Source organism: Paenibacillus sp. MCAF9 (assembly GCF_052114265.1).
Lineage (GTDB): Bacteria > Bacillota > Bacilli > Paenibacillales > Paenibacillaceae > Pristimantibacillus.
On record NZ_JBFREL010000024.1, the window covers coordinates 1 to 89417 of the forward strand.

At 41.7% G+C, this 89417-nt stretch carries 77 protein-coding genes, 4 pseudogenes and 1 riboswitch; of the genes and pseudogenes, 14 read left to right on the forward strand and 67 right to left on the reverse strand.

Annotation, left to right across the window (positions count from 1 at the left end):
• Positions 1-189: 189 nt before the first annotated feature.
• The 3 genes from AB4Z45_RS24950 to AB4Z45_RS24960 are packed head-to-tail and all read right to left on the reverse strand — an operon-like array spanning position 190 to position 4704.
• Positions 190-1839, reverse strand: coding sequence for a response regulator transcription factor (locus AB4Z45_RS24950; RefSeq protein ID WP_441912314.1), 1650 nt, complete (start codon positions 1837-1839; stop codon positions 190-192).
• Positions 1840-1841: 2 nt separating this feature from the next.
• Positions 1842-3677, reverse strand: a complete 1836-nt coding sequence (locus AB4Z45_RS24955; protein ID WP_441912315.1) for a cache domain-containing sensor histidine kinase — start codon at positions 3675-3677, stop codon at positions 1842-1844.
• Entirely contained in the window at positions 3667-4704 is a 1038-nt protein-coding gene (locus tag AB4Z45_RS24960) for an autoinducer 2 ABC transporter substrate-binding protein (RefSeq protein ID WP_441912316.1), read from the reverse strand. Before AB4Z45_RS24960 ends, AB4Z45_RS24955 begins: the two co-directional genes overlap by 11 nt.
• A 384-nt stretch (positions 4705-5088) precedes the next feature.
• Between AB4Z45_RS24960 and AB4Z45_RS24965 the strand changes: the two genes are divergently transcribed.
• A complete protein-coding gene (locus AB4Z45_RS24965) occupies positions 5089-5241 on the forward strand; it encodes a hypothetical protein (protein WP_441875077.1) in 153 nt (50 codons plus the stop codon).
• A gap of 304 nt (positions 5242-5545) precedes the next feature.
• On the opposite strand, the gene AB4Z45_RS24970 is transcribed toward AB4Z45_RS24965, so the two are convergent.
• On the reverse strand, positions 5546-5893 hold the full coding sequence (locus tag AB4Z45_RS24970; protein WP_441912317.1) for a c-type cytochrome: 348 nt from the start codon (positions 5891-5893) through the stop codon (positions 5546-5548).
• Positions 5894-7021: 1128 nt separating this feature from the next.
• Positions 7022-7498 (reverse strand): DUF4181 domain-containing protein, encoded by a 477-nt coding sequence (locus AB4Z45_RS24975; RefSeq protein ID WP_441912318.1) that lies wholly within the window; start codon positions 7496-7498, stop codon positions 7022-7024.
• Positions 7499-7648: 150 nt separating this feature from the next.
• Between AB4Z45_RS24975 and AB4Z45_RS24980 the strand changes: the two genes are divergently transcribed.
• Entirely contained in the window at positions 7649-9475 is a 1827-nt protein-coding gene (locus AB4Z45_RS24980) for an APC family permease (RefSeq protein ID WP_076265621.1), read from the forward strand.
• Between the two features lie 65 nt (positions 9476-9540).
• Here the strand turns inward: AB4Z45_RS24980 and AB4Z45_RS24985 are convergent, their stop codons facing one another.
• The 6 genes from AB4Z45_RS24985 to zwf form a co-directional block, all read right to left on the reverse strand.
• Positions 9541-10122: a hypothetical protein gene (locus AB4Z45_RS24985; protein WP_441912319.1), complete on the reverse strand. Its 582-nt coding sequence runs from the start codon at positions 10120-10122 to the stop codon at positions 9541-9543.
• 231 nt (positions 10123-10353) lie between these two features.
• On the reverse strand, positions 10354-10653 hold the full coding sequence (locus AB4Z45_RS24990) for a hypothetical protein (RefSeq protein WP_076265619.1): 300 nt from the start codon (positions 10651-10653) through the stop codon (positions 10354-10356).
• A gap of 215 nt (positions 10654-10868) precedes the next feature.
• Entirely contained in the window at positions 10869-12287 is a 1419-nt protein-coding gene (gndA, locus tag AB4Z45_RS24995) for an NADP-dependent phosphogluconate dehydrogenase (RefSeq protein WP_441912320.1), read from the reverse strand.
• A gap of 72 nt (positions 12288-12359) precedes the next feature.
• Positions 12360-13028 carry a fructose-6-phosphate aldolase gene (fsa, locus tag AB4Z45_RS25000; protein WP_441912321.1) on the reverse strand — a complete coding sequence of 223 codons (669 nt, stop codon included), beginning with the start codon at positions 13026-13028 and terminating at the stop codon, positions 12360-12362.
• Positions 13029-13080: 52 nt separating this feature from the next.
• Complete coding sequence (gene tkt, locus AB4Z45_RS25005) at positions 13081-15072, reverse strand: transketolase (protein WP_441912322.1); 1992 nt, start codon at positions 15070-15072, stop codon at positions 13081-13083.
• Entirely contained in the window at positions 15065-16573 is a 1509-nt protein-coding gene (gene zwf / locus AB4Z45_RS25010) for a glucose-6-phosphate dehydrogenase (protein ID WP_441912323.1), read from the reverse strand. Before zwf ends, tkt begins: the two co-directional genes overlap by 8 nt.
• Before the next feature lie 123 nt (positions 16574-16696).
• On the opposite strand from zwf, the gene AB4Z45_RS25015 reads away from it, so the two are divergent.
• On the forward strand, positions 16697-17572 hold the full coding sequence (locus AB4Z45_RS25015) for a LysR family transcriptional regulator (protein ID WP_441912324.1): 876 nt from the start codon (positions 16697-16699) through the stop codon (positions 17570-17572).
• Between the two features lie 70 nt (positions 17573-17642).
• Here AB4Z45_RS25015 and AB4Z45_RS25020 read toward each other — a convergent pair whose 3' ends face one another.
• Positions 17643-18260: an NAD(P)H-dependent oxidoreductase gene (locus AB4Z45_RS25020; RefSeq protein WP_441912325.1), complete on the reverse strand. Its 618-nt coding sequence runs from the start codon at positions 18258-18260 to the stop codon at positions 17643-17645.
• A gap of 90 nt (positions 18261-18350) precedes the next feature.
• Positions 18351-19448: a hypothetical protein gene (locus AB4Z45_RS25025; RefSeq protein ID WP_441912326.1), complete on the reverse strand. Its 1098-nt coding sequence runs from the start codon at positions 19446-19448 to the stop codon at positions 18351-18353.
• Positions 19449-19572: 124 nt separating this feature from the next.
• On the opposite strand from AB4Z45_RS25025, the gene AB4Z45_RS25030 reads away from it, so the two are divergent.
• The gene (locus AB4Z45_RS25030; protein ID WP_441912327.1) at positions 19573-20109 is read left to right on the forward strand and encodes a TetR/AcrR family transcriptional regulator; all 537 of its coding nucleotides are present in this window, start codon (positions 19573-19575) and stop codon (positions 20107-20109) included.
• Positions 20110-20565: 456 nt separating this feature from the next.
• On the opposite strand, the gene AB4Z45_RS25035 is transcribed toward AB4Z45_RS25030, so the two are convergent.
• Positions 20566-21741: an MFS transporter gene (locus AB4Z45_RS25035; protein ID WP_441912375.1), complete on the reverse strand. Its 1176-nt coding sequence runs from the start codon at positions 21739-21741 to the stop codon at positions 20566-20568.
• A gap of 312 nt (positions 21742-22053) precedes the next feature.
• On the opposite strand from AB4Z45_RS25035, the gene AB4Z45_RS25040 reads away from it, so the two are divergent.
• Positions 22054-22599 carry a TetR/AcrR family transcriptional regulator gene (locus AB4Z45_RS25040; protein ID WP_076265608.1) on the forward strand — a complete coding sequence of 182 codons (546 nt, stop codon included), beginning with the start codon at positions 22054-22056 and terminating at the stop codon, positions 22597-22599.
• A 54-nt stretch (positions 22600-22653) separates the two neighbouring features.
• Here the strand turns inward: AB4Z45_RS25040 and AB4Z45_RS25045 are convergent, their stop codons facing one another.
• Both AB4Z45_RS25045 and AB4Z45_RS25050 read right to left on the reverse strand, forming a co-directional pair.
• Positions 22654-22953 (reverse strand): hypothetical protein, encoded by a 300-nt coding sequence (locus AB4Z45_RS25045; protein WP_441912328.1) that lies wholly within the window; start codon positions 22951-22953, stop codon positions 22654-22656.
• 203 nt (positions 22954-23156) lie between these two features.
• Entirely contained in the window at positions 23157-23981 is an 825-nt protein-coding gene (locus tag AB4Z45_RS25050) for a phytanoyl-CoA dioxygenase family protein (RefSeq protein WP_441912329.1), read from the reverse strand.
• A 170-nt stretch (positions 23982-24151) separates the two neighbouring features.
• On the opposite strand from AB4Z45_RS25050, the gene AB4Z45_RS25055 reads away from it, so the two are divergent.
• On the forward strand, positions 24152-24961 hold the full coding sequence (locus AB4Z45_RS25055; RefSeq protein ID WP_441912330.1) for an AraC family transcriptional regulator: 810 nt from the start codon (positions 24152-24154) through the stop codon (positions 24959-24961).
• A gap of 3 nt (positions 24962-24964) precedes the next feature.
• On the opposite strand, the gene AB4Z45_RS25060 is transcribed toward AB4Z45_RS25055, so the two are convergent.
• Both AB4Z45_RS25060 and AB4Z45_RS25065 read right to left on the reverse strand, forming a co-directional pair.
• Complete coding sequence (locus AB4Z45_RS25060) at positions 24965-25741, reverse strand: DUF817 domain-containing protein (protein WP_441912376.1); 777 nt, start codon at positions 25739-25741, stop codon at positions 24965-24967.
• 154 nt (positions 25742-25895) lie between these two features.
• The gene (locus AB4Z45_RS25065; protein WP_441912331.1) at positions 25896-26144 is read right to left on the reverse strand and encodes a DUF3955 domain-containing protein; all 249 of its coding nucleotides are present in this window, start codon (positions 26142-26144) and stop codon (positions 25896-25898) included.
• Positions 26145-26425: 281 nt separating this feature from the next.
• Between AB4Z45_RS25065 and AB4Z45_RS25070 the strand changes: the two genes are divergently transcribed.
• The 3 genes from AB4Z45_RS25070 (at position 26426) to AB4Z45_RS25080 (ending at position 29959) form a co-directional block, all read left to right on the forward strand.
• Positions 26426-27043: a TetR/AcrR family transcriptional regulator gene (locus AB4Z45_RS25070; RefSeq protein WP_441912332.1), complete on the forward strand. Its 618-nt coding sequence runs from the start codon at positions 26426-26428 to the stop codon at positions 27041-27043.
• Positions 27044-27090: 47 nt separating this feature from the next.
• The gene (locus AB4Z45_RS25075; protein WP_441912333.1) at positions 27091-29430 is read left to right on the forward strand and encodes an MMPL family transporter; all 2340 of its coding nucleotides are present in this window, start codon (positions 27091-27093) and stop codon (positions 29428-29430) included.
• Positions 29431-29749: 319 nt separating this feature from the next.
• A complete protein-coding gene (locus AB4Z45_RS25080; RefSeq protein WP_076265602.1) occupies positions 29750-29959 on the forward strand; it encodes a hypothetical protein in 210 nt (69 codons plus the stop codon).
• Positions 29960-30090: 131 nt separating this feature from the next.
• Here AB4Z45_RS25080 and spoIIP read toward each other — a convergent pair whose 3' ends face one another.
• The 13 genes and pseudogenes from spoIIP to AB4Z45_RS25145 all read right to left on the reverse strand — a co-directional run bounded on the left by spoIIP (position 30091) and on the right by AB4Z45_RS25145 (position 43929).
• Positions 30091-31344 (reverse strand): stage II sporulation protein P, encoded by a 1254-nt coding sequence (gene spoIIP, locus AB4Z45_RS25085; protein WP_441912334.1) that lies wholly within the window; start codon positions 31342-31344, stop codon positions 30091-30093.
• A gap of 189 nt (positions 31345-31533) precedes the next feature.
• Positions 31534-31653, reverse strand: a pseudogene (locus AB4Z45_RS25090) (nucleosidase); the annotation flags it as partial.
• A 2-nt stretch (positions 31654-31655) separates the two neighbouring features.
• Positions 31656-31937: pseudogene (locus AB4Z45_RS25095) on the reverse strand (HAD hydrolase-like protein); the annotation flags it as partial.
• Between the two features lie 120 nt (positions 31938-32057).
• A complete protein-coding gene (locus AB4Z45_RS25100; protein WP_441912335.1) occupies positions 32058-32972 on the reverse strand; it encodes a D-alanine--D-alanine ligase in 915 nt (304 codons plus the stop codon).
• Entirely contained in the window at positions 32969-34432 is a 1464-nt protein-coding gene (pdxR, locus tag AB4Z45_RS25105) for a MocR-like pyridoxine biosynthesis transcription factor PdxR (protein ID WP_441912336.1), read from the reverse strand. The genes AB4Z45_RS25100 and pdxR overlap by 4 nt, the downstream gene beginning before the upstream one ends.
• Before the next feature lie 180 nt (positions 34433-34612).
• A complete protein-coding gene (locus AB4Z45_RS25110) occupies positions 34613-35335 on the reverse strand; it encodes a hypothetical protein (protein ID WP_441912337.1) in 723 nt (240 codons plus the stop codon).
• Positions 35336-35504: 169 nt separating this feature from the next.
• A complete protein-coding gene (locus tag AB4Z45_RS25115) occupies positions 35505-36968 on the reverse strand; it encodes an ABC transporter substrate-binding protein (RefSeq protein ID WP_441912338.1) in 1464 nt (487 codons plus the stop codon).
• Positions 36969-37034: 66 nt separating this feature from the next.
• Positions 37035-37928, reverse strand: a complete 894-nt coding sequence (locus AB4Z45_RS25120) for a carbohydrate ABC transporter permease (RefSeq protein WP_339203014.1) — start codon at positions 37926-37928, stop codon at positions 37035-37037.
• Between the two features lie 2 nt (positions 37929-37930).
• Complete coding sequence (locus AB4Z45_RS25125) at positions 37931-38857, reverse strand: ABC transporter permease (RefSeq protein ID WP_441912339.1); 927 nt, start codon at positions 38855-38857, stop codon at positions 37931-37933.
• Between the two features lie 7 nt (positions 38858-38864).
• Positions 38865-40148, reverse strand: a complete 1284-nt coding sequence (locus AB4Z45_RS25130) for a Gfo/Idh/MocA family protein (RefSeq protein ID WP_441912340.1) — start codon at positions 40146-40148, stop codon at positions 38865-38867.
• 48 nt (positions 40149-40196) lie between these two features.
• A complete protein-coding gene (locus AB4Z45_RS25135) occupies positions 40197-41282 on the reverse strand; it encodes a DUF4832 domain-containing protein (RefSeq protein ID WP_441912341.1) in 1086 nt (361 codons plus the stop codon).
• Between the two features lie 4 nt (positions 41283-41286).
• On the reverse strand, positions 41287-42588 hold the full coding sequence (locus AB4Z45_RS25140; RefSeq protein WP_441912342.1) for an acyltransferase domain-containing protein: 1302 nt from the start codon (positions 42586-42588) through the stop codon (positions 41287-41289).
• Between the two features lie 6 nt (positions 42589-42594).
• Positions 42595-43929 carry a DUF4832 domain-containing protein gene (locus AB4Z45_RS25145; RefSeq protein WP_441912343.1) on the reverse strand — a complete coding sequence of 445 codons (1335 nt, stop codon included), beginning with the start codon at positions 43927-43929 and terminating at the stop codon, positions 42595-42597.
• A 337-nt stretch (positions 43930-44266) separates the two neighbouring features.
• Here AB4Z45_RS25145 and AB4Z45_RS25150 point away from each other — a divergent pair, with 337 nt between their 5' ends.
• A complete protein-coding gene (locus AB4Z45_RS25150; RefSeq protein ID WP_441912344.1) occupies positions 44267-45289 on the forward strand; it encodes a LacI family DNA-binding transcriptional regulator in 1023 nt (340 codons plus the stop codon).
• Between the two features lie 127 nt (positions 45290-45416).
• Here the strand turns inward: AB4Z45_RS25150 and AB4Z45_RS25155 are convergent, their stop codons facing one another.
• Together AB4Z45_RS25155 and AB4Z45_RS25160 are read right to left on the reverse strand one after the other, a co-directional pair.
• The gene (locus AB4Z45_RS25155) at positions 45417-45875 is read right to left on the reverse strand and encodes a type II toxin-antitoxin system VapC family toxin (protein ID WP_441912345.1); all 459 of its coding nucleotides are present in this window, start codon (positions 45873-45875) and stop codon (positions 45417-45419) included.
• A gap of 13 nt (positions 45876-45888) precedes the next feature.
• Positions 45889-46191: a hypothetical protein gene (locus AB4Z45_RS25160; protein ID WP_441912346.1), complete on the reverse strand. Its 303-nt coding sequence runs from the start codon at positions 46189-46191 to the stop codon at positions 45889-45891.
• Positions 46192-46367: 176 nt separating this feature from the next.
• Here AB4Z45_RS25160 and AB4Z45_RS25165 point away from each other — a divergent pair, with 176 nt between their 5' ends.
• Positions 46368-47006 (forward strand): cell wall hydrolase, encoded by a 639-nt coding sequence (locus AB4Z45_RS25165; RefSeq protein WP_441912347.1) that lies wholly within the window; start codon positions 46368-46370, stop codon positions 47004-47006.
• Between the two features lie 48 nt (positions 47007-47054).
• Complete coding sequence (locus AB4Z45_RS25170) at positions 47055-47243, forward strand: hypothetical protein (protein ID WP_430058443.1); 189 nt, start codon at positions 47055-47057, stop codon at positions 47241-47243.
• Positions 47244-47344: 101 nt separating this feature from the next.
• On the opposite strand, the gene AB4Z45_RS25175 is transcribed toward AB4Z45_RS25170, so the two are convergent.
• On the reverse strand, positions 47345-47875 hold the full coding sequence (locus tag AB4Z45_RS25175) for a DinB family protein (protein WP_441912348.1): 531 nt from the start codon (positions 47873-47875) through the stop codon (positions 47345-47347).
• 194 nt (positions 47876-48069) lie between these two features.
• On the opposite strand from AB4Z45_RS25175, the gene AB4Z45_RS25180 reads away from it, so the two are divergent.
• Positions 48070-48984, forward strand: a complete 915-nt coding sequence (locus AB4Z45_RS25180; protein WP_441912349.1) for a poly(ethylene terephthalate) hydrolase family protein — start codon at positions 48070-48072, stop codon at positions 48982-48984.
• Positions 48985-49115: 131 nt separating this feature from the next.
• On the opposite strand, the gene AB4Z45_RS25185 is transcribed toward AB4Z45_RS25180, so the two are convergent.
• The 26 genes from AB4Z45_RS25185 to AB4Z45_RS25310 all read right to left on the reverse strand — a co-directional run bounded on the left by AB4Z45_RS25185 (position 49116) and on the right by AB4Z45_RS25310 (position 82897).
• Complete coding sequence (locus AB4Z45_RS25185; protein WP_441912350.1) at positions 49116-49895, reverse strand: class I SAM-dependent methyltransferase; 780 nt, start codon at positions 49893-49895, stop codon at positions 49116-49118.
• Between the two features lie 260 nt (positions 49896-50155).
• Positions 50156-50590: a hypothetical protein gene (locus tag AB4Z45_RS25190; RefSeq protein ID WP_441912351.1), complete on the reverse strand. Its 435-nt coding sequence runs from the start codon at positions 50588-50590 to the stop codon at positions 50156-50158.
• A 599-nt stretch (positions 50591-51189) separates the two neighbouring features.
• Complete coding sequence (locus tag AB4Z45_RS25195; RefSeq protein ID WP_441912352.1) at positions 51190-51375, reverse strand: GH116 family glycosyl-hydrolase; 186 nt, start codon at positions 51373-51375, stop codon at positions 51190-51192.
• 224 nt (positions 51376-51599) lie between these two features.
• Positions 51600-51782, reverse strand: coding sequence for a DUF2524 domain-containing protein (locus AB4Z45_RS25200; RefSeq protein ID WP_441912353.1), 183 nt, complete (start codon positions 51780-51782; stop codon positions 51600-51602).
• 385 nt (positions 51783-52167) lie between these two features.
• Complete coding sequence (locus AB4Z45_RS25205) at positions 52168-52386, reverse strand: ChbG/HpnK family deacetylase (RefSeq protein WP_441912354.1); 219 nt, start codon at positions 52384-52386, stop codon at positions 52168-52170.
• Positions 52387-52447: 61 nt separating this feature from the next.
• Positions 52448-52816, reverse strand: a complete 369-nt coding sequence (locus AB4Z45_RS25210; RefSeq protein ID WP_441912355.1) for an iron chaperone — start codon at positions 52814-52816, stop codon at positions 52448-52450.
• Positions 52817-53125: 309 nt separating this feature from the next.
• The gene (locus AB4Z45_RS25215) at positions 53126-53425 is read right to left on the reverse strand and encodes a heme biosynthesis protein HemY (protein ID WP_076265580.1); all 300 of its coding nucleotides are present in this window, start codon (positions 53423-53425) and stop codon (positions 53126-53128) included.
• Positions 53426-53584: 159 nt separating this feature from the next.
• The gene (gene iolB, locus AB4Z45_RS25220; RefSeq protein WP_441912356.1) at positions 53585-54397 is read right to left on the reverse strand and encodes a 5-deoxy-glucuronate isomerase; all 813 of its coding nucleotides are present in this window, start codon (positions 54395-54397) and stop codon (positions 53585-53587) included.
• Between the two features lie 91 nt (positions 54398-54488).
• Positions 54489-55952, reverse strand: coding sequence for a CoA-acylating methylmalonate-semialdehyde dehydrogenase (locus tag AB4Z45_RS25225; protein WP_441912357.1), 1464 nt, complete (start codon positions 55950-55952; stop codon positions 54489-54491).
• Positions 55953-55970: 18 nt separating this feature from the next.
• Positions 55971-56966: a 5-dehydro-2-deoxygluconokinase gene (iolC, locus tag AB4Z45_RS25230; RefSeq protein ID WP_441912377.1), complete on the reverse strand. Its 996-nt coding sequence runs from the start codon at positions 56964-56966 to the stop codon at positions 55971-55973.
• Between the two features lie 18 nt (positions 56967-56984).
• Positions 56985-58850 (reverse strand): 3D-(3,5/4)-trihydroxycyclohexane-1,2-dione acylhydrolase (decyclizing), encoded by a 1866-nt coding sequence (gene iolD / locus AB4Z45_RS25235; RefSeq protein ID WP_441912358.1) that lies wholly within the window; start codon positions 58848-58850, stop codon positions 56985-56987.
• Positions 58851-58926: 76 nt separating this feature from the next.
• Positions 58927-59682, reverse strand: coding sequence for a sugar phosphate isomerase/epimerase family protein (locus AB4Z45_RS25240; protein WP_441912359.1), 756 nt, complete (start codon positions 59680-59682; stop codon positions 58927-58929).
• Positions 59679-60620, reverse strand: a complete 942-nt coding sequence (locus AB4Z45_RS25245) for an aldo/keto reductase (protein WP_441912360.1) — start codon at positions 60618-60620, stop codon at positions 59679-59681. The genes AB4Z45_RS25240 and AB4Z45_RS25245 overlap by 4 nt, the downstream gene beginning before the upstream one ends.
• 359 nt (positions 60621-60979) lie before the next feature.
• On the reverse strand, positions 60980-67615 hold the full coding sequence (locus AB4Z45_RS25250) for a LamG-like jellyroll fold domain-containing protein (protein ID WP_441912361.1): 6636 nt from the start codon (positions 67613-67615) through the stop codon (positions 60980-60982).
• Positions 67616-67740: 125 nt separating this feature from the next.
• Positions 67741-69198 (reverse strand): leucyl aminopeptidase family protein, encoded by a 1458-nt coding sequence (locus AB4Z45_RS25255; protein ID WP_441912362.1) that lies wholly within the window; start codon positions 69196-69198, stop codon positions 67741-67743.
• Between the two features lie 12 nt (positions 69199-69210).
• The gene (locus AB4Z45_RS25260; RefSeq protein WP_441912363.1) at positions 69211-72084 is read right to left on the reverse strand and encodes an alpha-mannosidase; all 2874 of its coding nucleotides are present in this window, start codon (positions 72082-72084) and stop codon (positions 69211-69213) included.
• A gap of 46 nt (positions 72085-72130) precedes the next feature.
• The gene (locus AB4Z45_RS25265) at positions 72131-73087 is read right to left on the reverse strand and encodes a carbohydrate kinase family protein (RefSeq protein ID WP_441912364.1); all 957 of its coding nucleotides are present in this window, start codon (positions 73085-73087) and stop codon (positions 72131-72133) included.
• 57 nt (positions 73088-73144) lie between these two features.
• The gene (locus AB4Z45_RS25270) at positions 73145-74155 is read right to left on the reverse strand and encodes a LacI family DNA-binding transcriptional regulator (protein ID WP_339203046.1); all 1011 of its coding nucleotides are present in this window, start codon (positions 74153-74155) and stop codon (positions 73145-73147) included.
• Positions 74156-74285: 130 nt separating this feature from the next.
• On the reverse strand, positions 74286-75182 hold the full coding sequence (locus AB4Z45_RS25275; RefSeq protein ID WP_441912365.1) for a metallophosphoesterase family protein: 897 nt from the start codon (positions 75180-75182) through the stop codon (positions 74286-74288).
• Positions 75183-75207: 25 nt separating this feature from the next.
• On the reverse strand, positions 75208-76095 hold the full coding sequence (locus AB4Z45_RS25280; protein WP_441912366.1) for a phosphoesterase: 888 nt from the start codon (positions 76093-76095) through the stop codon (positions 75208-75210).
• Positions 76096-76122: 27 nt separating this feature from the next.
• On the reverse strand, positions 76123-77031 hold the full coding sequence (locus tag AB4Z45_RS25285) for a carbohydrate ABC transporter permease (protein ID WP_076265569.1): 909 nt from the start codon (positions 77029-77031) through the stop codon (positions 76123-76125).
• Between the two features lie 103 nt (positions 77032-77134).
• Entirely contained in the window at positions 77135-78865 is a 1731-nt protein-coding gene (locus AB4Z45_RS25290; protein ID WP_441912367.1) for an extracellular solute-binding protein, read from the reverse strand.
• Positions 78866-78984: 119 nt separating this feature from the next.
• Positions 78985-79932 carry an ABC transporter permease gene (locus AB4Z45_RS25295; protein WP_441875547.1) on the reverse strand — a complete coding sequence of 316 codons (948 nt, stop codon included), beginning with the start codon at positions 79930-79932 and terminating at the stop codon, positions 78985-78987.
• A gap of 376 nt (positions 79933-80308) precedes the next feature.
• Positions 80309-81019 (reverse strand): glycerophosphodiester phosphodiesterase, encoded by a 711-nt coding sequence (locus AB4Z45_RS25300; RefSeq protein ID WP_441912368.1) that lies wholly within the window; start codon positions 81017-81019, stop codon positions 80309-80311.
• A gap of 43 nt (positions 81020-81062) precedes the next feature.
• Positions 81063-81791 (reverse strand): MgtC/SapB family protein, encoded by a 729-nt coding sequence (locus tag AB4Z45_RS25305; RefSeq protein WP_076265566.1) that lies wholly within the window; start codon positions 81789-81791, stop codon positions 81063-81065.
• A gap of 350 nt (positions 81792-82141) precedes the next feature.
• On the reverse strand, positions 82142-82897 hold the full coding sequence (locus tag AB4Z45_RS25310; protein WP_441912369.1) for an endonuclease/exonuclease/phosphatase family protein: 756 nt from the start codon (positions 82895-82897) through the stop codon (positions 82142-82144).
• A 359-nt stretch (positions 82898-83256) separates the two neighbouring features.
• Positions 83257-83359: riboswitch (purine riboswitch) on the forward strand.
• Between the two features lie 110 nt (positions 83360-83469).
• On the opposite strand from AB4Z45_RS25310, the gene AB4Z45_RS25315 reads away from it, so the two are divergent.
• The gene (locus AB4Z45_RS25315; protein ID WP_441912370.1) at positions 83470-84519 is read left to right on the forward strand and encodes a Rieske 2Fe-2S domain-containing protein; all 1050 of its coding nucleotides are present in this window, start codon (positions 83470-83472) and stop codon (positions 84517-84519) included.
• A gap of 135 nt (positions 84520-84654) precedes the next feature.
• Here the strand turns inward: AB4Z45_RS25315 and AB4Z45_RS25320 are convergent, their stop codons facing one another.
• The 7 genes and pseudogenes from AB4Z45_RS25320 to AB4Z45_RS25350 form a co-directional block, all read right to left on the reverse strand.
• Entirely contained in the window at positions 84655-85347 is a 693-nt protein-coding gene (locus AB4Z45_RS25320) for a M24 family metallopeptidase (RefSeq protein WP_441874940.1), read from the reverse strand.
• Positions 85348-85454: 107 nt separating this feature from the next.
• Positions 85455-86126, reverse strand: a pseudogene (locus AB4Z45_RS25325) (SDR family oxidoreductase); the annotation flags it as partial.
• A gap of 269 nt (positions 86127-86395) precedes the next feature.
• Entirely contained in the window at positions 86396-86767 is a 372-nt protein-coding gene (locus AB4Z45_RS25330; protein WP_441912371.1) for a hypothetical protein, read from the reverse strand.
• 136 nt (positions 86768-86903) lie between these two features.
• Positions 86904-87098, reverse strand: coding sequence for a hypothetical protein (locus AB4Z45_RS25335; protein ID WP_441912372.1), 195 nt, complete (start codon positions 87096-87098; stop codon positions 86904-86906).
• A gap of 496 nt (positions 87099-87594) precedes the next feature.
• Positions 87595-88017 (reverse strand): VOC family protein, encoded by a 423-nt coding sequence (locus tag AB4Z45_RS25340; RefSeq protein WP_441912373.1) that lies wholly within the window; start codon positions 88015-88017, stop codon positions 87595-87597.
• A 148-nt stretch (positions 88018-88165) separates the two neighbouring features.
• A complete protein-coding gene (locus AB4Z45_RS25345; RefSeq protein WP_441912374.1) occupies positions 88166-88777 on the reverse strand; it encodes a hypothetical protein in 612 nt (203 codons plus the stop codon).
• 319 nt (positions 88778-89096) lie between these two features.
• Positions 89097-89294 (reverse strand): annotated as a pseudogene (locus AB4Z45_RS25350) (IS1182 family transposase); the annotation flags it as partial.
• Positions 89295-89417 lie beyond the last annotated feature (123 nt).

Genomic DNA, 89417 nt, shown 5'->3' on the forward strand with positions numbered 1-89417 from the left:
TCCTCGTTTTTTCAAGGGGCTTCGCCACACACTTACAATCGCCTGTCAAGTTCTTTTTCCTCATTTGGGCAAAAAAAGAGCAGGCTATCTTTTTGATAACCTGCTCTTTTGCATTCTATTGAACTTACACCTTAACTTAATGACATTGGGCACTAGGCCTACCCTTTAGTTTCTCTACTATACTGACTATCATTTTGAAAACTTCTGATCTCGATATTTAGATGGCGTCTCCCCAGACCATTGCTTGAATAGCTTGCTGAAATACTTTACGTCCTGATAACCAACCTGAACGCTTATATCGTAGAGCTTTAATTGCGAATCAATAAGCAGCTCCTTTGCTTTCTCCATTCTAAGACCCGTGATGTAATCGAGAATCGTTTCACCTGTTTGCGTCTTGAAATGTCGGCAGAAATACGAGGGATTCATATAGACTTGCTCAGCTATACGCTTAATCGTTAAGTCTTCTTGCAGATTGGCAATGATCCAAGCTTTGGCCTGCTCTATCGGCTTCATGCTGCCGCTTTGACGCATTCGCTTCATTTCCAGAACAAGCTGAGTGATCTGCTGATCGAGTTCCACTTTGAGCTCATTAAGGTTTATCGCCCGTTTAATCGTTTGAAGTCGGCTCACGAGCGAATCTAACATAGGCGTATTCACTTTCATTTCAACGCCGACCGAATGGATAAGTATAAATGCGTTCATTATTGCTCGTTGAATGGCGGCAGGCGAATCCATTTTTTCAAGCCGAGCAAAAAACTCCTTCGTAAACTGAACCGCTGCTTGCTCATTTACTTGTTCGACCGCCTGCTTCATTCGCTGCGCAATATGGACAAGCTCATTATCCATTTGGTCTGAAGAGCTCTCCGTCTTGAATTGTATGCCATCTCGGCCAAACAACTGATTGCCGCCATATAATAAACGATAATACATTAATGATAAGGCTTGATCCTTTGCTTCTGGCAGCAAATATAAATCCTCAATCGAGCTGCCGCATGATACTGAAACTGTAAATGGCGTGTAGGACTGAATCGCTGAACGAATTTGACCAGACAGCTCGAACGATGTTTTTTCTAATAAACCGTTGTTTTCGCCATAAGCCTCGGAAAGATGCAGCAATATCCAAAAATTCGAATCGTCCCCTCTCCAGCACCAGCCTATGATTTCTGATTCATTCGAACATTTCTCTACCACTTCCTTGATGATATTCTCAAGCACATAAACATAAGCTTCCCAGTCTTTTGGGGTATAGCTTCTTGTCTTTACAGGAAGAGCATCGAGGCTTACATATTGAAGAACGTATCTGCCTTTCGGAAACTCATCCACCCAATATCCTAGCCGCGAAATATCGAGCCCTGCCGAAGTGACATAGCTTAACAGTTGCACTTGCTGCGATGTTTTTAGCTCCTCGGATTTTCTTTCCATCTCGTTCCATTTCATATGCTGAAACCGTCCGCTTTCGATTTTCACCTTGATTTCTGCCATTCGATTCTTAAACTGTTCCCGGTCAATCGGCTTTAAAAAATAGTCAACAGCTCCTTCTCGAAGCGCAGTCTGAATATATTGAAATTCATCATAACCACTAATTACGAGCGGGAAGAAGGAATAATGGCGTTTGCCCTCGCTTATTAGAGTTAGACCATCCATCACGGGCATCTTCACATCCGTAATAAGCAAATCTACTGCCCCTTGTGACTGATGCAAATAATCCATTGCTTCTTTGCCATCAGACAGTGTCGCAACGATTTCCCACCCCTCACCGCAAGAGCGTATGAGTCTAGCAATGCCGTTCCGAATCATTTCTTCATCATCTACAATCAATGTTCTGATCGCCTTGTGCATGCTTACTCCTCCTTGCTTTTCGATTTTTCTGCCACATCGTTCAGGGTGATGACAGGAATACGGATAATAACCTCTGTTCCCTTGCCAAAAATGCTATGAAGCTGCACCCCATACTGCTGGCCTAACATAATCATAATTCTAGCGTTTACATTGCTTAGCCCAAACCCAGAGTCCTTGTGGGCTAGTGTCTCCGATTTTAGTGACCTCTCGAGCTTCTCCAATCGATCATGATCGATACCCGGACCGTTGTCCCATATGCGAAAAACGATATCTTCCTCACCTGAACGCGCACCAAATTCACGACTAATGCTTAGCCGAATATCAAGTGCTTTACGGGTTTCAAGACCATATTTAATGGCATTCTCAATAACCGGCTGCAAAATAAATTTGGGTGTATAAAAGGATTCGATGTCCGTTTTTTTATCGATCTCAAACAACAGCCGATCATTGAATCGATATTTCTGAATGGTCAAATAATTGCTAATATGCTGGACTTCATCCGCAATCGCTACAAATTTGTTTTTGTTGCTAACCGAAAAACGAAGCATACGGCCAAGCAGTGTAACCATCTCGACGACCATTTCCGATCTGCCGTCCTCTACCGCCATGTTAATGGTCTCCAGCGTATTGTACATGAAGTGCGGATTGATCTGAGACTGCAGAGCGTACAGCTCTGCTTCCTTCTGTCTAATTTTGATATCAAAATTCGTTTCGATCAGCTCATGAATCGTAGCTACCATCGAATTAAAGCTGCGCGCGAGTGCTCCAATCTCATCATTGCTTTCGACCTTAAGATCCACCTGAAACCTGCCCATTTCAACATCCTTCATTAGACGGGAAAGCTTCTTGATCGGCCGCGTTACATTCATTGCGAAGAAAATCGAAATAATCGAAGTAATGAGGACAAAGCAAATAAATACAAAAATGGTTACATTCATAACCAAATCTGTACGCTCTGTTAAATATTTTAGCGGTATGCTATGAGCTAGTATCCAATCAAAATCATTCGATTCGCTAAGGCTGACGATCACCGCTTTTTTCCCTGACCCTTTTCGAAAGCTGCCGTTAAGAATAGGATAGCGATTTATTTCTTCATCAAAGCCTCCTATTTTCTCCTCATCTGTATGAAAGATGATTTCGCCCTCACGGTTCATTAGCCATAAATCCGCTGTATTGTTTTGTTCAAACTCCCGCAATATGTTGTCAATAAAAGAGAGCTTCACCGCAACCAGCATCGTCGCCAGGCTTTTGCGGTTATCCACATCATTCATTTGTTTCATGATCAATACGTAGGGTTCGTTATTCTCGAATGTCAAATTAATTTGGCTAGGAAGAATTATTTTCGCTTTTCCCCGTAAATCAAGATCCTGCCCATAAGGGATAAAAGCATTATCCTCATTAAGACCTGTAAACTTTGATCTCGCACTGTAAAAAAACCTGTTTTTCGAAAATATGAAAACACCCATAACATCGGGGTTCCCCGTATTTAGATAAGTACGAGCCAAATAATTGTTTACCTCGAATTGGTCCTGATTCAGCTGTGAACGGCTCTGATAGGAGTCGCGACGCAAAATAGCGATCATATTGTCAGAGTTGAACATTAACGTATGCAGCTCTGCAAAATCCTCCATATGCTTCGTTATATTCGCATTTGCTTGATACAGAAAACGCGGCATATATTCACCAATTTGTTCTTCAATTGATTTTGTGTACTGCAAATAAGAAAAAGTACCGAGCAGCGACATGGGGATAACGCTTAGCAGTAAATAAACTAATATAAGCTTAGAGCTGAGCCGATAGTTTCTGAAGCGCAGTTGCTCTGGAAATTTAAAAATCATATTGATCCACATTCTCTGCTGTAAAATCGATCGGTTCTCCCATAATGACCGTATCCCCGTTCACCCTAATAGTGCCGACATTATAAATGTCTTGACCATCATACGGCAGCTTGCCTTCGAGCAGATTTTTTGCAAGCACAACAGTTAAATATCCAAGTTTTTTGGGGCTCCAAAGTGTCGCCATTTGTGCCGAGCCGTCCTTTAAATAATCGCGCATCAAATTCGGCGTGGAGAGACCGACAACTTTGACCTGACCTGTTTTGCCAGCTTCTCTTACAGCTTGTGCGGCAGCTGGAGGCCCTACAGAAGAATTACCGATAATGCCTGCAAGATTCGGGTACTTGGCTAACAGTTGTTTTGCTTTCTCATAAGCCTTTTGCGGATCATCTTCTGTCTCAACAATATCAATCAGCTTCATTTTTGGGTAAAACTCACTCTGCTGATGTTTGATCCATCTCAGCCATTCATTATGATTAGAAGCAGAGAAAGCTCCTGTCATAATTGCGTATTCGCCAGTTTCTTCGGTGTTCCATGCAAGCGTATCCAATAAATGTCGGCCTAATGTCTCTGTATCGACCATGTTGACAAAAAAATCTCTGCCTTCTGGATTCGTATCTGCATCCCAAGTAATAACCTTGATCCCCTTGCTTTTGGCTTCCAGAATGATGGGCAGCAGCTTTTCTGGATCGTTTGCAGAAACTGCAATCGCATCTACCGACAAATTGATAAGATGTCTAATCACATTTATCTGCTTTGATGCATCAGCGATTGGTGGCCCTTCATAAATGACGTTAACGTCCAAATCATTAGCTGCTTCCATCGCACCTTCTTCTGCGACATTAAAATAAGAAATCCCCATTACTTTTGGTACGATGCCGATGGTGTACTTTCGATGATCTTCCTGTTTCTCTGAGGTTGAATTCGATTTAATGGAATGGATCACGTCATAATCACTTTTTGAGTAACGCCCCTGACATGCGGTTGCAGTAAAAATTAATAACAGGATAACAATCATTTTCCTGAACATGCCTTCACCCTTTTCCATTAACCGTTTGCAATAGTTTCATTGCATGATGACAAAAAATTCGTAGTTGCTGCTCAACTGCTTCATAATTGAAAGCGTTTACCTAAATCAATTGAATTCTTCTTTTTATTGACGCCACCCCTCGCTGGAATTCATAGCTACTCTATTCTACATTCAGCTTAGCTATCCTCCCATTATGTAAAATTGATAAAAGTTAAATTCAATGTTGATTCCTACACTGAAAATGATTGGTACATTGCTCACATGAACGAAACATATCGGACACATTTAGCAAGGAAATGACTACTTCGAGCTATTATTTTCAGGCACCATTTCCTTTTATAATGATAGGACTATCGAAATAGATTCAGAAAGGAGAAATGAAACATGCTGTATTGGATTATTTTAGGAGGCTTATTTCTATCTGGCGGATTATATCTCATGCTGAATGGAGCAAAACTTGTTCAAGAAGACAACGTAATTCAGGATAAGATGGCGAAATCTTATGTATCAACACCTCATGAGGATGTCATTTCGTAAGCATAAACCACACTTGATGCAGCAACAAAAAGCTTAATAAAAAACTATTGGATCATACGGTGGCCGCTCCTCTGCTGGTTGGTGTGAACCAGCCCATTCAAAAAAACTTGTCGCTTGGGCGAGGAAATGGTCATCCACTTATCTTGATAAATATAAATAAACACTCGAAAGAAAAAATGTGTTCAGAAACTCTACGTTAAGAGATGAATAAAGGGTCTACTCTATAAGTCAATTTGACTTGTAGAGTAGACCCTTGTTTTTCTTTGTTATAGGCTGAATCTATTGATTAACGGTTCTTTGGCATTTATTTATGTTCAGCCAGCCATGCAGCCAAACTTTGAATCTGTTCCGTCGTTAAGCTGCTCTCGAACTTTGGCATACCCTTACGACCATTGGAAACAACATCCACTATTTCCTCTTCTGACAGCTTGGCCCCGACCTGCTGCAAATTAGGTCCGGCTCTTCCCTGCAGCTCCGTGCCATGACAAGAAATACACCTTTTCTTATAAAGTGCCACCGCCTCGCTGCTCTCTGTACCTTCACCGCTGTTGTCCTTATTTGGCGCTTCTCCTGTTGTTCCCCCGCCGCAAGCAGACAATAACAAGACGAAAACAATCACAGCACCTACTGAACACTGTTTTAAACTACCCATTTTAGGTTTGCCTCCTCTCATTTTTGTCGTGGTAACATTACATTTTGATAAAATCCCCTTCATAGGTTTATCCGCCGAGTAGGGCTCGGTGATCCACATGAAGGTTGTACAAGTGAGCTTTGATAGCTTTAAAAGCTTCAAATGCTTCAAAAGCATCAAAAAGCATCGATTGCATTAATATCATTTTCTTTTATACTTGCTTGCTTACGCATGACTCGATAGAGCTATTGCTGGATAAAGTCATATCTTTGTAATAAATTTTACGATAAATAGCCACATTAAAGCATTTTCCTTGTCCTCTTTCTACTCCTAACAGCAATAACTACTTTATACCGACTTGCCCTTGGTCTGCTTCGTTTATGAATAGATACAATCTCAATAAAGAAAATAACATTACCGATACTTATTCAGAAAAATACGAAGAAAAGAAGCGTTAGTCGCAAAAGCAAATTAATCCTTAATCCCTAAACATCGACTTTAAAAGGTCAGATGTACGTTGAAGATGCGCTTATTATCTCTCGCAAGACAATAATTAGCTCATTTCGCTTTCACTTTTCTCGTTTTATACAGTAAAAGGCTGTCTCAAAAGTAGATATATCTACGTTTGAAACAACCCCTATTTAACGGTGCCTTTTATTGAAGCGATATTTTTATTTTTTAAACTCATTATGTATTGTCATTTATCCAAATTCACGAAAGCTGCCTAAGATTTAGACGCTTAAAAACCGTTATTCGCAGCTGTCATCATTAATGGATAAATCTCTTACGAACCCAGCAGCTCTTATTTAGACCTTTTGTAGTGAATTTATATTTTAACGAACTCCACAATCGTTATTTCGTGGAAAATAACGCATAACACCCTATACACATCAGCTCAAATTCGCTTGCATACAATACCTCCCGCGGAGGATTCATCCTTCATATGAACCAACATATATCTCTCTTCAAAAGTTTTAGCATATGTCGATAACGTCCATATATGATGCAGTGAGTAATTCAATCATACCTAACCTCACTGAAACATTGTAATGGGATCGCAGTTTCTTGAATCAAGCACTAGTAGCGTCAAGTGCTCCTCGCGTATTTCAGCATGTACATCTTCCCTAACAGCCAAGCCGATCCGAAATACTAGACGATGAAATAAGATAAAGTTACACCAATAACTAAAACGAGAAGTGTAACTATATATTCTTTTGATCCTTTTAGAAACTTCCAATCTACAAATGATTGAAAGCCCGCAATGATAAAAATGAACACCATACAAAACCATTTCAGAGCATTTCCTTCTAAATCAATAAAAATAATATTAGCTGCTGCTATGATTGCTGCGATAATCATTCCCCACATACTCACTTTTTTACCCTTATCTGAAGTTTCTTTTTTTGCAGTTCCAACAATCCATTTTCTTAAAAATAAACTAGCAAAAACGAGTAGTATGCCTACTACTCCAATTTGACCACCCATTAAATCACTCCCTCCTACTCTCTCTGCTGAATAAATTAAATAATTTATTTTATTATCAAATCCCATTTCATATGTTTTTGATCCTTTGCGGAGAATAAAATTGGCCAACTCATCATTATTTAAACCAAGAACAAACTGCATGTAATAAGTACCATACTACGTTTTTGAAGTTCAAAAAGGAAGGAATGATTATGCGATTGTTAAGTCGCTCCAGTTTAATTTCATAAAGTTTATTTATTTCATTTGCAGGGTAATATACACACAATAAATTAAGCGAGGTGAGGCTAACGAATGTTTTCTTCATTAAAAAGATTTTTAATCGGACGACCATTAAAATCAACGGAATTAGGCGAGCAAAAACTGAATAAAACAAAAGCTCTTGCCATTCTTTCTTCAGATGCCTTATCTTCAGTGGCATATGGTCCTGAGCAAATATTGTTAGTCTTGATCACCGTTAGTGCAGCAGCATTTTGGTATTCCATACCGATTGCCATTGGTGTATTGATTTTATTATTAGCACTTATTTTATCCTATAGGCAAATTATTTTCGCATATCCTCATGGCGGAGGAGCTTATGTCGTATCCAAGAAAAATCTAGGTGTATACTCTGGGTTAGTTGCCGGTGGCTCATTGTTAGTTGACTATATCTTAACGGTAGCGGTAAGTGTATCTGCCGGAACAGATGCCATTACATCTGCTTTCCCAAGCTTGCATCCTTATAATGTGATCATTGCGATTATTTTTGTATTATTTATAACCATCTTGAATTTAAGGGGTGTAACGGAGTCCGCTTCTATATTAGCCTATCCGGTTTATTTATTTGTTTTGGCTTTATTCATTTTAATCATTGTAGGCATTTACAACATTCTATTAGGCAATGTCTCGCCTGAATTACATACACCCATTGGAACGCCAGTGGCGGGAATCAGTTTGTTTCTGCTGCTGAAAGCTTTTTCCTCCGGAAGTTCTGCTTTAACTGGGGTTGAAGCTATCTCGAACGCAATACCCAACTTTAAAAGCCCGTCTCCAAATAATGCTTCCAAAACGTTAATTGCGATGGGATCGCTGCTTGCCATATTATTTTCTGGAATCGTATTTTTAGCTTATTACTATGGAATTAGTCCGAGGGAAGAAGTCACCGTTGTTTCAGACATTGCTGAACATACGTTTGGTCGGAACTTTATGTATTATTTTATTCAAGGAACAACCGCATTAATTCTGATCCTTGCTGCTAATACGGGATATTCTGCTTTCCCCTTGCTGGCAGTCAACTTAGCCAAAGATAAATTCATCCCTCGAATGTTTACCATTAGAGGAGACAGATTAGGTTATTCCAACGGCATTATTATTCTAGGCGTTTTCTCAATCCTGTTGATTATAGCATTTGAAGGCCGAACTGAGCATCTCATCCCGCTTTATGCCGTAGGTGTATTTATCCCCTTTACCCTCTCGCAGACGGGTATGATGGTAAAATGGATTCGTGAAAAACCGCAAGGCTGGATATCTAAGCTAATCATTAACTCAACAGGTGCGGTTATAAGCTTTATCGTCACCATGATGTTCTTTTTAACCAAATTCGCACAGGTGTGGTCCGTATTAGTTTTTCTACCTCTTATCATTTTGCTCTTTCACCGAATTAGAAAGCATTATGAATCTGTAGCCGATCAACTGCGAATTACGACCTCTGAGGCTGCTATTCCTATTGAGGGGAATGTCATCATACTTCCTGTAGCTGGTATTACGCATGTGGTCGAGAACTCATTGAATTACGCCAAATCGCTATCTGCTCACCAGATCATTGCCGTTCATATTCCATTTGAAAGAGAGGATGAATTCACTTTCGAAGAGAAATGGAAAATGTGGCAGCCTGATGTGCGACTAGTTACTTTACATTCGCCATATCGAAGCATCATTCAACCATTAACTAAATTTATTGATACCGTTCAGCGCAAGGCGAGTGAATCAAATTACAAAGTTACTGTCATCATCCCGCAGTTTATTCCAAAAAAAGGATGGCACAATATGCTGCATAACCAATCCAGTTTATTGATTCGTGCTCACTTGTTATATCGAAGAAATGTGATCGTCACTACAGTACCTTATCACTTAAAAAAATAATGACTAGAACGATTATGATGCAATTATTCCATGAATAAAAGGCTGCCGATGGCAGCCTTTTATTGCTATCTAGTTGCTGCGATCAAATGACCATTGTTATCCATGCCTCGAAAAAAAAATCCCCTATTGTCCTTAGGACTAATTTCTAGGTATGATACTGCATATCCATTTCGTACAGGTAATTCAATATATACCGTTGAGTCGCTCTTAATAAATTCCAAATTGTCCTCTTCAACGTTGCTAAAATTATCATTGCTAATAATGACTCGCTTTATCTCAGGGTTAATCGTAGAATATGCAAAAATAATATCGTACATTTTGTTGGCATTCAATTGAGCTGACCATGTTCGTTGAATCGTATTCGGTTCATTAGCGCTTGGTGCTAATGGAGAGGTCTCGGATAAGCGATATAGAAATCCCCATTTCTTCGTAACGAGCTTAACATAATCCATATCCTCCATTTTCCATATTACTAGTTTATCCTTCCCGAATGCTTGCTGATACACCGCTTCTCCGTCTGCACGAGCATATGCCTCTTTCAGTGCTTTACTTTCACTAAAAACATACCCGCTTCTATTTCCAAAATAAACTAGGAGAAGAAATACACATACAGAATAAATAAGTAATCTTGACCGTTTTGGATTCATCTTGTCTCCTATTCGTGATTAATGATCTTACATAGGTTAGATTTCTTTCCAATTTTACGTTTTCAAAATAATCCCATAATTTACAGACGTGTAATAGGATTGAAAGTTGCGCATAACAGATCGTTCCTTTTACAAAGAAAATAGAAACTGTACGCTTGTATCCTCCCATGAACACAAAAAAGTTGAGCAGAAGTTTTCCTTCTACTCAACTTTTTTTGGGCTGCGCATGGGTTACTCCACGCCGTCCTTGAAGTTTTTAGTATAGTTTTTATCACCTTTGTGCTCCAGGTCCTTCACCGTTTTCTCAAGCGTAGACACAATCTCTTCTTTCACTTGTGTCAGCGTTTCATAAAACAAAGCCTCTTCCGTACCTATGATTTTGACGCCGCTGATGGCCTGCATGGATTGAAAGCGTCTGTGCTGATCAGCAAGATCGTCAATCGCTTTCAGCGTGTGCATCGTTTGCAGAAATAAATCCTTATGTTGCTGATTGGAAAGTCGATCCTCAAGTTGTTTCATTCGTGTGTTCATCGGCACTCTTCCCTTCATTTACAATATGAGGATGGCTACTTCAAGCAGTTCCTTACTTCCATTGTATAATTTTCCTTCTGTCAAAAACAACTTTTATCCATCCCGCTCCAAAGTCACTGTCTCCATAAGCCATCTGAAACAAAAAAACTCCTAAACAGATAACATGAAAAATGAATTCATGATTATCTGCTAGGAGTTTGTGTTGGTTTTAATCGTTATTCGTTATTTTCCATCCATTGAAAGTGGAAGCTTCCTTCTTTATCAAGGCGCTGGAACGTATGTGCTCCAAAATAATCCCGTTGCGCTTGCAGTAAATTAGCAGGAAGTCTTTCAGTACGATAGCTGTCATAATACGCTAATGCGGAAGAGAACGCTGGAACCGGAATGCCTCTAGTTACAGCAATGGAAATGACTTTTCTCCAAGCCTCCTGATAGTTCTCAACAATATTGCTGAAGTATTCATCCATCAATAGGTTGTTCAGAGCTGGATTGCGGTCATAGGCATCCTTAATATTTTGCAAAAATCTTGCACGGATAATACATCCTCCGCGGAAGATCATCGCAATGCTGCCATATTTCAAATCCCAGTTATAAGCGTCAGAAGCAGCTCTCATCTGTGCAAAGCCTTGCGCGTAGGAAGCGATTTTGCTTGTGTACAGCGCTTTGCGAACAGCTTCGATAAATTCCTGCGGATCACCGTCGTAGCTGGATACCGCTGGGCCGTTTAATTTTTTGCTCGCAGCCACACGTTCTTCTTTCATAGCGGAGATAAAGCGAGCGAACACGGATTCCGTAATGATCGACAATGGCACGCCCAAATCCAATGCACTTTGGCTAGTCCACTTGCCGGTACCTTTTTGTCCTGCTGAATCGAGAATGACATCTACCATTGGTTTGCCTGTTTCCGGATCAATTTTCTTGAAAATATCAGCCGTTATCTCGATCAAATAACTATCCAGCTCGCCATTGTTCCATTCCGTGAAAATGTCATGAAGCTGGCTAGTGTTCAAGTTCAACACATCTTTGAGCAGGTGGTACGCTTCGCCGATGAGCTGCATATCGCCGTATTCGATGCCGTTGTGTACCATTTTGACATAGTGGCCAGCGCCGTCTGCACCGATATAAGTGCTGCATGGATCACCATTCACTTTTGCTGAAATAGCTGTCAAGATTGGCTCTACAAGCTCGTATGCGTCTCTTTGACCGCCTGGCATGATAGCTGGTCCGTTAAGCGCACCCTCTTCGCCGCCAGAAACGCCGGCTCCGATAAAGCGGAAGCCTAATGCTTGAAGTTCTTTGTTTCTGCGCTGTGTGTCTGGAAAATAGGCGTTTCCGCCATCAATTAGAATATCTCCTTGATCTAGAAACGGCACCAACTGATTGATCGTATCATCTGTCGGTTGACCCGCTTTCACCATGATAAGAATTTTACGCGGCGATTCCAGTGATTGTACGAATTCTTCCACACTGAATGCGCCGACAAAATCTTTTCCTTGCGCCTCCGCCAATAGTTCATTTGTTTTCTCTGCTGAACGATTATACACGGCAACCGAGAATCCTTTGCTTTCTATATTCAAGGCTAGGTTTTTACCCATTACGGCCAAACCAACCACGCCAATTTGTTGCTTTTTCATGATAACTGCCTCCCTGTCATTACTGTCCTGTTGTAGATAAACATTTATGGATTAACGTTTGGAAACCGCAGCTTACTGCTGCGCCGTTTTCTTCCAATCAGCTGCGAACTTCTCCATACCTTGATCCGTTAGAGGATGTTTGGAGATTTGTTCGATTACAGAGAACGGAATCGTTGCTATATGTGCCCCAGCCATCGCTACACGAGTGACATGATCCGGGTGGCGAACAGATGCAGCGATGATTTGGGCATCCAGATTGTGCGTACGGAACAATTCAGCAATCTTCGTGACGAGCAGAACGCCATCTTCTGAAATATCATCCAAACGACCGAGGAAAGGAGAAACATAAGTCGCTCCAGCGCGAGCAGCCAAAAGCGCTTGGTTCACAGTGAAAATCAATGTTACGTTTGTTTTCACGCCTTTTTTGGTCAAGTAGCGGCAAGCTTCTAGACCAGCTAGCGTCATCGGAAGCTTAATGGTAATGTTTTTATCATTGTTGTTGATTTTGATCAGTTCATTTGCCTGTGCGATCGTTTCTTCAGCTGTTTCTGCGTCAGGCGTTACTTCTGCTGATACCGATTCTACCTCTGGCACTTCGCGAAGAATTTCTGCTATACGGTCTTCGAATTTCACGCCTTCTTTGGCAACCAAAGATGGATTCGTCGTAACACCAGACAATACACCGATTTTATAAGCTTTTTTGATATCTACCAAATTTGCAGTGTCGATGAAAAATTTCATAATTAAAACCTCCGTTTTTTATTATTAAATTTTTATTGTCTTCGTGCGTTGCTTAGCGTAATTCTTTCGCCATTCGAACCACATTATCTACTGAAAAACCGAAAAACTCCAAAACTTCACTGCCTGGTCCAGAAGCACCAAACGTATCGATCGACAGTACGCTGCCGCTTGGTCCTGTGTAACTATCCCAGCCTAACGAAATGCCAGCTTCAATAGCTAAACGTTTCGTAACTGATGCGGGCAGCACTGATTGCTTATATTCTGCCGATTGACGGTTGAACAATTCACGGCTTGGCATAGCTACTACACGAACTGAAATATTTTCCTTCTCGAGTTCAGTTTTTGCGCCAACTGCCAAGGAAACCTCAGAACCGGTACCAATCAGAATAATGTCAGGCTTGTCGTTTGTCTCCGTTAGAACATAACCACCGCTGGCAACCGCAGCGACATTGCCTTTAGTTTCTTCATATATAGGCAGGTTTTGTCTGCTTAGTACTAAAGCTACTGGTCCTTCATTTTGTTGCAAAGCATAAGCCCAAGCATTAGCCGTTTCATTGGCATCAGTCGGACGGATAACTGTAAGCCCAGGAATCGTGCGCAATGCGGTCAAATGCTCAACGGGCTCATGAGTAGGCCCATCTTCGCCAACAGCGATGGAATCATGTGTAAATACATAAATGACAGGTAGCTTCTGCAGTGCAGCCAAACGAATGGACGGACGCAGATAGTCGCTGAACACGAAGAATGTACTTACAAACGGTTTTACGCCGCCGTGCAGTGCCATACCATTACCAGCAGCCCCCATAGCATGCTCACGAACACCGAAGTAAATATTTCGTCCTGCATAAGATTCAACAGCAAAGGTTTTTTCGCCATTAATATCGGTCATCGTTGAATGGGATAAGTCTGCGCTGCCGCCAAAAATTGAAGGCACCGTTTTAAGGTAATGATTGATCGCTTGACCGCTCGCTACACGTGTAGATACCGTTTTGGAAGCATCGAAAGAAAGAAGATCTGCAGCATCGATGACAACAGAACCTTCAATGACTTGCTCAAGTTCCGTACCAAGCGCCGGATGCTGTTGTTTATAAGCAGCCATTAGCTGATTCCACGCTGCTTCTTTTGCTTCGCCTTTTTGTTTCAACTGTGCAAAGTGAGCTTGAACTTCTGCTGGAACGGTAAATTCTTCCTCATGATCCCAACCGTAAACCGCTTTTGTCGCTATTGCCTCTTCTTTGCCTAGTGGATTGCCGTGCACTTTATTCGTTCCCGCTGCCTTGCTTCCATATCCGATAACCGTACGAACTTCGATAATGGTCGGCTGCTCTTCATTGCTCTTTGCTGCCTCGATCGCTTTTGTGATTTGTTCGATATCATTGCCATCTTCAACACGCAAGTAGTGCCAATTAGCAGATTCCGCTCTCTTCTGCATGTTTTCCCCGAAAGAAAGATTGAGGTCGCCGTCTAAGGAAATATCATTGGAATCGTACAATACAACGAGTTTATCGAGCTTCATATGTCCAGCCATAGACATCGCCTCGTAAGAAATTCCTTCCATTAAGCAGCCGTCTCCGACAAGTGCATACGTGTAATGATCAACAACCGGGTATCCGTTTTGATTAAATTTTGATGCTAGGTGTGCTTCGGCCATTGCCATACCTACAGCCATCGCAAGCCCTTGTCCCAGTGGCCCTGTTGTTGCATCAACGCCATCTGTATGGCCATATTCAGGATGTCCAGGCGTTTTGCTGTTCAGCTTACGGAACTGCTTCAAGTCCTCGAGCGATACGTTATAGCCGGATAAATGCAGCAGGCTGTAAAGCAAAGCCGAGCCATGACCCGCCGATAAGACGAAACGGTCGCGGTTGAACCATTTTGAATGGCTCGGGTTGTGATTAAGATGGTTGCCCCAAAGTGAGTACGCCATAGGCGCAGCTCCCATTGGAAGCCCTGGATGTCCGGAATTTGCAGCGTTTATAGCATCGATAGACAGTGTACGGATTGTATCAATAGATAGTTGTTCAATTGTTTTTGTATTAAGCATATTGTTCTCCTTTTATGGTTTCGATTTCTTGTTCGGTCTTCTCATCGAACCACCAATGGAAGCCGTCTTGTGCGAGCAGCATATCAGACTCAATCGGCCCGTATGTGCCAGCTGCATAACGATGCAGCGGAACTAAGTTTTCTTCATAAGCTTCCAAAATGGGTTGAACCCATTTCCATGACAATTCGACTTCGTCCCAATGTGCGAAAAATGTAGAGTCGCCGTGCAAAGCATCGTGAATCAAATTCTCATAAGCTTCAGGCACATTGTCTCTCGTCGCATGGAAATCGATATTCATGGGCTTGAATTCGCCCTTGTGCTGAGGGTCTCTCGTATTTAATTGCAATCTAATGCTCTCGTCTGGACTGATCTCAAAAACAAGCAGATTAGGCATTTTGCTATCATCGTTTGTTGCAGCCTGCTTTATTGGTTCTTTGAACTCGATCACAATTCTTGTTGATTTGTCCTTCATTCTTTTGCCTGTACGGATATAGAAAGGAACGCCCCGCCAGAAGTAATCGTCAATTTGCAGTTTAGCCGCAATAAAGGTGTCATTCATGGAGTTTGCAGCAATGTTTGGTTCGGAGGTATATCCGACCACCGATTTCCCTTGAATCTCTCCTTCTCCATATTGTCCTCTTATCACTTGGGTGTTGACATCTGCTTTTTGCAGCAGTTCCAGTGATTCCATGACCAGCTTCTTTTTGAAACGAACATTTTCTGAAGTGCTGTTGTTCGGGAGGTGTATGGTCAACATCATGAGCAATTGAAGCATATGGTTCTGGAACATGTCTCTGATTGCACCAACATGATCATAATAGCCAGCTCTTTCTTCCACGCCTACAATTTCGTTTGCCGTAATTTGAACGTTGGCAATGTAGCGTTTGTCCCAAAGTGCTTGAAGGACTGGATTGCTTTGCTGCAGAACCTCAAGCTTCTGAACCATCGGCTTGCCAAGATAATGATCAATGCGGAAAACTTCTTCTTCCGCAAACGATTTGCTCAGGTTTTCATTCAATTCTCGAGCAGACTGCAAATCATGACCAAATGGCTTCTCGATTACAAGCCGCTTCCAGCCATTAGCGGAACCAAGCCCGCTTTCATGAATGTTAGCTGCAATCGGTTCAAAAAATTCAGGTCCAACCGACAAGTAAAACAAGCGATTGGGTGCAACGCGCAGCTCTTCTTCCCGTTTCTCAATAAGACGAAGAAGCTTATGGTAATCTTCTTTGCGGCCAACATCCAATACACTATAGCGGAAAGCACGCAAAAAATTTTGAATCAATTCGGGATCATTTGCTTCACGCCTGGAAAACATACGAAGAGATTGTTCGACATTGTCCTGAAAGGTTTTATCGGATAGCTCTCTTCTTCCGAGGCCGACCACGGAGAAGAACTCCGGCAGCTTTTGATCAATAAATAAATTATACAAAGCAGGGTAAATTTTTCTTTTTGCTAAATCCCCTGTCGCTCCAAACAAAACAAATGTGGTAGCCTCCATGTTCTTTCTCCTTCCAGCAGTGCTTTGTAGTTAGTACTGGTTTCTATTTCCTAATTCCACTATAATACGAATATGACCTATACAAGTAATTCATATTTTTCACAGGAGCTATAGATACTGTCTATGATCAATTATGAGCTATACAAAGTTTTTTACTGGACGGCGAAGAAGGGAAGCTTATCCCAAGCCGCAAAATCGTTGTATATCACCCAGCCGAGCGTTAGCCATGCCATCAAGCAGTTGGAAGACAGCTTAGGCATCATTTTGTTTTACCGGAATTCAAAGGGCGTTGCTCTGACGCAAGAGGGTGAAATCCTTTATTCCTATATTGAGAAATCTCAAATTCTGATCTCGCTAGCTGAAGAAAAGATGGCGGCTCTTAAAAATTTAGACAGCGGTGAGCTGCGGATCGGTGGAAGCGATTCGTTGTTCAAGCATTATTTGCTGCCTTATTTGGAAACCTATCACGAAAAATATCCCGGTATCAAGCTGCATCTGAATCATGGGACTACACCAGAAACCATCGCTTTTCTGAAGGAAGGCAAAATCGATTTGGGCGTCGTTCGTATGCCCATCGTCGATTYGCAGCTAGAGGTTATGAAGGGCATTCAACTGCAGGATTGTTTTGTAGCAGGAGCTCGATATGCTGAGCTTAAGGACAAGGTGCTTTCACTAGAAGTGCTGCTCCAATATCCAATTATCCTGTTCTCTCGAAACAGTCGTGTACGAATGGCGATTACCGAACTATTTCAAAATTATGGGCATCAAATCAAGCCAGAAATTGAGGTAGGAAGCGTTGATCTGCTCATCGAATTCGCGCGGAAAGGCCTCGGCATTTCTTATGTGACTAAAGAATTTATTGCCAAAGAATTGGAAGAAGGTTCTCTCTTTGAAATTCAATTGGATATTCAGATGCCTCCTTCCCAAGTAGGCTTTATGATCATGCACAATATGCCATTATCCAATGCGGCAAGCAAGTTTCTGGAGCTAGTGAAATAGCAGCTTATGGAAAAAAAGGTCAAGTACGGTGAGTACACACCATGCTTGACCTTTTCCATTCCCAACCAAATTATAAAGCTGCAAAACGTTTCTCTGTTTTGGCTAAAATCGAAGTTCTTGCTTCAAGTGGTCGATTATCCATCCCTGCATAATTAAACCATTTCAGCTTATGAAAACCCATTTTTCTGAAGGTTCCACGGAATATTATTTTGGTGATGGGATTTCCAAATATCCATCTATAGATAAACCCTGGAGTAGCCATCACCGTTAATAACGATACACCCTTAAGCTTATTTAACTTGTTGACAAAGGGTCTGCTCGGTTTCGGTTCTTCATAGATGATTCCTTTGGAAAATACTTTATCTAAAAAGCCTTTCGTCATCGCAGGCATTGATTCCCACCATATGGGGAAAATAAATATAATGTGATCCGACTCGAACATTCTTTGTTGATAATCGTTGACAAGGGGATCTAACGTTTTCTTTTGTCTCCACGCAGCAAGCTCTTTCGCAGACATCACTGGATTAAATTCATCTGCATGCAAGTCAATGAGATCGATTTGGTGTCCACCGGTATGAAGACCTTTAGTTACAGAACCGAGCAACGCGGCTGAAAAGCTTCGTTGATGAGGAATATTCTCGGACGCCGTAGCTGTGTAGGGATGATCAAATATAATAAGCACCTTCATATTGTTCACTCCATTATTTGAAATTAATGAACCATTTATTCCTAAGCTATATTCATAACCTAATTAACGTTATAGATGCTGCTCCTCTTGTTATCCTTTAATGATAGCCTCTTTATTTTTGGCAAAAAACATCTGCTCCCACAGTCCTTCTTGCTCATACACCTCTTGCTTTCCATTCTCTCTAACAGTCAAAGTAACCGTCCCAATACAACGAACATACGTAGGATTCATTCTCAATAGTTTTACAGCGATCCGCTGAGGGAAGGAAAGCTTCATGCCACTCAATAAAGAATCTGCCACGATATCACCTTTTCGATGATACTCAATTTGATAAGTTTTGTTTTTTCCAGAGGTTTGATTAAATTTCAGCTTGTTATCCATGAATTTTTTAGTAAAAGGATGATTTATCGTTTCCTGCCGTTCTATCATCATAAACTCTTCACGATCTTCCAAAATCACGCCGTTTTTTGCAATCATTATAATTGGCTGCCGTGTATATTTATATTTCTTGTCGGAAATGATATCGCAAGATATTACCGAATAAGGTCCAATATTAGCTCGGCACCAGTACCAATGGTTGATCAGCTGATTAATTTCTGCATTGCCCCAATTATGATCGTGATATCCATTACCCTTTAATTCACAGCGCTCTCCTTCAATGGTTAGGACTGCTTCAAGGTTAGCCGACGGCTGGGCAACGAACCAAGCGAAAAAGTCCTTTTGTTTCTCTCCAAAGAACATGTGACCTGTTTTGGGACGCCACATTGGAACAGAAGATTTCATGGTGCAGCGATAGTCAACGGTATCGTCTACAAAATGAATAAAATATTGTCCATCAATATACTGGATGCTGCTTCTATCAATTTTCACATCACATTTTTGTTTGGATGCACGAATGGCGCTGCCCTTCTCTTCGGATATCTTTTTTGAAATATGTCTTCCATCCGGCAAAGTTAAATCAAACCTTATCGTTGGGCATGCATCACCTTTAACATCGAACTCATTTTTCGTATAAAATACGACGACAATTTTGGTGCCATCTGTATACTCAGCGTCAAAATACCACCACTCGTAGCTCCCCGCCTGACCATCTGTCCTCATCCCGTCTTCCCATACAGCTGGTTCTTTAGTGATACCTATTCTTTTGTAATCTTCTATTTTATGGGCTAAAGTCACACTTTTGTTCATTCAAAAGATCTCCTCCATATATAAGTGACACACTTGTATACCTTATTGGGTTCGATTATACTTGGATGTATCTTAGCAGGTCAATAAGTGTGACACAGGTTACACATTGGAGATGATTTGTGACATGTCTACTCGCGTTAATCCTATTGCGGAGCGATCAAAGAAATGGTTATGCGATGCTTTACTTGAGCTTTTACAAGAAAAACCATACAACAGCATCACGATTACAGAGATCTGTGATAAGGCCGAACTTGTTAGAAAAACCTTTTACCGCCACTTTACATCCAAGCATTCTATACTAATAGCCATCATTGATTTGAAATTCGAAGAGTTTTATGAATTAATAAAAAATGAAAATATCGAGCCTGATGAAATGCCTCTAGCGTATTTCAAATATTGGGAACAACATAAAATATTTCTGAATATTTTAATTCAAAATCAATTATTCGCCCTTCTTAATGATCAATTCGTTGTTTATTTGGAGGCTATGGCTCATATCGTAGGCAATAAGCATGCAAACCTGAGTGAAATAGAAAAAGAGTATATGCGTACCATGCTCGCTGCCGGATTATGGAGCATATTGAAAAAATGGATGATTCGGGGTTGTATTGAATCTCCTGAAGAAATGGCTAGAATGACACTAATATTTTTCGATGTTTAGTTAAATCAATCGATCCTATATCGAAAATACATAAAACCGCTGTTCTGAAGAAATTTTCTTCATTCCAGCGGTTTTATATCGTTAACTTATATATTCTAAAAAATTTTTAGCTTTTAGGGTACCGATTATTGCTTTATTCCAACTTTATTTTTGGAATTTAGAATTTAATAATTATATTCGTAGTTACTTATTTCCAAGCAAAGTCTATTTCCCGTGCCTTTTTTTATTCCGATTATAACTACGCAAACAATAAAAGCCAAAATCATAATAACATCATAGAGAATGTATAATATATTACCCGCCATAGAGTCACATCCCTTATTACTAGTGCTTCTATATCGTATCATGAAAAATAGCAGATTCATATTATCAACAATGATAACCGCACAAAACGGAACAGCTTTATAAAGAATCAGGTGGTTTCTAATTCATAGTATTAATGTCGATATCTTAAGACTAGCTTGATTCGAATGGAAGTGATTCTGCATGAAGAGACGGTTTCTTTTGTAACAAGCGTTTCGCAAAAAGAGTAAAAAGAATCAAGGAAATCGCGACGGACAAAGCACTGACGATGAACAACACCTTATAGCTTGCATACTGAGAGACAGAGCCTAACATGATTGCACCTAACCCAATACCAAGGTCATTAGCAGTCGAGATTGAGGCGTTTGCAACTCCTATACGATTTGGGTGGGCCAACCGGATCGTAGCCGCTTGAAGAGCTGGCTGCGCCGAACCGAAGCCAATACCATATAATATCGCCGATAGTAGTACACCCATCAATCCGCTCGAGAGGCTCAATACAATCAATGCACCAATCGTAATTACAAGTGCCGGTACAATGACAAAAATTTCTCCGTATCGATCAGATAGTTTTCCCGAAATGGGACGGCTTAGGGCAAGCGTTGCAGCAAATGCTAGAAAAAACGCGCCGGAATTAACCTGAATCGACTCAGCGAATAGCGGAACAAAGGTTGTAATGCCGCCATAAGCAATAAAGAGAAAAAATACCGAGGCCGCAACGGGCAAAACCGATTTTTCGAATAATTCAATTTTTCTTGGGCCAGCTTTTGGCTGGAAAGGCATTTTTGCACCTAACATGAGGAACAGTGCCCCAGCAGCGAGAACCACGGCAATTAAAAACAAATCGCTGTATGATCGATTTTGAGCAACCCAGATGCCGAACATCGGGCCGATCGCCATAGCCAGTGTCATGGACGTGCTAAACCACCCCATTCCCTCACCGCGGCGGGTGGACGGAATCATATCTGTAATCGCCGTCATCGTAGCAGTAGTAGATACCGCCCAGCTCATGCCATGCAATATTCTGAGCCCCAGCAAAACAGCAATTCCCCCGACCCAGTTATACAAATACATTGCTAGAATGAAGAGAATCAGTCCCCAAATGATAAACGGACGCCTGCCGAACCGGTCTAGCAGCCCGCCAACAAGCGGCCGTAAAATAACAGCAGACAACATAAAAGCACCCATCGCCAGACCGACCTGCGATTCATTGCCTCCCAGTTGTTTGATGAACAGCGGAAGTGTCGGATACAGCATATAAAATGCGTTAAATAAGAACAGGTTACCTATAGTCATGAGAATAAACGACTTCGTCCATAGGCGTTCGATATTTCATTCCTCCTCAGGTGCAAAAATGTTTTGATTTTTACTGATGAACAATAATCAGGAAATACAGATGATATAAAGAAGCTTAATCCTTGGAGTGAACTCCAAGTCAATACATAAATTCAACTTGTTTCGGAATAAAATTAATGGTCAATTTCAATGATATAATAATAATCATTGATTCATTAATGAACACTTGTCTATAATTATAAACAGATGCAAAACATCTGCAATTGTCAACTGAATGCGATTTGTTAATTAATGAACAACTTCTGTATATTTGTTAATTATTTACGAAAGCCTGGTGACCTGATATTGGCTAAAGTGGATCGAAGAATACAAAAAACGCAGGATGCGTTAAAAAAAGCGGTTATAGATCTGATGTCAGAAAAAAATTTTGATGATATTACAATTCAGGATCTTTCCGACAGGGCGAATGTGAGCCGCGGGACCATCTATCTTCATTATTTAGATAAATATGATCTGCTGGATAAACTCATTGAAGAACATATTGACGTGCTAAGGGTAACGTGCAGAGCGGCTGCGGAATTGGATTTTACCGAATCGACTCTAATCTGGACTGAATATTTTGAACGTCATTATTCATTTTTTTCCATGATGTTGGCGAGTAAAGGCGCTCCTTACTTTCACGGTCGATTTCTTGCATTTCTTATCGAAGAATTTAAGAATGAGATCGATGTAACGAAAGGAAAAAATGAGGGGTTAAATGAAGATCTTCTCGTGAGGTTTGTCGCTTCTTCTTTTGTAGGAGTAGTGGAATGGTGGTTCATGAATGAAATGCCTGTCCCCCATCATGTCTTAGCAGAACAACTGGGGACATTGCTGGAGAGGAATGTATAATCGTTATAAACGAACGGCGTACATCATCTTGTCAAGTTCGTCAGTACAATAACTTCAGTGCTCTCTAATATCTATTAAATAAGGCTTGCGCATTAAATCGAATTTATAAACGAAAAAATATTTATTATCTGCCTTTATTAGATTCCAAGTTGTTAATGGAACTTTAATTTTATCCGTACGAGTTTGGTCAGCATATATAATATTTATAAAATGATTCCCGCCTTTACTCTCCTTGCTTTCAATTGTGCCAACTGTGATACGAGTAGTCTCTATCGGCTTATAGATCCAAACTATGATAAAAACGATAGAAACAATCAAAACAACAATATACTTGTTTCTCATCAATTTAAGCATAGTTGCAGACCGCCCTTTCTAGTCTAATCGGTATTTTTTTATCTGATTTTTTGTTTGTAGAAGTGAATTATGGAATTAATTTCTCGGATTTCAATTTTGTTACAAATCATAAAACTAATTAATACTATAGTCAATCATCTTTTCTAAGTAGACGCTTCACTTCCTATCAATAAAATAGCCACCGCAATGGGTGGCTAGAACAATTATTTAAAATGACCCTTCGGCTTTTTGCCGCTCCATCTTTCGTCAACCTTTTCGTAGGCCGATTGGTATCTCGCATCCACACTAATTCGGTATTGATTGGTTGTATTCTCCAGTGAGCAATGCATTAAAAACATGCCGAAAATGAGTACATCGCCTGCCTGAAATTGAGTTGTCGCCCACTGACCACCGAACTTCTCCGTTATAACAAGCGGATCATCCGTGTAATGTCCCAAACCATCACGATCCGAATCTTTGGATCCATACGATTGCTTCAGCGTTTCAAATCGATGCGAGCCGAGGCAAATCGCCAGTCCCCCCATTTCATACGAAACGTTTCCAAGAGGGGACCATACGGTATAGACATTCGGGGTACCTCTTCCCATGTAAACAATGTCGTAGTGCGCTCCTGTAAAATCACCTTTGCCTACCGCACGAAGCCACTTGTAATGATAAGTCAGCGACTGTTCTCCGAGAAGTTCATCGAAGAATCGCATGATGTGCTCCCCATTCAAAACATTAAGCAGTGCAGGAAGATCCTCGTTTGTTCCTCCAAAAAAAATCGTTTTGCTTCCATCTGCCATAACGCCATCTTCTAATTGCGTATCCCGATCTAGCTTTCCCATCTGTTTCATCTTTTCCAAAATATTTGTTCGAGCCTGCATCACCTTATCACGGTCATGAAACCCGCGGATCAGTAAATAACCGTCTTCCTCCATCCGATCGCGCAGCGCCTGAACATCATGAAAAATATCATTTGAGCTTCTGAGCTCTGTGAGCTCTTTTCCATCCATTTCTAATTCACGGCTTCCAACTTTAAGCTTCATTTCAATTACACTCCTCTACTCGGTATTTGTTCTAAGTGTAGAGGAAAATCATCTATGCATCCATGGATACATGTATTCACATCATGTATAATTGTACATATTATACATAGAATTCACGGTAATTTGTGAAATTAAATGTATATTAGAACAATGGAATGGATTTGATTAATATGACCTACATGAATATTCCTTATATACTTGGAAAAGAACCCATCAACTTCCCTCAATTTAATTCGATTTGGAAAGTGCAGGCTGACGATGCATACAACATTATAACCAGTGAAGGATTCGTCGTTCCTGGTCTTTTTATTACTTATGAAGGTAAGGGCATCCTATCCCAAGGGAATGACCGCTATGAGCTGCAAGCAGGCACTTTCTTTTTCGTTCAGGAGGGAATTCCCTCCGAATACAAGTGTCAGGATAATAACTGGAAATTTTATTATCTTGATTTCAATTCCCTGGACACCATTCGAAATCTGCAGCTTCCTGTAAGCAAGGTCGAAACAACAGGAAAAGTTGCAGAGGCAGTACTGCTGTGCGAGCGTATCATTGATACTTTGATTGCAGAATCCTTCGGTTACGCTTATTCTTCGAATATCTTCCTGCAACAATTATTGGTACTCTTTGCTAGAGAACTTGAGTCAGGGCAGACCTCGCGCCAAAGCGAACTCAACAATATATTAATCTATATCCATCGGAATATGGATAAGGGTATTCGGGTCGAAGAACTCATCGAACGCAGCGGCTTGTCGCGAACGTCCTTTTTTTCGCGCTTCCGCGCATTAACAGGCCAATCACCCAGCGAGTATATGCAAAATTTAAAGCTAGAATCGGCCAAAGTATCGCTGGAGACAACAAGCCTGTCAGTGAAGGAAATTTCATCCCAGCTGCAATTTTATGACGAGTTTCATTTCTCTAAACTGTTTAAACGAAAGTATGGTCATTCTCCAAGCAATTGGCGGTCTTCCAGAGGAACATGAATCCTAGCTGAATGATGAATCGTTTTTTGTCCGTTCCGCTTTTACATGTTTCAGCTGGGCGACGATAATGACACTAATGATTGCCAGAAGGAACCATGAGCTAATCTTACCGAAACTGACCAGCTGCCAGGTTTGATTCTGATCAGGATATTTCCAAGCATTAAAAAACGTGGCTATATTTTCAGCTAACCAAATAAAAAAACCTACAATAATAAATGAAAGGGTTAAAGGCATTCGATAAGTTATAGCTCTTACCCGAAATATGATCCATGTTTTCCAGAATACAATAAATACAAGCGCCGTCAGCCACCAGCGAAAATCAGGAATAAAATGATGTGTGAAAAAGTTGAAATAGATGGCTCCTCCAAGAAGCGCCGATGGTGCAAGCCCAGGCCAGCCAGTCATGTCCATTCGTAGTCTCCGCCAAACCTGACACATAAAGCTTGCAACACTTGCATACATAAATCCGCTATAGAGCGGGACACCAAGCAACTTTGTAAACCCTAGCTCCGGATATGACCAAGAGCCCATCCTGACCTTATAGATCTCAAGCAGCAAACCAATGATGTGAAATATACAGATTACTTTGATTTCATCACGTGTCTCTAATCCGCTGCGATACATGAGATATTGCACTCCAAGCAGTACAAGTAGAATGGCATCATAACGATGAATGAAAGGTATTTCTACGATGTTAGAAAGAGCTAATGTTCCAAAAATCGCAACTGGAAATATGCAGCTCATCGCCTGATGGTAGCCAAAATGCAGTAGCTGTAACATTGATTTCAATTTGTTTCTCTCCTCACCATGACCAAAGGATAACATTTCACGACAGTGTCAACGTTCTACAACTGTCCTATGAGATAAAGCTCCCGCCATGTTAAATAAAAAAACAATTTCCTTTTCTGATCAGGAAATTGTTTTTTATTTTATTTTATTTTATTGTTCTATGAATTATGTTTATTTTTTTGATCATAGAAATGACAGCGAGCAATAATAATAAAATAATTCCACTTAAAAATAATAGATAACTTAATGGAATTAAAAAGAACAATGGTTCTATTAGTGTACCATCTGGAGCGACTTCGGATTTCCCCATCATTCCGATAACTAGACAAATGATTCCCAAAAAAATTGGGATAGAAACTAATTTTAACCACGCTGATAATCCTTTCTGTCTCATAAAAATCCTCCTCTTAGCTAACTACGAAAATAATATCGTCAATATCTGTGTAAGTCAATATAATTTTATCGTAAAACAATAAATATTTGTTGTTTCAATAAAACTCTATGCTTTACACTTTCCTATTTGTAAGCTCTCGCTCAAATCGTTTAGCTCAACGCCACAAATTCGTAACAACTTGCTCATTGTGCATCATTGCCCATTGGGCAATAATATAAGCAGGGATTATTTTTGAAAAAGCTTCCATTGTATTTGAAAAGGGGTGAACGCTTAAGCGTTACATGATGAACAAACAAAGCCTACGCGATATCAAAAGAGAAGCAACCGCGAATGCGCTTGCCGATGCAGCTTTCGCACTTGCTCTGGAAAAGGGAATGGATGGTTTCGTCGTCGAAGATGTTGTGCAGCTCGCCGGTTACTCCAGACGAACGTTTGCGAACCACTACTCCTGCAAAGAGGAAGCGATAGCTTCGGCAGCTCTCATCTTTAAAGGCGCCGACGAAATTGGGAATTGGATCAATAGCTTAAACGAGGACATGTCCCCACTCGACATTCTTCACCAGTTGATGAAGCTGCATCTGACAGGAGAACATATTGGGAAACTGCGACAGCTTGTATCATTTTCGAGGCAGCACCCTACGCTTGAGCCTTACATCTTAAGCGGACTGCGCCGTTTGCAAATTATGGCTCAGGAAACTTTAGATGAGTTTTCCCATGAACGATATCCCGTTGGGTATACCCACCTCCTCGCCGGAGCTGTTTATGGAGCCATGCTCCCCATACTGGATGGCAGCCTGAGTGTGCTGTTACCAGGTCAATCAATCGCCGAGACCCCAGAGGCCGTAACGTTCGATCAATATTTAGATACTATGTTTGGTTACTTGCGAAACGGATTTTAGTACACGACCTCACGTTATTTCTACATGCAAAGGAGAATCATTAACAGATGTCAACTTTTCTGTACAGATTGGGTAAGTCAGCCTATACCAAGCCATGGTATTTCATTATTAGCTGGATCGCAATTCTCGGAGTTGTGCTCGCTATACTCGGGGTCAATGGAATCCATGTAACCTCCGATATGAAAATTGAGGGAACGGAATCACAGAAGGTATTGGATCAATTGTCAGCGGAACTGCCAGAAGCTTCAGGCGGACAAGCCAGCATCGTGTTTACGGCTCCCAAAGACGAACGTCTAGATACACCAGAGCGTTTGAGCGCCATTACTAAAGCTGTTAATGATGTTTATAACCTCGAATATGTTATTAATGCTGCTGAATTGGCTGCTAAAGCCGGCGCTTCAGCTTCAGAAAACGCTCAAGGGAGTGCACCACAACAAGGGGACGGAACAGCGCAAGCAACCACAGGTGAATTTCCTCCCTTCGGCCCTCTAATAGTTAACGGTGTTCCGGTACCTGGCGTGATGCTTGCCTCTGACGGCAGCGTTGCCCTGTTCCAATTCCAATTCACCGTTCAGCAAATGTCGCTACCTGAATCGGTACCCGATTCCGTCATCGATGCCGCCATGTCTGTTGAACAAACGGGTATTCAAGCATTGCCAAGCGACTCGCTGTCAACTAAACCTTCCATTGGTTCGACAGAAGCTATCGGTATTGCCGTAGCTGCCGTTGTGCTATTCATGACACTTGGATCGGTTGTTGCTGCTGGCTTGCCGCTTCTAACTGCCTTAATGGGAGTAGGGATTAGCGTAGGAGGAGCATATGCCTTCTCAAAATTCATCCATATGACTGATCTCACTCCTGTTCTAGCGCTTATGGTTGGGCTTGCCGTCGGAATTGACTACTCGCTGTTTATCGTAAATCGTCAACGCCGCATGATTCTTGATCAGGGATTAAGTGCGCGGGAAGCAGCCAGCAGAGCAGTCGGCACAGCCGGAAGTGCAGTGTTTTTTGCTGGCTTGACCGTTATTATTGCTTTGTGCGGCATGCTTGTCATCGGAATTGGCTTCTTGTCTGCCATGGCGCTTGTTGCTGCTTTGGCTGTCCTCGTCAATGTTCTAGTTGCTTTAACTCTGCTGCCGGCACTGCTAGGTCTGCTTGGTGAACGCATCTGCTCGGCAAAAGCGCGTACGAAGAGCAGCACCCAATCGAAGAAAACTGCTCATGGGTTCGCACTCCGCTGGGTAACAGCTATAGCGAAAGGCCGCTGGCTTGTTATTGTTGCTGTTATTGTTATTCTTGGCGCAGCAGCACTCCCCGTCGCAAAAATGGAAATGGGCATCCCATCAGGAGCCACGGCTAACTTAGATACACCATCAAGGCAGAGCTACGACGCCATTTCAAACGGTTTTGGCGAAGGCTTCAATGGCCCGTTGCTCCTGGTAGCAAAGCCAAAAGGCGCATCGGACAAAGTGACGCCGGAATTGCTGAATGGTCTAGTTCAAGATCTAGGGAAGCATGAGAATGTTTCGCTTGTGACACCTATGGGCGTAAACAAAAACGGAGATATGGCTATTATTAGCCTCATCCCCAAAACAGGTCCAACGGATGCAGAAACCAAAAACCTAGTTCGTGAGATTCGAGCTTCTGATTCCAGCATGGCGCTAACGTATGATGTCACGGTTGGCGTAACTGGGTTCACCGCAATTAACATCGATATGTCATCGAAGCTGGCTGAGGTGTTCCCTCTCTACGTCGGCATTATCGTCATCCTATCGCTTATTATTCTGCTGCTCGTGTTTCGCTCAATCATCGTTCCGCTCAAAGCTACGGTTGGTTTCCTTCTCAGTGTGCTCGCCACATTCGGGATTACTACGGCCGTATACCAATGGGGATGGCTGCACTCCCTCTTCGGCTTTGATACCGGCGGTCCGCTGCTCAGCTTTATGCCAATAATGGTTACCGGCATTCTTTACGGTCTGGCGATGGATTATCAGGTGTTCCTCGTCAGCTCCATGCGCGAGTCTTACGTACATGGCCATCACGGAACAGAGAGTGTCGTTCATGGCTATAATCAGGCCAGCCGTGTAGTAGTAGCCGCTGCCGTGATTATGGTGTCTGTGTTCGCAGGCTTTATTTTCGCGCATGATATTATGATTAAACAGATCGGTTTTGCACTCGCAATCGGCATTCTTATTGACGCCTTTTTCGTACGCATGGCGCTTGTCCCAGCTGTCATGGCAGTCTTCGGCGACAAAGCTTGGTGGCTGCCGAAATGGCTAGACCGTATGCTGCCGAACCTGGATGTCGAAGGTGATAAGCTTCTAGCTGAACTGAAGAGCCAGGAGAGCGCTGCTACCATTAAGGAGAAACCTCGTCGAGCATATTGATTCAATTTTCGCTAATTTGATTTGCAAAAAAGGCAAACCAGATCATCTGGTTTGCCTTTTTTCGCATATGATCCCAAAGTCATGCATCAGGTATTGCAGAAGAATTATTGATCCAATTAGACTGACAAAATTATGATTGAGGATTTGTTGGGGTATACTGTCACGTATTGAGATTAAAATTCACTGTTTTGTATATTTTACAACATATTCTGAAATATTTTTTCTCATTTGCATTCACTTCCATTGCTTTGTATAAAGTTATTAGTGTATTATTTGTCCTTAGAATACAAAAAAATAGAACCGTAGAGGACGTGTTTACATGCAAGCAAAAATTACACTTCAAGAAGGTCAAAGACTAATTACGAACAAAGATTTTGAAGTTGCGATTGCTCAAAAAGCAATAATCAAACCAATGCAAAACGGCATGCAGATTAGACCAGCATCAACCATAACAGGATATAACGACGATTCCGTTCGTATGTCAGATGGAAGCATTATTCACAGAACAGCAAATTCATTTTTCGTTTAAAAACAATGTCTACAAGGCCGATGTAAAAATCGGTTTTTTTATTTTTTATATGACCCTTAACATTATGATAAACAACTGATTGCGAGCATGGAACAAAAAAAAGCAAGGAAACTTCCCCTGCTTTTTTTACTTTATTTAATTGATTTATAATACTCCGCAAACACGTCAGCAAAAGCCTCTGCAGTTTGGAGATTTTCTTCCAACGTATTATTTACTCCCCCAAATTCCAGAAGCAGGCTTCCATTAGAGACGGACTGGTTGTACTCGGCATTCCCCTGGTGGGCGCTTTTCATAAGAACTCCCCTCGATATGCCAGGATACTTCTTGTTTAATAGAGCGTTTAACGCTTCGGCGAACTTTTTGTTTTCCTTATGCGCAGGATTAGCATCTCCAATGACGAACATAATGCGCGCATACGTTTTACCATTAATGACAACCGTTGTTTTGCTCCGTGGAACATCAGCGTCACGGTGAATATCGAAGAAATAGGATAGTGAAGTATTAGCCTTCATCGCCTTGTCGACTGCTTTACGCGATTCAACGTAGGCTTTTGTGTAGCTTAATTTCTGTTCATTCAGTCTTTCAGTAAAGTCGGTCTGTTCAACAATGGAGGATATCCCTTTTTTCTGCAGACTCTCAGCAAGCTTCTTGCCTACAAGCGTAATGTTCACTTTGGCATCGTCGACGGAGGTCCCTTTTGAATTACCTAATACATTTCTCCAGGACTCCCTATTATGCGTATGATAGATATACACTTTACTGCCGCTTTGTTTGTTACTCCCCGTGTTCACAACCCAATTAGCAACGTAAGCGGTTCCTCCACTAGGCAGCAATACTTTATACCAATCTCCTTCTAATCCGACGACAGGAAAGGTTTCTCCAGCTTTCGCCTTGGCAACAATCTCATAATCTAAACCAGGCCCTTTGCGCAAATTAGTAGTATCTACGATATTTACAATAGCTTCCTTATCTTGACCACCACCCGGCTTGTTGGCGTTTTCCTGGTTTTGTCCATTATTTGAAGTAGGTTGGCTGCCGCTGCTCTCAACCGTCTCCACTACCCAATTTGCAACATAAGCCGTGTTACCGCTGGAAAGAGCTACTTTGTACCATTCCCCTTTCGATTCAACGATTGGATAAGATGTGCCAGCCTTCGCTTTGGCAACAATCTCATATTCAAGCCCCGGTCCTTTGCGCAAATTGGTAGTATCCACAATTTTAGCGATTGTTTCTTTCTTTTGAACGGTTTGAGCGTACTGTTGTACTCCCTGGCTTAGCTTTTTTCCTGCCGACAAGTTCTGAATTGACGCATAGGCAGAATCGGATCCCCCTGTTAATAAAGAAAGAATGATCGTTCCACCCAATAGTTGATTTCTTAATCTCAAAGCTAACTTTCCTCCATTTCAAATACTTATTCTACGAATTTCGACAGCAATGGAGGAAAATCCTTCTAAACTATATTCTAGAACGCGAAAATGAGCGTAAATTCCTAGTAGAGTCATTCAAAAGACATGACAGATAAAGACAAATCAATTTATCAAGCACTCATATGTAACTATATTTTTTACGAGCACCTATTTTTTCAACTGTGAAACTATTGATTTTAGCTCAATTAAATCATCTATGACGATATCTGCCTGAGAGAGTTCGTCTTCTTGTGCAAAATCAAAGTTGCATCCAATGGCGACTAAACCATAGGATACAAAACACCTTTCCCGCTTCTAATGTTTTCAATCCATCGTTCTAGAAAGTATAAGTCCGTTTGTTCTCTTATTTCTTTGGAATGGTTGGGCAAGAGAGTTTCCCAAACCTTTGGTAAAGGTATACCCATAATTTCGCGGTATTTATCAATAGGCGTTGCGCTGTCCCATTCATTTATTGACCTTAACTGATTAAACGCATCTTCAAGTGATATTTCTAAAATTTTATTTGTTTGAAATAGTGTTCCGTCCATATCAAAGATTAGTGATAGTGACATTTCTTCCTCTCCCTTTATAAAATACATGATCATTCCCACTTTAACACAAATCATTGAAGTTAACTGCTCAATAACAGTACGAGGCTGCCGTTTCATACCGGTAGCCTCGTTCTTTTTAAGCTATAGTAACCCATTCTTTCTTTCCATTAATGAATATTCAATAATCTGATCCAACAGTTGGCTGAATGAAATTCCCGCAGCTTTGGCGCTTTTGGGCAGAAGGCTATTTTTCGTCAAGCCAGGCAATGTGTTCACTTCCATTACATAAGGAATTCCATCTTTAATCATCATGTCGATTCGGGCGTAAACGCTGCATTTTAATGTCTTGTAACAGCCTAGTGCAGAAGCACGAACCCGTTCAAAAATCTCAGGAGGCAGCTGGATCACTTTTTCATCAGCTCCACCGTCATCGTACTTGGAAGAATAATCAAAAAACTCGGATTGAGAACGAATAGCGATGATAGGAAGAAGTTTACCGTTTAAAATGGAGCAGGTTATTTCCTCACCATCGATATATTGCTCGATCAACGCTTCATTATCCCATCGAAAGGTTTCTAGTACCTCATCAACTAACGTTTCTTTGTTTTTTATTATTCTGACTCCTAAACTCGATCCGCCTGAATTTGGCTTCACGATAACCGGATAACCCAGTCGTTCGACATCTTCAACACACAATTCAGCTGCACTATTCAAATGAATCCAGTCAGGAGTAACAATGCCTTCACTACGAAAAAGCTTTTTAGATATATTTTTATCCATGCTCAAACTGCTCGATAAAACACCGCACCCCGTATATGGAACGCCAAGTGTTTCAAGCGCCCCTTGAATCGTTCCATCCTCACCATACTTCCCATGAAGCGCAAGCAGAGCCACGTCAATATTTTTCACTTTTTCAATGAGTTCATCTTTTCGATTGATTTCAATCGGATACAACTCATACTTTTCTCTATCCAAATTAGCAATCATTTCGCGTCCAGTCATAAGGGAAACTTCTTTTTCTGATGAAATACCCCCCATTATCACTCCAACTCTCATAGCTGTCTCTCCTTCATCATTTGTTTAGCCGTATCACCTATAATTTGAATTCCTTTTATGATGTCCTCATATGCGACACGTGAGAAGCCAAGGCGTATCGTATGATGACCTTTATTATCCGTAAAAAAAATGTTGCCCGGAGTAAATATGACCCCTTTGTGGCGACAGTATTCTAATAAGACATTGGTATCAAAGTTATCTTCGAATTCAATAAAAACATGAAGCCCTCCGTCGCCTGAAAGGCGTTTTAACGGAATAAACGCTTTACAGCACCGAATGACTAATTCACATTTTCGTTTATATTCAGACTTGGCTTTTTTCAAATACTTCTCGAAGTTGCCATTATGAAGATATTGATAAAGTAAGGATTGATCTAATGTGGAGGTGTGGATGCTTCGCGCACGCTTTACACTTTCCAGATAATAAATGAGCTCTTTCTCCGCCAAGACCCATCCAACCCGGAGGCCAGGGAATAGGATTTTCGAAAAACTGCCTAGATAGATGACACTATTTCCATTTCCGTTGCAAGCAATTAAAGGGGCAATGTGGTCTCCTGAAAACCTTAGCTCCTCGTTGAACCCATCTTCAATAAGCGGGACTTGATATTTATGGAGCAGCTTGATGACTTCCATTCGTTTATGGGGAGACATCACAATCCCCGTTGGATTATGATAGGAAGGTACAAGATAGGTTAAATCAAACGATCGCTCTGACAATGCCCTCTCCAGCTCCACAAGATTAATCCCGTCTTGCTCCATTTCGATACCCTCAATATCAAATCCATGCATCTTAAACAGTTTAATAGCCGCATGATGGGTAGGATTCTCGCAAAGGACACGACCATGTTTCTTAATTAAAGTCGATAAAATGAGATCTAATCCTTCTGTAAAACCGTTCGTAATCAGAATATCCTTACCCTCTAGATTTACCCCTTTATTCTCCATATATCGAAGTAAATATTCCATTAAAGGCTTGTAGCCTTGTGCATATCCATAGTTTAAGATGATTTCACCCTCTATGGACATCCGATCTAAAAATGCTCGTTTGACATTATCGAGATCAAACAGTTTCCCATCCGGTGCGATACTTGTGAAATTGATTTCCCCTGTGCTCGAACGTATCCCGTGCTTGCTAAGATCCATTTTTTCAGCAATCTTCGCTTGCTTGCTAATATTTTGCTTCCAATCAAGCTGCCATAATTGTTCAGTTGCTGCTTCACCGAATTTTTGAGCAACAAAGCTCCCTTTCCCTTTATCTACATACACAAAACCTTCGTCTTTCAAGTCTGCGTATGCATTAACTACCGTATTTCTACTGACATTCAGCATAGAACTAAGTTCGCGCGTAGACGGTAGCTTCTGATTCGCTTGCAATACACCTAAAGTAATTAAACTTTTCATGTATTCTTTTACTTGAGTATAGGCAGGGCTGTCATCCGTCATATTGAATTCAGTAAACATCCAATCCCCCCTAAAAATATAATGACATACATTGATCAATATAATAAGATCCACGATGTCTAATTTTCAGCCTACCTGTGGATAGGTTACAAGCTTGAACGAATATATAACCCATTAGAAATATCAACAATCGCGCTCAAATGACAGGGATGATACTTCCCCATAACGCAAACGTTCGTTTTAATCTTCTTTAATAAGCTTCCAAACTTTTTTTGAATAAACTAACCAAACCTTGTAATCCCTAATTTCTTTTCTAAAATCGTATACGCTGTCCATATCAATGTCATGACCAATAAAGGTTACCGGTATTCTTAATTCAGCTTTACTTTTTTGAATTTTTGACATGTCAATCAATAATCCATCTCTTGTCCATTCTAAAAGTACCGATGATATGTCCTTTGGAATTTCTTGAACATGCCTACCCGCTAGCTTATGAAGCTTAAAAGCAATCACTTTAGCTAAAAGAACTTCATAATCATATAAATCTATAACATAAAGCTTGTTAAACCAGCCATCATCATGTGCAAAATAAGCAAACCTCAGCTTTGGTATATGATGCAATGGCTCACCCATATGGCCAAAAAACAATAATTCAGCGATTTGATTTTTGCTTAAAGCATTTAAATCCTCTTCTTTGGAGAAATCTACCCAACAAAAATCTCCATAGTCATACACGTTTTCTTCAATTAATTCATCCAATCCTTGCTGCAAAACATAATGAAGTCTAGAATGCCAATTCGTCTGTACGTTATGAAAATCATGTTTAAGAAGTATAAGGTTCTCCGGCCTATGATGTACACAGTTCATAAATTCATGAAATTCGATTCCATAGGAGCAAAAATAATTCTTCTCATGCTCGCCGCTCACATATATTAAATCCCTAATTTGCTTACTTTTCTTCAATAGATATACCCCTCAAAAGGAAAGATTGGTTTCTATTTCTATAGTACTACATCCTGCATAGGGCGTTATGCAAAACAACGCAAAAACCCCGACCTCTTTTGGGTCGGGGTTTCACATCATTTACTTTTACTCCTATGCCAATACTAGAACTTAAAAATATAATATCTCTTTATTTACTAGCCAAAAACTCATCCAACTGGCGCTGAATCTCAGCTACGTATTCATCAATCCCTGCTGCTTTTAGCTTCTTAATCGCTTTCGGGTATTCCGTTTCAAAATCGACAAAGCCTGAGCGTATAGCTGCTAAGTCCTTGCCTGCCACTTCTTTTAGGGCAGTCTCAATCAATTTTACTTTCTCATTATTAAATCGGAAGCCGAGTGAAGCGGAAGTTACTGCCTCGTCATCCCAGGTTTTATAATGATCAATAGATTCTTGTGCTACGTCCGGTCCAAACAATTGATAATTCTGATTTCTAAACATCCATTCATAGAAGAATTCATTTGCAGTCAGCTTTTTGATTCTTCCATCTACAATCTCGTAATCCTTGCCTTCAACGCCATAGAGCGCTAATTGATAATTTTCTTTGGATTTATAAATCCAATTCACGAATTTTATCGCACCCTCTGGATTAGGAGCCGTTACAGGAACGCCTAGAACTTCTCCTCCTGTTGCAGTAATATAACGAGGTTTCTCTGGTGCCAGAAGGTAAGTTTTCACTCTAGCATCAGGTGCATTTGCTTTTATTGCATCTATAATTTCCATTTCTTTGCCTAGCGAGCCTTCAACCCATAAGTATAGACCTGTCTGCATGCGAGAATCCCGTTCATTGTATTTGATAGTCAGATCCTCTGAATAAAGCCCTGCATCATACATGCTACGGTTAAATTTCGCTACTTTTTGGAAAGCCTCTGATTCATAATAGCTATGTGCTTTTTTGCTGTCTTCGCCAAATACGATTAAATCTTCTACTGCAATAAAATTATACTGCTCTTCTGTAAAATATCTGGTGAGAGGTTTAAAGACAATATCAGCTGGCCCTTTCATTTCCGGGAACTGTTTTTTCGCTTTGGTTGCAAACTCTTTTAAATCTTCAGCTGTTTTTATTTCGTTCATACCAACTGCTTCTAGTATATCCTGACGTACAGCTACCAGTTGATACATGGCTGATGACGGAGCATACGCCGATGGAATACCATGAATTTTGCCGTCAATTACCGCACCCTGAAACTGTTCCATCGGCAGCACTTTGAGCATATCCTGGCCATACTGCTTAATTAGATCATCCAATGGCATGCTTTGCTTCTTATTCACAATGGTAGAAAGGTCGGGAAGGCCATCCCAATAAAGATCAATCGGCTCATTTGCAGCGAGCATAATATCTTTTTGCTCCCAGTACTGAGCCCATGGCACAAAAATAACTTTCAACTTTAGTCCAAGATCGGCTGCCATCTTCTCAGAAAATTCTTTTTCAAGAAATTCAGTCATACGATCACTTTCGTCCCCCGGGTACAAGATGGTAAGTGTTTCGAGCTTCCCCTTTCCTCCAACCTCTTCCTTGTTGCTACACGCTGCTAGTATTGAAGTAGAAACTAGCATTAAAACCAAAAAGATAAGCATTTTACTGGATTTCATTGATAACCCTCCCTATTTAATGGTTAATGTATGTTAGGCCTAGATAGGCTACAAACCATGTATCGCTTATTCCTTTACTGCGCCCGCCATAATGCCATGAACGAAATACTTTTGAATAAAAGGAAATAGGAAAATAATAGGACCAATTGTAATTACGGTAATTGCCATCTTTACGGTTTCTGCTGGCAGCGTGATGTTGCCGGAAGCCCCAGAGGGAATACGGCCGGAGCTGATCGCATTTACATTGGATAGAATGTTGTATAGATAGTATTGCAGCGGAAAAAGATCCTTATCGTTGATGAAGATGAGTGCATTCCACCAATCATTCCAATAATTCAGCGCATACATTAATCCCACTGTGAGCAGAGCAGTCTTGCTTAAAGGAAGAGCCACCTTCAAATAAATGGTAAAATAATTGGCTCCATCCATCTCCGCTGCTTCGTATAAAGACGGCGAAATGCTAGAAAAATACGTTCGCAGCAAAAACATATTCCATACGCTAAAAATAGATGGAAGGATTAACGCTAAAATACTATTTTTCAAACCGTAATAATTCACGCTAACCATATACCAAGGAATCAAGCCAGCCGAGAAAATAATCGTAAAATTGCTAATGAATGCGATAATATTGCGATATCTTAGCTTTTTTACGGATATCGAGAATGCAATCATACTTGTAATCAGCAATGCGCTTACCGTGCCAATTACAGTTACAAAGATGGTTACGCCGTAAGATTTCAATATCTTCATTCCACTATTCACATAGATATATTTATACGTGTCCAAACTTGGACTCAGCGGAATAATGGAATAACCATTTTTGACAATGGCCTGCTCAGATGAGAAGGAAACACTTAAAGTCAATACAAGCGGGTATAAACAAACGAGTGCAAATAAGCCAATAAAACAGTACGCCAAGCTCTTTACGAGTCTATCTCCAAGCAATCGATTAGTTTCCATTATTAAAATAGACCCTCTCCATCGTTTATTTTCTTAGCCGATTTGTTAGCTGCAGAGATTAGAATTAATCCCATTAGAGACTGAAATAATCCGATTGCAGTCGAATAAGAAAAGCCCAACGTACGCATAGACTGGTAAACATAAGTATCGATTACGGTAACCTCGTCAATAAGTACCGGGTTATTGCCGACAATGCCGTATATCATACCAAAGTCACCATAAAAGATCCGTCCAACACTTAGTAAAGTCAAGACAATGATTGTTGGTTTTAACATAGGAATGGTTAAGAAAATAATGCGCTGCAGCTTATTCGCGCCATCTACTTTCGCTGCTTCATACAAGCTGCCATCAAAGTTAGCCATTGCAGCCATGTAAAGTATCGAGCTATACCCGCTCCACTTCCATACACTCGAGAGAATAATGATCCATTTCCAATACTTCGGTTCTGAATACCATCTAATCGGATCTGCCCCAAAAAATTCCAAAATATTGTTGGCAACACCTACATCCGTTGAGAAGATCCCATAAAGAATAGCGCCCACTACAACCCACGATATAAAATAGGGAAAAAACATCATGCTTTGAGCAATCCGTTTAAACGATTTATTCCGTATCTCGTTTAAGAAAACAGCGATACTGACCGGAACAATAATGCCTAATATGAGGCTGAAAAAGTTAATGTATAAGGTGTTATAGGTAACCTTCCAGCCCATGCTATTTTTAGAGAAAAAGTAAGTGAAGTTATCAAGACCAACAAATTTACTGCCAAATATGCCGTCAACTACATTAAAGTCGGTAAATGCCATCCATATTCCTGCAAAAGGGATGTAGCTGAACATGATTAATACAACAAGCGCAGGCACGCACATGAGATACAATATTCTGTTTTTCTTTATCTCATATAAGAAACCTTTCACAACTGAACTCATTACATCACTACCTTTGCATCGTTATCGAGCGGCTATCGCGTAATGTTTCTTGCAGCTCTTCCTTTAAATGATCGATATCAATTACTGTACCTGTAACCCTTGCTCTCTCAGCTGCATAGGCCATAATGTGACTTTCTACTGATCTATCAATGGAAGATCTGCTGTTGCTGTCCTCATTTTTTAAATTGTCCAAGAAATCGATCATCAGTCCTGTATCCCCGCCATTATGTCCGCCATTCATGGCAGCTGGCCGGATCACAGTGTGCTCATATTGTTCAGACATATTGGATGTGAACCTCGTTACTTCAATGATATTTAAGCTGTCATCACCTCTAATTTCTCCATGCTCGCACATAATTTTAAGCGTTCGATACATCTTATTGGTAAATCCGCTTAAATTAAAGGTGACAGTTACGCCGTTTTTGAACTCAATAATGGATGCTTGATGGTCACAGACATTGTTATCAGACCGATAAACACAGCGTCCGTATGGGCTTGTTTCCAAAGCCTTCAATAATCCCTCTTCAGTCTGATCTACCGAAATCGTTGTAGCCGGCCATTGGCCTCTGATTGGAAGATAAGCTTTCCTTGCATCGAAGCGGCAATCTGCGGCAACTTTACAATCTAGGCATCGTTCAGCGCTATTCGCTGGTGCATTCTCTTCTTTAAAATAAGTCAGGTCCCCATAGGAAGAAATCCGCTTCGCATCACTGTCCACAAGCCATGCCAATATATCCATATCATGACACGATTTCTGCATAATAATTGGGCTCGCTAGGTCGCTGTTTCTCCAATTCCCCCTTACAAAAGAATGAGCCATATGATAATTTCCGACGTTTTCATTATGCTGAATGGTTATGATCTTTCCCAGCTCATTGCTATCAATAATTTTTTTTATTTCTGCGAAGAAATTTGTATATCGGAGCACATGGCAAACGATAACTTTGCGACCTTTTTCATTCGCTTTTTGTTGTATTCTTAAACATTCCTCCGGACTTGGCGAAATTGGTTTTTCCAACAGAATGTCATAACCAAGATCAAGCGCTTCCATCGTTTGCGTATAATGGTCTCTGTCCATCGAAGAAATAATAAGAGCGTCGCAAATTTTTCCCAATCGATAAAATTCATCTACAGATTGAAATTGATTCTCCAGCGGGATTCCAAACTGATCGGCTGCAACCTTTCTTCTATTGTCATTTGGTTCTACTACCGCAACAATATCTACTATTTTGCTTGCGTATTCTGAATAAATCATGCCTCTTTGCCCTGCTCCGATTAATGCAAGTTTCAAATCAACTACCTCCAGCGTATGAGTTTTTATCCAAGATGCTCTCTATTACTATTCCGGCAATTTAGGATCTTCCAATGGATAATATCCTTCGGGATAATAGGTATCCCATATATTCAAAAGAGGATCTTCACTTGTGATTTCAACGTTCACAGTACCTGCCTCGTAATAACCGTCCTGCACGTTGCTTTGTATATTCAGATTAATGAATGTTCGGTCTTCGAAAAACAAGCCAAAGCTTATTGTATAATTTCCCGGCGGCATATCCGGCAATTGTATAATCTCGTTATGCACAAGATCCCCCGTTAACCATGACTCCGTTGCAGCATGGATGGGAATTTCATACGATACATCCCCTTGCACTAATTTCACCCACAAACGAAAATCACGGTAAATTTTTGAAGTCCCTGTGTTAACAAACCAGAATCGAAGCGGCAAGCTGCCCCCGCTAGAAACGTTCTCTGGATATGTCAATCTTCGTAGAGTAAGGTCATATCCAAGCTCTATTTCCAGATTAGAAAGGCTTGCATGCCAGCGATACGCTTCACGCCTACTATTTGGACCGCATACGTTATCGGTAAAATGAAGGACAACCGGATAACTCTTCCATACCTGCTGCAGCTTCTGTTTGGCAAATGCTTCACAGCATGTTATCCAGTTATCTTCACTGCAATTAACAATCAATTCAAACCCGCGGCCATGTTCTCTTAAGTATTGAATCAGTTTTGCATTGTGCAGATCAGCAAGAAGCGTCGTGGCTTCAAATGAATCCGTATAGGCATTCCATTCTTCCTTACCGTCAGCGAGAGTCGATATTACAACTCCTGCAAGTCGACTATCTGAATCTAAATAACTCCCAACTTTTCTTATGAAAGCCGCAAAACATTCATCTGCATGACCTTTCACCCATATAGGTAAGTCCGGTTTGATCATAAGTATTGGATTTGTTGCTGTGTTAAGTGCTGCCTTCACCTGTTCAAGTTTGTATTCCCCTCTAGTAGGTTCTAGTTCATTCCATGAATAAGAAACATATTGAAAAACACCATTTCTTGTTTGAGCTTCATTACTCGGTAATGGGTAAGGCCGGAATTTTACGGTTTTATACTTCTCGTAGTTTTCAAGCGAATATTTACCCATCCCATTACCTCCTCTGTAAATGGCAGTCAACGGTATTAAAGAATTGATCAATATCCGCATCTGAAATATAGGGCATGTTACCAATCTGCTCGATTTCTTCCTTCAAAACAATCATACTTAATGTGTTAAATCGCGCTCCCGTCTTCATATAAGCTGCAGCGGCTCTTTGCAACGAGGTTGTGTACTTCACATCGTTCTGGACAGGATCTGCCTCCCGATCGCCAAAGGCTTCATAACGCAGCATGCTGTCCCCTTCAAATGTGGGATAATTATAAAACTGCCTTTGAACCAATACGATATTGCTTTTTTCATTGTCCAATATGAGCGATAATCTCGTATCATAAAGCCAGCTTGCGCTCCAGAAGCCTTTTATAGCTAACTCCGGAAAATAGTTACCATATAATTCAATTGCGAGTGACATCGAATGTTTCAGCCTTTCGGGTGTATAGCCAGGTCCAGATGGAATATGCAGCGCTAATAGGGTATCTCCTCTCTGAAGAACCGGTTCCCATTCCTTCTTTGCTATCGAAGTTGCTTCTCTTTCAACGTAGCCCATTGGATTAATCCGATTAGCGATAATGTGATCAGCATTTTCCTCCCATTTCGATGTGAAATGTCCCCCAGGATCAAATACACCATTGATTCCATTCCTTTGCCCATCGCTGCGAAACTCTTCTCCCGCATGTCGAAGTGCAATAACCTCCTGCGTGTGAACATGACGATACATGGTAAAAGGATCTTCAAATCGATAAGGTATAAAGAGAAATCGATCTAATCGAAATATTGAACAAGTATAAAAATTCAAATCCCACGGAAAGTCACGGACTTTAGAATCACCGTATGCCACTAATTTTTCCAACTGAGCTTTAAGCGGCTGATGAGGGATATTCTCGAAATATGGTTTAGGAATTCCGCGCTTTTCCACCATTTCCATAGAAGGGACAACACAAGCAAGCAGCAAAAGAAAGGAATATAAATCACCGTATTGCTTCATACATCCCGGAGTCATATTCGTATAAAAGTCTTCATCACAGCGATTGCGCAATGAGCACATGTCATCTACTAAAAAGGCCGTGAATAGAAATAATATTTCATCCTTTTCTATCGCTTCAATTCCACCAACCAGCCACTGTTTGGTATGCTCGGGAAGTTGATATTGCTCAAAAATTTCAATTAAAAACTTACGTGGAATGAGTATAGTCTTGTTACTCGGTTCGTAGCTTTTATATTTGTCTTCTAAACCTTCTGGAAGATAATCAAAATTGCAGTACGCAGCAGCCGTTTTAAAATCCAACCGTATCGACATTCGTTACTAATCCCCTTTTATTAAAAGTTTTCCCATCTCATAATAGCCTTCCTTATTTCCTTCAATCGCCAGCTTAACATTTCCAATCTCTTGCACACCTGTTTCTATGCCAATTTCTAAACGATACTCTCCTGCTGGCACATCGCTCGGAATCGAGAAACTCTCTTCCCAAACAATATCTTCATCCGGCAGCCATTCTCTTATATCTTCTCTGCTATAAAGTGTATAAGTCTGTTTATTGCTTGTTAGCTTCAAAACAAGCGGATAGCGATTATAAATTGGTGCAACCCCGACATTAGCCCACAAAGCAGCAACAACTAGATTCCCGCCTGCCTCAACTTCAGCATCATAAGTGAACTTTCTTAATTCAAAGCGGTAGCCCATCTTGTTTAACCACTGCTTCACATGATCTTTCCAAGGCTCCGGCACGATTGTCCCTTTGTTATTGAAGGAAGAGATATGCCATTTGAGCGTTTCTTGAATAATGTAATCAATATCCCAGCCCTGAATATACCAGTCATTCATATGCCAGCATGCTTCAAATAAAATCGGAGCTTTCTCCCAAGCATTTTCCATTTTAAAGTTCTGTATATTCTGAGGGTAGAAGTCGGTCATATGAGACCATCGTTTACCATGAAAACCGCCCATATCGCCTAGACAATCGACACGAAAGCCTACTTTGGCTTTACGATCCGTTATGATCTTCATTGAAAGCGGATCATGTAACAGCGCTTGCAAAGGTGTAATTTTAAAACCATCCAAATAAGCATCTGTAATACATTGAATGGCCTCTGGCTCTAAAAATTCCGTGCCCCCGCCTTCCCCCCATGCTCCTACAATCGTCAAATCAATAGAGCTTATAACGGGATGCCCGTCATACTTCTTTGCAAAAGCTTTTATAAAATCAGACCAATACTCCACATACCTCGTTGTCTCAGGATCTACTCTCCAAAAAGGAAAATCGGGCTCCTCCGGACTTTCCGCTCGAAACCATTCCGGTATATCATCTTCTTCACTTAGTGCATATGGCGAACAACGTACCACCGCAGTACATCCCATGGATTTGGCATACTCCAGCTTTTCCTCAAGCACTTCCCACCTGAAAACACCTTTTGCAATTTCTATATCCCTCCAGCGAGCACTGCAGAAATAGACTTTGCTGTCCGGATGATTGTATGTCCTGCTGTCTTGCGTAAATTTATATTTTTCTTTCTTTTCCCCTCTATTGTCAAACACATCACCGATGTCATCCATTAAACCAGGTGCTGAAATAAAACCAATGCCAGGATTGCTTAGTAAGCTATCCACGATTACCGGGTACACGGTCATCGCTTTATTCATGTCTCATCATCTCCTCACTAGGTATTCTCTTTAAATAAACAACATTTGCTTTTTTGTTACGTTGTGTGTTACGTTATATATGAGGTTTGTTTAGTAATCTTATGGTGCAATTATAACATTTCTAACCAATCCTGCAAGAGGAAATTACATTGTTCTCAAATAAAATTTAATGTGAGACTACGCATCATTCGTATGTTACTATATAGTTTAGTAGGCATACATACAGATAAATCGGTATGAACGTAATTTTCACGCAACAAAACATAAAAGCGCTAATGATGAATCACAACGTAACATAACGATCATTAGCATTTTCAAAAGGAGACTATGCATAGCTATGAGTACGATTAGGGATGTTGCTAAATTAGCGAATGTGTCCACGGCTACCGTATCTAGAGTTTTAAATCATGATACGAAGTATAAAATCACAGATGAAACACGAGATAGAGTCTGGCAGGCCGTTACACAGCTTAACTATAAAATTACTGATAGCCCCAAGCATCAAGCAGCAACGAAGGATCATTCGGCAAACAAAGCTCAAGTCAAAATAGGGTGCGTTTTAAGTGTGACAAAAAACAAGTATAACGATCCGTATTTCATGTCTATATTATCCGGTGTAGAAAAGAGATTGCTTCAATCAGGTTATAATATTGCCTTTATTCGAACAGGTCCTGAATTAGATGATAAGAAGATATTGTTTAACACGTTTAGTGAATCGATTACAGGTCTTATCCTAATGGAATCCTTAAATAGCGAAACATATGAATATGTTCGCAAGCAGGTACCTCATATTGTTGGCATCGATACAGAACGCTGGGATATTGATAATGTAGGTTATGACCATTACAATGTTGCTTCTTTAGCCGTGAGCCATCTTATTGAAAAAGGACATACGAATATTGGCTATATAGGTGGAAGCGGCTTAAAAAGCAACTTAAAAGAGAGCCGGCGCTATCAAGGGTACTATTCCACCATGCATGCTGCTGGAATGAGTGTTAATCCCGAATGGCTTATTGATTGCATGTGGGATGAGGTTGTCTGTATCGATAAAGTCAATCATCTATGCCAAACAAACAACTTGCCTACCGCCTTCTTTGCAGCCAGTGATTTGATGGCTATGGCAACCCTTAACAGCTTATATAACAACGGGATCTCTGTGCCTGACGAAGTCGCTGTTATCGGCCTATCCAACATTGAAGTATCCAAATACTCCAATCCTCCTCTATCAACCATTGATGTGCCGACCGAGGAAATTGGGATGGTCGCCGTTGACTTATTATTAGAACGAATGAATGGGAATAGCCTGCTGCCGAAGAAGGTTATTTTACCTACACATTTGGTCGTTCGCAGCTCTACTTAATTCACATTAGAAAGAACAAAAGCAGCCCCTCCTCTAACGAGGAAGAGCTGCTTTTTGGCGTCTGCATCAATACTAAAAAAGTCTAATACGATGCATGCCAATATGGCTGTATTTATTTAAATGCTTATTATTTGGACGGAATGATCCGTATATCCTTATCCAAATTGGCTAGCATCATGTAATTGTGATTGAAAGTAAAGATACGTTTTACCTGATAATAGGACATAGTCACAGCGGTTAATGCTTCGCTGAGAGAGAATCGGAGCTCAGGCCTGTCGATAAGTAATCTGCGCGATTCCCCCTCAAATTCAGGGCCGCTGGAGATGACCGCGAGCTTGCCTTTACTGACAGCCTTATCAATTGCATTTAGAAAATATTCCGCCTGCTGATAGCTGTATTCATTGCGAAGCCATTCGTTAAGATCAAATAAAATTGAGTTGGTCGTTACATAATTACGTTCAAGATCATGCAAATCCAAAAACAAGGAACGAGCTTTCACATAATGAGGGTCCTCTGGGTTCATCAATGCAGCAAAAGCTGTTTCATCCAAAAATATAGTATCTTGTACATTTAAGTGGTTATCCAACTGTCAGCACTCCTTAATCCTCTAATTTGCAAATACCATCCAAATACAAAAGCGGGTTATCTTCCTTCTGGCCCATTGTAATGGGGGCTATTTCGTATGGAGCGCTTGCCAAGTATTGGACTATGATGCCATCAATAATCGCTTGCACGGTCGTATTCTGCTTATCGGCGATTACTTTCAGCTCAACATAATGTTGTGGATTGAGTTCTATAATAGCTTTTTCTTCTTCTTCACTTCTTGAAGAAATAAGCTCGGAAGCGGTAGACTTCGCTTTTTCGAATTGATTTTGAATGAAGCGTTTGTAATTATTCACCATCGTTATTCACTCCTTATGTATTGCTTTTATAAGGTTTCGTCGCGTTTTATTGATTTCAGGGGGGCATGTAAATGAGAAAATCTTAACAAGATTATCCTATTCATGCTGTGCTAGAATAAACGCTCAATGCCATCCAATCATTACCTATCATTCGCATCAGGAGGGATTTATTCATCATGAACAGATTTTTGACTCTTTTTGTCCTACTCGTACTAGTTACCGCAGCCGTATCAAATCACAAAGTTGATGCTTCACCCGTGTTGAAACTTGGCAGCAAGGGACAGGACATTACAGATCTGCAGTTTCGGCTTCAAACAATGGGTTATTACAATTTGCCCATCGATAACAGTTTTGGAAAGGCTACCCGCACTGCGGTTCAAGTCTTTCAAAAAAAGAACGGTCTCCAAGGTGACGGCGTTGTAGGTCCAAAAACATGGGCGAAGCTCAAAAAATTGTCGGTCAACAAAAAGGAACTTTCCATGCTCGCACGTGTCATCTATGCCGAGGCTAGAGGAGAAGAGTATAAAGGCCAAGTGGCGGTTGGGGCAGTTGTCATGAATCGACTTCAGTCTTCAAAATTCCCCAACACAGTAAAAGAAGTCATTATGGAGCCCAATGCGTTCTCTGCCGTAAAGGACGGACAGTACTGGCTTATTCCGAACCAAACGGCATTCAAAGCCGCTAAAGCTGCTGTAAAAGGGAATGATCCCACTGGCAATGCGTTGTTCTTCTTTAATCCGATAATTACCAATTCGGCTTGGTTCAAGACGCGTACAGCCACTAAGAAAATAGGCAGTCATCAGTTTACACTTTAGGTTTTGCCGATAATGAAGAACGCCTATCGAGAACAGGAGAATATAGGAATGCGCATGGATACGAAGGAAAGGCATCAGGCTAGGGTTGAATTGGTCATTGATATTATTAAAGGAATATTTGAAAAAGAGACGATTTCGGAAGCTCTCAAAGAGAAATTAAATCAAATGAGTTATGATGATTTAGGGGATTTTGTTTTGGATATCGCCAAAAACCGATCTCTTGATAAAATTGATTAATGCAATGTAAGGCTACATCAATAAGAAGAGCAAGCGCTGCAGCAGCGTTTGCTCTTCTTTATCTTTACAGCGCACAAATAATGATAGCTGTGCTTCTCCTCTTATTTAGACAGCGAATCGTCACCATACCACTTTCTAAGCAAATTAATATGAGCTTGATGATAGCGGCTATGGTCAGCCATATGCCATAAGCCCCAACGTATCGTTGCATGCTTTTCATTTTCATGTCCAAAAGCAACAACTTTGTCTAAATCAGCATCTGTTAATTGTGCACATGAATCATTTAACATTTTTAATACATCATCATATTTGGTCATTAGTGTGTTCAAAGGTATCCCTTTGACCATCGGAAGTCTATTATTTTCATCTATCATGGGGCCATATAATTCCTTTAATGACTGAGGAAGTGGTTGTCCCTTTAATCTATAAACCCAATTTAGATCAACATACATGATGTGTTTGATTAACTGAGCAGTACTATTAAAATTGTGATCAGGTCCCTTAAAATCTAATTCTTCTTGTGACATGCCGCCAGTAATAAATTGCAACCGTTGGTTATTCTCTTTTACAGCGGAAAATAACATTCCCACAATAGGTGTCATATTCGCTTCACCTTTTAAATCGTAAAGCATTCTAGTTCCTCCTCCCTAGCTTAATATGAACTGCGAACCGTTTAATGTGAAAATTAACATTGCCGATAAGCATAGAGTATAATAAAACTACTAAACAACTATGAAAACGAATAAGGCTCATCATCATGATCATCCGGCATTATACCCTGACATTTCGGATAACGTACACGTTAGTCATAGCGAGAGGAGATTGTATGCCGCAAATTAAGAGAGTTCTCAGAAGCAAATGGCTATTATGGACGACCGGCATTGTTTTAATTATGATTTTAGCTTTCTCTACAGTGTCCTTTCTGCTGGTGAACTCCGTTTCTGCTGCTTTTGAGATAGGCAGTGTGGAAGAGAAATATGCGTCATCTGGAGAATACGATGTAGAGACGCGAGAGATCTTAGACGAACATGGTGAAAAGCTGTATAAAGTCTACTCCCCAAAATCACAAGGATCGATGCATCCTCTCATTGCTTGGGGCAACGGAACAGGAGCGCTGCCTGAGCAATACGATGAGCTTTTTAACCATTTAGCTAGTTGGGGATTTGTAGTTATTGATACTTTTAGCACAACAACTGGGACGGGAAAAGAAATTGTTGCGTCAATTGATTATATGTTAGCACAAAACGATATGCCAGGCAGCCCGTTCTTTCAACGAATTCAAAAAGATCAAATAGGCGCTGCAGGCCATTCTCAAGGCTCCACAGGTGTAATTAACGCGCACACCTACTTTGAACATGGCGATCTCATCAAGACGGTTGTCTCAATTGCGCTCCCGAAGCTGAAATATTGTGATCCAGAGGATGTTTATGACACATCCGCTTTAAAGGTACCTTTTTTTGTGATGAGTGGAACGCGTGATTTTATTATCTCCCCTTCATCCTCCAACAAAGTAGAGATTAGTAAGGCAAATCCACATATTCCGGCAATGATGGCGATGGCAAAAGGGGCGGCACATACGGCGATTGAACAAGATGGCGGACAACATAGAGGATATCTGACCGCATGGATGAGATATCAGTTAATGGATGATTCACAGGCAATGTCCGCCTTTATGGGCAAAGATGCTGAAATTTTAACGAACAAACGCTGGAAAGATGTTTATTCAGCAAACATGCAGTAATAATAGCTTTCATAGCGTATGTGCGTTCAAACACCGTTCAAATAAAAAGGCTGCCTCAAATCGTAGTTAAAACTACTTGACTTGAGAGCAGCCCTTTTCTATTTACATGGGCACGTTTACTTAAGAAATATTTATGAACGGATCGCTTGAATATATACAGATTCTCCGTTAAATGAGGTAAGTCTGCCAGATTCATCAGTTTGGATAGAGAAAAAATCTTTCATCTCCTTTGGGGTTTGCAGCAGTTTTGTCTCAAGTAAAGCCTGCTCCGCTTCTGGAAGATCGGACCGTTCACACCAATCTTGGAATTTAAACGGTTTGGGGAAACAAACCATTATTTCAAGGCGAAACCCGCTATTCTCCAGCAGGTTAATCCATTCAGACTTTTTCCAAGCACGAACATGGCTAGGGTCCCTTTGCTTTTCAACCTGATTGTAAAATTCATCAAACGTTTCATTCTCAGGAGCAACATTGTCAATTAGAAGCAGCTTGCCGCCCGGCTTAATGACGCGGAATGCTTCTGAAGCGAAAGCAGGCACATTCGGAAAATGATGCGCTGCAATTCGGCAAGCTACCAAGTCAAAGGATGCATCGGCAAATGGGAGCAGCTCGGCATCCCCCTGTACGAAGTCGACGTTGGAATGTCCATTACCATGAATAAATTTCGAAGCCTTCTCTAACATCTGTTCTGTCAGATCATAAGCAATTACATGGCGGACCAGCGGTGCAAGCGCATTGGCCACATGCCCGCCTCCTGTTGCAACGTCAAGTACTTCCATCTCCTTGTTGGCTTGGGATGACGAAACAAGAAAAGCCAAATCTTCGCCTTTGGCATGGCGGCTGCTTGTTACATATTTTGCAGCATTTTTTCCAAATTGCTTCTGTACTTGATCTTTTATTGATTCTCCCATTGCTGCTCCTCCTTTTATAAAATGAGTATTCCGTTTCATTGTATGAAACACCATTTCATAATGTGAAACTACTTTCAATTTATCATAAGTTCCTGAGGTTGTAAATGCTGCTTTTCCGTCCCAAAAGCAGCTCTATTTTCTGTAATGTGCTCGTAGAAAAACAAATGCCAACCAAGAACATCTGGTTGGCATTTGCGTTTCTTTCCTTTATAATCCCGTATTTGACTTCTACAATCTACATACTAGAGCGCCTATACGAGTTAAATCCGCTTCTTATATCTGTTTCTAACGAGAAAAATCACCAAAATGGCTAATAGTGAAATAATGATCACATTTCTCACTAAACCTGAGTAATCAGTATTCTCTCCTTTGAATTTACCATCTCGGTTTGCTTTTATAAACTTCCCATCTTTTTGTTGAACTGCGATCGCTTCATCTGTACTAATACCTTTGATTGAATAATACTTAGTCCCCTTCTTATATGAGTTAGAGTAATTGCCAGTATAGGTTTCCATATCTGAATATACAGTGACATGCCCAATCTTTTTATGTATATCTGTTACATACTCATCACTTATTACATAAACATAACCATGCCAAACAACAAATTCATTTGCCCATGAAGTTGCTGATAAATTGCCTGGAAATAATAATGAAGTGATCAAAATAAAGAAAATGAAATGCTTTCTCCTCATACAATACCTCCCTTTTTACAAATCAATCGGTTCAAATTGATCACTTTAATTTCACGGCTGTCCTCCAAAAAGGGCAGCAATTAAGTATCCAATAAACATAAAAATAAATACACTGATGGTCATTAGTGCATTGGAGATCATTCCCCATTTACTTCTTCCAAGCAGCCCAAATAAAAATCCTATAGGATTTATTAGAAAGGTGAGCAACCACAATTTGTACATATGCTCAAATAAAATATCAGTCAACCAAGCTGACAGTCCTAAGAGTACACAGATAAATGATAAGGCAATCCAACTTTTCTTATTGATAACTGCTCCCCTCCAATACTCTAACTAAGATTGAAAAGACGACAAAGTTATTTTGTACCACATTATACCTTAAATTGAACCATATGTATTTAGCTAACATGTCAATTCGTTCAACGAAGGGCTACCATATGGAAGCCCCTGTTCATTCATGTATCATTACCAGCTAGAATTCCTGTAGAGCATTAATGATCAGCTTTGCATAAAAAAAAAGCGCCTCAGTACGATGGGAGTGTACAAAGAGCCATAGCCCTTTTAATCCCATCATCCATAAGGACGCTCTACTACGAGGTTTAAATCTCTAACGATTTCAATGCTGTACGTGTCTGTTCCCTTTCCGTCGGAATGGGGTTGCCAGCCGAGAGACATAACGTATAAACAATCGGTTCATGATCCGTATTTTCAATTTCCCACTTGAAGAACGCCGCGGGAAGGCTCGAGTCATCTTCTTGGAGCGGTATGTGTGGGTTAAAGGCCAATAATTAAACGCGTCCCGAGAAATCGACATCCGCGAATGACATGCTAACCGGGGTCAATCCCGGTTACTTCAAAAGGAACTTATAATCGGGGCAGCGGACGAGAACATAAAGTCCTAAACTGCCGTTGTTTAAGAGCATATTGATTACGCGCTTGAAAAAACGAATCCCCTACTTCACCCCTCATTCGGGTAAAGAAGGGGATTCATCGTTTATTCAAATTCAGACTAATGATTAATATCACATTTGTTTAATATGAACGAGATTTGATTTTCAAGTCGATTGATCGTTTCTTGTGATTCTTTGTCTTCTCCTTGCTGTTTACGAAGCGATTCGAGCTCCTGCTTGAGTTGATGCAGATCATCTCCCGCATTTGCACAATTATAATTACTCTCAAGGTTATCAAGCATGTTCTATCCTCCAATCGATGGTCTGTGTACTTGAATATTATGGTGGATATCGATTAATTTATTCATATCCTTCAGAACGTTCTCTCCCCGTTAGTTGCAGTTTTGTAGGTCACGGATGTCTTTCCATGAAATGAGTTTGATGTTTTCCTGTTTGAAAAGCTGCAAAATATCTAAATCACAGAGTTAGCGAAATTCAATTTTCCCTTTCCAAGCAACAGCTTGTTAATCGTATCAATTCTTCAGTAATTATAGAGGGATGAACTGTTACCTGAGTGATACCAGGCTTTATGTTTTCGACCATTGTTATAAATTGCGTCTTCACTCCGAAAACGTCTCCCATTGCTCTTCATTTAAAAACGGTTGCATTAATATTCTTTTAGGCAAATTAAAGGGGAGTTGAAACTCTTGACACACTTGATAATGTCAGATGAATTCCTGCGTACTCGATAGTCTGAAAATCTCCATTGTTTACAGCTTTTTTAGCCGCTGGACAAGGAATCATGATTGATGTTGAGGTAATGGCAGCCTGTTGAAATAATGCCAGAATGGCCTCATTTGTTCCTTCAATAATCCAGTTGAAACAAGAATAAGGACATAAGCACATCTGTGCCTACGCCCTTATGTTCTTGAATAACGAATTAATTCAATTGGGTATAATATTTATATTATCGCCAAAAGGTCGAACAGTCTGCCTTATCCAAAATATTAAATTCGATTATTTTCTCAAGTAATAAGAAATCGACCGGACTAGCCCACGGGATACGTATCAACTCCTTGGTGTTGTCATAACCTGCTTGCACAATCTCCTCAGAAAAACGATTAATGCCTGCTTTTTCAGGAGCAACAGCCATATGTTGTTTGGCTACGCTAAAGCCAATAATATAAGTGTCGTGATCGGTAAACATAGGCTGCTTCCAGGCGATTTTTGGCATTAAATTCGGAAATTTCTTTGTTACCCAAGTCAAAACCTCTTCTGTTCGCTCCCGATGCTGCGGGTTAAAGATAGTTGCTAAATATTGTTCAAAAACTTCCATGTTGTGTCCTCCTAATAATAATTTTATCTTTCAGAGAAGTCCTTCAACCTCATTCATTAATTCCATAATGATTATTTAATTGATTTTATAATAATTTCGTATATTTTCCATACTTGAAATATTCGCGAAGAAGTTACACTATCCTGCATATTCGGTTTATGCAGTCGTCAGAACTCCATTACCGGACTTTGTCCATCTATAGGGTTTCAAGCAATCGGACAATATCATTATCCTGTCATGTACTCTCTATAAATGCTTAAAGAGGATGCAAATTTGCATCCTCCCTGTTGACCATCAATATTTTAAACCTTATTTTTCAAGAAAACCTGTAGAAGGGTTCGTTATGAAGAAACCTTCTTCCGGCACATAAAAATATTGAATCCAAACCCCGTCTAATAGCGGTTCACGTTTATCTAATACAATTTCAATGTCTTTGTCTGTTTTTACAATTTCATCATGTTCAGTAGGTGTATCCAGCTTTATATCATAATGACCATGATCTCCATGATTCTGAGTTATAAAAACACGAATCATCTTCCCTTCTGATTCATTACTGCTCAACATCTTTTTTAAAACGGTTGCTGCATTTCGATTAATTTTGCATTTCATGCTTTATGTCCTCTATTCTTTTTCGACTTACTGTAATAATATTAGTTACAGAATGGGATGTCAAGTTTTGAGTAATCGAAATTAAAAAGAGAGCAATGCCATCATTACAAATGGCATTGCTCTCTTTCAATTGTAGCATTTTAATCCTCGTTATATATCTTATCGTGGCTTCGGCATCAGCCAAGCGTGATCCGGATCGTTATAAAACTTCCAAATACGAACTGGCCCCGCCATTACGTTCAAATAATATACATCATAACCTGGAGGAGCTGATACAGGATGGTAGCCTTTAGGTACAAGTACAACTTCACCGTTGCCTACAGTCAACGTCTCGTCCAACGAACGATCGTCTGTATACACACGCTGTACTGCAAATCCTTGCTCTGGCTGAACTTGATAATAATAGGTTTCTTCCAGCAGCGATTCCTCAGGCAAAAAATCACGGTCATGCTTATGAGGAGGAAAACTTGACCAATGACCGGCAGGCGTAAACACTTCTACGACGAGCAGACTGTCTGCATCTGCGGTTTCTGGCAAAATATTATGAACGAGCCGCTGTGTACTGCCCTCGCCACGATTCTCAACCCCAACATGACCAGGTTCGATCAATCTTGCTGCGTGAGTACCGCTGCCTGGAGCCCAGCATACAGCAATTTTCAGGTCTGTTAATGCGGTAATCGTGAACTTATCCTCAGATGGAACATACACGGAATAAGGAGGAATTTTCTCAAAAACATTCATCCGGCGGCCGATGCTCTTCCATTCTGACTTCTCTGTGGAAACGTCAGCTTTTCCTCTAAGCAGGACAACGCAAGCTTCCCGCTCCTCTGTCAGACGGCTAAGTGATTGTCCGGCATCTAGCGTAAACACTTCAAAACCAACATATTCCCACCCTGCAGCTTCTGGAGTAATCCGAAGGGTATTACCTTCCTGATCCGGAGTTTGGTTCGGTTTTACAATTAGTTCACTCATTTCAAATGCCTCCCTTCGGGTATTTTGATCCATTGTCCATGCATTTTAACAGGAGGATCAGAATCAACAGATCCTCCTGTCAACGAGCCGCTTACCAGCGGGAAGTGACCATTTTTTTCCTCGTAAAAAACTCGACACCGTCTGAACCGTTAGCATGCAAGTCACCGTAGAACGATTTCTTCCAGCCAGAGAAAGGGAAAAATGCCATTGGGGCAGGTACACCCAAATTTACGCCCAGCATACCAGCGTCGATCGTTTCACGGAATTGACGAACATGACTGCCATTTTGAGTGAAAATGCACGCTCCATTTGCTAGTTCTGAACGATTGGCAAGTTCAATCGCCTCTTCCAGCGTATCCACGCGGACAATCGACAGCACGGGAGCAAATATTTCGTCCTTCCAAATTTTCATCTCACTCGTCACATGATCAAAAATTGTCGGGCCGACGAAATACCCTTCGCCATTTGATGCCGCATCCGTACGTCCATCACGGAGCAATACCGCTCCCTCTTCTGTGCCTGTCGCAATATAGCCCAGCGTACGTTCCTTGTGCGGACCGCGGATGACCGGCCCTAGAAAGACATCTTTATCCATGCCATTACCAATGATTAGCTTATCAGCTGCCGCGACCAATTTATCAATCAACGATTCGGACGCTTTCCCAACGGAAACGACGACAGCGCATGCCATACAGCGCTCGCCCGCAGAGCCAAATGCCGCGTTGATGATTTGAGTCACCGCTCCGTCCATATCAGCATCCGGCATGACGATGGTATGGTTCTTAGCGCCGCCAAGCGCCTGAACACGTTTCCCTTGCGCAGTTGCGGTTTTATACACATATTCCGCGACGGGCTGAGAGCCAACAAACGAAATCGCAATGACGTCCGGGTGTTCAATCAGACCATTTACGACATCGTGTGAGCCATGTACAAGATTCAGCACGCCATCCGGCAAACCCGCTTCCTTAAACAGCTCCACCAGACGATTCGCAAGAAGCGGCGTCCGCTCTGAGGGCTTCAGGACAAACGTATTGCCGCAAGCAATTGCAAGCGGGAACATCCAGCAGGGTACCATCATTGGGAAGTTAAACGGTGTAATTCCGCCCACAACCCCAATCGGATATCGGAACATACCCGACTCCACATTTGTAGCGATGTCTGGAAGTTGTTTTCCCATCATGAGCGTTGGCGCCCCTGCAGCGAATTCAACACATTCAATGCCGCGCATGACTTCCCCGTGAGCATCTTGATAGTTTTTTCCGTTCTCCAAGGTAATGATCTGAGCGAGCTCTTCCCAATGTTCAACTAACAGTTGTTGGTATTTGAAAAGAATTCGAGCACGGCGTGGTACCGGCGTTTTACTCCATGTTTTAAACGCTTCTTTCGCATTTCGGACAGCTAGATCAACTTCATCCTTAGACGACAGCGGAACGTAAGCCAAAATTTCTTCGGTTGCTGGATTAAACACAGCTTCTGTCTTGCCTGAAGTCGAGGCGATCCATTCGCCTCCAATAAAATTCGATAAAGGTATAAGTGCTTGCATTTGGGTCATCATTGTCGTTCTCCTCTCCAGTTACGCTTGTTTGGAAGAAAGCATATATTGTTCAATCTGCCCCACTGTCGGCATGGCGTCCGAACAGCTATGACTGGAAATAACAATGGAAGCTGACGCGCTGCCGAATGTCATACTGCGGCTGACATCCCATCCCTGCATAAGTCCATAGATAAATCCTGCTGCATACGAGTCGCCGGCTCCGAATGTCTTGATAACCTTAGCCGGGAAAATAGAACCCCGCTGTGAGCTGCCTTTTTTGCCATAAGCAATCGATCCTTCTTTGCCGTGCTTGATGACGACGATCTCGGCGTGGTAACCGAACCATTGCGCCGCAGTTACTTCGTCACTGCGTTCGGTGTTGCCGTCGAACCGCTCCAGCATATCGAATTCCTCGCGCGTCCCAATAATAATATCGCTCTTTTCCGCTGCCAAATGATAATAAATGGCCGTTTCCTCAGGAGATGCCCACGAATATGGCCGATAATCGATATCGAATATCACCTTCGTTCCGTGTTTACGTGCGTAACGAAGTGCAAGAAGCACCGCCTCGCGGGATGGACTCTGTGCCAGCGCCGTACCGGATACGAGAAGTACCTTGCTTCGTTTGATTAACGATTCGTCAACTTCTTCAGGCGCGAGCAACAAATCTGCCACATTGCTGCGGTACATCAGTATGCTGCAATCCTCTGGGCTTTTGATCTCTGTAAAAGCAAGTCCGGTAACCGCTCCAGTTCGATCCGTTGTGACACCTGAAGTGTCTATGCCATTATTACGCAGGTATTGATCAATGAATCGGCCCATCTGATCATCAGCAACCTTGCCGATAAACGCTGTTTTCATGCCTAATCGCGACATACCGATGCAGATGTTGGCCGGTGAACCGCCCACATACTTGGTGAAAGTCATCGTTTCTTCCATAGGACGATTGATTTCATTGGCATTCAAATCAATGCATAGGCGGCCGATTGCTACAAAATCCAAATCCTTATCACCCGCAAAAGTAATCGTATCCATCATATCCCTTCTTCCCAATTAATAAGGGCGCGCCGCACCGATGTTTTGCTGCATCTGCTCATGCGCCTTCCGCACTTTGTCACTCACAGACACCTCAGGTACGCCGACATTCCACCATGAGTCATAACCATCCGTATTCGTTCCCGGAAGCACCTTAATTTCCACCAGCACAGGTCCTTGTTCCGCTTTCGCGTCATGCAGCGCTTGCTCCAGTTCTTTCGCCGAGGTAGCTTTATATGAGGCAGCGCCTAAGCCGCGGGCAAGCAAAGAGAAATCAATCGGCATAAACGGTCCATCTAACCTTCCCGTCTCTTTGGATCGGAAGCGGAATTCATTGCCGAAGCCGTCGCTGCCGTGACCGCGCTGCAAGTTATGAATGCATTGAAACCCGTTGTTATCAAATAGTAAAATGGTCAGCTTCACGCCCTCTTGTATTGCCGTAATCAGCTCAGAGTGCAGCATGAGGTAGCTTCCATCACCAACTAACGCATACACTTCACGATCCGGTTCCGCAAGCGCGACGCCAAAAGCACCGCTTATCTCATACCCCATGCAGGAAAAACCATATTCCAAGTGATAAGTGTTCGGTTCAGTTACACGCCAGACACGGTGCAGATCGCCTGGAAGGCTTCCAGCGGCGCCAACGACAACATCCTTCGATTCAATGAATCCATTAATGATACCGAGAGCTCTAGTCTGGGTTAACCCATTGGCGCTCTCCAAGGCGTAGAGACGATCAACTTCACTGTCCCACTCCGCTTTCAAATCATGGATATAACCGTCAGCATAGCTGGATTTGAATCCGCGATTCGTTAATTCCATCTGCAGTGCGACAATCGCCAACTTTGCGTCTGCTGTGATCGAATCCGCTTCCATCTTAACCGCATCAAATGAACTAACATTCACGTTCAGAAATGCAGCATCGGAATTGCGAAAAGCCGATTTGGATGCCGTCGTGAAATCAGAAAATCGTGTACCGACTCCGATGATCAAGTCTGCTTCGGCAGCTATCCGATTCGCTGCCAGCGTGCCGGTTGTACCAACTCCGCCGAGGCTAAGCGGATGATTCCACGGCACCGCGCTTTTGCCCGACTGCGTCTCAGCTATTGGAATGCCAAATGCTTCTGCAAAAGCAAGAAGCTCTTTCGTCGCATCCGCGTAGTGAACGCCTCCCCCTGCGATGATTAAAGGTTTCTTCTTGCGCATGATCAAATTTGCGGCACGTAAAATGGCATCCTGTTCCGCTGGACGGCGCTGCAGGAAATGGATTCGCTTCTCAAAGAAACGCGCTGGATAATCATAAGCCTCTGTTTGAACGTCCTGCGGCAGCGCTAGCGTAACCGCTCCGGTGTCAACTGGATCAGTCAGCACGCGCATCGCCTGTAGAAGCGACGACATCAGCTGTTCCGGGCGGACGATGCGATCCCAAAACTTGCTGACTGCCTTGAACGGATCGTTTGCCGATATGGAGTAGTCACTCGGAACCTCCAATTGCTGCAGTACGGGGTCAGGCTGGCGGGATGCAAAGTTATCGCCTGGCAGCAGCAGCACAGGTATGCGGTTAACCGTTGCCGTTGCGGCTCCAGTCATCATATTAAGTGCTCCTGGGCCGATTGAAGTCGTGCAGGCAAAAATCTGACGGCGGTTCTTCTGTTTGGCGTAAGCTGTAGCCGCGTGAACCATACCTTGTTCGTTCTTCCCTTGGACAAACAATAACTCTGTAGTTTCTCGCTCAAGAGCTTCTCCGATCCCTGTGACGTTACCATGTCCGAAGATGCCCATAACACCACGAACGAACTTTATCTCTTCTCCGTCTACAGACAAATACTGTTGATCCAGAAATCGCAGCAAAGCCTGCGCCATAGTCAAGCGAATCGTTTTCATCAGCAAAACCTCGATTCATTATAGATTGGATAAGGAAAAGCCCGCTGTTCCGGTTATTCAGATGCGGGCTTCATAGTTAAACGAGCGTTTTTTCCAATTTCAATAAGTATTCCAGGCTAGCAGCCAGACTGTCCAACGGACTTCCTGTGCAATAATCCTGCTCTACCGCAAACCACTCAACACCGCTTCGCAATCCCCATTGCAGGATTGGAGAAAAATCGATAACTCCTGATCCGATCTCAGCAAAAGTCTCTCTGCTGTCAGCAGTCATGTCCTTCAAATGAAGAATCGGCATACGATTCGCGTAGTTCTGGATGAAGGACAGAGGATCTTGGCCAGCTTTGCGAACCCAGTACGTATCAATCTCAGCGTAAATGGCTGGATCATCAAGCAAGTACTCCAGTGCAAATTTACCATCTATGGATGTATGAAATTCAAAATCATGATTATGATAGCCAACGCGATATTTCGTGCCCTTAACTTTAGCAGCCACTTCAAGCAAGTCTTTCTTCACGCTTGCATACCCTTCTGGGTTTTGCAGCCCATCCGGCAGGGAGTGACAGATAAAGTCTTTCGTATCGAATAAGTTAGCCTCTTCCAGCACAGCATCTAAATCAAACTTCATTCGTTCCAGCCCTACATGCATGCCAGCGGTACGTAATCCGAGTTCCTTCATCACCGCAGCGATTTCTCGTGCTTCATATCCGTGCAGCCCGTCAATTTGAACGGCCGCCCATCCCATTTCACTCAATTGCTTCAAAACAGCTGGAAAATCCTTCTTTACTTCGTTTCTTAAAGTGTAGAGCTGAGCCGCCAATTGGTGTTTGATCATTCCGCAATCTCCTCCGTTTTCAAATCCAGCCATTCGACTTCCCCAGCAGTTAATGGTAGATTCATAGCCATAACCGAATCATGAAGCTCATCAAGATTTCGAGGTCCGATGATTGCACATGTTGGGAAAGGTTGATGAAGAACATAAGATAATGAGATTTGAATCGGCGTTACCTGCTTCAGCTCCGCTAGCTTCACCGCTCGTCGGTATCGCTCCCAGTTGTTGTCGTTGTAATACACTCTCACCATTTCCGAATCAGAGAGATTGTCTGGCGTAAAATGGCCTGAGAAAAATCCGCCTGCCTGCGAAGACCATGACAATAGCGGCAGTTTGTTACGCTCATGCCAATTGCAGGTTTCCTCATCAGCAGACACACAGCCCTCCCACCTCGGCTCTTTCGCTTTAGCAAGACTCAGGTTCGTACTGCTAAACGTAAAACCTACTAGCTGATGCGCCGCCGCGTATTCGTTCGCTTCCTGTATGCGCTGATGCGACCAATTCGATGCGCCAATCGCGCGAATCTTCTTCGTTTCAAGCTGCTCATTCAGCACTTCCATGATCGGCCCAACCTCGACGGTCGGATCATCTCTATGAAGCGCGTATAGATCGATATAAGCTGTTCCCAGCCTCTCCAAGCTTTCGTCCAGATCCTTTCGGATGGCTTGCGGGTTCACCCGTGGGCCTGGACTCCCGTCATCGTGGTGAGCGCCTTTGTTCATAATGACTACTTTTTCCCTGATCTTCTTCTCCGCCAGCCATTGTCCCAAAATCTTCTCTTTCCCTCTGTACTGATGGGCAGTATCAAACATATTGCCGCCTGCTTCAATGTAAGCATCAAGCATCAACCGTTTTGCATCGTCCAATACTCTCAGGTCTCCCGTTCCCATAATCAACCGGGACATCGGCTTGTTCACACCTTGCATCTCCATCATTTCCATATGAACACTCCTTTCATGCTGCAGTTATTCTGTTCTTCCTCTTTCAATAATTACATCAATCGAAGTTCGATAATGTCTCCAACAAAACTTCTTTAATAGCTCATCTATTTTGTTCAACAATCTGTATGGTAGCGATACCAGAAATGAGCGAACTGATTTTCTGGAATCGCTACCATACGGCAATTGAAGTCAGTATAATAGATTCTACCCCGTTTTACAATAGCCTCTAAAAATTACTTTTCTCAACTAAACCAAAAATGTTGAAAACCCTTTCATTTAACATTAAGAATCGTGCATATTCAGTCATTGCAAAAAAGGAATAGCCGCCCTGTTGAGCTAGAGCGGCACTCCCCCATTCATTATTTATTGATCATGTTATACAAGATTACAGCTGATTCTGCTCTTGATAGTGGAGCCAGCGGAAGAATGTAATTCCCATTTCCTTTGACAATTCCATTTTCAATCAACGCCGTCAAGCTTTCCATCGCATAGCTCGCAACTTTTGCTTTGTCGTTAAAACGATCCAGCCCAGCTGACGTGCCTTCGTTCAGCTTCATACCGGCAGCCTTCATCGATTTATGGAGTAGAACGAACGCGTCCTGCCTCGTGATCGGTTGAAGCGGATTAAATTTATTGTCTCCGCTGCCGTTAGTGATGCCAAGCTTTTTGGCGATCATCACTTCATTATAATAATAGGAAGAAAAACTGACGTCATCGAAATTCGTATCGATTGGAGCTGTTAATTCAAGCGCCTTAACAAGCAGGACGATAAAGTCCGCCCTTGTTATTGTGGTTGAAGGATTGTATTTTGTTGCAGACGTGCCATTAATAATTCCTTTGGATGCCAGCACTTCGATTTGCCTTTTAGCCCATTTCACGTTCTCGAGATCATCGAATGTTTTATGAACAAACATGATCGCATATTTGCTGAAATGAGTTGTCGTAAAAGCAACCGTTTTTGTAATTGGCTCATATTTGCTGTTCGGTACTATAATCGCTTTGCCAATGTTATTAATGTACCCTGCTACAATATGCTCCGAATCGGCTAACTCGGCATCTGATGGTGTATACGGAACTGAAATTTTCACTCGAGCCTGTGGATTGCTCCAAGCAACCTTAGCTCCATCGATATACACATCAACCTCAATAATTGGCCTATCGCCATCCTGCTCCTGTAAAGCTGGATCAAGCGCTGTTTTATCTACGCTCGCAATAATTAGCGCAACCGACTTCGCTCCGGACAAATCCTGTTCGTTTAGCATATTGGCAGGTACCGTTATTGTTCCAATTGCAGTCGTTATCTCGATCAAATGCGTCGCTAGATCGGAATGAAGTGCTGCTTTCGGAAGTTCAATGACATATGCTTTTGCTTTATCCGCTTTCTGCACCTCGACTTTAACCGTTTTCACGCCATCGTCATCAGCTGAAGATGTGCTAAGCGCTTTGTTCCAGTCTCGCTCTTCAACCACGGCCCTTGCTTCTCCCGTTCTAGCATCAACTTTAGGCACTAAATTAATTGAACCTTTGTCGTTTGTCACGTCGGGAGTGACGACATCAACGGCATCATTTTTTACAAAACGAAATCTGGTGCTGAAATCAAATGGAATGTTGTACATATCTCCGGGACCAATCAGAAATTTCGTGTCCAGATATGAACGCTCCCCTACCGGAATGCTATCAACATATGGCGAGAACGTCTTCACACGAATCTCCTTTGACTTTTCATCAAATTCAAAAAAAGTTGTCCAACCGTTGCCGCCAGCGATATCCGATTGATAATCAGTTAACACCTGCAAGACTTCATTTCCATTAGCCTTCTTCTTCACATTCAGACCAGCACCGCTAATATGTCCGCCTACCATCATGAATACTTGATCATAATTCTCGACAAGGTCTCTCCAGAATAAGCTGCCCTGACCGCCTTCGCTTACTTGGCCGTTGCCATCGATCGTCATAATATTATGCGAGAAGATGACGGTTGGCATTTTCGGGTTCTCATTAAGCACCGTTTTTGCCCAGTCTCTTTCTTTTGTATTACTCGAATTGTTCCCCACTGAGTCTACCGCAAGGAACATATACTTATAGCTGCCGGCTGTAATGATCGAGTAGGTGCTTAATCCCGAGGGGGAAGCACCCTTGAAATGTTCCGTACCAGAAAATCTTTTGGGACCCATCGTATCGATATAACCAGAACCATTCAAATCGTGATTGCCGCGAGTAACAATATAAGGCACATTAGCTTGATCTAAAATCTTATAGGCCTTATCGGCAGAAGCCCATTCCTTGGCTGCACTGCTTTGTGTCGTGTCGCCAACATTTACAGTCATCGCAATATTCTTGCTAACATAATTATCTGCAATAAACTGTAGCTGCTTCTCAAGAATTTCCGGTTTGGATTGCACCACATACTGTGGATCTGGAATGATCGCAAACGTATATGTATCTTGTGCAAACATCGGAAGATCATTATTAGTCCCATAATTTACCTTATAATTAAACTCCGTTTTAATGAATTGGTCCTTCTCCAATGCTTTACTAGAGACCCTGATATGTTTGATTTTCCCTAAAAAGAGACTGCTTGGCGCTCTATCCCACTCATAAGCTCCGACATTCCACCTCATGCCCGCTTCGGCCGCAATCCCATTTATGATTTCGTCCGTTTCAGGATTGCGAATGGATTCTATACCATTTAGGAATAAGCGCGTCTTCGAGCCATCATTCACGATCGCAACATGCGTGTAATCATCTGACTGCGCCCATGCTTTAATAGCCGAAAGTGAGTTCGACCAGTTCGATTGGATCTCGTTCGAGCTCGAGTTCCCATGCGTGCTTGCCCATTGAACTTCGCGAATGCTTGAAATGGAGAGCGTTGATAGCGGCTCCTGTTCCCCTGGATCAAAAGTGTTATTCCCTTGACGGGTCAAAATTCCCATCCAGTTATTAATACTGGAGCCAAGCTTAAATTCTGCTTCAATCGTAAAACCTTTATCGAAGCTTTCCCTATTGATTGGTGCGCCTGCTACTGTCGTCAAATATTGGCCATCTTTTTTTTCATTTGCAAAATCAAGAGCACCGTCTTCAGTAAATGACAGCCTATTGTCTCCCGGAGTTCCAGCAACGGCCATTTTAAGATCATTACCCATGCCGCTCCTATCTTTTATAACCAAATTGCCTGCTTCGATAGATGTTCCGGGCTGCACATTTGCTTCGGAAAATACCCAATCAGCAATTACGGAATTCTCAGGATCAGTGCCAGGTATTTCACCTAAAGTCAGTTCAACAGACTCCATTGCATCCTGCTCATTGTACAGCTCAAACTCGCTGATCGCATATTTATGATCGGTATTTAAATTCGCTGCCCATAGGAGCAAATAAATGCCTTTCAACCCCTTATAACCTTCACCGTAATATTCCTTATAATTGGGAAGATCAATGGTTACACTCTCGTAAATGTCTGGACTGTCTGTCTGCCATGTCGGTTTATAGGCTTTAGCATTAAGCTCCTGCCATGTGGTGCCATTTACAGAAGTTTCAGTATCGATGACGGTTATACCTTGCTGCTGTGCATTATTGACGACAAGAACTAGTTTATTAAAATCTTGAAGATTATCGTCGTCCCATTGCAGCATAATCCGATGCGCAGGATTAAACTCACCTTTTGGGTTCAGGTTTGTAATAGCAGTACTTTGGAAATACGTCTCCTCATCCCCGTCAGCAAACTTGAGCGGCGAATGCTCACTTGAGTTATCGTAATCGTTTCTAATTAAGTTAGCTGGCTCTCCATCTTTATTCAAATATGTCGCACTTACAACCGTAGCTTCAAGCGCTACATTTTTGTTTCGTTTTACCGTTAGCGTATAGGTTTTTGTTGTCATGCCATCCGCTGCTTTGGTAACGAATACGATCTTGCTATTGCCCATCGGCAGCTTCGCTGTAATCTTCTGTCCGCTGACGACAGGAACATCGTTAACTGTCATCGTGCCTTTTTTGTTTTTCAGCCGTGGTTGAATCGTAATGGCATCTACTTTTGTATTAACCCTTGTTGTATATTCGTATATTTCGCTATTAAAGACAATGTTCTCTTTTCCTCCACTAATCACTAACTCCGACAATGATGCTTCGCTGTTTGCATCCAGCACCGTTATTGTACTTTTAGCGACAAATCGTCCGTCTAATGTTCTGGCCGAAATCTCAGCCGAGCCCGGTAATTTCGCAAATACCTTACCGCTCTGATCCACGGCAGCTACATCAGCGTTGCTGCTGAACCATTCATATGTTTTGTTCGTTGCATTGCTTGGTAAGATCTCAGCAGTCAACTTCATCGTTTCATTCGTATAGAGCGTTCCGGTTGAGGGGGAAACCTTAATGCCAGTTACAAGAACAACGTCACTAGTAACCGTGATGCTAGTGGATGCCTTTTTGTTGCCATCAACACTAATTGCCGTAATAACTGCTTTCCCTCCAGCAATCGCAGTTACTTTTCCATTGCTGTCTACTGTCGCGATCTGCTCATTCGATGTGTACCAATCTACACTCTTCTCGGTCGCTCCTGCTGGTAAAACAACCGCTTCTATTGCCTCCGTTTCTCCTGCATCCATTGTAAGTGTCTCAGGCAGGCTTATAGCATTCGCAGCAATGTAGTCAAGATTTACTTTTGTTTTATCCAATTGGAATAAATCCGCTGCTCCCCCGTTAAGGACGACTTCTAGTTGATAGAGGTTTCCGCCAATTGGCGTCAATTCAACAGGTTCCAGATCTCCTGTAAGTCTACTTACTCTCTTAATCGCATCCTTATTGTATTTTGCTAGATTTAATTGCACCGTTATCGTCTGTTCCGTCTCTGCACCCTCTCCGTGCTGCTCCACCGTTTTACCGTTACCTGAGGTCAGTCCATTCATGACCATAAAATATTCCATGTCTGTGGAGTTGAAAAACGACTCTGTATCTGGCAGAGGTTCAAAAAAACCAAGCATTACATCGCCATTAAGTCCACCTTGAACGCTGGAGTTTTTCGAAACAACGCTCCTTAAATAAGGATGCTTTAGCTGAGTATTCTTATCGAATATTGGTGTTTCTCTAGGCGTTAGGTTTTTAACGATTCTTCCGTTTGAATCCTTATGTTGCCCCGGCAAAATAGAGACATCTGTGCTATTGAGCCGTACGAGATGCGGTCCAAGGTTGTTTATTTGCCTTGCCATTTCGGCATATTGCTCATATTGCTTTGTAGGTTTACCGTCCTTGTCAAAAAACAAGAAAGCGTTGCTGTCATACTCCCAGCGGAACATGCTGAGCCATTTGCCGCCCATCGTCAATGTGGCGAACGGAACGCCGTATATTTGAGATTCAGTTATAATATATGGACCTACATCTGCAGGAATCTCACCTGTCTTGAAGCCAAGCAAATATTGCCCGAAAGCGATCGGACTTTGCCCGGTTCCGTCATAGCCCTTAAGTGCAATCGTTCTTTGGTCATTAATGTTATTGACGATTGTTGTAAATAGATTGTTGTCCGAGCCTCTCGTTGAGAATAAATAATCGTCGAAAGTGAGCAGGTCAGGTTCGGCCGTACGAATGTACGTTTCATAATCGTCCCTTTGCCATTGACGCGATTGTTGGTTGCTGTGAGCGAGGACATCCGGATAAAGTCTGTGGCTTAGCTTGAACCAATCCGTAAAGGTTTTTAAGATCTCTTTGTTGTAGTTTTCTTCATCTCCAAATGATATCGTAATCAGCTTATCTACATTAGCTTTTTGCGCATCACTCAGAAATCCCGTCATATCTTTTTCTTTCGGACCGCCTCCCAAGCCATCTCCGAATGCCCCTTTTACAAACGACCATTGTGCTTCTGGCACCTGGTTATGGAACGTTTGGTTATAGCCCGGATATTCGTAATAGGTAGCCGTAGTAAAATGACTGTTTTTCCATTCCTCTGCACTAGCGTATTTCCGACCTGATTGATCCGTTGTCATCCACGTCTGCATTTGCAGCCCTTTATCAATCAAAACTCTGCTAGCGCGAGATAACGTTTTTGGTGGAATAACAGTTACAGTCCTCACTTTGGTAACCGAATCTCCTGCTTGGTTAGATACCGTATAGTTCACTTTGTAGATGCCGCCTTTACTCGTATCGACAAGACCAGTCGTTTGAATATCGGCCGTAATATCTCCGTCCATTAAATCGGATGCTTGTGCTCCGCTCTCCACATAGGTATCGTTCAAAGATAAACTCAATTCCGAATGACCGTTTAACGAAATAATAGGCCAATTAAAACCCGGAACCTGTTTCATTTCCTCATCTGTCAGAGCCTTGTCATAAATTTTGAATTCGTCGATGAGCCCCGGCCACGCATTTGTCACTTCCGGCTCTCGGTCAGCTCCAATCCGAAAATCACCATAATTCGATACTAATAACGTATCGTCCGAAGCTGTTTCGAACGCACCGTTGACATATAGCTTAACCCGGTCACCCTCTCTGCTAAGGGCAACATGGTACCACTTTTTAGACTCAATTACGGTTTCTCCGATCGTCGTTTTTCCGCCTAGAGAGGATTGTAATCTACCATCTGCTCTGCGTGATAACAGCGTTTCTCCGCCCTCACCTTGCTGCTGAACAATGACAACGTCTCTGTTTGTATAGTTTGAATTGAAATGGACAAGCAGGCTCATGGAGAAATCGCTGCCTGTATTTATCAAATTCTGATTCGGTATAGTGGCGTAACTAAGATAACCATTTAACAATAAGGCTTTTCCTACCTTGCCGCTTCCTATTGCAGCATCGGTAAGGATAGCATTATTCCGCTTCAACGTGTCCGGAGATATGCCATCCTTTGACACTTCATCAAATTTCCATTCACCAATTAAACCGGAAATCGTCGTAGGTTGACTGCTATCATCAGCATAAGCAATAGCATGAGGAAAACTGATACTGATACAGCTGATCCACAAACTCATAACCAAAATCATGCTAACCAATCTTTTATTTCTCATAAGCAACATAAATAACCTCCTACATTCATTTGATAGAATAATAAATTCAACGCTCACCCACCTGTTGTTTAATGTTATATATGTATTTGTTTGCGTTTACAAAATATAAATAAAGAGGAGGAATACCCTCCTTTTTATCTCGACATCACAAACGAAGCCAACATTCTCGCGCCGAAACCGGTCGCACCAATAGCCTGCTGGCCACTCGCGGAGGATGAATCTTTTGGACCATTCATGTCGATATGTGCCCATTTCAATGAAGGATGGACAAACTTGCGTAAGAACAGTGCCGCTGAAATCGCTCCTCCGCCATCACCGCTGCTAATGTTGCAGACATCTGCATATGTGCTATCCAAATACGATTCGTATTCATCTACTAATGGCAGCTGCCATACTTTCTCGCCAAACGGCTCACCTGCATGTTTACACAACCCCACCAACTCATCGTCGCCGAGTATACCTGCAATCTTCGTTCCAAGTGCGCCGACGACAGCGTAAGTTAACGTCGCCATATCGATCGCTTCCACTGCCCCTATTCGATGAGCATGGATCAACGCATCAGCGAGTATGAGTCGGCCTTCCGAATCGGTATTGCCTACTTGAACGGTTAGGCCATTCGCATATCGGATTACATCACTCGGTAGTAAGCTGTTCCCTGATATAACATTCTCTGCAGTCGGCACCAACACCGCTATGTTGGCGGACGCACCGCTCTTAACGACGATATCCAGCGCTCCAAGCACACCTGCCGCACCGGCCATATCCATCCTCATACTACTAATATCGTAATCTTTTTTAAGGCTGATTCCCCCGGTGTCGAACGTAATTCCTTTGCCAATTAGAGCTGTAAGCGGCTTTGATTCATCCGTACAATAGCGAAGTTCGATAAATGCAGGCGCATATGCGCTTCCTTTACCAACCGCTATTACGCCGGCAAAACCTTGCCCCTCGAGCTCCTCGCCAGTGTAGACATTAATCTCCACACCCGTTCCGGCAAAACGCTCCATCACTTTGTCCGTTAGTACTAACGGACGCAAATAGTTGGCTGGTTCATTCGCAAGATCGCGCGCCCAGATCGTACCTTCAGCATGAATTTCCCCTTGGCGAATAGCCTCTTGGATCTGCATATCGGGCTGTCCATCGAAAGAAAGGATCGGGGTTTCCTGCTTATCTGACTTCGTCTTATATTTATCGAAGGAATACGTACCCAGTTTCCAACCTTCCACCCATGCCGTGACAGCTTCTGCTTCTTGACCCAATGCTGTATTGGCATCCCACAGCGCTTGAAAAGAAACATGCACACGACCACATTTCTCATTGGCTGCTGCTCTTCCCGTGTTGCCGGCTGCTTCCCTAATCCGAACAGGGTGAATTAGCGTGGCATCACCCATACCTACGATAACAACATCCGGTTGTCCTAGACGACCATAGAACCACGTTATTGCATCTTTGGCGCCCATATGTGGTCTCAATACAGACACATCGAACAAATGCCGGACTCGAGGCAGATCCAAAATCCGTTCTACATTTTGTTCATAAACCGGATAAATTAAGGTTTGTGTAGTCTTTTCTGCTTGCTGATCGATACTCACCGGACAACCCTCCTATTGTTCAAATTCAATACATAGGCTCGCGACGCCAAAAGCCATAACCTCAAAGCCTATTTGTGATTCATTCATGAATACTTCCCCCTCAACTAGAGGACATTCTAACGTATCGACAAAATAAGCTTTGCTCACTTTCCGGCATAACTCCAGCTTTACCGAGGATGTGTTTCCTTCGGTTTCATACACGCGAATAATCCATCGATTAACAGCTTGATTGTCCTCAGGCATCTTGATCGCAGAGATTGCAATCGTTCCTTCAATTAATTGCAAGAAGCTTTGTGTTGTCGGCCAATCTCCATTACTCGCAGCCGCTGAGATGTATTGGAGTGGAAGATGATAATGGGAGGATTGTTCAATCAATTGCTGGTTTTTAGAAGCATCAACTACAAAAATACTTAAACGAATGCGATGAACCCCTGTATTCGGATAAGCATCCGGACCATAAGAGCCCCGCAGCAGTGTGACGGAAAGTGCTCTATCCGTACCTCGGAATCCATATTTACAATCCGATAGAAGCATAATTGCTCTACCCTTCTCATGGTTCGAAGGAACACCAAGTGCCCAACTGTTCGCAGGTACGTCTAAGTCGAGGGAAGGACGTTCAATCGTACCGAAAGCCATATTGTATCGATAGGAATCGCTTTCATAACCAAAAGGCGCATAAAACTGTAACTGCGGTGTAAATTCCTTTTCATTGCCGTACTCATGCCAATCACATTCCACATTGTAATCAAGCCTGCTGCTGCCCTGGTCCAGAGATACCGTAACTTGCAATTTCGATCTTCGAAACGGAACGCTGAACGTAATGGATTGCCTCAGCAGCTTGCTGCCTAATTCACTGCTTTCGATTTTGATGCCTTCAGTGAGCTCTTCAATTTTGCGGTATCGGCCTACCAGCCATGCATTGCCACCTCCTTGAAAAGTATCCTCCTCGATGAATCGGAATACGCCTGCGGGTCGGCTGCTATCGATGAGCTGCTGTCCATTCTCTTTATTGATTAATGAAATAATCGTAAGCTTTCGCACATCTAGGACTGCCTTTAACAGCTCGTTCTCGAGCACAAACGTATACAGTTCCACAGGCGGAAGGTTTTGACCCGTAAGATAGAAATCATTTGCCGTTAGGGCTGCCATATCCCCCGCTTTTTCCGTCATGATATAGGTGCTGTATCCTAATGCTGGGACATTTACGGGCAGTAATATACACAAGAAAAAGTGCCCCCAATGCTCGGCAAATCCACGATCCACAAATTGAAAATCAAGTTGATTTCCCTCGTCGTCTTCGAAACCGATGCTTTGGATATTTCCATCCCAATCCCAAATCGTAATCTCGGCTAATTCTTTACGTGCGGTAGTAGCACTGTTGAACACATTAAATATCCGTGTTTTCCCGCGTCCGCGGTCACTTTCGCCCGTTCGAAATTGATGCTTTATGCTGACACCAACTCCAGCGCCTGCTCCTTCGGAAAAGCTTTCTTTCAGGTCTTCGCCCTCAACAAGAAAACGTGAGGTATCGATGCGAGCTGCAAGACTACGCATAGCAGCGCTTCGTTTGCTATTAGCCATGGCGGATATTTCTTGGAACGCTCCAAGTGCATGATCACGCGTTTCTGGAATGCCTGTACCCGGCAAAATATCATGAAATTGATTAAATAAAGTTTTTCTCCAAGCTTCTTTTAATTGCTTGCCATAATACTTGGACGAAGTCCATAACGCGGACACACTAGACAATGCTTCCGCTTCATACAACAGGTTTTCCGAAACTCGGTTCGCTTGTTTCAAACGTGCTTCCGAGCTGTAACACCCTGTAAAAATAAAGTTCAGCTCGTTTTGGACAATCGGAAGTTTATCGGCTATTTGCTCTGTTAACGCGAAGTATTCTGCATACTTTCCGAAGCGAATGGTTGGAAAAATCGGCCATTCCTTCATATCAAGTATGCGCTCTATGTCACGCCGCGTCGGACCGCCGCCATGATCACCTACCCCATATACTTTCATCATCGTATTCAAGCCTGTTTTCTGACAAAACTCCGGCACCGTAAGCACCATTTCACCCTCAATGCGGGAATCGTACCAATGCGGCTCTTTATATGCGATTACCGATCTCCCTGAGGGCGCCATCCAGCGATAGAGGTGATGTCCCTCATTGTTATGACCGCGGCAATAGTAATAATATTTGATGCCCGCGTGATGCAATGTTTCCGGCACATTAAGCGCATGACCGAAAGTGTCCGGCTCAAAATCGATTTGCAAATCATCCAATTGCAATCCGAACAACTGTGTAAGATAGTTTTTGGCATATAAGAACTGCCGAGTCATACTTTCACCGTTTGGCATGTTCTTATCCGCTTCAACCCAAGTTGATGCCGTTACTTCCCATCGTCCTTCTTGTACACGAAGTTTGATTTCTTCTAGCATTTCAGGATCATAGGATTCAACAATATGATAGGCAGCTGCTTGAGAATGGGAAAAGCAAAAATCAGGATACTCCTGCAGCAGATCCAGCATAGTCCGGAACGTATTAAGAGTCGCAGATACCGTCTCATCCCAGCCCCAAAGAAAATTCATATCCAAGTGGGCATGAGCAGCACAAATCAAATGGTACGACTTCGCTGCTGCTGCCATTTCAGACAACCGCTGCTCTGCACTGCGAACCGTTTGCTCCCCGATGATGCCTTCTTGATCTAATGTATTCAGCAGATCGATAACAACGGGATCGATCAAATCGTCATACTGACCTCCCATCACCTTTGAAACCCGATTAGCATATTCCAATTCCGCAACGATGCGTTTGCCCCATTGCCCTCCAGGCACACGAGTTTTCAGCTTTACGAGATTTGCGTTCAGATTCTCGACTTGTATGATGTCCACTCTCCTAAAACACGCTTATAGTCTCGTACACTATGAATCATTAGATTCATAGTGTGGTTTCCAGCGTTTCTATTGTTTCTCCAATTCGATCTGCGATAAATTTCTCTAGCAGTTCTATGTTTGTCGTCCCTGTATTTCCACCATATTCACTTACAGACAGTGCGCCGCAAGCATTTCCATATATCAAACATTCCTCTGAATTTTTCCCTGCCAAATATCCATAAATATAACCGGCATTAAAAGAATCACCCGCTCCAGTCGTGTCGACGACTCGGACAGAGAAGCTCGAACGATAGGACTGCTGCCCGCCTACCGATGTCACCGCACCCTTCGAACCCAATTTGAGCACGATATGGCTGCTGTGTTTAGAAAGAACTTCAAGACTTTCTTCTACCGTTGTACAACCGGTATAGTGTATAGCTTCGGTTTCGTTCATGAAGAAAACGTCGATATCCTTCATTAATTCAAAAATGCCAGGATACCATTCCCCAGTGTCATCCCACCCCATATCAATAGAGGTCGTTACGCCTAGTGCTTTAAGTTTTTTTACGGTTTCCAAAAATTCAGCATGATTGCGGCTTCCCTTATAACAAGTCAAATGAACATGGCGTCCTAATAAAACACTATTCATGTCAAGCTGCTGCAAGCTAAGCTCGGCGTTTGACCCTGCAAACGTAATAAAAGAACGATCATTTTCCGGATTAATTGCAATGGAAATGCCTGTATTGCTGCTGCTCTTTTTAATATATCTGGTATCGATTCCATACCGAGAAAATTGATCTTTTATAAGCTGACCAAATCCGTCGTCACCTAGAACCCCGTTAAAGGCAACCTTCAAACCTAGCTTGGCTGTCGCCAAACTAAACAAAGCTGCCCCTCCGCCGACGTGGATGGTCATATTTTGAACAAATACCTCTTGTCCGGGTGCTGGCAGCTCGTTGCAGCCCTCAACAACTAAATCAATATTCGCGTCTCCAATCACGATGACATCGTAATTTTTCAATGGTGCCTCATCTCCATCTATTTCCGATATGCACTGATGTGCTATGCTCTCTAATCCTTATGAATCTCTTCTTATACAGCTTTCACGGACAACTAGTTTATGCTCCAAGATGATATCCTCGGTTGACGTTTCCTTATTCGTAATCTGTTTCAACAGCGCTGCCATCGTCACTTTGCCCATGTCTTGAATAGGCTGCTCCATTGAGGTTAATCTCGGACGGGCAAGCTCGGTCAGTTGACTTCCGTCAAAGCCCATAATGGAAATATCCTCTGGAACTCGAAGGTTATGATCCCAAATGCAGTTCATCGCTCCAACAGCCATATCATCACTTACGGCAAATACAGCCGTAGGCGTTTGTTTATTGCGAAGAATATCCTTCATTTGCTCGTATCCGCTTTTCACTTTATAATCACCGAACCGGATATTTTCATATATGATTTTAATGGAATGATCTGATAATGCATTTCGATATCCGCTATATCGGTTTTGTCCCGATGTAATATCGCGCATGTCCCCGCCGATAAACCCAATTTCCTCATGGCCAAGCTCAATCAAATATTTTGTCGCGTCGTAAGCAGCTTTATAGTCATCAATAATTACAGAAGCAAATTCCTGGTCCATCGGTTTAACGCTTGAAAAAATAACGGGAATGTTCATCTTATGAATCAAAGCACGGATTTCCTCATTAATTTTCTCATGCATAATAATGATGCCTTCTACCCGCATTTCCTGAAACACATTGATATACTTTAATTCTTTATCTATATCCTCGATGATATTGCATACCAAAAGGTTATAATCATTAGTGCTAGCCGCTTCTTCGATGCTGCTTAAAATTGTCGAATAGAAGCTTGAGGTAAGGTCTGGCACGATTACCCCTATGAGATTCGTTTTGTTGCGTACCAAGCTTCGGGCGATATGGCTAGGAGCGTATCCCAATTGATCGATGGCTTGATTCACCTTTTCCTTGAGATCGTCTTTCACATACCTCTCGCCATTTAGCACTCTGGACACAGTCGTAACCGAAACTCCTGCTACCCGGGCCACATCTTTGATTTTTGGTTGCACATTATTCACCCTTCGTGGAAGTATATTTCGTACCTATATTAGAATTATATAAGATATACTTCGACTACGACAAACTTTCTCATCATTTATTCTTTAATATCATTCAGCCGCGAGACTAATCCTCATCAGCTTAGTTCAATTTCGCTATTTCTATCCGTGTATCGAACTCCCGTTTTCCTTCGAATATCGTAATGATTCTTGCTCCACGATCAAGCTCTCCGTATGTGTTGAAGCCCGTGGCACGTCCATAACACAATCGGATGCCATGAAGCTCTCCTACGTAATCATTATCATGATCATGTCCGGCAAAAGTCCCCATGACATCACCCTGCTCCAGCATTGCCGTGAATAAACCGCTGTTCAATTTCGGACAGCAGACCTCCTCGCCTTTATTGCCTATACATTTACCTTCCTGCCAGACTTGCTCATATTCTGGTATTGGAATATGAAAAAAAGCGAGTCCTGGCAATGCGCTGCCATTCTTCTGAGCAAGCTTATTCGATTCGCTGCAGTACCAGTGAACCTGATCTGGATGTATCCATTCATATCCACCAACGGATTCTGGTGCTGAATCTCCGGAATCAAAAAAGTACAGGACAGCCGCATCTTCTTCACTCGCAGAACCCGCAACAGTAAGTGCATAATTCCCAACTCCATGGATGTCCTTAGGACCATCCTCAGATAAGTTATTGCCATATTCCTTTAAAACTTCATTCAATCGTTGACGCGTAATACCTTTCTCTGAGTCGTGATTGCCATAAATGACAGCGAACGGAATGCCAGACTGGACAACATCCGCAATCGCACGGCGAAATGCTGCTTCTTGATCCTCTGTATCATAGCTGGATATAACATCGCCAGTAAGGACGATCAAATCGGGCTTCTGCGACGCAATCAGCTGCTGAATAACAGCTAACGTTTGAACATCCTTTTCAGGTTCAATTCCATTCTTGATATGCATATCGGTAAATTGTATGATCGTAAATGTCCCGTCTGATCGGAATCTTAACTTGTTGTGCTCCACCATAACTCCTCCTCGACCTAAAACCTTCTTAATCTTCAATAAATAATGGCTGAGAAAAAGCGGAATACCCGCCTTCCAAATAAACGGCTATTCGGACGTATTTTTCGTCTCCATTACACTCATATTCAGCTTGCTTGATTCGTCCCGTTGTTTCTTTAAGCACCTGTCCGTCTTTACCGAAAAACGTGACGTATTTGTACATTTTATCAAGTAAATCATTTGAGCGAAGATCAACAACAACCTTGTTGCCTTCTACTCTGATCGCATCAAACCCATACCCCGTTGATACATAAAAGTTGCCTTCTTTGATCGCATCAATGATAGCATCGTTTGTATTTGCCTTAGCTCTGACCATGTTCCAAGCGCGCTTTTCTTGTCCATATACATGCGAATCGTCATTTCCGAAACCCCACACTTTACGACCAGCGGATAGAAGAGCATCCCACTTGTCAAACGCGATATCATACTCTGGATTGCCGTCCCCGTTATAAACTTCAACCCCAAGATAACGTTCCATCTTAAACATATCTTCTAGTTCCCAAAAATTCGAGAAATACCGATTCGGATGCACAAGCACTGCAAATCCATCGTTCGTCGTTGTTAGATCCACAAAGCGTTGATAGTTCTCAATCGTAAATGCATTGCTGTAGTTTTCCATAATCATTTGCGGTGGTTTCACGAGCAGCATATGTGTTTGCCGACTGCTTACTTCTATGGCTTCGAAAACAGTCGGTATCTCTCTTTTGCCTTCGTGCTTCGTAATTTTATCGTGGTCGGAAATACCAAGAAAATCGTATCCACCGTACATTTTGTAAACCGTTTCGAGCGAAAACCAACCATCGCTGTTCGTCGTGTGGTTATGAAAGCTTCCTTTAAACCAAGTTCCCGACTCTACGTATGGATTCACTATTTTCATTTTGTTCCCATCCTCTCCTAGGCTGATTTACTCTTTGATTGATCCGATCATAATGCCCTTGGTAAAATAGCGCTGCACAAATGGATAGATAAGTATAATCGGCGTGACGACGATAATGATCGTTGCCATTTTAAGCGAGTTTCCTGTAACCTGCATTTTTTCGATCAAATCGTATCTAAGTCCGGCAGCCTGATTGAGCGTATCCCGCATCGCTTCCGCACTCATCAACATTTCTTGTAGAAGCGTGGACAGCGGGCGCAAAGACGATTTTCGAATATAGAATGCACCAGTGAACCAATCGTTCCAATGGCCAACGGCGTTAAACAACCCAATAACCGCTATAACCGGCCGACTGAGCGGCATAATGACGCGCAAGAAGATCGAAAAGTCGTTATACCCATCAATTCGCGCCGATTCTTCCAAACTCGGATGAATTTGTTGAAAAAATGTTCGCATAATGATGATGTTCCACACGCTATATAAGCTTGGAATGACGTAAACCCAAATATTATTCGTTAAATGAATAGACTTAAGCAGCATGTAATAGGGAATGATTCCCCCTCCAAACAACATGGTGAAGAAAATGATCATCATGATGTATTTCCCGCCAGGCAACGTTTTGCTCTTTAATGCATAAGCTGCTGCTGCAGTCAGAAAAACACTTGAGATCGTTCCTACGACCGTTCGGAAGACTGAAATCCCAAAAGCAGTTGTAATATTGGACGTTTCAAACGCTTTTTGGAAGTTTTCCAAGGACCAAATCCTCGGCCAGAAGTAAATGCCGCCTCTTTCCGCGTCTTTACCGGGATTAAAAGCAAGTGCAAAAATATTAAAAAAAGGTAGAATGATCGATAAACACAGCGCGATTAGAAGCAAGTAGTTAATGACTCTGAAAATTCTTTCACCCGTGCTGAGCTTATAAAATTCGTTTCCCACTTTCTCCCTCCTCCGTTGAAGGAAAGGCGTTTTTACCCAGCTGCGGATAAAATCGCCTTGCCTCTTCCACTAATTTTCTGCTTCTAAATGTAGAACCTAGTCTCTAATCATTCAGGTTTACGTCCGTTTTTGGATCGGCATCTTTTTCTGCGAGAAGCTTCAAATAATCGTCCAATCCTGCTGATTTCAATTGTTTCAAGTTGCTTTCCAACATTTTCTTAGCTTCATCAAGACTCTTTCCGTAATAAGCGCGGATCAAAGTTTCATTGTAAGCGTCCAAAGCCGCTTTAAGTTCTGAAGATCTGTCAAATTCACCGAGGAACGCGGTAGGTACGTAGCTGTCAACGATCTTCGCATTTTTGTACTTTTCCTCAAAGTTCCAATATTCGATTAGTTTTAGAGCCCCGTTATTATCTTCTTTTTTCAATTTGTCGCCATATTGCATTTCCCCGAAATCAGCCATGTTGTCGGTGTCGGTACTGCCTAGAATATCGCCCCATGAGTTGCCGACGCCTTGAAAGCCGAGCTTTTTCGCTTCGTTCGGATCTGTTGCTTTCAAATCCAACACTTCTTGCTTCACAAGTGGAAATCCGTCTGAACCAATCGTGTAATCGCGGCCTTCCAAGCCGTACTTCCAAATAAGTTTTCCTTCCTTACTAGCTAAGTAGTCCGCGAATTTAACGATATCTTGCGGGTTTTTCGTTGTAGTCGGGATCGCCCAAGCGCTGTAACCGGACTTAAAGCTAACTTGCATTTGGTAAGGGCCGTCTACGTTGTTAATTGGTCCGAGCGGGAGGTAATGCATATCTTGGTTGAACTCTTGATAGTTGTGGGCATCACCGATAATCGCCCATGACCCATTCAAAGCGCCCTCTGTTGCGCGGCTTTCGTCAATCGTAAAGTACTCGGGATGAATAAGCTTTTCTTTAAGCAGCTTTTGGAAATACTCTACTTTTTTCATAGGATATTCGGTTTCTGCTTCATGAAGGATTTGACCGTCTTTCGATTTTTTGATGCGTTGGTCGTCTTCGCCCCACTGAAGATCCTTGAAAGCAGCTGAAACATCTTTACCACCCCAAAAAGATGGACCGATTGGAATCACTGGACTGCCATTGTTGTCTTTGAAGTTACCCGCTTTAATTTTCTTAGCTAGCTCATACACTTCATCCGACGTCTTGATTGTGCGCGGATCGATTCCTAGTGAGTCAGCAATATCTTTACGGATATAAGCGCCGCCTACGTATTTGTTAGATAGATAACCGCCTTGTCGATTGATATTCATATGAACGAAGTAAGAAGAGCCGTTAAACTCAGGACGGAACATAACGCCGTATTTCGTATCAAGCGGCAAATAGTCATCTTGCAAATATTTGCTGTACACTTTCGTATCTTTCATAAGCGGAGTCAAATCAGTAAACATACCTTCGCGCGCCGCTTTCAAAACAACAGGCATTTCCGGTCTGCCACTGTTATTGAGGTAGAAAGCAACGAAATCCGGCAAGTCGTTTGCAGCGATGCCTGCAATCAAGCCATCGATGGATTTTTCGGCTTTCATGATTTCAATTTCAAAGTCGATCCCCGTTTGCTCCTTTATCTTTGCTTTAATTTCCGGGTTCATATCTTCTGTGTAATCGTCGGTTCCCATGAATACAAGACCTTTGATTTTACGATCAGCAATCCATGTAGCCGGTTTCCCTTCCGTTGTAGGTGAAACCCCATCTGTCCCGCCAGGAGCAGGTGTTTCATTATTGCTTTTGTTGCCATTCGAGCAGCCGGCGATCAGCATCGCTGTCACCAAAGGTATTGCAAAATATTTTGCCCATTTCTTACTCATGCGATTGTTCCCCTTTTCTAAAATGATTTTATGAAACACGCCAGAAGACGTCTCCCACCAAGTGGATGGTCATGCAAAACTTTTCGCATAGCAACTATGGTAACGTTATCAGAATTAAGCTACCATAAGGATGTTTCAGAAACCTTTCGGGAAACTCGGTTCGCGAATACAACCAAGATCAATCCAATTAATCCTTGCAGCATGCCCACGGCTGTCGCGTATCCGTACTGACCGCCTTGCAAGCCAACTCGGATAATGTAAGTGTCCAAAATATCAGAAAGCGGTGCATTACCCGGTGTTTTGAGTAAATAAATCTGGTCGAACCCGGCGGATAATATACTGCCCAGAGACAATATAAAGAGGATAACAATTGTCGGTGTGATGGACGGCAGCGTAATATTCCAAACCTCTCGGAATTTGCTTGCCCCATCAATTTTAGCTGCTTCGTACATTTCAGGATTAATTCCTGAGATCGCTGCGACATAGATGATCGAATCCCAACCAATAGACTTCCATACATGGCTTCCGAACATAATCTGGTAGAAGTAATCCGAATCCATCATAAAGAATGTACTTCCGTCGCCGCCCATATTCGTGATTACCTGATTCAACAAGCCAGTATCAGGAGCAAGTATACGTTGAACTAAACCGATGACGACAACCCACGAGAGGAAATGCGGCAAATATAGTAAGCTCTGAGAAACATTTTTGAACCATTTTGAGCGAACTTCATTAAACATAAGTGCAAGAATAATCGGAAACGGCAAGTATAGAAACAATTTCATACAACTTATGATGAGTGTGTTTTTAATCAACTCTCCGCTTTGATAAGAATTAAAAAATTGCTTGAAATAATCCAGGCCAACCCATGGGCTTCCTAAGATGCCCTCATTGAACTTGTATTCCTTGAAGGCTAACAACAAGCCGGCCATCGGAATATAGTTGAAAATGATGAAGAATACAACACATGGCAACAACATGAAATATAAATATTTGTGAGCCAACATTTTTCTCCATAAAACGATACCACTGTTTTTTCGCTTCATGGGCACGGTCATTTGCTTCATAAGTTGAAAGTCACCTTCTTTCTTATTTCTGTCTGGAAGCGATACCATATAAATTTTCAATTACTTAAATTTTAACCAATCACCCTCTTCTCCAAATAATAATTTTGCATCCTAGATCGATTGTATTAACAAAAACTTGTTTCTTAAACCATTTTTTGTTATCTATAGGTAAATATTTTGTTAAGATTCATTCACTCATTGGTATCAAGAACTGCAACAAAATTCACCTTCTTCCATGTTTCTATGAGCGTCTTAATCTGAAACTGCTTTTTCTGGAAGCGATACCATGAAGATTAAAATAAAGTGCGCCTCTTTAAGTAAGCGCTTACCATGAACGGATTATACCAAACTTTTTTTCACTTGGCTACAGTTAATTTCATTCTTTTTTAAGTGCGATTAGATCCATGGGGGCACGTGTAGTAATGGCGTCAACTTTCATCCTCAGAAACCATTCCATTGCTGACCGAAAGTTCACTGTATAAACCCATACCTTCAAACCTAAAGCGTGCGCTCGAATTACGATTGGCGGAAGACAAGTAAAGCCATTCATATTGAGCCCTGCGTATCCAGCTTGCTTAGCTTCCCTGCAAACAGCCTCCGCGAAGTCGCCATATCGCTCCATTTGTTCCAAAGACAAATCGTCCGGCGTATTCAGCATGACTTGAATATCCGGGTATCTTATCGTAATGTTATCGGAACATCCAGTAATGAAAACCCGATTTTGCGCTTCAAACTGGTGAATAAGCCTAACCGTCGGATCAATAGCATCTACCGTTTTTATATCCAAATTCAATTTGATTCCTAGCGAAGCCGAAAGTTGAAGCACTTGTTCCAACGTCGCAATTTCATGATCTTTATAAATTGGATCGAGCAGCGGCCGTATATCCGGATTATTTAACTGTTCGAAGGTGTGTGAGTGAAGATAAGGTGAATCATCATGCAGAAGGATAGCAATACCATCTTGGGTTATGCGTACATCTACTTCTACGATATCTGCGCCGAATTTAATGCCTTCTTCAAATGATGCCATTGTGTTATCCGGATAAACACCACATCCCGTATGGGCTGCAACCATCGTGTTATGCATGCCATGTCTCCTCTTTCTAATATTAAAATGATTCCGCTTTCAATTAGGCCGAGACGCCTTCCGTTTCTAAGCTTACTACCCCATCCATATGAGCTAACGCTGCGATAGATACCTCATAGTTTTTTATTTTCTTTAATTTCAACTGAATGCGAATCGTTAAATGCCGATCACTTAGCCGCTCCTCCTCTTCGTCGTTGTTTATCGTGAGCTTGCTGATTTGCAGTCCACTTTGATTCAAGTGCATCAAAACAAGATTAAGACCAGCTGATGTTTTATCCATTTTTATTAACAACTCGCGTACTTTTTTCGTTCGGGAGAAAAGTTTCTCAACCTTGTTCAATAAAAACAAACTCACCACCACCAAGAAGGTCGCTATGACAGCGCCGTAGTAAAATCCTGCACCTGCAGAAAGTCCAATTGCTGCCGATACCCACAATGAGGCTGCCGTAGTCAATCCGGAAACACCAAACCCATTTCGCATAATGGTACCCGCGCCGAGAAAACCGACGCCACTGATTACTTGAGCTGCCAACCGAGCTGGATCTAAACGAACATTCGGTTCTGCGGCGAAATCAGAAAATCCATACATGGATAACAATACAATGACTGCCGAACCAAGACAAACCAAAATGTGCGTCCGGAAACCCGCGGAATGTCCGCCAAGCTCACGTTCTAGACCAATCAAACCGCCAAGTACCAAAGCCAATAATAGTCGTAGCGTCATCTCAAATAAACTAATTTGCCATACAGTCGGATCATATTGGAGATCCATCGTGTTCCACTTCACCTCCTATGCGCTGGTATCGATATTAGTTTTGAATAACCACTCATTATTTGGTAGCTGGATAAATGGTATTATTTACACTACAAGATTTCCATCTTTTTCTCAACAGATTTTTCTCAGGCTTACCGAAGCGTTTGATAAGTGCCCTAAAATAACTTAATGACGAATCATCAATCTACTACTTAAATTTTTTTACATCTCTATCTGTCAGCAAATGTAACACCACCCGTAAAACTATGCCAGTCTTCTATTTCAACTGATGGTTTCTTAGCGAGCGATATAAAAAAAGAATGGATTTGGGCTGTTTCCCGTCCATCCACTCTTTTATTGTTCGTGTGCTATACCTGCAGATTAGCAGTAATTGGATAATGATCTGATGGGTATTTGCCATCGTACTTGCCCTTGTCGACATTCGCTGACACGATCCGAATATTCGGCGTAACGAATATATAATCGATCGGTTCACCTTCTTCGCCGCCCTCAAAACCATGATAAGTGCGGCCCGGATGTACATTAGGATTGGTGTATGTATGACGCAGCCCTGCTTGGATCAGAGTTTGAATCGTTTTGGTTTCCGGTTCACAATTGAAATCACCTGTTAGAATCGCCGATGCTCCACTGGTAATATTCATCTTATCCAAGATGAGCATAGCTCCATTTATTCTTGCTTCCTCGCTTATGTGATCCAGATGTGTATTCAGAATCAGATATTCCTGCCCGTCGATTTGCCCCAGCCTCACCCAAGTGCAAATGCGCGGACAAGCGGTGTTCCAGCTTTGAAAGCCAAGCTGTTCCGGACGTTCAGACAATCCGAATGTACCGCTTTCGACTGGCTTAAGCCTATCTTTCTGGAAGAAAATCGCGCAAAACTCACCCTCTTCGCCACCGAGCCTGCCCTCCCCGATCCATTCATATTCGGGAAGCAGCGCATTCAAGCTCTCAAGCATAGGCAAGCTTCCTTCTTGCGTGCATATAACGGCAGCTCCAGACGCTTTAATCGCTTCTGCAGCCGCTTCGACACGGTTAGGCCAAGCATTTTCCCCATCCTCAGCGACATGGATACGAAGATTAAAAGACATAATTGATAATTCCATAATGATCCCTCCTAACATGAGTGTAAGATAAGCATATGGCGAGTTGACGGGATAATCAACCCTTGGTTAATGTGACATTCTATCTATAATAAAACGTCATTTCCCAAAAGCAATGCGCAATAAAGCTTTCATGACGCCGCTTTACTGGTTTATCTTTTTACTAATATAGAGCCACTTATTATAGTAAATTTATTGCTATTAAAGGACTAGGAATGAAAGATAGCTATTGAAATAAATATGCTGGCGACCTTTTTAGGCTGTACATAAACTGGAATGGCTCTACTTAGAATAACTCCTTAAATAACATAATTGACAAAAAGCTTCTTCCGGAATAGAATAAACACATAGTTTATGTTAAGTAATCTAACATGAACTTCTCTTGTATAAGCTCATAAATTGGTGTGAGCGTCTCGACCAGGCAACCGTAAATTGCCCCAGGCTACAAGAGGCCGTTAGTGAAGATACTCTAATTTTTTCATTTCAGAAAATTAGAGCTATTTCACTACGCGCCTCTTAAGCCTGGGGTTTTATTGCGTTGAGCCTAATCATTCATTCTAAAGGAGCGATTGTGTATGAATAAGTCAAACTCGCATGTTGAATCCGCATTGCAATATCCTCGTGATTGTACATTTACTCTCAATGATTGGAACGTTCTTTCTCAGTTCTGGTATCCTGTGACCATAGCTGAAGAAGTAACAAATAAACCAGTTGCTGTGAAGCTGCTTGATGTAAAGCTCGTTTGTTACCGCAGCAGCCACGGCAAAGTCGTGATTGCTCGTGATCTCTGCTTTCACCGTGGAGCACCTCTGAGCAAGGGTTGGATTGAAAACGATGAAATCGTATGTCCTTACCATGGATTTCGATATAACTGCGAAGGGGTGTGCACTGCCGTTCCAGCCCATTCTGACTCCAAAATATCGCCCAAACTAAAATTAATCATGTATCCGGTTATTGAGAGGTATGGGCTGATCTGGACATCTTTAGCCGCTGTAGACGAACAGATTCCGCCGTTCTCTGGGTGGGACGATCCGGATTTTATTAATATATTACCTCCAAGCTTTGATATTGCCGGTTCGGCAGGACGCCAGATGGAAGGATTTTTAGATGTTTCTCATTTTGCATACGTGCATACGGAGACGTTCGGAGACCGCAATAACACAGAAGTTCCACAATACAAAGTAACGCGTGACGGGAATCAGCTTCAAGTAGACTATTGGAGCACCGTAAGCAATTACGGTAAAGGCCAGGAAAATCCCGCTCCAGAAGGATTCATGTGGCTTCGCGCGTTTCGTGTATTTGCACCTTTCGCGGCCTCACTAACTGTACATTTCCCAAATGACGGCAGGCTCATGATTTTGAACTGCGCATCTCCAGTCTCAGCACGTTACACTCGTTTATTTTGTCCAATCTCACGGAATTTTGATAAAGATCTTCCGATTGAAGATACGATTAAATTTAATTTGCAAGTTTTTCAGGAAGATAGAGAAATGGTTGAATCCCAAACACCAGAAGATCTACCACTCGATTTGATGACCGAAGCCCATATTCCAGCTGATCGCACTTCAATTGCCTATAGGCAGTTGCTTACACAACTTGGCCTTGGAAGAACCTACACATCTTAAGAAATATGTTTACAGCTGACTTCTAAACAAATCATTGAAAAGAAAGATCACCAAGTTAACAACAATGGCTGCCGATTAGCTCGACAGCCTTTTGTAGTTAATCTGTAGTTTCAACTATATTTTCCATACCTACAGTTAATCAACGGTTAATAATTGCTCAATAAAACCGCCAATTTCCAGCTTCCTGTCCACAAAATGAATTTCCAAAATCCAATCGCGAGGCTTACCATTCGAATCCGGATCTCTCATTGGAATATGATTATCGGGATGAATATAGTTTTCAACGGATTCTCCCTGTATTACTTCATGAGGGAATTCACCAATTAGGTGACCCGCATGAGGTCCTCCAAACTCCCATCCGTATTTTAAAGCGAGATGGCTAACATAAGTATAAAGTTCACTGCCTGTAATCGCAGATTGAGACTGAAAATAGGCCTTCCCTTCATCCCAGGCCTCAACAATATCATTTTTCAGTTTTATTTTTGCTGGATCATCTCCTAGCACGAAGGTTCTACCGAAATCAGCTTCCCAATCTTCAAAAATTGGACCGAAATCCAGAAATATAATATCATCTTTGGAAACAATCAGGTCAGGCGGGTTTTCTCTATATGGAAACAACGTATTTTTGCCAGCTCGCACAATTCGTTTATGCCAGTATTTCTTGATACCAAACATCTCGAATGCCAATTGATAGATTTCACGATTTATTTGCTTTTCAGTCACATCAGGACGTATAATTCCTTGATCTTCGATCGCCTTGAATAGTTGTTCCGCCTTGCTTTCAGCCTCTCGTAGCGAGGCATGCCGTTTACTTATCGATAGATCCATTTCCCATTCTCCTCTCTATTCTATGAACCTTCTGAAGAAAGAGAACTTACCATATCTTTCAAAATAATTCTAACGTTTTATTGCATCAATTCCAAATGAAATTAGAATCAATCATTCAAATCGTAAACAGATTTAAAAATAGTCGGTACCATTCCCCCATCCATACGGATTGGAGAACCTTTAAATGCGGATGCATAAGGACTGCATACAAATACAGCTAGTCTACCTATTTCAATAGGCTTGATAAATCGCTTTATTTCAGATTGAGGCAGATTTCTAGTCATAAAATCTTTCTCTTTTTCTGAAAAAGTCATATCTTCATTTGAGTATATGCCCTCAATGATTTGATGCACATTTTCAGAGAGAGTTGGTCCTGGCAGGATCGTATTGACTGTAACTTCTGTTCCAACTGTTAATTTGGATAAGCTTTTGGACAATAATAATAGCATTGATTTTGTCATGCAATACTGAGGCATTTGCCCTGAAGGCATAATTGCTTCTTCACTCGCAATAAAGATAATGCGGCCGTAATCATTTTTCAACATTTTAGGTAAATAAAATTTAGATAATCCATTTGCGGCAAGCATTTTCGTACTGAAGTATTTTTCCCAAATCTCATCGTCAACGTCTTCATATTTCATCATTTCATTGATGCCCATACTATTTACTAATATATCAATATTGGGGTATTTTTCGAATAAAGCTTCTCTTTGCACAATATCCACAATATCGGCTGTAGCATTTTGAGGTGAGGTAGCCGGGAAATCTGACTTGATTTCATAGTATCGACGTCAGATCAGGTAGTTTTCCGGTCCAATATGAAGTTAATTTTCGCTGTTGGATCCATTTCAGCATATCGTCACATGGAGTTGTTGCCCTCCATGTAGTCAATTATGTAATAGTCTTACTCTTTAACTATAATCCTAAATACATCTGTAGATAGGGAATAAATAGTTTTACTGCGCCTCTTGGTTCGAATACTCTCGTGAGATTCCGTGACCTATACTCTAATAAAACGAAAACCCAGCATAAGGTAGCTGGGTCTTATTTATAAATTTCTCTCTTTTATATCGTTTACTATCACTAACGCTTCACGTAAATTTTCCACGGTCCCATCGTTATTATATTTCTCCACTAATTCTGCTACAAATAACATATCATTCGAAGCCCCGTAATCATTTACCGTGTGTGCTAACGCTTCATATACGACTGGTTCAAGGGCGTGGCTATCGAAGCGGGTTATATACGTTCCGTCATTCGAAATAATTCGCTCTAGGCGCTCGCTTGCCTCTTCAAGTGATAAAGTCGGTGCGGGTTTGCTTGCGAATGCGTTGGGCATATAGGTTTTAAAGGCGATTCCACCAATAATGAACACGGTTAGAATAATAGCGATTATATCACGTTTTAAGTCCGTAATCATGGAAACCTACCTCCTAAAAGTCTGAAACGCTTTCGCACCTCACTTACATATATCGCAGGAGATTCCGGCTTTTCGTGTAATAATCAAGACTTTACTTTTCTCCTTTTGTTATCTGTGCAATCGTTGTTCCTCATATTCATAAATTACTTAAATTACTTACCTGTAAATTTAAATCCATTACTTCCTGCCTTATTTTTTCAAGTTTATTGTACAGCTCTTCGAATTTTGGATTAGTGATTTCTAAGGAAAATGCCTCTTTTTCTGCTTGCTTTAATTCCTTGTCTTTCTGCTCAATAGCTTTTAATAAAAAAACCATATTTAGTTTGGTCACGTTTCATTTCTCCTTTAAACGTAGAATCAACTTCAACCCCGTTAATTCAAAAACTCTATTAAGACCAAATTAGTAGACATACGCAAAATAGCCCCCCAAAAAGTAATGATGTAATAATAGTTAATTGAGTACTGTTTTCTTTATTTATAAGAGCACGGAATGTACTTAAGAAAAACAACATAAATAAAAAAGCCAATATAGCAAATAAAAAAGCCATTAGTTTTCCCCCTAACTTTGAATCTATTAAAAGGTTATCCGACTCTTTGGCATAAACTCTCTACTTTTACATAATACGGATTCATCATTCAATAATCGTATGTATAAGCACTTCCCTAATTATAATACCACATATTGGAATCTATTAGACTAATTATACAATTCTTATTACCCATGACTGTCTATTAGCTTAAAAAAATGAACAGGCCATCACTGGGCCTGCTCATCTATTTGTGCTATTCTACTAACATTCTCTTTGAGCATAACAAATTCATATCATCTACTTCATTAGTTTAGATATTAGATGATTTTTTTTCATCTCCAATAAATCCCAAATGTTCCCATACAAGTCCTTAAATACTGCTACCGTACCATACGATTGTTCTACTGGATCTCTAACAAATTCCACACCTCTTGAAATCATTTCATTATAATCTCTCCAAAAATCATCTGTGTTTAAAAACAAAAAAACTCTACCGCCGGACTGGTTACCTACAAAGAGCTCTTGTTCAGGCTTTGATGCTCTTGCAAGTAATATTGTGGTACCAACTGAACCAGGCGGAGATACCACTACCCATCGTTTATCTTGCTCTGGCTGATATGTGTCTTCAACTAAAGTGAAATTTAACTTCTTTGTATAAAATTCAATTGCCTCGTCATAATCTTTTACAACAAGAGCGATATGTATTATAGATTGAACCATATCCCAAACTCCCCTACATTTCATAATTTCTTACTAATTCTATTTTTTTCAAATAACAATGCTTGACCTAAGTGCTCTCCAAAATCATTCTGATTATTACCCTTTTTCAAAACCAATAATAGTAGTTATTATACATTTACTTTTACTATTATTTTAGTAATTTAACTATTCGCTCATAGTCGTAAATGTTATGTGTCTTAAATGCCAACTTATGATCATTATGTCCTTCAACAAAACTAAAAATAATGTAGTCTTTATTTCTTACATAATTAGAAGAAAGATTGCTCTTAGTGATTACCTTAACAAGCTGAGCATCCATATCCGTTTGAAACATAGATTTTTTCATTATTCTGACGTTTGATTTTGTTATCCAAAATTCACCTTTAACCCGTTCATTATCAATAAGAATCGTCAAGTCCTTAATTTTCGTTTCAGATTCTTCTCCCTCAATTTCTCCAATGTTTGAGAATGCAATGGCATCGTTAACTACACTTTCCTCATGCTTACTGGATGATACGGACTGAATTGACTGGGTTTCGCCACTGTTTTTATCTAGTAATTTTTGCAATAGATTCACAATTTCGGCCAATCCAATAAAGAGAAATCCTGAAATAATAGCTGAAATCCACCAGTACAATGCAATTACGATCTGGAAATCGCCATATTCATCTGTTGATAAAGCAAATCCTGAAATAATGCCAATGGCAATTATAAGTATTCCTATAGCCAACAGGCAGGTTGAGACGGTATTTCTCATCATTTTCGACCCCTCATGTGTATTGGGAATAAGTTCCATAGTGAAAACATATCAAAATTCCGTGACATATACTAGTAATTTCATTTCCTAATCCAATAGCTAAACTTTCATTGTTCTACTTATTCTAAAAAATAATTTAATTACTACACTAGCACTCAATGAAAAAGAGGCTGTTCCAAAAGCGTAAATCTCACTGAAGGGATAGCTCGCTTTGAACAGAAATATTGCAAAATATGAAAAATAGCCGTACAGGGTGGTCTATTCCTGTAAGGCTATTTTTTCGCGCATGTCCATGTATCTTCTTCCTCATCGTATCGCATATGTAGGCATAGATAATGACTTTTGTTAACATTTTGGGATGATAACTGTCTCGACCGCCACCTGGATAGGCGGCTGAAAAAATGCGATCACTCAGACGGTTCACGGCAGTGTTACCGACACGAACGAGGTGATTTTCGGGAATATCTTCAGCTAAATCCATTGTCAGGGTAAGYTGGTCCATGGTATATTGAATGTACATAGAAACCTTCCTTTCGAAGATGGTTGGGTGGTACCTCCATTTTACCAAAGGTTGGTTTCTTTGTTTTTTACAGATTTCAAAACTTTGAAGAGGGTGCCTCTAAAGCCTATGGCTTTTGGGACA

What these genes read in the sequence shown, in the direction of transcription:
- AB4Z45_RS25345 (WP_441912374.1), bottom strand. Translation starts at nt 88,777, where the DNA reads ATGATGAGAAATACCGTCTCAACCTGCCTGTTGGCTATAGGAATACTT.
- AB4Z45_RS25300 (WP_441912368.1), bottom strand. Translation starts at nt 81,019, where the DNA reads ATGCATAACACGATGGTTGCAGCCCATACGGGATGTGGTGTTTATCCG.
- AB4Z45_RS25200 (WP_441912353.1), bottom strand. Translation starts at nt 51,782, where the DNA reads ATGCTTGATAACCTTGAGAGTAATTATAATTGTGCAAATGCGGGAGAT.
- AB4Z45_RS25145 (WP_441912343.1), bottom strand. Translation starts at nt 43,929, where the DNA reads ATGAATAAAGCGATGACCGTGTACCCGGTAATCGTGGATAGCTTACTA.
- AB4Z45_RS24990 (WP_076265619.1), bottom strand. Translation starts at nt 10,653, where the DNA reads ATGAACACACGAATGAAACAACTTGAGGATCGACTTTCCAATCAGCAA.
- iolD (WP_441912358.1), bottom strand. Translation starts at nt 58,850, where the DNA reads ATGAAAACGATTCGCTTGACTATGGCGCAGGCTTTGCTGCGATTTCTG.
- AB4Z45_RS25020 (WP_441912325.1), bottom strand. Translation starts at nt 18,260, where the DNA reads ATGAAGGTGCTTATTATATTTGATCATCCCTACACAGCTACGGCGTCC.
- AB4Z45_RS25240 (WP_441912359.1), bottom strand. Translation starts at nt 59,682, where the DNA reads ATGATCAAACACCAATTGGCGGCTCAGCTCTACACTTTAAGAAACGAA.
- AB4Z45_RS25030 (WP_441912327.1), top strand. Translation starts at nt 19,573, where the DNA reads ATGTCTACTCGCGTTAATCCTATTGCGGAGCGATCAAAGAAATGGTTA.
- AB4Z45_RS24960 (WP_441912316.1), bottom strand. Translation starts at nt 4,704, where the DNA reads ATGTTCAGGAAAATGATTGTTATCCTGTTATTAATTTTTACTGCAACC.
- AB4Z45_RS25225 (WP_441912357.1), bottom strand. Translation starts at nt 55,952, where the DNA reads ATGATGACCCAAATGCAAGCACTTATACCTTTATCGAATTTTATTGGA.
- AB4Z45_RS24980 (WP_076265621.1), top strand. Translation starts at nt 7,649, where the DNA reads ATGTTTTCTTCATTAAAAAGATTTTTAATCGGACGACCATTAAAATCA.
- gndA (WP_441912320.1), bottom strand. Translation starts at nt 12,287, where the DNA reads ATGAAAAAGCAACAAATTGGCGTGGTTGGTTTGGCCGTAATGGGTAAA.
- AB4Z45_RS25315 (WP_441912370.1), top strand. Translation starts at nt 83,470, where the DNA reads ATGAATAAGTCAAACTCGCATGTTGAATCCGCATTGCAATATCCTCGT.
- AB4Z45_RS25340 (WP_441912373.1), bottom strand. Translation starts at nt 88,017, where the DNA reads ATGGTTCAATCTATAATACATATCGCTCTTGTTGTAAAAGATTATGAC.
- AB4Z45_RS25170 (WP_430058443.1), top strand. Translation starts at nt 47,055, where the DNA reads ATGCGCATGGATACGAAGGAAAGGCATCAGGCTAGGGTTGAATTGGTC.
- zwf (WP_441912323.1), bottom strand. Translation starts at nt 16,573, where the DNA reads ATGGAGGCTACCACATTTGTTTTGTTTGGAGCGACAGGGGATTTAGCA.
- pdxR (WP_441912336.1), bottom strand. Translation starts at nt 34,432, where the DNA reads ATGTTTACTGAATTCAATATGACGGATGACAGCCCTGCCTATACTCAA.
- AB4Z45_RS25150 (WP_441912344.1), top strand. Translation starts at nt 44,267, where the DNA reads ATGAGTACGATTAGGGATGTTGCTAAATTAGCGAATGTGTCCACGGCT.
- AB4Z45_RS25075 (WP_441912333.1), top strand. Translation starts at nt 27,091, where the DNA reads ATGTCAACTTTTCTGTACAGATTGGGTAAGTCAGCCTATACCAAGCCA.
- AB4Z45_RS25280 (WP_441912366.1), bottom strand. Translation starts at nt 76,095, where the DNA reads ATGAAAATAGTGAATCCATACGTAGAGTCGGGAACTTGGTTTAAAGGA.
- AB4Z45_RS25245 (WP_441912360.1), bottom strand. Translation starts at nt 60,620, where the DNA reads ATGGAAATGATGGAGATGCAAGGTGTGAACAAGCCGATGTCCCGGTTG.
- AB4Z45_RS24985 (WP_441912319.1), bottom strand. Translation starts at nt 10,122, where the DNA reads ATGAATCCAAAACGGTCAAGATTACTTATTTATTCTGTATGTGTATTT.
- AB4Z45_RS25175 (WP_441912348.1), bottom strand. Translation starts at nt 47,875, where the DNA reads ATGCTTTACGATTTAAAAGGTGAAGCGAATATGACACCTATTGTGGGA.
- AB4Z45_RS25065 (WP_441912331.1), bottom strand. Translation starts at nt 26,144, where the DNA reads ATGAGACAGAAAGGATTATCAGCGTGGTTAAAATTAGTTTCTATCCCA.
- AB4Z45_RS25100 (WP_441912335.1), bottom strand. Translation starts at nt 32,972, where the DNA reads ATGAGAGTTGGAGTGATAATGGGGGGTATTTCATCAGAAAAAGAAGTT.
- AB4Z45_RS25165 (WP_441912347.1), top strand. Translation starts at nt 46,368, where the DNA reads ATGAACAGATTTTTGACTCTTTTTGTCCTACTCGTACTAGTTACCGCA.
- AB4Z45_RS25080 (WP_076265602.1), top strand. Translation starts at nt 29,750, where the DNA reads ATGCAAGCAAAAATTACACTTCAAGAAGGTCAAAGACTAATTACGAAC.
- AB4Z45_RS25210 (WP_441912355.1), bottom strand. Translation starts at nt 52,816, where the DNA reads ATGGAAGTTTTTGAACAATATTTAGCAACTATCTTTAACCCGCAGCAT.
- iolB (WP_441912356.1), bottom strand. Translation starts at nt 54,397, where the DNA reads ATGAGTGAACTAATTGTAAAACCGAACCAAACTCCGGATCAGGAAGGT.
- AB4Z45_RS24955 (WP_441912315.1), bottom strand. Translation starts at nt 3,677, where the DNA reads ATGATTTTTAAATTTCCAGAGCAACTGCGCTTCAGAAACTATCGGCTC.
- AB4Z45_RS25050 (WP_441912329.1), bottom strand. Translation starts at nt 23,981, where the DNA reads ATGAAGCTTAAAGTTGGAAGCCGTGAATTAGAAATGGATGGAAAAGAG.
- AB4Z45_RS25060 (WP_441912376.1), bottom strand. Translation starts at nt 25,741, where the DNA reads ATGTTACAGCTACTGCATTTTGGCTACCATCAGGCGATGAGCTGCATA.
- iolC (WP_441912377.1), bottom strand. Translation starts at nt 56,966, where the DNA reads ATGGATACGATTACTTTTGCGGGTGATAAGGATTTGGATTTTGTAGCA.
- AB4Z45_RS25190 (WP_441912351.1), bottom strand. Translation starts at nt 50,590, where the DNA reads ATGAGGAGAAAGCATTTCATTTTCTTTATTTTGATCACTTCATTATTA.
- AB4Z45_RS25070 (WP_441912332.1), top strand. Translation starts at nt 26,426, where the DNA reads ATGATGAACAAACAAAGCCTACGCGATATCAAAAGAGAAGCAACCGCG.
- AB4Z45_RS25330 (WP_441912371.1), bottom strand. Translation starts at nt 86,767, where the DNA reads ATGATTACGGACTTAAAACGTGATATAATCGCTATTATTCTAACCGTG.
- AB4Z45_RS25310 (WP_441912369.1), bottom strand. Translation starts at nt 82,897, where the DNA reads ATGGAATTATCAATTATGTCTTTTAATCTTCGTATCCATGTCGCTGAG.
- AB4Z45_RS25160 (WP_441912346.1), bottom strand. Translation starts at nt 46,191, where the DNA reads ATGGTGAATAATTACAAACGCTTCATTCAAAATCAATTCGAAAAAGCG.
- AB4Z45_RS25295 (WP_441875547.1), bottom strand. Translation starts at nt 79,932, where the DNA reads ATGAAGCAAATGACCGTGCCCATGAAGCGAAAAAACAGTGGTATCGTT.
- AB4Z45_RS25055 (WP_441912330.1), top strand. Translation starts at nt 24,152, where the DNA reads ATGACCTACATGAATATTCCTTATATACTTGGAAAAGAACCCATCAAC.
- AB4Z45_RS25320 (WP_441874940.1), bottom strand. Translation starts at nt 85,347, where the DNA reads ATGGATCTATCGATAAGTAAACGGCATGCCTCGCTACGAGAGGCTGAA.
- AB4Z45_RS25135 (WP_441912341.1), bottom strand. Translation starts at nt 41,282, where the DNA reads ATGGGTAAATATTCGCTTGAAAACTACGAGAAGTATAAAACCGTAAAA.
- AB4Z45_RS25025 (WP_441912326.1), bottom strand. Translation starts at nt 19,448, where the DNA reads ATGAACAAAAGTGTGACTTTAGCCCATAAAATAGAAGATTACAAAAGA.
- AB4Z45_RS25215 (WP_076265580.1), bottom strand. Translation starts at nt 53,425, where the DNA reads ATGAAATGCAAAATTAATCGAAATGCAGCAACCGTTTTAAAAAAGATG.
- AB4Z45_RS25290 (WP_441912367.1), bottom strand. Translation starts at nt 78,865, where the DNA reads ATGAGTAAGAAATGGGCAAAATATTTTGCAATACCTTTGGTGACAGCG.
- AB4Z45_RS25045 (WP_441912328.1), bottom strand. Translation starts at nt 22,953, where the DNA reads ATGCTTAAATTGATGAGAAACAAGTATATTGTTGTTTTGATTGTTTCT.
- AB4Z45_RS24950 (WP_441912314.1), bottom strand. Translation starts at nt 1,839, where the DNA reads ATGCACAAGGCGATCAGAACATTGATTGTAGATGATGAAGAAATGATT.
- AB4Z45_RS25205 (WP_441912354.1), bottom strand. Translation starts at nt 52,386, where the DNA reads ATGTGCTTATGTCCTTATTCTTGTTTCAACTGGATTATTGAAGGAACA.
- AB4Z45_RS24970 (WP_441912317.1), bottom strand. Translation starts at nt 5,893, where the DNA reads ATGGGTAGTTTAAAACAGTGTTCAGTAGGTGCTGTGATTGTTTTCGTC.
- AB4Z45_RS25140 (WP_441912342.1), bottom strand. Translation starts at nt 42,588, where the DNA reads ATGTCGATACGGTTGGATTTTAAAACGGCTGCTGCGTACTGCAATTTT.
- AB4Z45_RS25120 (WP_339203014.1), bottom strand. Translation starts at nt 37,928, where the DNA reads ATGGAAACTAATCGATTGCTTGGAGATAGACTCGTAAAGAGCTTGGCG.
- AB4Z45_RS25250 (WP_441912361.1), bottom strand. Translation starts at nt 67,615, where the DNA reads ATGTTGCTTATGAGAAATAAAAGATTGGTTAGCATGATTTTGGTTATG.
- AB4Z45_RS25275 (WP_441912365.1), bottom strand. Translation starts at nt 75,182, where the DNA reads ATGGTGGAGCACAACAAGTTAAGATTCCGATCAGACGGGACATTTACG.
- tkt (WP_441912322.1), bottom strand. Translation starts at nt 15,072, where the DNA reads ATGCTTAATACAAAAACAATTGAACAACTATCTATTGATACAATCCGT.
- AB4Z45_RS25115 (WP_441912338.1), bottom strand. Translation starts at nt 36,968, where the DNA reads ATGAAATCCAGTAAAATGCTTATCTTTTTGGTTTTAATGCTAGTTTCT.
- AB4Z45_RS24965 (WP_441875077.1), top strand. Translation starts at nt 5,089, where the DNA reads ATGCTGTATTGGATTATTTTAGGAGGCTTATTTCTATCTGGCGGATTA.
- AB4Z45_RS25125 (WP_441912339.1), bottom strand. Translation starts at nt 38,857, where the DNA reads ATGAGTTCAGTTGTGAAAGGTTTCTTATATGAGATAAAGAAAAACAGA.
- AB4Z45_RS25305 (WP_076265566.1), bottom strand. Translation starts at nt 81,791, where the DNA reads ATGGATCTCCAATATGATCCGACTGTATGGCAAATTAGTTTATTTGAG.
- AB4Z45_RS25185 (WP_441912350.1), bottom strand. Translation starts at nt 49,895, where the DNA reads ATGGGAGAATCAATAAAAGATCAAGTACAGAAGCAATTTGGAAAAAAT.
- AB4Z45_RS24975 (WP_441912318.1), bottom strand. Translation starts at nt 7,498, where the DNA reads ATGCAGTTTGTTCTTGGTTTAAATAATGATGAGTTGGCCAATTTTATT.
- fsa (WP_441912321.1), bottom strand. Translation starts at nt 13,028, where the DNA reads ATGAAATTTTTCATCGACACTGCAAATTTGGTAGATATCAAAAAAGCT.
- AB4Z45_RS25180 (WP_441912349.1), top strand. Translation starts at nt 48,070, where the DNA reads ATGCCGCAAATTAAGAGAGTTCTCAGAAGCAAATGGCTATTATGGACG.